Below are 114,952 nucleotides of genomic sequence, written 5' to 3'. Positions count from 1 at the left end.
GGACGCGGCGGCGGTGGTCACGCGGTCGCCGCGCTCCGCCGACGTGCGCACCGGCGACATGCTGCGGATGGTCGCCGGCGGGGTGGCCCTGGTGCTGCTCGGCGTGCGGCGCTACGGGCTGCGCCGGCCGCCGATGCTCGGCCCGGCGAGCCGCACGGCGGCCACCGCGGTCACGATCTTCACCGGGTACCCGTTCCTGCGGGGCGCGTTGAGGTCGTTGTCCGGCGGACGGGGCGCCGGTACCGACGCGCTGGTGTCGGCGGCGACCGTGGCGAGTCTCGTGCTGAGGGAGAACGTCGTCGCGCTCACCGTGCTGTGGCTGCTGAACATCGGCGAGTACCTGCAGGACCTGACGTTGCGGCGCAGCCGGCGGGCGATCTCGGAGCTGCTCACCGGCACGCGGACGCGGACCTGGGTGCGCACGCCGGAAGGTGTCGAGTTCGAGACGGACATCGCCGATCTGGTGGTCGGCGACGAGGTCGTGGTCCACGAGCACGTGGTGCTGCCCGTGGACGGCGTGGTCGCCGAGGGCGAGGGCATCGTCGACCAGGCGGCGGTCACCGGTGAGCAGCTGCCGGTCACGGTCGCACCGGGCACCGCGCTGCCCGCGGGTTCGGTGCTGCTGCGCGGCCGGATCGTCGTGCGGGCCAGGGCGGTGGGTCCCGACACCGCGATCGGCCGGATCATCGCGCGCGTCGAGCAGGCGCAGGAGGATCGGGCGCCGATCCAGACGGTCGGCGACACGTTCTCCCGCCGGTTCGTGCCCGCGTCGTTCGCCTTGTCCCTGCTCACTTTGCTGGTCACCCGCGATGTCCGGCGGGCGATGACGATGTTGCTGGTCGCGTGCCCGTGCGCGGTGGGGCTGGCCACGCCGACGGCGATCAGCGCGGCGATCGGCAACGGGGCTCGTCGTGGAATCCTGATCAAGGGTGGCGCGCACCTGGAGGCGGCGGGTCGCGTCGACGCCATCGTGTTCGACAAGACCGGCACGCTGACGCTGGGCCGGCCGGTGGTGACGAACGTGATCTCGTTCGACGACGCGTGGTCGCCCGAGCAGGTCCTGGCCTACGCCGCGAGCTCGGAGATCCATTCGCGGCACCCGCTCGCGCAGGCGGTCATCCGCTCGACCGAGGAGCGGCGGATCGAGATCCCGCCGCACGAGGAGTGCGCGGTGCTGCTCGGCCAGGGCATGCGGGTCCGCACCGACGGGCGCACGATGCTCATCGGCAACGTCGATCTGGTGCGGCAGCAGGACATCGCGATGTCCGCCGACGCCGAACGCTGGGTGCGCAAGCTCCAGCAGGCCGCGGAGACGCCGTTGCTGCTGGCGGTCGACGGCACGCTGACCGGCCTGGTGTCCCTGCGCGACACCGTGCGCGCCGAGTCGCGGGAGGTGCTCGCCGCGCTGCGCGCCGACGGCGTGCGCCGGATCGTGCTGCTCACCGGCGACCACCCGGTCACCGCCAAGGCGGTGGCCGACGAGCTGGGCATCGAGGAGTTCCGCGCCCAGGCGCTGCCCGAGGACAAGCAGGACGTCGTCCGGCAGCTGCAGGCCGAGGGCCACACGGTCGCCGTCGTCGGCGACGGCACCAACGACGCGCCGGCGCTCGCGCTGGCCGACATCGGCATCGCGATGGGCGTCGGCGGCACCGATGTCGCCGTGGAGACCGCCGACGTCGCGCTCGCGACCGACGACCTGCGGGCGTTGCTCGACCTGCGTGATCTCGGCCGCCGCGCGATCACACTGGTGCGGCAGAACTACGGGATGTCCATCGCCGTCAACGCGGTGGGGCTCGGGGTGTCCGCCGTCGGCGCGCTGTCGCCGGTGGCCGCGGCGATCCTGCACAACGCCTCGTCGGTCGCCGTCGTGGGCAACAGCTCGCGGCTGATCCGCTACCGGCTGGCCGGCAAGGTCAGCGAGGTCAGCAAGGTCAGCCCGCGGTGAAGAACAGCCGCTGGTTCACGAATTCGGTGATGCCCAGCGGGCCCAGCTCACGGCCGAAGCCGGAGCGTTTCGTGCCGCCGAAGGGGAGGGCGGCGGACGTGGCGGCGGGGGTGTTGACGTTGACCATGCCGGCGTCCAGGAGGTCGGCGACGCGGGCCGCGCGGGCCGGGTCGGCGCTGAAGACGGAGGCGCCGAGGCCGAAGGCACTGCGGTTGGCGAGGTCGACGGCCTCCTGTTCGCTGCCGACGCGGTAGACGACGGCGACCGGGCCGAACAGTTCTTCGTGGAACGCGCGCATCTGGTCGGTGACGCCGGTGAGCACGGTGGGGGAGTAGAAGGCACCGGGGCCGAGCACGCCGCCGGTGTGGAGGGTGGCGCCGCGCGCCACGGCGTCGTCCACGAGGGCGGCCACGGTTTCCGCGGCGGCGCGGGAGGCGAGCGGGCCCGGCGGCGTCTGCTCTTCCGCCCGCGCGACCAAGGCGGTGACGAAGGCGTCGTAGTGGCCGGCCAGCACGATGATGCGCTTGTTGGAGTTGCAGGCCTGGCCCTTGTTGTACATCCGGAACGACCACGCGGTGGCGGCGAGCGCCTCGACGTCGTCGGTGTCCAGGACGACGAACGGGTCCGAGCCGCCCAGTTCCAGGACGCACTTCTTCAGGTGCTGTCCCGCGAGGGCGGCCACCGCGGAGCCGGCGCGTTCGGAGCCGGTGAAGGAGACGCCCTGGATCCGCGGGTCGGCGATGATCGTCTCGACCTGGGGGTGGGTGGCGAAGAGGTTCACGTACGGGGCGCCGGCGTCGGTGATCAGGCGTTCGAGGGCCAGGGCCGAGCGGGGCACGGACTCGGCGTGCTTGAGGACGATCGCGTTGCCGGCCATGAGGTTCGGCGCGGCGAAGCGGGCGACCTGGTAGCAGGGGAAGTTCCACGGCATGATGCCGAGCAGGGCGCCGATCGGGCGTTTCTGCAGCACCGCGCCGGGGGTCGGCAGCGGCTCGTCGGCCAGCAGGCCGGGGCCTTCGGTGGCGTAGTACTCGAAGATCTCGCGGCAGGAATCGGCCTCCTCCAAGCCTTCCGCGTGGGTCTTGCCCATCTCCAGCGCCATCGTCGCCGCCAGTTCCTCGGCGTGGCCGGCGAACGCGCGGGCGATCCGGCGCAGGACGGCTGCGCGTTCGGTCACGGGGACCGCGCGCCAGTCCGCGAAGAGTTTGTCCGCAGTGGACAGTGCCGACTGCACCCGGGCGTCGGTGGCGGGCGCGAAGAGCTCCAGCACCTGCCGGGTGGCCGGTTCGGTCACGGCATAGGGACGGGCCACGGCGAAACGCTCCTCAGCGGCGGAAGAAGGCGGGGTAGACGCGGCGGCACACCAGCAGCACGACCAGGCCGAGCACCAGCGAACCCGCGCCGATCACGAACGTGCCGCCGACCTCGACGCCGGTGAACGGCAGCGGCCAGCTCGTGCCGCTCGACGACGGGTCCCACGCGTGGACGAGGCTCCACGTCCCCGCGGCGAGCAGCACGACCCCGCCGATCGCCGGGAAAACCGTGCGCAGCCAAAGATCCGCGGCACTCGTGCGCCATTCGGCGCGGTGGGCCCAGGCGGACGTCAGCCCGGTGAGCCCGTAGTAGAACGCGATCATCACGCCGCAGGCCGACACCGCGTCGCCGATGACGAGCCCGTGGCCGAGGAAGTTCAGGGCGATGTAGACGATCGCGCCGACGACCCCGACCGCGATCGTGCCGACGTGCGGGATGCGGAAGCGCGGGTGCACGCGGGCCAGCGCGCGGGGCAGGGCGCCCTGGTCGGCCATCGACAGCACGGTGCGGCTGAGCGTGAGCACGGTCGTCTCCGTCGACGCGGCCGCCGAGGTCAGCACCATCAGGATCAGCAGGTGCCACAGCACCGAACCGAAGCCGCCGGCGCCGAACACCGCGGTGCCGAACGCGTAGAAGACGTCGCCGGAGTTGTCCGGGTTGGTCAGGCCGATGCCGCTGTCGCCGATGCCGGCGAACGACACCGCGGCGAACGTCGCCAGCAGGTACACACCCAGCAGCAACAAGGTGGAGTAGGTCGCGGAGCGGCCGGGCGTGCGGCGGCGGTCGGCCGTCTCCTCGTTGACCGTGATCGCGGTTTCCCTGCCCCAGTAGATGAACAGCATGAGCACCACACCGCTGACGAACGCACTCGGCGACGCGCCCGAGAACGGGTTGAGCCACGACAGCCGCGGCCGCTGCATCCCGGTCGGCGCCGTGCCCGTGTACACCCGCACGAGCGCGACCACCGAAAGCACCAGCAGCATCCCGAACTCGAGGAACAGCAACGCCCGCTGCACCGCGGCCGCGATCTCGATGCCGCGGTAGCAGATCAGCGTCATCAGCGCGAGCCACCCGAGCCCGGCCAGCAGCACCCACGGGTTGGCCGGGTCCGAGCCGATGCCGTCGGCGCCGAACAGCAGGAACACGTACTGCCCGGCGACCTGCGCGAGGCTGCCGACCACGAGGACGAACGACGCGATGATCGCCCAGCCGCCCAGGAACCCGAGGCTCGGGCTGAGCACCCGCGAGGCCCACGTGAAGATCGTGCCGCAGTCGGGATCACGGCGGTTGAGCGCCGCGTAGCCGAAGGAGACGAACAGGATCGGGATGAACGCGACCAGTACCACGGCCGGCGCCTGGAAGCCGACGTAACCGACGATGAACGCGAGCGTCGCGGCGAGGCTGTAGGCGGGGGCCGCGGAGGCGACGGCGAGGATCAGGCTGGCGGCCATGCCGAGCGCGCCGGAGCGCAGGCCCTTGTCGGCGAACTCGCCGCCGGCCGCGACGTCGGTGCGCAGCTGGGCGGCCGTGAGTGCCTGCGAGGATTGCGGCTTTCCGGTCATCGCCACTCCTGTTTCTCCGGTTTCCCAGGTACTGGCAGCCGAACGCAACGACTGATTGACGAGTCAGCCTGGACGTGGCGCCGGTCACTGTCAAGACTTCGATCGCAACTTTCTGACTTCGGTTGACCCGCGAGTCAATGTTGCGCCACAGTGGTCGGTGTGACTACACGAGAACGACCGGACGGCGACCCGGGTGTGGTGGTCGTGGGTGCCGGGTACGCCGGGCTGACCACCGCGTCGCGGCTGGCCGACGCCGGGATCGACGTCGTCGTGCTGGAGGCCGGCGACCGCGTGGGCGGCCGCGTGGTCAGCGAGGTGACCGCCTCGGGCGTGCGCGTCGACCACGGCGGGCAGTGGATCGGGCCGACACAGCGCCGGTTCCACGCGCTCGCGGCCCGCTTCGGCTGCGCGACGTTCCCGACCTGGGAGACCGGCCGCCACGTCGAGGTCTGGCACGACGGCACGAGCGTCGGCTACTCCGGCGCCGCCCCCGACACGGGGCCCGGGATCGCGGAGTACGAACGCGTCACCGCGCTGCTCGACGAGCTCGCCCGCACCGTCGACCTCGCCGAACCCTGGGCCACGCCGCGGTTCGGCGAGTTCGACGCATTGTCCGCCCGGGAGTTCTTCCGTTCGCAGACCCGCGACGAGGACGCGCTGCGGCGCCTGGCGCTGGCCGTCCAGGGCGTCTGGTGCGCCGAACCACGCGACATCTCCCTGTTCCACGTGCTGTTCTACCTCGCCTCGGCGGGCGGTTACGAGCAGCTGATGGAAACCCGCGGCTGCGCGCAGGACGCCCGGTTCACCGACGGCGCCGACGCGGTGGCCCGCGCGATGGCCGCGGCGCTCGGCGACCGCGTCCGGCTGGGTGATCCCGTGCGCTCGATCCGCCAGACCGCGGACGGGGTCGAGGTGACCACCGGCCGCACCGTCGTGCGCGCGGCCCGCGTCGTGGTCGCCGTGCCGCCCGCGGTGCTGGAGCGGATCGCGTTCGACCCGGTGCTGCCGCCCGACCGGCTCGGGTGGGCGCGTCATTCGCCGATGGGCCGGGTCGCGAAGGTACACGCGGTCTACGACACGCCGTTCTGGCGGGCGGCCGGACGGTCCGGAATCGCCACGCTGTACGGCGAAAGCCCGGTCGGCGTGGTGTTCGACAACTCGCCCGAGGACGCGTCGCGCGGCGTGCTGGTCGCGTTCGTCTACGGCGACCGGCTCGACCGGTGGGCCGCCTGCGACGAGGCCACGCGCCGGTCCGCCGTCCTGGCCGCACTGTCCGAAGTGGCCGGTCCCGGCGAGCCGATCGAGTACGTGGAGAAGATCTGGCCGCACGAGGGGTGGACCGTCGGCGGCTACGAGTGTTTCGTGATGCCGGGGGGCTGGACGGCCCACGGCCGCGACGGCTGGCGGGCACCGGCCGGGCGCGTGCACTGGGCCGGCACGGAGACGGCGTCGGTGTGGAACGGCTACATCGACGGCGCGATCTCGTCGGGCGAGCGCGCCGCGGGTGAGGTGATCAGCGCGCTCGAAGTCGTCGAGCAGCCGGGCTGACGCGCCGTGCCCTGGCATACTGGCCTGGCCATGACCAGTACAGACGATCGGCCGGACACCGCCGCGGTCGAGCCGGGGGAGCGGGTGCGCACCGCGCTGCGCTCCGCCGGGCTCTCGCAGCGCGAGCTGGCGCAGCGGATCGGGATGGATCCCACCGCGTTGTCCAAGGCGTTGCGCGGCACGCGGCGGCTTCGCGACGAGGAGCTGGCCGCGATCGCCAGGGCCTCCGGCGTATCCGTGCGCTACCTGGCTTCCGGCGCCGGCCCCGCGCCCGTCGCCGCACCGGACGGACGGCGCGACCGGGCGCAGCCGGTGACCGCGCAGGAGCGGCGCGACCAGATCCTCGAGGCCGCGACCGTGCTCATCGCCCGCCGCGGCTACCACAACGTGCGCGTCTCCGACATCGCGCGCTACTGCGGTACCAGCACCGCGACCGTGCACTACCACTTCCCGAGCAAGGAAGCCGCGCTGCACGCCGCGCTGGAGTTCTACGCGCGGCGCTTCCGCGAGCGGCTCGACGAGGAGTTCGGCCAGGCCAGTTCCGCGCGCGAAAAGCTGCGGCGGCTGATCGAGGTGCAGCTGACCCTCACGCCGGACGACGTCGACGAGTGGTCGGTGTGGATCCAGTTCTGGAACCAGGCCATGCTCGAACCCGAGCTGCGGCCCGCGCAGCGGCGCATCTACTCCAGCTGGCGCCGGCTCGTCGTCGACCTGCTGCGGGAGTGCCGCCGCGAGGGACTCGCGCCGGAGGCGGACGTCGAGGCGCTCGCCGACCGGTTCACCGCGATGGTCGACGGGCTGGCGATCCAGATCCTCGTGGGCTCCACCGACCTGACCCCGGACCGGATGCGGACGTTGCTGCTGCAGGCGTTCGAGCCGCACCTGGTCCTCGGCTGACCGGCCGCGCCCCGACGAACAGGAGCCCCCGTGCCACGCCCGAACGTCGAGGCGGAGCGCCGCGAGCAGATCCTCGACGCGGCGTGCGAGGTCCTCGCCGAGCGCGGTCTGCACGACTTCCGGCTGGCCGACGTGGCGCGCCGCGCCGGCGTCAGCTCCGGCACCATCCACTACTACTTCGACGGCAAACGCGCGGTGCTCAGCGCGGCGTTCGAGCACAACTACCGCCTGTCGATCTCGCTGCGCCGGACGCTGCTGGCGGCCGGGGGCCCGCCGCTGCCCGCGTTGCGGGAGCTCGTCGAGTCGTTCCTGCCGCGCCCCGCCGAAGCGCTCACCGCGTGGCGCGTCTGGGCGGAGCTGTGGGCCGAGGCGATGCGTGACGAGCAGTTCCAGGCCATCAACGAGACCCTCTACGGGCAGTGGCGGCGCCTAGTCACGGACTTGATCACGCAGGCCCAGGCCGACGGTTCGGCGCGCGCGGGGGACCCGGCCGCGCTCGCGAACATGCTCGTCGCGATGATCGACGGCCTCGCCGTGCAGGTGCTCGCCGGGTCGCGGGAGATGACCGCCGACCGGATGAACGCGACCGTGCTGCACTTCCTGGACAGCTGCGTCGCCGCCTGAGTTGCGCGTTGCGAAACTGCGGCTCCTGAGGCTGCTCCGAACGGGGCCCGATCGACTCATAGGCACTGCCAAGTAACGGAAACTGCTCGGAGACGGGCTTGTCCGCGATCGGATCGCAAGATATAACTGACGAGCCAGTCAGCTATAGGGACGTCTCGTCCGAACCCCCTTTCACCGCAGCCGCGAGAGCCCCGGAGGGCGACCCGTGTCCGTGCCCGACGCTTTTCTCGACCCCGCTTCGATCGCCGTCGTCGGGGCGACCGACGACCGTGCCAAATGGGGCTACTGGCTCGCCACGGGCGCCCTGCGGGGTGCCCACCGGCGGGCCGTGTGGCTCGTCAACCGCCAGGCCCGGCCGCTGTTCGGCCGCGACAGCCACCGTTCGGTGGAGACCGTGCCGCAGGTGCCGGAGCTCGTGGTGCTGTGTGTGCCGGCGCCGCACGTGAAACCCGTTGTGGCACAAGCACTCGAGCGTGGCTCCCGGGCGTTCCTCGCGATCACCGCGGGCCTCGGTGCCGACGAACCGGAGCTGGCGCGGATGCTGCGCGACGCGGGCGCGCACCTGCTCGGCCCGAACAGCCTCGGGCTCTACGACGCGGACGCCGACCTGCAGCTCGCGTGGGGCAACTTCACACCGGGCCCGCTCGCGATCGTGTCGCAGAGCGGCCAGCTCGGCCTGGAGATCGCGACTCTCGCCGCACGGTCCGGGCTCGGCGTCTCGCGGTTCTACTCGGTCGGCAACCAGCTCAGCGTCACGGCGGCGGACCTGCTGGAAGCGCTGGTCGAGGACGAACGGACCACCACCGTCGCGCTGTACCTGGAGGGATTCACCGAAGGGCCGCGGGTGGTCGCCGCGCTTCGGGCACTGCGCCGCGCGGGCAAGCACGCGCTGGTCCTGAGCACCGGGGCGAGCGACGGCAGCCGCCGGCTCGCGCGTTCGCACACGGGCTCGCTGACCTCGGCCGTCGCCGTGGTCGAGGCCGCCTGCCGGACGGCGGGGGCGCTGCGGGTCGCGACGGCACAGGAGCTCGTCGGCACCGCGCGGTACCTGTCCTCGGCCACGCCGCCCCGCGGCCGCCGCGTGGCGATCGTCAGCGACAGCGGTGGCCAGGGCGGGCTCGCGGCCGACGTGGCCGCCTCGCTGGGACTGTCCGTGCCGGTGTTTTCCCCTGAGCTGCAACGCAAACTCGGCGACCTCCTGCCCGCCGCGGCGGCCGTCTCGAACCCCGTCGACCTGGCCGGTGCCGGCGAAGCGGACCTCACCGTCTACGCGGCGGTGAGCGAGGCCGTGGCCGCTTCGGGCGAGGCCGACGCGGTCGCGTTGTCGGGCTACTTCGGTTGCTACGGCGAGGACGCGCCGGTGCTGGTGGACGCGGAGAACGCCGTCGTCGACCGGCTCGGCCAGCTGGCCGGCGGCGAGGTGCCGGTGGTGGTGCACAGCATGAGCGAGCGGTCGGCCGCGGTCGCGCGGATGGCGCAGCGGCGGCTCCCGGCGTATCCGGCGATCGAGTCCGCGCTCGGCGCGCTGGCCAACGCCGCTTCGCTCGGCCCGGGCCGCGACCTCGCCGCCGACGGCCGGTCCGGGCTGAGCCGGGCCACGGGCTACTGGCACGCGCGGGAAACCCTGGTGTCGCTGGGCATTCCGGTGCCCCGGGCTGTGCGGGTCGACGACGCCGCCGCCGTCAGGCGGGCGTTCGCGGACCTGCGGGCCCCGGCCGTGCTGAAGGCCGGCTGGCTGGAGCACAAGAGCGAGCACGGCGGTGTCCGGGCGGGGCTGGCCGACGCGGGTGCGGCCGTGGCGGCGTTCACCGAGATGTCCGCGCGGCTCGGGCCGGGGGAGTACGTCCTGGAAGAGCAGGACACCCGAGCCGGTGTCGTCGAACTGCTCGTCGGCGCGCGCCGCGACCGCGACTTCGGGCCGACGATCACGGTCGGCTTCGGCGGCGTCGAAGCCGAGCTGTGGCGAGACGCGCGGGTCGAGCTGGCCCCGGTCGACCGGGCCACGGCGCTGGCCATGCTCGACGGGCTGCGCTGCCGCCCGCTGCTGGCGGGCTGGCGGGGCAGACCGGCGGTGGCCGTCGGCGCGCTCGCCGACGTGATCGTCCTGGTCTCCCGAGCCATCGCGGCCGATCCCGGCCTCACCGACCTGGAGCTCAACCCGATCCGGGTCGCCGCCGGCGGGGTGCTCGCCGTCGACGCGCTGATCCTGCACGAGCCCGACCACTTCCCCGAGGAGGAACCATGCCCCAGGCAGCCGAACCCTGGCCCCTGACCGACGAGCAGCGCGACATCGTCGAGCTCTGCCGGCAGTTCGCCGTCAACGAGATCCGCCCGCGCGGGCGCGAGGTGGACGAGCGCGACGTCGAGTCGCCCCTGGACATCTTCCGCTCCGCCGCGAAGGCGGGGATCACCGATTTCATGCTGCCGGAGGAGTTCGGCGGCGGCGGGTTCACCGATGTCGTGACCCAGTGCCTGGTGCAGGAACAGCTGTGCTGGGGCGACCCGGGCATCGGGAACTTCCTGTGCTCCAACGGGTTCTTCGCCGATCCGGTGCTGGAGCTGGGCACCGCCGAGCAGAAGGAGGAGTGGCTGCGGCCGCTCACCGGCCCGGAACCGCTCTACACCGCGCTCGCCACCACCGAACCGGGCTCGGGCTCCGACGCCGCGTCGATCACCACGACCGCGCGCCGCGTCGAGGGCGGGTACGAGATCACGGGCCAGAAAGCCTGGATCTCCAATGCAGGCCTGGCCGACCAGTACGTCGTCTTCGCCAAGACGGATCCGGCGCAACGGTCTTCGGGAGTCACGGCTTTCCTGCTGCGCAAGGGAACCGAGGGCATGACCTTCGGCGAGCCGATGAAGAAGATGGGCCAGCGCGCCATCGTGTGCCGGGAGATCTTCTTCGACCACGTCTTCGTCCCCGAAGCGCACCGCCTCGGCGACGAGGGCCGCGGCTTCCACGGGCTGATGAAGACGTTCGACATCTCCCGCATCGTGCTCGCCGCCGCCGCGACGGGCGCCGCGCGCGCCGCCTACGAATACGCGCGCGACTACGCCCGCGAACGCACCCAGTTCGGCAAACCGATTTTCGACCACCAGGCCGTGGCTTTCCGGCTGGCCGACATGGCCACGCGCATCGAGTCCGCGTGGCTGCTCACCCTCAACGCCGCCCGCCGCATCGACGCCGGCGAGCCCGCCACGAAAAACGCGGCCATGGCGAAACTCCAGGCCTCGGAGACCGCCATGTTCTGCACCTGGGCCGCCGTCCAGACCCTCGGCGGCTGGGGCTACTCCCGCGAGTTCCCCGTCGAACAGTGGATGCGCGACGCAAAGCTCGAAGAACTCGAAGAAGGCACCTCGGACATCATGCGGCTGGTGATCTCGCGCCAGCTGTGAACCCGGCTCGGACCGGGTCTCCCGACCCGGTCCGAGCCGGTGCTCAGTACGCCACCCGTGCGGTTTTCGCGCCGGTCATCCGTCGATCTCCATGGCGTCCGGGTCGGCGGCCCAGCCCGGTTCGCGGCCGGCGCGCTGCTGGCTGACCATCTGCTGCATGCGTTCCTGCTGCTGCCGGATCCGGTCCTTGATCGCCTGGTCGGACATGTCGACCTTGGGGGCGTCCTTGACGTAGTCGTCCGCTTCCTTGAGCTGCTCGTCGGTCGGCGGCTTGACGCGGTGGCCCATCTCCTTTTCGTGGAGGAACATCGGCATGTCCTCTTTGGACACGTTGGCGCCGTCCCGCACGACGTCGCGCGCCGTGTGCATCTCGATGACGTCGTCGTGCGAGACCGGCGGGGTGTGGGTGGTGCCGCCCGGGATGCCGACACCACCGGTGCCGTCGCTGTACTCGATCGACTTGCCCTCCATCTTGTCCACCATGTGGTGGTAGGAGTCGTCGGCGACCTTGCCCTGGGTCGTGCCGGCGGTCGGGCGGAAGGAGTCGCGGTTGGGCGCGGGATGCTCCGCGTGGGTCATCTGCGGCTCGTGCGGGGTCTCCATGTCGTTCTTGTAGTGCGGGTTCGGCTCCCAGTCCTGGATCCTCTTGGGCACGCCGGGAGTCTTGGTTTCGCTGACGTAAGCGGGGTTGTCGATCATGCCCCCGTCCTTGTGCTGGTGGGCGTAGGTGAGTTGGTTGAGCTGGACGCCATCGCTCGGCCGGCCCTCCCGCAAGGTGTTGCCGAGGGATTCGCGGTAGGTGTCGGCGTTGAACCCCGAGCCGTCCTTCTCACCGCGCACGCCGGTGCCGATGTTGTCGCGGTGCGCCTGCGCCGACTCCTGGTAGGCGGGCGCGTCGTCCTCCATGCGCCTGGCGTCCTTGATGTTGGCGGCCTCGTCCGGGGTCTTCGGCCCGCGATCGCCGGCCTTGACGCCGTCGCGGATCTGGGTCTCGTGCGCGTTCGCCCGCTGGAACTCGTCGCCGCCGATGGCCTTGTACCCGATCGGGTGTTCGGACTCGTGCGTCTTGCCGCTGACGAGCTTGTTGGGGTCCTTCCAGGTCGAGTCGTTCTTGATCTCGTTCTGGTACTTCTCCCAGGTGCGGGCCCGCTCGTGTTTCGTGGTGCCGTAGCTGCCGTCGGACTTGGCCGGGTTGCCGTCCGGCTTGGTCTTCACCTTCGGCGCCTTCTTGCTCGGCCCGGGGGGGTTGCCGGTCAGCTGCTGCTTCGCCTTGCTCACCTTGGACTTCGACGGGCCGGTGGCCGCTGCCTGCTGCTTCTTCTTCGCCGCACACGGGGTGACGGTCGGAGCGAGACCGAGCGGGTCGGCCAATGCGGTCGGGTTGAGGACGTAGGCCTGGGAGTCCGGGCCGGGGTCGAGGCCCAGCGGGTCGTGGGAGAGGTAGCGGCCGACCTCGGGGTCGTAGTAGCGGTTGAGGTTGTAGTGCAGCCCGGTCTCGGCGTCGTGGTACTGCCCGGGGAACCGCAACGGTGTGGTGGTGCGGCCCGGTCCGTCGAGGACCTTGCCCCAGAGCGTGGCCTGGCGGTGCCACGCGACCTCCCCGGATTCCTCCAGCAGCTCGCTCGGCGTGCCGACGAGGTCGGTGACGATGGTGTGGAACCGCTCGTCCGGCGTGCCGAGGACGCGTTCGGTCTGGGTGAGGGCGCGGCCGGTGCCCGGTTCCCACTCCCACACGGTGGCGACCTGAGGCTGGCCCGGTTCGGTGCGCACCTGCTCGGCGAGCGTGTCCCCGTCCCACGCGAACTGCACCTGCTCGGCCACCCGGCCGTCCGGCGTGAGGCGCTGCTTGGCGACGCGGCGGCCCAGCGCGTCGTAGCGGTAGCGCCAGTGCTCCCCTTGGGGCGTGAGCACCGAGGTCAGCCGGCTCTCGGCGTTCCACCGGAACTGCCACTGCGGGCTCGCCGGCCCGGCACCGCGCAGGGTGGTGCGGCCTTCGGGGTCGTGGGCGTAGCGGACCGCTCCCGCGGCGGTGAGCAGCGTGCCGCGGCACTCGCGCGGCCCGGCAGTCGGCGCACCCGGCGTCTGCGCCTGGGCGATGACACCGGTCTGGTGGTAGGCGTAGCTCTCCTGCCAGCCCTGACCGACGACGGCCCGGACGCGGCCCGCGCGGTCCACGGTCAGCGTGCGGGGGCCGGTGATCGCGTCGGTCACCGAAGCCAGGTAACCGTCGGCGAGGTAGCCGTACTCGCGGTGCTGGGTCGTGCGGGCGCCGGCGACGACCGTCTGGGCCACCAGCCGGTCGCCCGGGGCCCAGCCCTGGCGCAGTTCCGCGGCACCGAAGCGGCGGACCCGCTCGTGGCCGGCGAGGTCGTGCTCGAAGCTCAGCGAGCGGTTGCCGACGTGCAGCGCGGCCAGCGTGCCGGCCGGCCCGTACTCGAAGCGCGACGCCGCGCCCGAAGGCGTGTGGCGCACGCGGCGCCGGCCGAGCTCGTCGTACTCCGAGCGCACCACGCGACCGTCCACAGTCTCGGCGACCACACGGCCCAGCGCGTCGTAGGCGAAGGTGACCTCGGCGTCGGCGTTGCGCGCGGCCACCATGCGGCCTGCCTCGTCGTAGGCGAAGGTCGCGACGTCTTCGCCGGTGACGCGGCGGACCACCTGGCCCATCACGTCGCGCTCCAGCGTCGTGGTCTCCCCGGCGCCGTTGGTGCGGCCGATCAGCTGCCCGGCCGCGTCGTAGCGGTAGTGCAGGGTGCGGCCGTTGAAGTCGGTCTCGCCGGTGAGGTTCCCGGCGGGGTCGTAGCGGTAGTGCCAGACCAGGCCTTGCTCGTTGGTCACCGACACCAGGCGCAGCTCGGTGTCGTAGGCGTAGGCGAGCCGCTCGCCGTCCGGGCCGGTTTCGGCCACCGGCAGGTCGAACTGCGCGTACTCCGTGCGCGTGGTGTTGCCGCGCGCGTCGGTGCTCTCGTCGGTGTTCCCGAGGGCGGAGTCCTTCCACCGCCACGTCGCGCCGTCCGGCTCGATCCGTTCGGCGAGCTGGTCGCCCGCCGCCCACGCGAGCCGGGTGAGGCCGCCCAGCTCGTCGGTCATCGACGTGGTGCGGCCGAGCAGGTCGTAGGTGTAGCGGGTGACGGCGCCGTCCTCGTCCTCCACGCTCAGCGGCCGGCCCGCCGCGTCGGACTGGATCCGGGTGGTGCCACCGAGCGCGTCGGTGACCACGGCGACGTTGCCGCGCTCGTCGTAGGCGTAGGAGGTCCGGGCACCGAGCGGGTCGACGACACCGGTGACCTTGCCGCGCGCGTCGTACTCGTAATGCCACGTCGCGCCGTCCGGGCCGATCGCGGCGACCGGGCGGCCCTGCTCGTTGTACTCGGTCAGCGACCGTGTCCCGTCCGGCGCGGTGATCGCGACGACCCGGCCGGCCTCGTCCCGCTCGTAGCGGACCTGGCGGCCCAGCGGATCGGTCCGGGTGAGCAACCGGCCGTGCTCGTCGTAGGCGAGGCTGGTGGTGTGGCCCAGCGCGTCGGTCTCGGCGATCACCCGCAGCCGGTCGTCGAGGTGGAACCGGCGCACGGCGCCGAGCGAGTCGGTGACACTCGTGACGAGGTTCTCGCGGTCGTAGTCGATCGTGCAGTCGAGGTACCCGTCGGTGCCGCGCGCCTGCACGACCCGGCCCGCCGCGTCGAACCCGTAGCCGTACCAGCGGCCGTTGACGTCTTCCCAGCGCACGATCCGGCCGTCGGCGTCGTAGGTGAAGCGGGTCGGTGTGCCGGCGGCGTCGACGACCTCGGCGAGCCGGCCGCGCGCGTCGTAGGCGTAGCTCGCGACGACCGTGCCGTCGGCGGCCCGCAGCGCGGTGATCCGGCCGCCCGCGCTGTCGAACAGCACCCGGGCGCCGGAGGAGTGCACCAGCTCCGCCGGCACCCCGTTCACGCCGGGCACCACGTCGATGCGGTTGCCGTCGCCGTCGAAGATCGTCCGCAGCGGGAACACACCGTCGGCGGACTGCTCGAAGAACAACGTGTGCTGCTGTTCCGGGTCCTCGACCAGGTAGCCGTCCTCGACGCGCCGCAGCGGCCGTGCCGGGCCCGCGACCGGCAGCACGGGGGAGCTCACCGGCACGGGGTAGCTCTGCAGCCTGCCGTCGGCGAGCGCGACGTGCAGGCCGTCGTCCTCGACCTCGAGCCGCTGGTCCACAGTGGACGCCCACGACGGGCCGAAGAAGCGGCCCGCGCGGTAGGACGAGATGTGCGTGCGCGACACCTCCAGCGGCAATGCGCCGGGGATCTCCAGGTCCGTCTGCGTCAGCAGCATCCACCCGGTGGCCACGTCGATCGGGTCACCGCACACCGACCGGTCCGGCGGCGGGGTGCCGTTCTCGTCCGGGTTCGCGTTGCTGTCCTTGACGCTCTTGCCGCCGCTGCCGGAACCACCCGAGCTCGAGGTGACCGTCTTGTCGTCCCCCAGCCCCTTCGGGGTCTGCACCGGAGGCGGTTCGGGGTCGGTCTTGAGCGGGGGCGGGTCGCTCTTCAGCGGTGGCGGGGTGCCACCACCGCCGGTGGAGCCGCCGCCGGAACTCGACGCGTGGGTGGCGTCGTCCCCGCCCTTCGACGCCGGTGGTGGGGTGTAGTCCTTGGTGTCGCCGGAGTACCCGGAGGCGGAGGTGCTGTCGTCGCCGCTCGATTTGCCGGGCGGCGGTGTGTAGTCCTTCGGATTGCCCTCGTATCCGGAGCTTTTCGTGGAGTCGTCCGCACCCGATTTGCCCGGGGGTGGGGTGTAGTCCTTGGGGGTGCCTTCGTAGCCGCCGCCCTTGGGAGTGCCGCCCCCGTCGCCGCCGGGCGTTTTCACAGGCGGGGCCTTCGGCGTGCCGCTCAGGTCCTTGGTCTTGGGCGGCGGGGCGACCTTGCCGCCCTTGAGACCCTTGAACGCCTTCCCCGCGTCTTCGAACAGCGTGCCGGCTTTCTTCAGCAGCGGCACGAGTGCTTTGAGGGCTTTGACCAGTTTGGTGACCAGTCCGGTGATTTGCGAGGCCGTTTTCGCGACGGCGCTGACGACCTGCGGGACGACCCAGGCGAGGCCGATGCCGAGGGTGAACACGACCTGCAGGGCCCAGCTGATCATGTGGCCGATGAGCTCGGAGATGATGTCGCGCACCAGCGTGCGGACCGCGGCGACGACTTCACCGGCGGTCTTCACCCCGGACGAGGCACCTTCGCAGCCCTTCTGCGCCGCCTGCAGCGACGTCGCCAGGTCCTGTCCCCGCTGCCGGTAGGCGTCCGAGGCGGATCCGGACCAGGACTGCAGGTCGGCGTTGATCGCGTCGGTCAGGTCCGAAGAGACGCTGCCGAGTTCTTTGGCGACGTTGGCCCAGGTCTCCGATTGGGCTTTGATCTGATCCGCGTTGCCGGTGAGCCCGTTGAGCGCGTCCTTGAGCGGGCCGACGTGTTCCATCAGCCAGGAGACGCCCGCCGCGAGAATCGCGCCGAACGGATCCATCGCCACGGACAACGCGTCCAGCGCCGTGCCGACCGCGCCCATGGCGACCGACGCCCAGTCGCCCGACTCGATGGCGGTGGAAAGGTCGTTGGCCTATTCCAGGAGCGAAATTCCCGAATAGGCCTTCGTCGAGTCCTGGGTCTGCGCGATCAACGGATTACTCACATTGGCACGCTAGCAGCGCCGAGCCGTCAGCCTGGCCCCGAACTGTGCGGTTGCCTGATAGTCCCGGGTCCCTGAGCCGACCGTGCACAATTGTCCGGAGACGCCACGATCGGGTGACCCGTTCCGGGGATCAGCCGACTTCGGCGGGAACGACCTCACTCGGCTCGTCGGCCGCCGCCTGGCGGGCGTAGCGGCGGGCCATCGCGGCGCACACGATCAGCTGGATCTGGTGGAACAGCATCAGCGGCAGCACGATCAGGCCGACCTGGCCGTGGCCGAAGAGCACGGTGGCCATCGGCAGGCCACTGGCCAGGCTCTTCTTGGAGCCGCAGAACACGATCGTGATGCGGTCGGCGCGGTCGAAACCGAGCAGGCGCGCGCCGACGCTCGTGGTCGTCAGCACGGCGGCGAGCAGCACCACGCACACGCCCAGCAGCACGAACAGCGGGCCGAGGTTGAGCTGGTGCCAGATGCCCTCGGTCATGCCCGCGCTGAAGGCGGTGTAGACGACGAGCAGGATCGAGCCGCGGTCCACGAGCTTCAGCGGCGCCGAGTGGCGGCTGACCCAGCCGCCGATCCAGCGGCGCGCGAGCTGGCCGGCCACGAACGGCACGAGCAGCTGCAGCACGATGTCCAGCACCGCCTGCCCGCTCACGCCGGGGCCGTCGGTCGAGAGCAGCAGCGCGACGAGCAGCGGCGTCAGCACGATGCCGAGCAGGTTCGACACCGACGCGCTGCAGATGGCGGCCGCGACGTTGCCCTTCGCGATCGAGGTGAACGCGATCGACGACTGCACCGTGGACGGCAGCAGGCACAGGAACAGCACGCCGGTGTAGAGCGGCGAGGTGAGCAGCCCGGGGGAGAGGAACGAGGCGGCGAGGCCCAGCAAGGGGAACAGCACGAATGTGGCGGACAGCACAGTGACGTGCAGGCGCCAGTGTTTCAGGCCGTCGATGGCTTCCTGGCTCGAAAGCCTTGCGCCGTAGAGGAAGAACAACAGTCCCACCGCGATGTTCGCCGCGATCCCGAAGCCGGTGGCGGTGCCGCCCGACGCGGGCAGGAGCGACGCGACGCCCACCGTCAGCAGGATGGCGGCGATGAACGGGTCGATCCGCAGCTTGGCCAGCAGTGCGGAAACGGGGCGGGTCAGCGGGGCGAACACGGTCGTCATGGAACTCCTTTCCCACCCGATTCTCCGGTGCGGCACGGTCATTCGGAACCCCGATCACCGTACTCACTGTCATTGTGGGCGCCGATAAGATGTGACGCATGCTGGATTCGCGCCTGTGCCGCTCCTTCCTCGCGGTGGCCGAAACCCGCAGCTTCACCGCAGCGGCCCGGAGGCTGGGTGTGGGCCAGCCCACAGTCAGCCAGCACATCCGGCGCCTCGAAAAGGAAGCCGGCGGGCTGCTGTTCCAACGCGACACCCACGCCGTCGACCTCACCGCGCGCGGGCAGGCGATGCTGGGCTTCGCCCAGACCATTGTGGACACCGAGGAGCGCGCCTCCCGTCACTTCCGCGGCACCCAGGTGCGCGGGCGCGTCCGCTTCGGAGTGTCCGAGGACTTCGTGCTCGACGAGGTGCCTGAGATCCTGCGCCGGCTGCGCCGCAGCCACCCGCTCGTGGACGTGGAGCTCCACGTCGAACTGTCCGATGTGCTCGCCCGCCGCCTCGCCGAGGGCCGCCTCGACCTCGTGCTTGGCAAACGCCGCCCCGGCGCCCCCGGTCCCGGCCGCGTCCTCCGGCGCGAACCCCTGGTGTGGATCGGCTCGACGGCCACGGTGCTCGAACCGGGCCAGCCCGTGCCGCTCGTGCAGTACCCCATGCCCTCGGTGACCCGCCAGCTCGCCGTCGAGGCCCTCGAACGCGCGGGCCTCGAATGGCGCGCCGCCTGCCTCACCTCCAGCCTCACCGGCCTGCGCGCCGCGGCGGCCGCCGGCCTCGGCATCACCGTCCACGCCCGCAGCCTCGTCCCGGACGGCCTGCTCGAACTCCCGGCCCACCTCGGCCTCCCGGACCCGGGCCCCGTGGAGTTCATGCTCCTGCTCCGCGACGCGACGGAAGGCCCGGCGGCGGCACTGGCGGATTTCGTGGTGGCGAAGCTCGGGGAGGAGTGATCGATTCGGCCGAACGGGCCTGATGATCGATCCCGCCGCGCTCTAGATTTCGGGAACTGTCTTTCACGCCCGCCGGGCGGCTGAGCGGTGTCGGGGGCCGACCACCCGTCGGGGCACCGGATCGTCAAGGGGAGAACTTCTATGTCAACGGGCTCCAGAGCCCGGTCGGCTCGCGCTGCCTGCGTGCTGACCGCACTGCTCGCCTTCCTCGGCCTCGCGGCCACGAACCCCGCCTCCGCCGCCACCGGCTCGGACCTGCGCGCGAGCGTCGAATTCCCGGCGGGACCTCTCGTGCTGGGGGACCGGTTCAAGGTGACCGTGGAGGTCACCAATGTGGGTGATGCACCCGCCGTCGGAGTCTCGGGGGATTGGTCGACGGTCAGCGGCACCACGTTCGGGCTCTTCGCCGACCAGTGGGGCGACCTCGATCCGACGCGGCCGGTCAAGGCGACGCTCGCACCCGGCGAGACCCGCAGGGTGACGCTCGACGCGTATTTCAACTCCTGGACCGGCACACCGGTGGCTCGGATCGGCGTCCGCAACAACAACGACGCCAACCAAGACGACAACTATGTGACCACGGTCGTGAACCTCGTTTCGCCCGACGTGACCGACACGGTCGGCGGTCGCGTCACCACCGACTCGACCGGTGCCGGACTGGCCGGAGTGACCGTGTCACTGCGCGGGCCCGATTCGACCTTCACCGCGACGACCGGTCCCGATGGGTCGTTCGCGATCGCCGACGTGCCCGCCGGCGCGTACTCCGCGGATTTCGGCACCGTGCCGGGCGGCTGGCTGGTGCCGAGCCGCATCGTTCGTGTGGACGGCACCGGGGTGAACTCCGCGCTCGCGATCAGCGCCGTGCGTCCCCTGGCCGAGTCGCTGCAGGCGAAGTTCACCCTGGACAAGACGAGTTACCACGTGGGTGACCGGGCGAAGGCGACGGCGACGCTGCACAACACCGGATCCCGGGCGCTGACCGGGTTGCTGATCGGGTGCGATCCCGCTGGGACCTTCTACGACATCCCGATCGACGGTTCGCAGTGGGCGGACTTCGGCCACGTGCCCGGAGCCACCCTCGCGCCCGGCGAGACCCGGACGGTCACGGCGACCGGCACCGTGCCGGCCGCGGCGCAGGACTTCGGGCTGACCGATCTTCCGTGCTTCGTCACCGCTCTGAACGGCGATTCGGTTGCCGCCACCCCGGTCGAGGCCGACGTGCCGGGCGTCAGCACCGACTGGTCGGCGATCGCGTACTTCGACCGCAACCACAACGGGTATCGCGACACCGGCGAAGAGGTCGGGCACGTCCAGCTCGCGCTGACGCGCCCGGGGACCACGCAACTGCGGCTCGCGACCACCGACGCGACGGGATCCGTGAAGTTCACCGCCATCCCCACCGGGAAGTACCGCGCTTCGGTGCTCGGCGTGTGGAAGATCGCGCCCGGCTTCGAACAGGCGTGGGTGACCGCACCGCCGCATTCGCTTGGCACCTGGCAGTTCCAGGTCGTCCCCAAGTAGTTCACCGCTCCGGCAGGCAGGTCACCCCTGCCTGCCGTTGAGCAGGTTCCGCAGCCGCAGCAAGGCGCGGTGCTGGGAGACGCGCACGGCGCCCGGTGAGGAGCCCACCGCTTCGGCCGTCTCCTCCGCGGTCAGGCCGACCACCACGCGCAGCAGGACGATCTCGCGCTGGCGGTCCGGCAGCACGTCCAGCAGGCGCGCCAGGCGGGTGGTGAGTTCGGTGCGCAGGGCGTGTTGCTCGGGGCCGTCGGCGGTGTCCGTGCGGTCGGGCGGGTCGGGGACCGGGTCGGTGCGGTTGCGGGCGGCCGCGCGGTGGGCGTCGGCGACCTTGTGCTGCGCGATGCCGTACACGAAGGCCAGGAAGGGACGGCCCTGGTCGCGGTAGGTGGGGAGGGCGGCGAGCAGCGCGGCGCACACGTCCTGGGCCACGTCGTCGGCGGAGGCGTAGGCGCGGTCGGGGCCGCCGAGGCGGCCGCGGCAGTAGCGGACGACCAGGGGGCGGACGGTTTCCAGCAGCTGCGCCGCGGCGAGCCGGTCGCCCGCCATGGCGGCGGCGACCGGGCCGTCGAGGTGGTGCCAGTGGTCGGGGAACCGCGGGCCGGTGCGGGACTTCACGTGCCGGAGCGTCGCTTCGACGTCGAGGCCCCGCCGCAGGGCTCCGGTCAGCGTCGCGTCGGCTTCCAGGAGCAGGGTCACGAGGGCGTCCTCCCCATCCGGCAAGGCCGGCAAATCGGGCCACGACGACACGCGGCGGTTGAGCCGTTCGCGCGCGTGGCGCAGGTTCGAGCGCACCGTGCTGGCCGGCATCCCGAGGGCCGTCCCGATGGCGGCCGGGGCGAACCCGTCGAGCGACCACGTCAGCACGGTGCGCTGCGTGTCCGGCAGCGTCGCGAGCAGCTCGACCCCCAGGGCGTTCCGCTCGACGAGCGCCGTCAGACCGTCGTCCGCCGGGACGTGCTCCCCGGCGAACCCCTGGACGGCCGCGCGCACCCGCGCGCGCGGATCGCCCGTCGGCCACACCTGCGCCTCGTGCGACAGCGCGTCCACGGCGGCCTCTCGCGCCACTGCCGGGTCCAGGCCCAGCTTGCAGCCGAAGGCCACCAGAGGCGGGAACTCGGCGCGGAAGAACCCGTCGAACTCGTCCACTCCCACCCCCGTCCGGTCCGCGCTGCCGTAGGAACAGGTGCGGTGAGGATGGCGCCAGGTGTAACGATTCGATGTCGGCACCACGTGTGACGACGCGATCGCGCGGGTACCTCTCCCCGAGCGCCAAAAAGATCAGTGTGAGCTGGGCCCGTAACGCTGAGGAACAACCGCCGTCGGTGGTAAGTTGGAACTTCGGTCGTCCGCTGGCCCCTGAATGTGGGGCGCCGGCGGGTCGGCCGGAAGCCCACCGAGCGTCACCCGAGCTGTACAGCTCCTTGCGAGTTGTGCTGCGCCGTGCGCCCGGAGAAGTCGGTTGACCGAGAAAAGACAATGTTCGACAGGAGGTGAAACGCAACAATGGAACTCACGAGCACCGGCTGGCTGTCCCGCGCAGCCTGCCAGGACGAGGATCCGGAACTGTTCTTCCCGATTTCGGACGTCGGCCCCGGAGCCCGTCAGGTCGGCGAGGCCAAGGCGGTCTGCGCGCGCTGCCCGGTTCGCGAAGCGTGCCTTTCCTACGCCCTGGACAACGGGCTGGACAACGGCATCTTCGGGGGAACCACCGAGCTGGAGCGCCGCAAGCTGGTCCGCACCCGCTCCGCCGCCGAACGGCATCAAGCCGCCTGACCGCGTGCCGGTGACCATTCCCGGAGGCGAAGGCGAGACTTTCCCGGAAATCCCCACGGGGACCGGCTTGCGCCCGGGTGGGCGACCTGATCGAGGTCACCCACCCGGGCGCTTTTTTGCCCGGTGGTCATTCCGGGAGCGTCTCCGGTAATCCGTACGGCTCGAACGACGCCGTTTCGAACGCCGCCATCGCCGTGACCAATCCGTGCTCCACCGTGAGCACGCTGATGCCGAACCGGCGGAATCCGCTCTCCCCGGGCCGGCGCACCCACGTGGCGACGGCGGGCTGCCGATTCGCACGCACCGCGACCATCCGGAACCAGCCCGTGAAATACGGCGACCGCTCGTCCATGCTCGTGCGCAGCGCGGCGATGATCCGCTCCCGGCTGTCGAACCAGAGCGAGTAGGGCGGCATCACGGCGCGCGCGTCCTCGCGCAGCAGCTCCGCCACCGCGTTCGGGTCGCCCGCTTCGTACGCGGCGATGAGCCGGCGCAGCAGCTCGGCTTCCTCCGCCGTGGTCGTCCCGGCGGAAGCCCACTCGGCACGGCGCGCGGGCAAGTGCGTACGCAGCGTTTCGCGGGCGCGTTGCAGCGCGCTGTTCGCCGAGGCCACCGACGTCTCCAGCACCGCCGCTGTGTCCTTGGCCGACCAGTCCAGGACGTCACGCAGGACCAGCGCCGCCCGCTGCCGGGGCGGCAGGTGCTGGATGGCGGCGAGGAACGCGAGCTCGATCGTCTCGCGCTCGACCACCTCGGCGCCGGTGTCGTCCGGCGCCGCGACGTCCAGCAGGTTGTCGGAGATCGGGCCGAGCCACGGCACGTCGAGCGCGGCCGGGGTGCCGGCCGGGTCGGCGGCCGCGCCCAGCTCGTCCGGCAGGACGCGACGGGGCCGGCGGGCCAGGGCGTCGAGGCACACGTTGGTGGCGATGCGGTACAGCCACGTCCGCACGCTCGCCCGGCCCTCGAACCCGCTCCGGCCCTTCCACGCCCGCAGGAACGCCTCCTGCGTGAGGTCCTCGGCGTCGGCGAACGAGCCGCTCATCCGGTAGCAGTGCACCCGGATCTCGCGCCGGTGCCGTTCGAGGAGCGTGCCGAAGTCGTCGTCCACGCGGAGAACCGTAGCTCAGGCGGCCTCTTCCGCGAGCCGCTCGAGACCGCTCTGGGTCTTCAGCGGCAGGTGCTTGAGGAACGCCACCGCCACCACCACGAGCAGCGCGATCGGCGCGGCGATGAGGAACAGGTCGCTCGTCGCGGTGCCGTAGGCCTCGCGGATCACGTTCGCGATCGGCGCGGGCAGGGCGGCCAGGTTCGGCACCTTCTCGCTGCCGCCGCTGCTCATCTCCGGCATCGGGCCGAGGCCCTCGGTGATCAGCGCCGTGACCCGGTTGGCCAGCACCGCGCCCAGCGCGCTCACGCCGATCGAGCCGCCCAGGCTGCGGAAGAACGACAGCGTGGAGGTCGCCGCGCCGAGGTCGGTGGCAGGCACGTCGTTCTGCGTCACCAGCACCAGGTTCTGCATGAGCATGCCGACGCCGACGCCCAGCACGAGCATGAACAGGCTCAGCTCCAGCACGCTGGTGTGCGCGTCGATGAGCCCGAGCAGCCCCAGGCCCGCGGTCAGCAGCACGGCACCCAGGATCAGGTGGCCCTTCCACCGCCCGGTGCGGCTGATCAGCTGGCCCGACACGGTCGAGGACACCAGCAGCCCGAAGATCATCGGCAGGCTCATCAGGCCGGCGACCGTCGGCGACTTGCCGAGCGAGAGCTGGAAGTACTGCGAGAGGAACACCGTGCCGCCGAACATCGCGACACCCACGAAGAAGCTGGCGATCGTGGTCAGCGAGACCGTGCGGTTGCGGAACAGGCGCAGCGGGATGATCGGCTCGCGGACCTTCGTCTCCACGAACACCGCGAGCGCCAGCACCACGACACCCACCGGCACGAGCACGCCGGTCTGCCAGGAGCCCCACGCGAACGTCGAGCCGGCCAGCGACGACCACACGAGCAAAGTGGACACCCCGAGCATGATCAGGAACGCCCCGAGCCAGTCCACGTGCGCCTCGCGCCGGATCGTCGGCAGCTTCAGCGTGCGCTGCAGCAGCAGGATCGCGGCGAGCGCGAACGGCACGCCGAGGAAGAAGCACCAGCGCCAGCCGAGCCACGAGGTGTCCACGAGCACGCCGCCGATCAGCGGCCCGGCCACGGTGCCCACGGCGAACACGGCGCCGAAGATGCCGGAGAACTTGCCCAGCTCCCGCGGCGACACGATCGCCGCCATGATCACCTGCGCCAGCGCCGTCAGGCCACCACCGCCGATACCCTGCGCCACGCGGCTCACGATGAGCAGCTCGATGTTCGGCGCGAAACCCGCCACCAGCGAGCCCACCACGAACAACCCGAGCGACAGCTGGATCAGCAGCTTCTTGTTGTAGAGGTCGGACAGCTTGCCCCACAACGGAACCGTCGCCGTCATCGCGAGCAGCTCCGTGGTCACCACCCACGTGTAGGACGACTGCGAACCACCCAGCTCGGACACGATCCGCGGCAGCGCGTTGGCCACCACGGTGGAGGCGAGGATGGCGACGAAGATGCCCATCATCAGCCCCGACATCGCCTGCAGCACCTGCTGCCGGCTCATCGCCCCCGAGGCGGCGGGCGCCTCGGTTTCGGACACGGTCATGGAGAGATCCCCTCGGAGTACTCGGGTGGGGTGGTCGGCTCGGCCCGGTTCGGGTCGAGCGCGGGTTCGGTGGAGAACGGTGGCGTGCGGTTCAGCGCGCCCGGCCCGGTCTGCGGTCGGGCCGGCTTGGGCCAGGGGTGAAGCGCGGCATCGGGTGTGGCGTGCGGTGGCATGCCATGCCTGGCGGTTCAGAGCGGTCAATGCAGGTCGACGCGGTCTGGGGTCAGGCCGGCTTGATCAGGCGGTGTCGGGTGTCGTGGTCGGATGCGGCGGAGTGGTGCGCGTTGGTTGGTGCTGGATGTACTGCGGCTTGCCAGGTGATGCGGCGGAGTGGCGGGCGGGTCGAGTGGCGGGTGTTGCGATCGCGGTCGTGGCGGTTCGGGGCAGTGCGGTTTCGAGTCAGTGCGGATCGGCGAGTCCGGTGGCCAGCGTGGCCACCGCTTCGTCGACGAGGTCGAGCAGTGGGCGCGAGCCGCCGAGGTCGCGCCAGAGCATGAGGGAGGCGTTGATCGCGGAGCCGAAGGCGGAGAACAGCAGTGACGGGAAGAGGTCCGTCGCCGGGTCGGTGCCGCTGCGGCGGGCGATCGCGGCGACGGTGGGTTCGACGACGTCGGTGCCGAGGGACAGGGCGCGCAGTGTGAGGCCCGGGTTTTCCTTGATGATCCGGATCCGCGTGAGCCACTCGTCGCGGTTCTCGTCGATCTCGGCGAGGTCGTCGCGCGCGGCGGCGACCACGGCCTCGAGCGTGCTCAGCTCCGGTGGCATCGCGGTGAGCCGGTCGATGAGGCGCCGGCTGCGCTCGGCCCGGTCGGCGTGGGCGATGACCACGGCGTCCTCTTTGGACGCGAAGTAGTTGAAGAAGGTGCGCGCGGAAACCCCGGCCTCCGCGGCGATGTCCTCCACCGTCACGTGGTCCAGACCGCGTTCGCCGACGAGCCGTACGGCGACCGTCGAGAGCGTGCGGTGGGTTTCGAGCTTCTTCCGCTCGCGCAGGCCAGGAGAGGACACGCTGAAGAGCGTAACGCGAAACTTTCACAATCTGCAAAGTTGCAGTTTGTGAAACAGGCCACCTCGGGCGGCCCCGGCGCCGGGCTGGCAGACTGCCGCGCGTGAGCGGAACGGTGCTGGTGCTGGGCGGACGCAGCGAGATCGGGACGGCGGTCGCGCAGCGGCTCGCCGCGGGCGGGGCGAAGCGGTTCGTGCTGGCCGCCCGCCCGAGGGCCGACCTGGGTGAGCAGGTCGCGACGCTGCGCGCGGCCGGCGCCGAGGTGGTCGAGACCGCCGGGTTCGACGCCGACGACCTGGCCGGGCACCGGCCGTTCCTCGACCGCGTCGTCGCCGAGCACGGTCCGCTCGACGTCGTCGTGCTGGCCTTCGGCATCCTCGGCGACCAGGCCCGCGCGGAGACCGACGCCGAGCACGCAGCGGCCATCGTGCACACCGACTACGTCGCCCAGGTGGCCGTGCTCACCCACACGGCGGAACTGCTGCGCGCGCAGGGCTCGGGCAGCCTCGTCGTGTTCTCCTCCGTCGCCGGCGTCCGCGTGCGGCGCGCCAACTACGTCTACGGCTCGGCCAAGGCCGGCCTCGACGGCTTCGCCTGCGGGCTGGCCGACGCGCTGCACGGCACCGGCGTGCACCTGCTGCTCGTGCGGCCCGGCTTCGTGATCGGCCGGATGACCGAGGGCATGTCGCCGGCGCCGTTCTCCAGCACGCCCGACCAGGTGGCCGACGCGACCGTCGCGGCGCTTCGGCGACAGCGCGCAGTCGTCTGGGTGCCGGGAGTGCTCCGTCCGGTCTTCGCGGTGATGCGCCTGCTGCCGCGCGCGGTGTGGCGGCGCATGCCGCGCTGAGCGCTCCCCGTGCCCGAACTGCCACGCGGTGTCGCGAAACTCTCCGTGGCACAGCTCACTTTCGGCCCAGCGGCGGTCGGCCGAACGGGCATCATCACATTTTTGCGACAGGATTCTCAGGCTATTCCCAGCTAACGCGGTGATCCTCGAAGACAGGCCCGCTCGGGCTCTTTCGGGGAAGCAAGGGGATTCTGTCGTGCTGCTCACGTCCCGGGGCCGCCGGATCGGCGGCCGTGTCGTGCTGGGGGTGGTGTCGACGCTGGTGCTGGGTGCCACCGGGTACGCGTGGTCGCAGCTGCACCGGCTCGACACCGGGATCGTCACGGCCGACGTCATCCCGCCCGCCGCGCAGGTTCCCGAGACACCGACCGGACAACCGCTGCAGGTGGCGCAGAACATCCTCCTGGTCGGGCTCGACTCGCGCACCGACGCCAACGGGAACCCGTTGCCACAGAACGTGCTCGACTCGTTGCACGCCGGCAGCAGCGACGACGGCGGCAGCACCACCGACACCATGATCGTGGTGCACGTGCCGGCGGGCGGCGCGGCCGCCACGGCGATCTCCATCCCGCGTGACTCCTATGTGGACGTCCCGGGTTACGGCAAGCACAAGATCAACTCGGCTTACAGCCGGGCGCGGGCGTCCGCGCGCTCGCACCTGTCGGGCCAGGGGCTCAGCGGGCCGCAGCTCGAGGTCGCCGCCGACGCCGAAGGCGCGAAGTCCGCGATCGCCACCGTCGAGAAGCTCACCGGGCTCACGATCAACCACTACGCGGCGGTGAACCTCGCCGGGTTCGCGGCGCTGAGCCAGGCCGTCGGCGGCGTGCAGGTGTGCCTGAACAACCCGGTGCACGACACCTACTCCGGCGCGAACTTCCCGGCCGGCCCGCAGACGCTGTCCGGCGCGCAGGCGCTCGCGTTCGTGCGGCAGCGCCACGGCCTGCCCAACGGCGACCTCGACCGCATCGCGCGCCAGCAGGCGTTCCTCGCCGGCATGGCGAAGAACGTGCTCGGCTCCGGCACGCTGACCAGCCCGGACAAGCTGTCGGCGCTCGTCGACGCGCTGCAGGGTTCGGTCGTGCTCGACAAGGGCTGGGACGTGCTGAGCTTCGCCCAGCAGCTGCACGGCATCAGCTCCGGCACCATCGGGTTCGTCACGATCCCGGTGCAGAGCCTTTCCCTGGCCACGCCGGCCGACGGCGACGCGGTGAAGGTGGACCCGCAGCAGGTCAAGACGTTCGTGCAGGACCAGCTGGGCTCGTCGTCGGTGTCGGCCTCCGGCGGCACCGGCAAGACGGACCCGACCACCACCGCGGGGAGCCACGGCGGCGTTCGGCCGATCGCCGCCACGTTGCCGGTGAACCCGCCTTCGGACACCTCCACCGCCGGCACGCCACAACAGCCGGTGACGTCGAACGCCACCGGCTGCGTGAACTGACTCAGACTCAGACGAACGCGCTCTGCCCCGTGATCGCCTTGCCCACGATGAGCGTGTTCATCTCGCGGGTGCCCTCGAAGGAGTAGATGGCCTCCGCGTCGGCGAAGAACCGCGCGATGTCGTGGTCGAGCACGATGCCGTTGCCGCCGAAGATCTCCCGGCCCCAGGCCACGACCTCACGCATCCGCGAGGTGACGAAGGCCTTCGCGAGCGAGGAGTGCTCGTCCTTGAAGATCCCGGCGTCCTGCAGGCGGGCCAGCTGCACGAGCATGCCCCACGACGCGGTGATGTTGCCGAGGCTCTTCACCAGCAGGTCCTGCACCAGCTGGAACCGTGCGATCGGACGGCCGAACTGCTTGCGCTCCTTGGCGTAGTCCAGCGCCAGCTCGTAGGCGCCGATCATCACGCCCAGCGCCTGCCACGCGACCCCGCCGCGGGTGGCGCGCAGGATCTCCGCGACGTCGCGGAAGGAGTCGATGCCCTGCAGGCGGTTGGCTTCCGGTACCCGCACGTCGGTGAGGGTGATCTCGGCGTTCTCGACGATGCGGAACGCGATCTTGTTCTCGATCTTCACCGGCGAGAAGCCCGGCGTGCCCTTCTCGACGACGAAGCCCTTCACGTTGTTGTCGTCGACGTCGCGCGCCCAGACCACCACGTAGTCGGCGAAGGTCGCGTTGCCGATCCAGCGCTTGGCCCCGTTGAGGATCCAGGAGTCGCCGTCCTTCTTGGCGGTGGTGCGCATGCCACCGGCCACATCGGACCCGCCGAGCGGCTCGGTCATCGCGAACGCGCCGATCTTGTCCATCGCGGCCATCTCGGGGAGCCAGCGGTCGCGCTGTTCCTGGCTGCCGCCGGAGTAGATCGAGTACATCGCGAGTCCGTTGTGGACACCGAAGAACGTGGCGACCGAGGCGTCGGTGCGGCTCATCTCCATCGCCATCATGCCGGTGAGCAGGTGGCTGGTGGCGGCGCGGTGTTCGCCGTAGCCCTCATACGGCAGGCCCGCGAGGCCGCTCTCCCGGAACTTCGCGATGAGCTCCTTCGGGAAGGTGCCGGCGGCCCAGTTCTCGTTCACCAGCGGCTTGACCTCGTCGCGCATGAAGCCGCGGGCCTTGACGAGCAGCTTGCGCTCTTCGTCGCTCAGCAGGGTTTCGTAGTCGTAGAAGTCGGCGACGAGCTGGTCTTCGAGAGTGGTGGTCATGTCAGTTCTCCTCCTTGCGAGCAGCGTCCAATGCGGACAGGACTACGATCTGCTTGCGGTCGCGCGCCTCGGCGAGTTGCGAGTACGTGGAGGAGCCGTAAGCCTTTTCGACGGCTTCGACGAGCCGTTCGGTTTCTTCCGGGGTCTGCGAGGGCTGCCCGAGGCCGGCCCACATCTTCTTCATCGACGGGCCGATGTGTTCGGCCATGTGCCGGTAGCCGCCGGGGCCGCCGCCCAGGTGCGAGCCGAGGAACGGGCCGACCGTGGCCCAGCGGATGCCGAGCGAGTTGGTCATCACCTTGTCGAGGTCCTCGGGCGCGACCACACCCTGCTCGACGAGGTAGATCGCCTCGCGGCTCAGCGCGTTCTGCAGGCGGTTGCCGACGAAGCCGGGGATCTCCTTGCGTTCCACCACCGGCACGCGGCCGAGGAAGGTGTAGAAGTCGACGGCCGCCTGGGTGGCGTCCTCGCCGGTGCGCTCGCCCGGCACGACCTCCACGAGCGGGATGAGGTGCGGCGGGTTGAACGGGTGTCCGATGAGGACGCGGCTCGCGTCGGCCAGCTCGCCGGTGAAGGCGGTCGACGGGATCGCCGACGACGAGCTCAGCAGCAGCGCGTGCTTCGGCGCGGCTTCCACCAGTGTGGCGAACAGGTCCTTTTTGAACTCGACGCTCTCCGGGCCGTTCTCCTGCACCACGTCGGCGTCCCGCACGGCGTCGGCGACACTGTCGGCGATCTGCACGCGGTCGGCGATTCCTTCGACGTCGAGGCCCTGCGCGGCGAGGTGCGGGGTGAACTCGGCCAGGGCGTTCGCGACGGCCTCGGCGAGGTCGGGGCGCGGGTCGCTGACCTTGACGGTGAGGCCGTGGCCGGCGAACAGCGCGGTCCAGGACAGGCCGATCGTGCCGGCTCCGATCACGGCTGCGGTGCGGAATTCGGTGCTCATCGCTGTGCTCCCTTCAGGTAGTCGTGGACCGGCGTGACGGGGGCGAGGGTCAGGTCGGTGAGGATGTGGCTCGCGGAGACGATCTCGCGCACCGGAAGGTCGGCCAGCGGGGCGAGCACGTGCTCGAACAGCTGCAGCCGCGCGGGGCCGGTCCAGGCCTCCTTCACGACGACGTCGGTGATCTCGGTGCGGACGAGCTCCATCACGCGGGGCGCGCCGTCGTAGCCGGGGATGATCTTCAGCATGAACGTCGGCACGGTGATCTGGGTTTCGGCGGCCTCGACGTCCAGCGAGAAGTGCTTGTAGCCCATGGTCGCGGTGGCCACGCGCAGCGTGCCGTAATCGAGAGTGCCGACGAGCGCGCCGTTGTCGACATAGAGGTTCGGCGCCCCGATGGTCTTCGGGTAGGCGCTGACCTCGCGGCCCGACGCGGTGGCCGGGAAGTTGTCGAGGTACATCGCGTGCAGGTACTCGCCGCGCTCACCGTCGAAGGTGACCGGGATGGCCTGGCCCGACTCGGTGTAGGGGCCGTAGCCGCTCACGTCGCCCATCTTCATGACCTCGAAGCGCACGAGCGGCTCTTCGATCCGCAGGGGTTCCGGCACGACGGCGCGCAGGGCCTCGGGGTCGGTGCGGTAGACGATGTTGAGGTACTCGCGGTCGGTGAACCGCGGCACCATCGGCGCGAACGCGGGGTTCACGAGCGGCGTGATCACGTGCCGCAGGACGTCTTCTTGCTTCATGGTCGTCACCGTCCGGTCCACTGGGGCGCGCGGCGCTCGGCGAAGGCGGTCATGCCCTCGCGGACGTCGGCGGAGGTCATCAGGGTCTTGAGCTCTTCCCGCTGCGCGGCGAACGCCCGGGGCTCGGGAACCCCGTCGGCGGCGCGCACGATCTTCTTCACGGCGGCCAGCGCCAGCGGCGCGTTCCGCGTGACCAGCTCGGCCAGCTGCAGGGCGACGGCAGGCGCTTCGCCGGCCGCGACCACGCGGTTGGCCAAGCCGAGCTCGCCGGCTCGGCGGCCGGTGATCGGCTCGCCCGTCAGCAGCAGCTCCATCGCGAGGTGGTGGGGGAGGCGCTTGGGCAGGCGGATCAGGCCGCCGCCGGCGGCGACGAGGCCGCGTTTCACCTCGGGCAGCCCGAACTTCGCGTCTTCGCCGGCGACGATCAGGTCGCAGCCCAGCGCGAGCTCGAACCCGCCGCCCATGGCCCAGCCCTCGACCGCGGCGATCAGCGGCTTGGTCAGCTCGGCCTCGGTCAGCCCGCCGAACCCGCGGCCCGGGATCTCCGGGCTTTCGCCGGCCAGCGCGGCCTTGAGGTCCATGCCGGCGCTGAAGGTGCCCTCGGCGCCGGTGAGGACACCCGCCCGCAGCGTCGGGTCGCCCTCCAGCGTGTCCAGCGCTTCCGCCAGCCCGGCCGCGACAGCCGCGTTCACGGCGTTGCGGGCCTGCGGGCGGTCGATCGTGATCAGCAGCGTGGTACCGATCCGTTCGGTGCGCACTTCGGTGGTCATGACGTCACTTCTTTTCTGCGACTGGTGCTCTGTGACCGGGGTTCAGCGGCTCGCGAGTTCCGCGAGGACCTCGGCGGTGTCCTGGCCGGCGACCGGGGCCGGGCGGCGGATCGAGCCGGGCGTGGCGGAGAAGCGCACGGGGATGCCGACCGTGCGGATGGTGCCCTCGGTCGGGTGCTCGACGGTGTCGAGCAGGTGGCCTTCGCGGACGTAGTCGTCTTCGTGGGCGTGGTCCAGTTCGAGGACCGGCGCGAACGGGATGCTGTGCTTGGCGCAGACCTCGGCCCATTCGGCGGTGGTGAGCGCGGGGGCGCACTCGTCGATGAGCTCCGCGAGGGCGTCGACGTCGGCGTTGTCGATCGCCTCGCCGTTCACGCGCGGGTCCTCGACGAGGTCGGCGCGCCCGGCCGCGGCGAAGAAGTCGCGGAAGTTCTGCGGGTTGTAGGGGATCACGCAGGCGAGGCCGTCCTTCGTCGGCGCGGCGCGGTGGCCCTGCGACATCGAGAGCGGGAAGCCCGTGGGGCCCTGCGCCGGCTCGAACACGTGCCCGGCGAGGTGCTCCACGAGGTTGAACGCGATGAGCGTGTCGGTCATCGGGATCTCGATCCGCTGGCCGGCACCGGTGCGGTCGCGGTGGTGCAGCGCGGCGAGCACGGTGTAGACGATCGTCAGCGAGGAAACCTTGTCGCCCAGGATGGTCGGCAGGTAGACCGGTTTGCCGATCGCGCGGTTCGCGATGTCGACCAGGCCCGAGGCGGCCTGCACGGTCTCGTCGTACGCGGCGTTGCCGGCGCGGTCGGAGTCGCTGCGGAAGCCCTGCGCGTGGGCGTAGATCAGGCCCGGGTTGCGCTTCGCGACCTCGGCGTAGTCCATGCCGAGCCGCGCCAGGGCGCCGGGGCGCATGTTGGTGATCAGCACGTCGGCGGTGTCGATCAGCGCCAGCGCCTGCTCGCGCTCGCCGGCGTCCTTGAGGTTCAGGGCGACGCTGCGCTTGTTGCGGTTCACGTTGAGGTTGAGCGGGGTCATCCCCGGCGTGGTGCGGTACTGGCCCACTCGGACGGTGTCGGCGGGGGACTCGATCTTGATCACGTCGGCGCCCAGGTCACCGAGGATCTGCGCCGCGTACGGGCCCATCACCACGGTCGAGAGGTCGATCACGCGCACCCCGTCCAGCGGTCCGGTGGCGGTGTTCTGCTCGTCCATCTTCGATCCTTTCGCACCTGCTGTTCTTGCTCTGCCACCGAAGTTAGTGGCGCAGGTGAAGAAAGGGAATGATCATGTCGCGAAGAATGGTATGACCGCAGCGATCATACCATTCTTGCGCTGTTTCAGCTGGTCAGCGGTTCGGCGAAGATCTCGCGCGCGGCGGCGACGAGCTCGGCCAGGTCGCCGCTGTCGCCCCGGTCACGTCGCCAGAGCAGGTTGGTCTCCAGCTCGGGCCGGAAATCGGTGAAAGGGAGCACGGCGACGTTCTCGAGCCGGTAGAGGTGCATGGGGCTGGCCTCGTCGAGCATGGAAATGGAAAACGCCAGCCCGGAGGAAATGATTTCCGAGACGCCCGAATATCCGGTGTTCCCCGGCTTGAGCCGTTTTTTGATACCGAGCGACATCAATTGGTGGTCGAGCTGCTCGAAATAAGCCGGCGTCGATTCCTCGGGGGAGGAGATGTAGGCGAACCCGGACAGCTCGGCCAGGCTCACCGACTCGCGGCCGGTGAACTGGTCGGCGGGCACCACGGCGCCGAGCCGTTCCGACATCGCCGGCAGCGCTTCGAGCGCCGGATCGGTCACGGGCACGCGCGCCAGCGTCAGCGCGAGCCGCCCGTCGAGCACGGCGTCGACGAGGTCGGGGCTGGCGCCGGGCCACCGCTTGAGCTCGAACCGCTCGCGCACCCGCTCGGCCAGCGCCGTCACGCGGTCGCGCAGGTCCGGGTGCACGCCCGCGGGCATGCCGAGGAACACGGTGCTGCGCTGGGGTTTCGCCGCCTCGCGCAGCCGCCACGGGATGGAGTTCACCTGCTCCAGCACGTCGCGCGCGATCGGCAGCAACGCGGTGCCCGCGGCGGTGAGGGTGACGTGGTGCGTGCTGCGGTCGAACAGCTTCTGGCCGAGCTCGTGCTCGAGGTCCTTGATCCGCTGGCTCAACGGCGACGCGGCCATGTGGAGCCGCCGCGCGGCCGCCGAGAAGTTCAACTCTTCGGCGACGGCCACGAAGTAGCGCAGGTGCAGCATTTCCACAGCGTGAGCTTAACCCGTGCGAGCTTGGCCGGCGCCGGCCTGACCGGGGCCGGTGCTGCCCCGGCGGATCACGCGCAGCAGCCGTTCGACGCGGGGTTTTTCCGCGCCGGACAAGGCGATTCCCGTCGTGAGCACCAGCAGGTCGAGGGGTTCGACCTCCTCGGCGAGACCGGCGCGGGTGGCGAGGGCGGTGGCTGTGTCGGTCATCACCCGGTGCCAGCGGGCGAAAAGCTCCTCGCGGTCGCCGCCGGGATCGTCCGTTATGGACAGTGCGAGGTCGCGTTTGTCCCGGACGTGGTCGAGGAAGAGCCCGAGCCACGTGAACAGTGCCGCTTCGGGGTCCTCGTGTGCCAGCAGGGCCTCGCCCTGCGCGCGCAGGGTCTCGACCTCTTCGGCGTAGGCCGTCGCGAGCAGGTCGCGCCGCCGGGGGAAGTGGCGGTAGAGCGTGGCGTTGCCGATGCCGGCCCGCTTGGCCACGCGGTCGAGCGGCGCGTCGCTGCCCTCGGCGGCGAACACCTCGCGGGCGGCGCGCACGAGCTGCGCCCGGTTATCACGTGCGTCGGCCCGGGGTGTCACGGCCGGCCTCCTCGGGGATTGCCAAGTGGGGAGTTCCCCACTTAGGGTACGCGGCCATGAGCAGCGAACTCACCCCGGCCGAGGTGCACCGCCGGATCGTCGAGACGGCGTTCACCGAGGAAGGCCTGAAGTACGTGGACCCGGACGTGATCGACCACCGCGGCGGCGCCGGGGGCGACCACGTCGGCATCGCCGCGTGGCGCGAGAAGTGGGCCGCGATCAGCCGCGGCGAGTTCCTCGCGGACTTCCGTGACCTCGCGGTGCGCGTGGAGCAGAACGTGAGCGACGGCGAGTTCTCCGTGAACCGCTACACGAGCACCGGCACACAGGTCTCCACCGGCCGGTCGTACGCCGTGACCAGCATGGACATGGTCCGGGTGCGCGACGGGCGGATCGTCGAGCACTGGGCGCTCATGGACGTGACGGACCGGGCGGCGCAGCTGCGAGGGGGAGCGTGATCGTGAAGGCCGCGCCGCCTTCGGGGGCGGGTCCGGCGCGGAGCGCGCCGCCCATGCGTTCGACCAGGCCGTGGACCAGGGCCAGGCCGATGCCGGAGCCGACGGGGCGGCGGTCGCGGTAGCGCTTGTTCAGCACGCCGCGCTCGAAGGCCACGGCGTAGTCCTCCGGTGCGAGGCCCGGGCCGCCGTCGCGCACGGCGAGGTGCGCGTGGCCCTGGTCCACCACCAGGGAGAACACCATCGGCGCGCCGGCCGGGGTCACGCGCAGCGCGTTTTCCGCGAGGCCGTCGACCACCTGCTGCAGGCGCCGCGCGTCGGCGGTGACGAGCACCGGGGCGGCGGGCGTGTCGACGTAGAGGGGCACGGTTTCGCGTTCGCAGCGCAGCCGCCAGACCTGCGCGCGGTCGCCGACGAGCGCGGCCAGGTCGAGGGTCGCGAGGTCGAGGCGGAACTCGTCGGCGCCGAGGCGGGCGAGTTCGAGCAGGTCGCTGACCAGGCGTTCGAGGCGCTGGGCCTCGCGGTGGATGGTCCCGCCCGCGCGGCGCGCGCCGGGGCCCTCGGCGACGCCGTCGGCGATGGCCTCGGCGAAGCCGGTCACGGCGGTGAGCGGGGTGCGCAGCTCGTGGGACACCGACAGCAGGAACTCGCGCTGGCGGGCTTCGCTGTGGGCCAGGGCGTCGGCGAGTTCGTTGAGCGAGCCCGCGACCTCGGCGACCTCGACGGGTCCCTCCACCGGCACGCGCACGTCGCGCCGGCCGGTGCGCAGGCTGACGGCCGCGGCCGCCGCCTTCCGCAGGGGCCGGCCGAGCAGCCGTCCGGACGCGTAACCGGCGACGGCGGCGACCAGCAGCCCGATGCCCAGCGCGAGCGCGATGTTGCGCACCAGCGCGCGTTGCGTCGCCTCGCCGCTGCGCGCGGGCTGGACCAGCGCGAACGCGGCCGCGCGCGGGCCGACGGTGCGGACCTCCACGAGGTACTGCTGCCCGTCCACCGTCACGCGGTCCGACTGGTTCGTGCCCGACGCGAGCCCGGCGCGTTCGGCCACCCGGGTCGACGTCGCGTCGCCCACGTCCTGGCCGCCGGGCCGCCGGACGACCACGGCGATGCCCTGGCCGCGCACCACGTCGGCGACCTTGCCGACGCCGAGGCGGTTGCCGATGCCGGTGTCGTCGAGCTGCGTCGCGACCACGTCGGCCTGGGCTTTCAGCGACTGCTGCAGCACGGTGTCGGCGGTGGTGCGCACGAGCCGCGTCGCCACCAGGCCCGAGACGATCACGGCGATCCCCGCCACCGCGAGGCACACGACCGTGATGCGCAGCGCGAGCGTGCCTCTCATCCGGCGTCCGCAGCGTAGCCGATGCCGCGCACCGTCCTGATCGGACTGTGCGCGCCGAGTTTCGCGCGCAGCTGAGCCACGTGCACGTCGACCGTGCGCGTGCCCGCCGCGGCCGCGTAGCCCCACACGGCGGACAGCAGCTGGTCGCGCGAGAGCACGCGGCCGGGGTGGCGCACGAGGTGGGTGAGCAGGTCGAACTCCGTGGACGTCAGCGTGACCTCCTGCTCGCCCGCCCACGCCCGGCGGCTCGTCACGTCCACGCGCGCGCCGCCGCACTCGAACGTCTCGGCGGCCGGCGTGCCGCCGGACGCCCGGCGCAGCACCGTACGCACGCGCGCCGCCAGCTCGCGCGGGCTGAAGGGTTTGGTGAGGTAGTCGTCGGCGCCGATCTCGAGGCCCAGCAGGCGGTCGAGCTCGTCGTCGCGCGCGGTGACGAACAGGACCGGCGTCCAGTCGCCGGCCGCGCGCAACGCCTTGCAGATCTCGATCCCGTCCATTCCGGACAGTCCGATGTCGAGCACCACGGCCACCGGCTTGAGCCGCCGCACGGCCCCCAGCGCGGCCGCACCGTCCGACTCCACGTGGACACCGAACCCGTCGCGCCGCAGATACATCGCCGCCAGCTCCGCAATCGCGGCCTCATCCTCGACGACGAGGACGAGCCCCCGCCCGGCTGACCCCATCGCGGGCTCCCGTTCTCCCTCTCCGCCAACGTCGACGCAGAGGCTACGCGGCTCAAGGCGAGCCGTCGCCTGCCCTGCCCGGCTTGCGGGTCGGGTGGCTGTCGTGCGCCCGCGATGTCCCTTGCGGGCCGTCGCGGACGATGTTCGGGCTGCGGCGGGCTGTTGCCCGCCGCAGCCGGCTCGTCGTGAACCCTCGCGTGTCGTGGCTCGAGGGGAGCCGTCACCCGCCATGCCCGGCCTGCGGCCGGCGTGGCTGTCGGACGCCGCGATGTTCGGAGGGCGCGGGCCGTCGCGGCTGATGGCGGGCCCACAGCGGGCGGTGGCCCGCCGTGGGCGGTTCACCGTGCGTCGCCGCTTGCCTGGCTCAAGGCGAGCCGTCGCCTGCCATGTCGGACTCGATGCTGTCCAGGGTCGACTGGATGCCGTTGAGTTCGCTCGTCGCCGGGGAGCCGCCTCTGGACGGGGCCGCGGAGTCGCCGCCGTTGCAGGCGGTGCAGCCGAGGGCCACGAGCGCGGCCGCCGCGACGGCGGCCGCGAGCCGGGCCGGCCTCACTTCGTGCCCGCGGGCTTGCAGTGGGCCGTGGCGAACGTGTTGAGCTTGTTCGTCGCGTCGCCGAGCTGGGCGATGCGGCTCTGGCGCTTGTCCGCGCGCTTCTGCAGGCGGTCGGCCGCCGCGGTGTGGCCCTTGGCCTTCTGGTCGGCCGCGCGCGCCTTGAGGTTCGCGACGGAGCCGGCGACCTCGGCGCCGCCGTTGATGCGGTCGGTGAGGTTCTTCGCGCGCTTCTGCAGCTTGGGCACCCAGTCGCCGCAGACCTGCTGCGACTCCTCGGGGCTGAGCGTGATCGGCGCGACGCTCGAGGGTGCCGGCGGCGCGCTCGTGTCCGCCACGGCCAGCGGCGCCGCGACCAGCAGCCCGGCCGCGACACCGGCGCCCGCCAACGCCAGCCGCCGGGTCCAGGTGGTTCCTCGCATCGTTCGTTCTCCCTCTCGTGACCGGTGAGTTCCGGGTACGGGCAGTACCTTCTCGTCCCGGTGTACGAGGGGTGTGGGGCGAATGTTCGGGCTTCGTAAAGCCCGGGCCGCGACCGCCGCGCTTCCCTCCGGCCCAGGCCAACGCACCCCCCATGCGGCGTTGGGTGCGTTCAACGCACCGAACGCCACATCGGGGCGCTCGTCGGAGCGCCGGAAGGTGAGGGGTCGGCCGTGGGCGGGGTGCGTTACTCCGTGCCGAGCCGGTGCAGGACCGCCGCCGCGAGCGCCGTGCGTTCGAGCATGCCCGCGACGCTGATGTGCTCGTGCCGCGCGTGCGCGCCGTCGCCGACGGCGCCGAAGCCGTCGAGGACCGGGTGGCCCAGGGCGGCCACGAAGTTGCCGTCGCTGGCGCCGCCGACGGAGCATTCGCGCAGGGTCACGCCCAGCTCGGCCGCGAGGTCGCGCGCGAGCTCGTAAAGCCGCGCGATGCCCTCGGATCGCTCCATCACCGGCCGGTTCCAGCCGCCCTCCACCACCACGGTGGCCCGCGGGTCGTGGGCGGTCAGCGAAGCGACACCGGCGTCGATGCGGGCGGCTTCGGCGGCGCTGGACACGCGCACGTCGATCTCGCCACGCGCCGACCCGGCGATCACGTTCTGCCTGCTGCCGCCGGAGATCACGCCGACGTTCACGGTGGTCCCGGCGTCGAGGTCGGTCAGCGCGTGCAGCGCCAGGATCGCCCGGGCCAGCTCGTCGATCGCGCTCGCGCCCTTCGTCGGGTCGAGGCCCGCGTGGGATTCCACGCCCTTCGCGTGCACCTGGAACAGGCCGACGCCCTTGCGCGAGGTCTTCACGGCACCGTCGGCGCTCGCTTCGAACACCAGGGTTGCGCGAGTGCCCGCGGCCGCCTCCTCGATCGCCTGCCGCGAGGCGGGGCTGCCGAGCTCCTCGTCGCCGTTGAGGACCAGCCGGATCGCCGGACGCGGCAGCCCCGCCGCGTCGAGCGCGCGCAGCGCCCACACGGCGTGGACCAGGCCGGACTTCATGTCGAAGATCCCCGGCCCCGTCGCGCGGTCGCCCTCGACGCTGAACGGCCACTCGGCGAGCGTGCCCAGCGGCCACACCGTGTCGTAGTGGCAGAGCAGCAGCACGGGCTGCTCACCGGCGCCGGGGTAGTCGTAGATCTTGATGTCGCCGTGGCGGCCGCCGTCGACGTCGCGCACGGCTGCGGGCTCGCCCAGCCGGGTACGCAGCCAGCCGTCCACCCAGGACAGCCCGCGGGTGAGACTTTCCTTGTCGTCACTGGGAGTCTCGATGCCGACGTACTCGGCGAGGTCGAAGAGCAGGTCGTCGCGGTGCGCGCGCACCCACTCGTGCAGCTCCCGGATCCCGGTCACAGGTGTGCCTCCAGTTCGGTGAGGTGGTCCTCGGACATCGGTGTGCCGGCCTCGACATCGCCCAGGCGCTTGAGCACGGCGGTCAGCAGCGGCAGGCCGATCCCCAACTCGGCGGCTTCGTCGAGCACCGGCGCGTAGTGGTGGAAAACCTCCACCGGGCGGTGGCGCACGGCGATGTCACGCCAGATCCCGCTGCGGTCCTTCGGCATCGTGCGCAGCCAGGCCACGAGCCGGTCCGTCGCCGCCTCCCGCCCGTCGGCACCCGGCAGGTACGCGGCCGGGTCGAACTGGTCGAACGGCTCCAGCACGCGCGCGCCGGCCGCCGCGAACACCTCGGCGGCGAGCGCGTGCATCAGCGGCCGGTGCCGGTCGATGAGGTCGGCCATCGGCGCGTCGGCCAGCGCTGTCGTGGTCAGCATCGCGCCGAACCCGAGCTTGGCCCACAGGTAACCCTCGACGTTGGCGGTCGCCTGCGCCGGGCCCCACGCCTGCAGGTCGGCCACGACCTCCTCGACACGGCGCGTGATCCGGCCGTCGGGCTCGCCGAGAACCAGGGCGCCGGCCCCGCCGTCGCGCACCACGCCAGGTTCGGCGACGTCGGCGAAGAGGTTCACGAACGCGCCCACCGTGCGCCCGGCGCCGACGAACGACGCGATGAGCTGCTCGTTGAGCCCGTTCTGCAGTGACACCACGAATCCGTCGGCGGCCAGCCGCGGTTCGAGCCACTGCATGGCGTGTTCCGTGGCCTGGGCCTTCACCGCGAGCAGCACGCGGCCCAGGTCCGGCGGTGCCTCGCCGGGGACGAACGCGGGGAGGTCGACGCGCTCGGCACCTTCGGGCCGCACCAGGGTGAGTCCCCCTGAGTTGATCGCGGCCACGTGGGCCGCGTCCGCGTCGACGACCACCACCGGATGCCCGGCCTTGGCAAGGTGGAATGCCAGTGTGCCGCCGATCGCGCCGCCGCCGACCACCGTGTACGAGCGCTCAGACATGCGTGGTTCCCTTCTGGACCGCGGTCTCGCCGGACCAGTGCAACGGCAGGCCCGCCGCACCCGCGGTCGAGCCGCCGTCGACGCGCAGCACCGTGCCCGTGATCCACCCGGCCTCCGGGCCGGCCAGCCAGAACACCGCGTCGGCGATCTCACCCGGCGCGCCGCGGCGGCCGAGGGGGTTCACCGACACGGCCGCGGCATAGGCCTCGGTCACGGGATTGGCTTCGCTGTCGACCGTGACGAACCCGGGGCTCACGGCGTTGACGCGGATGCCGTGCGGTCCGAGCTCCACCGCACACGCCCTGGTCGCCATCTCCAGCGCGGCCTTCGACGTCGCGTAGTGCGAAGCGCCGGGCCGCGCGCGGGTGGCGGCGCCGGAGGAGATGTTCACGACCGTGCCGGTGGTCCCGGCGGCCACGTGCTTGCGCCCGAACGCGACGGTGGTGAGCACCGCGGCCCGCACGTTCACATCCTGCACGCGGTCCCACCGCTCGGCGGTCATGTCGAGGAGGCGAGTGGCGGGGTAGATGCCGGCGGCGTTCACGAGCACGTCGACCGCGCCGGCCGCGTCCACCAGGCCTTCGGCGTAGGCGGCGTCGGCGAGGTCACCGGGCAGCTCGGTCACGGCCACGCCGTGGTCGGCGCGCAGCTTTTCGGCCACTGTGGACAGTTCGGCCGGACGCAGGTCCGACACGGCCAGCCGGTCGCCCGCGGCGGCGAAGCGGGCCGCGATCGCGGCCCCGATCCCGCCCGCGGCACCGGTGACGAGGACGGTGCGCACTAGAGCTGCTTTCCCTTCGTCTCGGGCATCGTGAGGTACACCGCGACACCGATCAGGGCGGCGACGGCGACGTAGATCCACACGAGGTCCCCGTGGTGGTTGGCGTTGAGCCAGGTCGTGATGTACGGCGCGGTGCCGCCGAACACGGCGACGGCCAGCGCGTAGGGCAGCCCGATGCCGGTGGTGCGCACCTCGGGTGGGAACTGCTCGGCCATGATCACGGCGCAGTTGGCCGAGTAGCCGACGATCAGCACGAGCCCGATGAGCTCGATCACGAACACGCTCCAGAACCCGTTGGCCAGGAAGTGGAACGCGGGCCACGCGAAGATCACGAACCCGGCCGCGAACGCGGTCATCGTGGGTTTGCGGCCGATGCGGTCGGACAGCAGGCCGCCGAAGGGCAGCAGGCAGATGAACACGAGCATCGCCAGCGTGTTGGCCAGCAGCGCGGTCTTGAGCGGGATGCCGGTGGCGAGGTGGGCGTAGGCCGGCATGTAGCTGACCCACACGTAGTAGATGAGCGTGCCCGCGATCGTCACGCCGGCCACGCGCAGCGCCGCGCCCGGGTGGTCGCGGAACATCGCGACGACGGGGTTGCGGCGCGGCAGGGCGGTAGTCTTGCCGAACGCCTCCGTCTCGTGCACCGAACGGCGCAGCCACAGCCCGACCAGGCCCAGCAGCCCGGCGACGCCGAACGCGAGCCGCCAGCCCCAGCCGTGCAGGGCGGAGTCGGACAGCGTCGAGTTGAGGATGGTGCCGAGCAGCGCGGCGATGAGCGTGCCGGCGCCGACGGAGACCTGCTGCCAGGAACCGGCGAACGCGCGGCGCCCGGCGGCGGCCGACTCGATGAGGAACGCCGACGACGAACCGAACTCGCCGCCCGCCGAAAAGCCCTGCACGAGCCGGGCCAGCAACAGCACGATCGGGGCGCCGACGCCGATCTGGCTGTAGGTGGGGCAGACCGCGATCACGATCGACGCGGCCGCCATCAGCGAGATGGTGAGCGTGAGGCCCTTCTTGCGGCCACGCCGGTCCGCGTACGCGCCCAGCACCGCGCCGCCGATCGGCCGCATCACGAAGCCGACCGCGAACACGGCCAACGTGGACAGCAGGGCCGCGGTTTCGTTGCCACCGGCGAAGAACTGGCCGGCGAAGATGGGGGAGAACGTGGCGTAGACCGCCCAGTCGACCCACTCGACGGTGTTGCCGATCGAGCCGGCGACGATCGCCTTGCGCTGCTGCGGGTTGAGCCGGTGGGTGGCGACGGACGTGTCCGAAGTGGACGGGACCGTGGTCATGGGCGGGCCTCCCCGCTGGTGAGGACGTGGTCGACGACCTGGGCGTGGGTGGCGAACCACACGCCGTCGTGGCCGCTGATGTGGTCGAGCAGCTCGGTGAGGATCGCGACGCGCGAACGGTGCCCGATGATGTGCGGGTGCATGGTGAGCTGGAACAGCCCGCCTTCGGCGTAGGCGGCGTCGAACTCGTCGCGCCAGATCGAGAGCACCCCGCGCGGCGGCGTGTACGGCCGCAGCGAGGCGAAGCGGTCCATCATGAAGTACGGCGCGTCGTCGCGGATCCATTCCACGGGCAGCTCGACGACGCCGGTGGGCTCGCCGTTCTCGAGCAGCTCGTAGCAGTCGTCGTCGGCCATCAGTGAGGAGTCGTACTTCAGGCCGAGCTCGCGCGTGATGGTGAGCGTGTGCGCCGAGAAGTCCCACGACGGCGTGCGGATGCCGACCGGACGGGTGCCGGTGAGGCGGTCCAGCACGTCGGCGGCGCGGAAGGCGAGGTCGCGCTCCTCGGTCTCGGTGAGCGCGGTGTTGCGTTCGTGGATCCAGCCGTGCAACGCGACTTCGTGCCCGGCGTCCACATAGGACTTGACCTCGCCGTCGTGCAGCAGGGCCGACACGGCGGGGACGAAGAAGGACGCGGGCGCGCCGAAGCGGTCCAGCAGCTTGAGCAGGCGCGGCACGCCGACGCGGGCGCCGTACTCGCCTTGCGCGAGCTTTCCGGGCAGCACTTCGCCGTCACGCAGGGCGGGCGTCTCGTGGTCGGAGTCGAACGACAGCGCCACGGCCACCTTCGCGCCGCCGGGCCACGAAGCCGGGCGCAGCGAGCGGCCGGCGCGGACGTGCTCGACGTGCCCCCGCCACGTCTTCTCGTCCCAGAGCCACGGTTGTTCGGTCATGCTTCCTCCCGGGTTGCTGTCGCCGCGGGCGTGGGCGACCAGGCGCGTTTGAGGGTCGAGACCTGCAGGGTCACGTCGGCTTCCCGCAGGCCTGGCAGGGCGCCGACGACGTCGGTGGTGTGGCGGTAGAGCTCGCCGTAGTGGCGCAGCACGATCTGGCCGACGAGGTTGAACCGGCCGGTCGTGGCGCTGAGGTACTTCGTGCCCGGGTGCGCGGCGAGCTGCTGCCCGGCGCGGTCGAGCTCGGCCGGGACGACCGAGAGCCAGAGCATGAACTCCAGTGCGTAGCCGAACATCGCGGGCTCGGCGAGCGTGCGGAACCGCAGGCAGCCGCGGCGCACGAGGGAGTCGACCCGGCGCGCGACGGTGGACTCGCTCGTGCCGACCTGGCGCGAGACCTCCTTGAACGAGAGCCGGCCGTCTTCGCCGAGGGCGGCGCTGATCGCGAGGTCCAGCTCGTCGAGGTGCTCCGGCGGGCGTTCCCAGTGCTGTTCCTCGAACGGGCGCACCTCGCCGCCGCGCAGCTCGGCCGCCGCCTCCGCGCTGAGCTCACCGGAGTTCCAGTCGTGGTTGGAGGTGAACGTGCGCATCACGGCGAAGGTCTCGGCGTCGCGGACGTTGTCGGCCGCGGGGAAGTCGCCCTGCAGACGGGCGACGTCGCGGTAGGTCGGGAGCACGAACTCGGCGGAGCAGTCGGCGCTGCCGGCGAGCACGGTGGCGTAGCGGACCTCGGGCCGCGCGGCCAGCGCCTCGGCGACGGCGGTGGCGGTGCCCGGCCGGCACCGCAGCCGGGCCAGCACCGGCACGCCGAGGCCGCAGCGCAGCACGTCGACCACGCCGATCACGCGCAACTGGCCGGATTCCGTCAGCTGCCCGGCGCGGCGCAGCACGGTGGACTCGCTCGTGCCCACGTGCCGGGCGATCGCGCCCCACGACGCGCGCCCGTTGAGCTGCAGCGCGGCGACGATGCGCCGGTCAAGCTCGCTGACTTTGGCTTCGTCCTGCACGGATGCATCGTGTATGCAGGAAAACGTCAAGTCAAGGGTCAGGTCTGCAAGAAACCGGCGTTCTGCAGGGTCAGAAAGCGTTCCATCGCCGCGTCGACGGCTTCGCGGTCGCCCGTGGTGACGAGGTCGAGCAGCAGCCCGCGCGCCACGGCGAGACCGAGCCGGGCCTGCGCCGCGCGGTGCCGCTCGGGCACGCCGAGCCGTTCGAGCAGCGCCTCGACGGGCGCGAGCCAGCCGTCGATCACGCCGTCGAGGAACTCCGCCGTGCCGGGCGTGCCGCCGAGAGCCTGGCCGTAGAGCTGGAAGAAGAGTTTTTCGTTGTGCCGCAGCGTCTCGTCGGTGAGCCGGCGCCAGAACACGCGCGCCAGCTCGTCCGGCGGCAGGCTGGGGTCGAGGTCGGCCAGCACGGCGCGCTGCCGGCGTTCCACCTCGCGCGCGACCTCCGTGAGCAGGCCTTCCTTCGAACCGAAGTGGTAGATGAGCATCCGGTGGCTCGTGCCGAGCGCCGTCGCCAATGCGCGAAGGCTGTGGTCCGCCCCGTTCCGCGCGATGTGCTCGACGGCCGCGTCGAGGAGCTTCGCCCTTGCCTCCGTCATGTACCGGATGGTACATGTACCACGTGGTACATGACGGTTGAGGAGGCCTGATGCAAAGAATCTCGGTCCGGGCCCGCACGTCCGCCGACCCGGCGACGGTCTACGCGCTCCTGCGCGACGGCGAGAGCTGGCCGCGCTGGTCGCCGCTGGGCTCGTTCGAACTGGCCCGGGCGGGTTCGTCGGAACGCGAAGGGCTGGGCGCGCTGCGGGTCTTCCGCACCGGGCGCACCCGCTCGTGCGAGGAGGTGATCGAGCTGGTTCCCGACCGCCGGTTCGGCTACGCCCTGCGCAGCGGCCTGCCCCTGCGTGACTACCGCGCGTACGTCGACCTGACCCCGGTCGACGGCGGCACGGAGATCCACTGGCACTCGTCGTTCACGGGCAAGGTGCCGGGGACGGGCTGGTTCTACCGGCTGGTGCTGGGGCGGTTCATCGGCCGCGTGGTGGCGGGTCTGGTGGCGGAGACTTCGCGGGTCGCTCCGTAAGGTTCCGGCGCCCGGGTGTGGGCAGCGCTGCGCTGGGGGTGCGGCGGTGTCCAGGTGGCACCCAGGAGTGTTACTCTCTTCGGGAGAGTGACATCGAGGAGGCCTGTGGTGCTGGGAAACCCTTACGACCGCGACTGCCCGACCCGTCAGCTCCTCGACCGCATCGGCGACCAGTGGACCGTCCTCATCGTCGGCTCGCTGCGCGACGGCCCGCTGCGCTTCACCCAGATCGGCAAACGCGTCGAGGGCATCTCCCAGAAGGTCCTGACGCAAACGCTGCGCAGCCTCGTCCGCGACGGCATCCTCACGCGCACCGCGTACCCCGTCATCCCGCCCCGCGTGGAATACGAGCTCACCCCGCTGGGCCGCAACCTGTCCGAGCCCCTCGACATGCTCGCCGGCTGGGCGCGCCACCACATGGACCAGGTGACCGCCGCCCGCGAAGCGTTCGACGCGGAACACGCGCCGGCCTCGGCCTGAGCGCCGGGGACGTGCCGAACCGCTGGGTCGGCGTGACCGTCGACTGCGTTGACGTGGAACGGGTCGCGGGGTTCTGGAGCGCTCTGCTGGACCGTCCGCCGGACCGGTCCCGGCCCGGCTGGGTCTACCTCGGCCGCGCCGGCGACCCGCAGCCCCGCCTCGTCTTCCAGCCTGTGACCGAGCCGAAGCACGGCAAGGTGCGGCTGCACCTCGACGTCGCGGTCGACGACATCGACCAGGGCGTCGCCCAGGTCCTCGCTCTGGGCGGGCGGTCGACCGGGGAACGGCACGACTACGTCGAGGGTGTCGTCGTCGTGATGGCCGACCCCGAACAGCACGAGTTCTGCCTGGTCCAGTACCTCTGATCCCGGGGATCACGACACCAGCGCGGCGCGGCCGGGAAAGGACCCCGACCGGATCCGCTCGTGCACGGCGGGTACTTCCTCCGGCCCCACCACCGCGCTCACCAACGGCCGGACGCGTCCGGAGGTGACCAGCGCGGCGGCGAGCCCGACCTCGTACCGCGACGCGTACCGACAGCCGAGCACGGCGAGCTGGGACAGGACGAGCTCACGCGAAGAGACCGTGAACTCCTCGTCGAGCATCGAGGTCAGGCACATCAGCGAACCGTTCTTCGCCAGGTGGTCGAGCGCCCAGCGCTGCGCGGGCGCCCGGCCGTACAGGTCGATCACCACGTCGGCCTTTCCCGCCCAGGCCGGCGGAAGCGCGATGGCACCGAAGTCGGACGAGTCGGCGGCCCGCACCCCCAGCTGCTGCTCGAGGTATTCGAGCTTGTCCGCCACCACGTCCAGCCCCACCACGTCGGCCCCGTACGCGCGCGCCACCTGGACCATGTGCAGCCCGACCCCTCCGCCGGCCGCCAGGACCGCGACCCGCGTGCGCGGCCCGAGCCCCGCGCGGCGGGCGATGTGCACCGGGGTCGCGATGGCGTCGGCGATCGTGGTCGCGGCCACGGGGTCCACCTCGCGCGGGACCTCGATCGCGTTGAGCGAGGGGAGAACCGCGTACTCGGCGTACCCGCCGTCGATCGCGACGCCGACGCCCTGAAAGTGCATCCGGCCGGCGAACCGGCGCTACCCGGAGAAGCGCTCCAGCTCGTCGGCCGAGAAGCTGTTCTGAGTGACGTCGCCGGTGCGCACCAGGGGACTTCCGCCGCTTGTCGTCGACGTGCACGAAGTCCGCCATGATCGCCGACCCCTGCCGCGGTGCCGCCTCAGCGGCTGACCAACCCCGCCTCGTGGGCCAGCAGGCCCGCCTGCGTCCGGTTCGCGCACTCCAGCTTCACCAGCATCCGCGACACGTAGCTCTTCACCGTCGCTTCCGCGAGGTGCAGGCGCCCGGCGATGTCCGCATTGGACAGTCCCTCGCCGAGGCACGTCAGGACGTCGCGTTCGCGGTCGGTGAGGGCGGCGACGCGGCGCAGCGCCGAGTCGGTGCGGGCGTGGCCGTCGGCCGACAGTGCGACGAGGCGGCGCGCGGCGGAGGGGGACAGGACGGTGTGGCCGTCGGCGGCGACGCGGACGAGGCCGATGAGGTCTTCGGGCGGCGTGGACTTCACGAGGAAGCCCGCGGCGCCCGCGCGCAGCGCCCGGATCACGTAGGTGTCCGCGTCGAAGGTGGTCAGCGCGACGACCGCGGGCGGGTCGGGCAGCTGGACGATGCGGGCGATCGCCGTGAGCCCGTCGACGCCCGGCATGCGCAGGTCCATGAGCACGACGTCGGGGCGGTGCCGCACGACGGCCTCGACCGCTTCGGCGCCGTCGGAAGCCGAGGCGACCACCGTGAGGTCCTCGGCCGAGCCCAGGATCGTGCGCAGGTGCGCGCAGACCATCGGCTCGTCGTCGGCCACGACCACCGTGATCACCGGGGCGCACCTTCCGTCGTCGGGACGTAGGCGGGAAGTATCGCACCGACGCGGAACCCGCCGCCGGGCTCGGGCCCGGATTCGAGCTGCCCGCCGACGAGCTCGACGCGCTGGCGCAGCCCGCTCAGCCCCGCGCCCGAGCCGCTGCCCGCGAGCGTCGGGTCGGGCGGCCGGCACCCGCGGGTGTTGGTGACGCACACGTCGAGACCACCCGAGTGGTACCGCAGCGTCACTGCGGCCGACGAACCCGGCGCGTGCTTGCGGACGTTCGTCAGCGCCTCCTGCACCACGCGGTACGCGGTGCGCGCCACCGTCGGCGACACCTGCTCCGGGTCGCCGCTCACCGAAAGCTCCGTGGCCACGCCGACGGCCACCGACTCGGCCACCAGGTCGGCCGGGGAAGCGACCGGGGCCGGCGAAGCGACCGGGGGTTCGATGCTCGACCCGTCGCGCAGCACGCCCACCAGATCACGCAGTTCGTCGAGCGCGTGCGCGCCCTCGCGGCGGATGTCCTCGGCCGCGGAGCGCACCGACGGGTCCGTCGACACCACGCCGAGCGCGCCCGCGTGCAGCACCATCAGGCTCAGCCGGTGGGTCACCACGTCGTGCATCTCGCCCGCGAGCCGTCGCCGTTCCTCGGCACGGGCCCGCTCCGCGAGCAGGTGCTGCTCGCGTTCGGCGCGCTCGGCCCGGTCGCGCAGCGAACGCAGCAGGTCCCGGCGCGCCACGAAGTAGAGCGCCACCGCCACCGGCAGCGCGGTGCTCAGCAGCCCGAACGGCGTCGTGTTCCACGCCGGGTCCCACGGCCTCGTCGCCAGCACCGCCAGCACCCCGCCGATCCACAGCAACCGCCGCCGGTCCATCACCCTCGGGAGCTGGCTCAGCACCACCGGCGTGATGGTGGGCACCGTCATCAGGCTCGGCTGGTGCGCGGGGACCAGCAGCCCGGGCCAGAACAGGTCCGACGCCAGCATCGCCAGCGACGCCACCACGAGCACCCCGGCCACCGCGTCGGGGAAGCGGAACACCGCCAGCAGCGTGAAGTCGCAGGCGAGCCGCAGCACCAGCCCGGCGTACGGCCCGAGGACCCCGCTCGTCGGCCCGGCCCAGTGCAACGCGAAGTCGAGCCCGGCGAACAGGAGCGCCGCGACCAGCAACCAGACCATGTCCGCCGGCCGGGGCCAGGTTCCACGCCGTACTTCGCTCACGCTCGTCACGGTAACGGCTGGTCCGGACCGCCGCGGCGGAATCGCACCGGCCGGGGGAGGACCCGCAACGAAAGTTGCGCGCGGGACAACGTTCGTCGGCTTCACCGGCTACCGATCACCGTTACGCGGACCCGGCCCGGCGCGGTGGACTCGGATCATGACGAGCCTCATGACGAGCCGCGAGACCGGCACGGGGGAGATCGCCCCGTTCGCCCGGCTGCCGGTGCTCACCGTGGCCGTGCTGGCGGCGGCGCTGCTTGTGCTCACGAGCGTCCGCTACGCGCACGGCTTCGACGAGCTCTACTTCCTGGTGGCTGGTCGAGATCATCCGGCCTGGGGGTATTTCGACCAGCCACCGCTCGTCCCGCTGCTCGCGGGCACGCTCGACCGCCTGTTCCCCGGTTCGCTGCTCGCGTTCCGGCTGCCGATGGCGCTCGCGGTCGGCGCCGGCGTGGTGATCACCGCGCTGATCGCCCGCGAACTGGGCGGCCGCCGGCCCGCGCAGCTGATGGCGGCCGGGCTGTACGCCACGTCGAACCTGGTCGTCCTCAGCCACTGGATCTCCACCTACGCACTGGACCCGTTCCTGTGGACGGTCGTCGTTTTCCTGCTGGTCCGGTGGACCCGCACGCGCCGCGACGGCCTGCTCGTGTGGGCCGGCGTCGTCACGGCGGTGTCGCTGGAGGTCAAGTTCCTTATCCCCGCGCTGTGGGCCGCCGTGCTGGTGTCGGCGGCCGTCCTCGGCCCGCGCCGCCTGCTGAGCCGCCCGAAACTGTGGCTGGGCGCGCTGATCGCGGTGGCCGCCACCATTCCGGCGCTCGTCTGGCAGGCCACGCACGACTGGCCGTACCCGCACATGGCCGACGTCGTCGCCGCGGAGTTCCCCGGCTACCTCGCCTTCGCGCGCGACGGGCTGCTCGGCGCGGGGATGGGCGTCGGGGTGCTGGCGCTGCTCTACGGCGTGTGGCGCCTGTTCCGCTCGCCCGCGCTGCGGCCGTACCGGTACCTCGCCTTGGCGTTGCTGCTGGTCACCGTGGTGGTGGTGCTGACGCACGGTCGCTCGTACTACATGATGAGCCTCTACGCGCTGCCGTTCGCGGCCGCCGCCACGGAGCTGGGCCGGCGCGACCTGGTGCGCTGGTGGCGGATCCCGGTGGGGATCGCGTTCGGACTGTCGGCCGCCGTCACCGTGGCCGCGCTGCCGGTGTGGCCGGCGTCGGTCACGGCGACGGCGTTCGGGCCCTTCTCGCTCGGCACGGTGTTCGCCGGCGGCGAGACGGCGCAGAAGCAGGTCGCCGACGTCGTCGGGCAGACGTACTCCTCGCTGCCACCCGGCGTGAAGGCGCAGACGGCCGTGTACGCGGAGATCTACCCGTTCGCCGCGGCCGTCGAGTATTACGGCCCGCGGTACGGGATCACCGACGTCTACAGTGGACACCGCGGCTACTGGTACTTCGACCGGCCACCGGACCGTGCGCACGACGTGCTCTTCACCGGCTTCGACCCGGGACTGCTGAAGCCCTACTTCACGTCGGTGACCGAGGTCGTACCGGGACTCGTGTGGCTCTACTCGGGAAGGACGCAATCGTGGGACCGGATCTGGCCGCTGGTGAAGCGCCAATGACTCTCTCGCTGGCCGCTCAGGCCTACCTCCTCGCGTGCGACCCGGACACGGGCCGCATCCGCAGACGCAACCGCGCCGCGCTGCTCGTCCGCGCGTCCGCCGCGACGGACCTCCTGCTGCGCGGCCACTTGACGACAACCGGCGGCCGTGTTTCGGCGGCCGGCTCCGGCCCCACCGGCGACCTGCTCCTCGACGACCTGCTCACCGACCTCACCGCCGCCGGCCCGACCCGCTGGCGCCGCCTGCTACGCCACGACTCGACCGACACCCTCCGCTCCCTGGAACTTCAGCTGGCCGCCGCCGGACTCCTGCAACCACACGTCACGCCGCTCCTTCGCCGCAAAGTCCTGCGCCTCGACGACCGATCTCCGGCCGACGCGGTCCGCGCCACTGTGGACCGAGCCCTGCACGCGCCGTTGTCCAAAGTGGACACCCGCGCCGCCGCCCTGACCTCCCTCGCCGCGGCGGCCCAGGTGGGCTTCACCCGCCGCTCGACCCGCCACCACGCCGCCCGCCTCACCGCGCTGGACCAGACCTCCGGCCCCGCGGCCCCGGCCCTGCGCGCCCTCCTGCGCACCCGCCGCACGGCAATCATGGCGGGCGGCAGCTGAGCGAGCACCGCCGAGCGTCTGCGACAGCGGCGATGGCGGCAGCGGTTGGGGCAGTGACCGAAGCCCGACAGGCGGTCGTCGAGCGGCCCTCCGGTTGACTGCCGACCACGGCGGGCGAGGGCTGAGCCGGCGGTCGGATGGCGACTGAACTCGGCAGGCGGTGGTTGAGAGGTTGGTCGGCGGGCTGCCGGCGTCGTGGCCAGTTGCGCGCGCGGCACGTCGGCTGCCGAGCCCCGCGCGCTGTGGTCCGTGGGGAGTACTGGGGCGGCGGCCGCCCCTGGCGGGGAGGTCGAGTGCTCAGCTCGGCGGCTGCCGCGGTGCCGCAGCGAGCAGCCGAGCGGGTCGGTTCGGCGGCCACCGAAGCATTGCGCGCGTAGGTTCGCGGGCATGACTTCGTTCGCCGCCTTGCACGTGCCCGGGAAGCCCCTGCTGCTGCCGAATGTGTGGGAGTTCGGCTTCGCGGCCGCGCTGGCCGCGGCGGGGCACCCGGCGGTCGGGACGACGAGCCTCGGCGTGTCGGCCGCCGCCGGGTTGGCGGACGGCGCCCCGGCGTCGCGCGCGGCGACGGTGGCGCTGGCCCGTGCGCTGGCGCCGCTGGAGGTGCTGGTGAGCGTGGACATCGCCGACGGCTTCAGCGCGGACCCGGCCGAGGTCGCCGACCTGGTCGCGGAACTCGCCGACGCGGGCGCGGTGGGCGTGAACCTCGAAGACGGCCGCGCCGACGGCACACTCGCGCCGGTGGAGGTCCAGAGTGCCTTGATCGCCGCGGTCCGGTCGGCTGCGCCCGGCGTTTTCCTCAACGCCCGCACCGACACCCACTGGCTCGGCGCCGGCCCGGTTTCCCTTGCGGCCGAACGGGCCCGCGCCTACCGCGACGCCGGCGCCGACGGGGTGTTCGTCCCGGGCCTCGCCGACCCGGGTGAGGTCGCGGAGGTGGTGGCGGCGGTGGACGTGCCGCTCAACGTCCTGTTTTTCCCGGGCCGCGTCACGCTGGCCGGCCTCGCCGAGCTGGGGGTGGCGAGGGTGAGCCTGGGTTCGACGCCCTACCGCGTCGCGCTGGCCGCCGCCCTGGCGACCGTGGACGCCGCCCGCGAAGGGACTTCGCTGCCACTGCCTCCGCCGTCCTACGCCGAGGTAGCGGGGTTGCTGCCGCCGCCCCGGTAGCGCGGGGAATGCTTCGCCGGAGAACGACCCTGCCTCCGCTCTCCTGCACTGATGCGGCGGTCAGCTGAAGGCATGCGCGGCGTTGCGGCGCGGACGTGCTGCGACAGGGCCGGAATGCTGCCGCCGGTTCAGCAGGTAGGCACAGGCGAGCCCTTTCGTGGCGCGCCGCCGGCGGGAACCATGCGCGCCTCGGTCAGCCTGCTGGCGTCGAGGCAGCCGAATTGCTCCCCCCGCTTCAGTAGCGTCCACCCCATGCACGCCTTCGGAGCCGACTTCGCCGTTCCCGCCGGGTACCTCAACACGCCGAGCATCGGAATCCCACCCGAGCCCGTCGCGGACGCCGTGGCCGAGGCCGTGCAGCGGTGGCGAAACGGCAAGGACCTGCCGGGCGGTTTCGACGAGGCCGTGGCGCGCTCGCGCGAGGCCTTCGCCCAGCTGGCCGGCGTGCCGGGTGACCGGGTGGCCATCGGTGCGTCCGTGTCGCAGCTGGTCGCCAACGTCGCGGTGGGCCTGCCGGACGGCGCGCGTGTCCTGGTCGCAGCCGGCGACTTCACCAGTGTGACCTTCCCGTTCGCCGCGCGGCCCGATGTCGAGGTCACCGAGCGGCCGCTGGCCGAGCTGCCCGGGCACGTCGAGGGCCACGACCTCGTGGCGGTCAGCCTCGTGCAGTCCGCCGACGGCACCGTCCTGGACACCGAGGCCCTGCGCGAAGCCGCGGAAGCCGGCGGTGCGGCCGTGTTGCTCGACGTCACGCAGGCCGCCGGCTGGCTGCCCCTGGACGTGGCGTGGGCCGACTGGGTGGTGTGCGCCGGGTACAAGTGGCTGTTCTCGCCGCGTGGGTGCGCCTGGCTGGCCGTGCACCCGCGCGCCCACGAGCGGACGCGGTCGGTTGCCGCCGGGTGGTACGCGGGGGACGACCCCTGGACCACGGTCTACGGCCTGCCCCTGCGCCTGGCCCGCGACGCGCGCGCGTTCGACCTCTCCCCGGTCTGGTTCGCCCACACGGGGGCCGCGGAAGCGCTGGAGTACGTCGCCGGCCTCGACGTCGCCGCGGTCCGTGACCACAACGTCGGCCTCGCGGACTCCCTGCTCGCCGCCCTGGGTCTCCCGCCCCGGGGCACCGCCATCGTGTCGCTCGACGCGGACCCCGAGCGGCTCGCCGCGGCGGGCCTCGTCGCGAGCAGACGCGCCGGTCGCGTGCGCGTCGGGTTCCACCTCTACAACACCCCTGACGACGTCGAACGCCTTCTCACCGCCTTCGGCTGAAGGCGCTCAGCGCGGTGAACTACGGTATGTGCCCGTGGTCGGTCCCCAATTCACCCCCGGTCCCTCGGACACGGCGCCGCTCGCTGCGGTGCCCGCGCAGCCGGGGTCGCCGCCCGGTGGCGGAAACGGCCCCAACCCGCCCCGGGACACGAAGGCGTTGCTGGTGCGCGGTGCGGGCCTGGTCGTGATCGCCGTCGTGGCGGGGCTGATCTGGTTCCTCATCCGGCACGACAGCACGCCCGAACCGGTGGCGGCACAGGAGCCGGCGAAGACGAACCCCTTCGACTACAAGCTGGTGGAAGGCCCGAACAAGTCCACCGACTGCGCGGCGAAGGCCTACGACGACACCAAGAAGTTCTTCCAGACCAACCCGTGCGCCTCGCTCGCGCGCGGGCTCTACACGGTCGAGTACGGCGACGCGAAGGCGCTCGTCTCCGTCGTCAAGGTGAGCATGCCGACCGCGGCGCAGGCGACGCAGCTCAAGGCCCTGACCGACCAGGACGGCACCGGCAACGTGAGCGACCTGGTGCGCGACGGCACGTACAAGGCCGCGGGCGCGCCCAAGGTGAGCGGCGACCAGGCGGAGTACGAGTCCCAGGTCACCGGCACCGACGTCACCATCGTCCTCGCCGACTTCTACGCCAAGCACCGCGACGACGTGCTGCTCAAGCGCATCGCCACCGGCGCGCTGGACCTCGGCGCCGACCTGCACTGACCCGCGCCGGCACCGAGACACCAAGAACACCGAGACACCGAGACACCAAAAGGGCCGTTCCCGAAACATCGGGAACGGCCCTCTTTTTCACCGAGAACTCAAGCCGGCTGACCCGGCATCGCCAGCGCTGTCGGCTTCTCGCCCGCCTCCTGGCGCCACGGCGTGCCGCGCCGGGCCGCCGCGATCAGCGCCTGCAAAGCCATCTTCCGCAGCCCCGCGTCGTCCGTGTGGGTCACGACGCCGAGCCACGCGGCCGCCGAGTCCTCCTCGGCGCTCGCGACCAGCGCGGCGGCCGAGGCGGTGTCGTCGACCGGCTTCGGCGGCACGTAGGCCGCTTCCGGGGCCACCGGCGTGCCGCCCGCGGCCTCGATCATCTGGGTGACGACGTCGCGGCGCGCGGTGTGCTCGGCGCGCCCGGCCTTGAGGGCGTCGCCGAACTCGCCGGGCAGGAAGGCTGTGACCAGCCCGTATACCCACAGTGCGGCGTGTTCCGAGGCCAGCGCCTTCTGCAGGGGGTCGACCGCGTCGGAGCCGGCGGTGCCGGCGGGCGCCACCACGGCCTGGGCGTCTTCGCCGGGCCCGAGCGTCGAGGCCAGCCGCTGCAGGCTCGCGCAGCCGGCCGCGACGCCCGCGACCAGGCCGGCGCGGTAGGCGGGGAGGCTGGGCACGAGGTCCTCGGCCTGCTTGCGGGCCGTCGCCAGCCGCTCCTTGAACGCGCTCAGGTCCGCGGGCGCGGGCGGTGGCGTGCCGGCCTGCGAAGGCCGGTTCAGCCGGTCCACCTCGGGTTTCAGGGCGGCGGCCTGGGCGGCGCGCGCGTCGGCGACCTGCCCGGCGACCCCGCCGCCGAGGGCTCTGGCCGCGGCGGCGTCCGCGTCGGCGGCGGACAGGAGCGGGGCGAGCGGGTCGGGGCTCTCGTCGTATCCCCCGGAACAGGCCGCCAGCGGGAGGGCCAAGGTGGCGACGGCGCCCAGGCGCAGAACGCCGCGCCGGGAAAGGTCGGTCGGTCTTGCGGTCACGTCGGCCCATCCTGCCAGGCCCGGCACCGGCACCGCCGCTCGCGCGTCGGTGCGGGGGCGCACGATAAGCTGGTCCACCACCGACCACAGTCGTGACCAGCCCGCGTCACCTCGGCCGAACAGGAGTGCTCCACGTGCCCAACGAACTCGCCAGCCGGCTTCAGCCGATAGTGGCCGAAGCCGTCACCGCCGCGGGTTTCGACCTCGACTCGTTCGAGGTGCAGCAGGCCGGCCGCAAGCAGCTGGTCAAGGTCGTCGTCGACTCCGACGACGGGGTCGGGCTGGACGAGGTCGCCGAGATCAGCCGCAAGGTGTCGGCGGCGCTCGACGAGAACGAACACGTGCTCGCGAGCGCCTACACCCTCGAGGTCACCTCGCCGGGGCTGGACCGGCCGCTCGCGCAGCCGCGCCACTGGCGGCGCGCGAAGTTCCGCCTGGTCCGCATCACGCCCGCGGAAGGCGCGGAGTTCGTCGCGCGGGTGGGCCACGCCGGCGAGGAGCGCGTGACCGTGCTCGTCGAGGGCAGGCTGAAGGACGTGCACTACAAGTCGGTGGCGAAGGCCGTGGTGGAGATCGAGTTCAAGCAGCCGCCCGCCGACGAGCTCAAACTGTTGGAAGAAGACGCGTCCGGCAAGAGCAGCACCCCTGCCGGCCAGACGGAAGCGAAGGAGGAGCCGAAGTGAACGTGGACATCGCCGCGCTGCGGGCGATCGAACGGGACAAGGACATCCCCTTCGACACGGTGATCGAGGCCATCGAGACGGCTCTGCTCACCGCCTACAAGCACACGGAGGGGCACCAGCCCCACGCGCGCATCGACATCGACAAGAAGACCGGCCTCGTCCGCGTCCTCGCGCACACCCTCACCCCCGAGGGCGAGGTCGACGAGGAGTGGGACGACACGCCGGAGGGCTTCGGCCGCATCGCCGCCACGACTGCCCGGCAGGTCATCCTGCAGCGGCTGCGCGACGCCGAGCACGAGAAGACCTTCGGCGAGTTCTCCGCCAAGGAGGGCGAGATCGTGGCCGGCGTGGTGCAGCGCGACGCGCGCGCCAACGCCCGCGGCATGGTCGTGGTCCAGGTCGGTGACACGGAGGGGATCCTGCCCTCGGGCGAGCAGGTCGCGGGGGAGTCCTACGAGCACGGCACGCGCATCAAGGCGTTCGTGGTCGGGGTCTCGCGGAGCAACCGCGGGCCGCAGATCATGCTCTCGCGCACGCACCCGAACCTGGTGCGCAAGCTCTTCGCGCTCGAGGTGCCCGAGATCGCCGACGGCACCGTCGAGATCGCCGCCGTGGCCCGCGAGGCGGGGCACCGCACCAAGATCGCGGTGCGCTCCACCGTGCCCGGGGTGAACGCCAAGGGCGCCTGCATCGGCCCGATGGGGGCGCGCGTGCGCAACGTGATGAGCGAGCTGGCCGGCGAGAAGATCGACATCATCGACTACTCGGAGGATCCGGCCCGCTTCGTGGGGAATGCATTGTCCCCGGCGAAGGTTGTTTCGGTACGTGTCGTGGACGAGCGGGCGAAGACGGCTCGCGTCGTCGTGCCCGATTTCCAGCTCTCCCTCGCCATCGGCAAGGAGGGCCAGAACGCGCGGCTCGCGGCCCGGCTCACGGGCTGGCGCATCGACATCCGCAGCGACGCCGCACCCGCCGACCCGGTGGGTGATCAAGACCACGCCGGACAGGCGCGGCCCGCCGCGACAACCGGTTCGGCTGAGTGAAGGTCGAAGCGCTAGACTCATCAGTGGTTCAGGGTCCGCCGCGGGGATGTGGCGACACGACCGACCTCCAGCGCCACCGGCATTTCCCGGTACGCACGTGTGTCGGTTGCCGGCAGCGGGTCCTGATCGGTGAGCTGCTGCGAGTGGTCGCGGTGGCCGGACGGCTGGTCGTCGACGAAAGTCGGCGGCTGCCGGGGCGGGGCGCGTGGGTGCACCCCGTACCGGGTTGTCTGGCCAAGGCCGAGCGGAAGCGGGCGTTCCCCCGGGCACTTCGGGCCCAGGGCACGCTCGACACCGCGGGGCTGCGCGAGCACCCGGCATTCATCACGGAGATCGGTTCCGGGACCCACCCGGAACCGCGGTGAAACAAGGAAGCAGGTCGACCCGTCATGAGTCAGCCGTGAAGCCGACGCCATGAACGCGCGACGATAAGGACGAGGTCAGCGGGTCTCTTCACCGCCTGGCCTCCCCTAGATGAGGAGAGCTGTGCCAGGCAAGGCCCGTGTACACGAGCTCGCGAAAGAGCTCGGCATCACCAGCAAGGAAGTTCTCGCCAAGCTCAAGGAGCAGGGCGAGTTCGTCAAGTCCGCGTCATCCACGGTCGAGGCGCCCGTCGCCCGCCGGCTGCGTGACGCGTACCCCGCCAAGGGCGGGAAGAAGTCCGGCCCGACGCCCGGCCCGCGGCCCACGCCGCCGTCCGCCAACTCGGGCAACTCGAACGCTGCCGCGCCCGCTCCGCAGGCCCCCCGGCCCGCGGCCGCGCCCGCTCCGCAGCCGACCCAGCAGCAGGCGCCGGCGGCCAAGGCCGCTCCGTCCGCTGCTCCGCAGCAGTCCGGCCCGCGTCCGGCCACCCCGGGCAGCCGTCCCGGTCCGGGCCCGCGTCCCGGCCCGCGCCCGGCCACCCCGGCTCCGGCGCAGCCGCAGCAGCAGCAACCGCAGCCCCAGGTGCAGGCCCCCGCGGCCAAGGCCGAGCCGTCCGGTGGCAGCACCGCGGCGCCGAAGCCCGCTCCGAAGCAGGACGCCGCTTCGTCGTCGTCCGGCTCGGTCGTGCCGCCGAAGCCGCAGGGCCCCAAGCCCGGCGGTCCGAAGCCCGGCCCGCGCACCCCGCGCGTCGGCAACAACCCGTTCGGCGTCGGTTCCGGCGCCCCGGCCCCGCGTCCGCCGGCCCAGCGCCCCGGTCCGGGTCAGGGCGGCGACAACCGTCCGCCGCGTCCCGGCGGTGCCGGTGGCGGCGGTGACCGGCCCGCGCCGCGTCCCGGCGGTGGCGCCGGTGGCAACCGGCCGAGCCCGGGCAACATGCCCCCGCGGCCGAACCCCGGCATGATGCCGGGCCGCACCCCGCGTCCGGCCGGTCCGGGCGGTGGCGCCCGCGGCGGCCCCGGTGGCGGTGCCCGTGGTGGCCCCGGTGGCGGCGGTCGTCCCGGCGGCGGTGGCGGCGGTTTCCGTCCCGGTGGCGGCGGCGGTGGCGGTGGCTTCCGCGGCGGTCCCGGTGGCGGTGGCGGCGGTGGCGGTTTCCGTCCCGGTGGCGGCACCGGTGCTCCTGCCGGCGGTGGCGGCGGCTTCCGCGGTGGCGGCGGCGGTCGTGGCGGCCCCGGTGGCCGTGGCGGTACCGCGGGTGCCTTCGGGCGTCCCGGTGGTCCCTCGCGCAAGGGCCGCAAGTCGAAGCGGCAGAAGCGCCAGGAGTACATGGACAACATGCAGGCGCCCAGCGTCGGCGGCGTCCGCCTGCCCAAGGGCAGTGGCGAGACGATCCGGCTGCCGCGCGGTGCCTCGCTGACCGACTTCGCCGAGAAGATCGACGCCAACCCGGCTTCGCTGGTGCAGGTGCTCTTCCACCTCGGCGAGATGGTCACGGCGACGCAGTCCGTGTCCGACGACATCCTCGAGCTGCTCGGCGGCGAGATGAACTACGTCGTCCAGGTCGTGTCCCCCGAGGAGGAGGACCGCGAGCTGCTGGAGACCTTCGACATCACCTACGGTGAGGACGAGGGTGGCGAGGAAGACCTGCAGGTCCGGCCGCCGGTCGTGACCATCATGGGTCACGTCGACCACGGTAAGACCCGCCTGCTGGACACGATCCGGAAGACGAAGGTGCGCGAGAGTGAAGCCGGTGGCATCACCCAGCACATCGGCGCCTACCAGATCGAGACCGAGCTCGAAGGCACGCCGCGGCTGATCACCTTCATCGACACCCCGGGTCACGAGGCGTTCACCGCCATGCGTGCCCGTGGTGCGAACTCGACGGACATCGCGGTGATCGTGGTGGCCGCCGACGACGGGGTCATGCCGCAGACGGTCGAGGCGATCAACCACGCGCAGGCCGCCAAGGCGCCGATCGTGGTCGCGGTCAACAAGATCGACAAGGAAGGCGCCAACCCGCAGAAGATCCGCCAGCAGCTCACCGAGTACAACCTGGTCGCCGAGGAGTACGGCGGCGACACGATGTTCGTGGACATCTCCGCACGGGAGAACATCAACATCGACGGGCTGCTCGAGGCGATCCTGCTGACGGCCGACGCGGCGCTGGACCTCCGGGCCAACCCGGACATGGAGGCCCAGGGTGTCGCGATCGAGGCACACCTCGACCGCGGCCGCGGCCCGGTGGCCACGGTGCTGGTGCAGCGAGGCACGCTGCGCGTCGGCGACTCCGTCGTCGCGGGCGACGCCTACGGCCGCGTCCGCCGCATGGTGGACGAGCACAACGTGGACGTCACCGAGGCGCTGCCCTCGCGTCCCGTCCAGGTCATCGGGTTCACCTCGGTGCCGGGCGCGGGCGACACCTTCCTGGTGGTCGACGAGGACCGCGTCGCCCGGCAGATCGCCGAGCGCCGCTCCGCTCGCACCCGCAACGCGCTCAACGCGTCGCGGCGCAAGCGGGTCAGCCTCGAGGACCTCGACTCCGCCTTGAAGGAGACGAGCAGCCTCAACCTGATCATCAAGGGTGACAACTCGGGTACCGTCGAAGCGCTCGAGGCGGCACTGCTGCAGCTGGACGTCGGCGACGACGTCGAGCTGAACGTGGTGCACCGCGGTGTCGGTGGCGTGACCGAGTCGGACATCGACCTGGCGACCGCGTCCGACGCGATCGTGCTCGGGTTCAACGTCCGGGCCCAGGGCAAGGCGACCGAGCGGGCCACCCGCGAGGGCGTCGACGTCCGGTACTACACGGTCATCTACCAGGCGATCGACGAGATCGAGCAGGCCCTCAAGGGCATGCTCAAGCCGGAGTTCGAAGAGGTGGAGCTCGGCCGCGCCGAGGTCCGCGACGTCTTCAAGTCCTCCAAGATCGGCACGATCGCGGGTTGCCTGGTCATGTCGGGCGAGATCCGGCGCAACGCCAAGGCGCGCCTGCTCCGCGACGGCACCGTCATCGCCGAGAACCTGCCGATCAGCTCGCTGCGGCGGTTCAAGGACGACGTGGTCGAGGTCCGTGAAGGGTACGAATGCGGTCTGACGCTGGGTTCGTACAGTGACATCAAGGTCGACGACGTGATCGAGACCTACGAACAGCGGGAGAAGCCCCGTGCGTGAGTGATCGGTCCGGGGTGCGGGTTTCGGCCCGCACCCCGGGCCTTTCGCCTCACGGCACAACTTCACTGCCTATGTACGTCGGAGCTCTCGAGCTCGACATCCTGCTCGACGACATTCATTCGTTGAAGCAGAAGCGATCCGTGATCAAGCCGGTCGTGGCGGAGGTGCGCAAGCGCTTCGCCGTCTCGGTGTCCGAAGCCGGTCACCTCGACCTGCACCGGCGAGCCCTGATCGGGGTGGCCGTGGTCGCCGCGGGTGGCGAACACGTCCGGGACGTGCTCGACTCGTGCGAGCGGTTCGTGGCCTCGCGACCGGAGTTCGTCCTGCTGTCGGCACACCGCCGGCTGCTCGGTCCGGACGACTAGACCGGAGAACATTTCAGAAGGAGACACCTCCCATGGCCGATCCTGCTCGGGCTCGCAAGCTCGCCAAGCGGATCTCGCAGATCGTGGCGTCGGCGATCGAGCACGACGTCAAGGATCCGCGGCTCGGTGCCGTGACCATCACGGACACCAAGATCACCGCGGACCTGCACGACGCCACGGTGTACTACACGGTGCTGGGCGAAAGCCTCGACTCGGCGCCGGACTTCGCGGGCGCCGCGGCGGCGCTGGAGTCTGCCCGGGGTGTCCTGCGCACCAAGGTCGGGCAGGGCACGGGGGTCCGCTACACCCCGACTCTCACCTTCGTCGCCGACAGCATCCCCGACGACGCGCGCCGCATCGAGGAACTCCTCGCCAAGGCCCGCGAGGCCGACGCCGAGGTGGCCCGCCGCGCGACGGGCGCCCAGCACGCCGGCGACGCGGACCCGTACAAGGCCCCGCGCGAAGACGACGACGAGGATGACCTCGACGTCGACCTCGCCGAAGCCGAAGAGGAGACGCGAGGCTGAACCGCTCCGGAGGACCCCCGACGTCCGACGACGCGGCGCGCTGTTCCGTGGCGCCGCGCCGTTCGTCGCCACCTCCTCCGGGCGCCCCGCCCCGCTGGCTACGCCGCCCGCGGCTGCCCCGCCCACCAGGCCGCCGGCCCTGAACGCACGACGTTCGGGGCCGGCGGTTTTTTGTGCCGTCAGTCCACCGGCCGGGTGGCGGTCACCGCGTCGGTCAGTGCCTGCAGCAGGTCCAGCACCTGAGGCTGCAACTCGCCGGGCAGGAGGTCCCACGCCGCGCGCTGGTTGTCGCGCAGGCGGGTGCGGGCGCGATCCCAGTGGGCGCGGCCGCGGTCGGTGAGGGCGACGACGACGCGGCGGTCGTCGTGGGCGTGCGGGGTGCGGCGGACGAGGCCGGCGGACTCCAGGGCCTTCACCGAACGCGTGACGGTGGGCTGGGCGAGCTTCGCCTCCTGCGCGAGCTCGCCGATGGTCATGGCCCCCAGCCGGGCCAGGGGAGTCACGAGCTGGGCCTGCGAGTCGCTGAGGGCGGAGGCGGCCGCGGCCTGCGCGTCGAGGCGGGCGCGGTTGGTGCGCATGGCCGAGTAGAGCGCATTGCAGGCGTCGGCGAAGCGGTCGACGTCGGTGTCGGGCTCGGCGGACCCGGAGGGCACGGTCACCCGGAAAGATTAGATCACCGAAGTCCATAGCATGCTATGTTCAGCTCACGGAACCGGGAGGAGACGCAGCATGGTCCGCAAGATCGCCCTCGAGGAGCACTTCGGCACCGCCGACCCCGACATCGTCGAGCAGTCGCGCGAGCACTTCACCGAGCAGACGTGGCCGCCGCACCGCCGCCAGTTGCTCGACGTCCAGGACGAACGCCTGAGGCTGATGGACGAGGCCGGCATCGAGATCGTCGTGCTTTCCCTGCTGGCGCCCGGAATCCAGGGCCTGCCCGACCGCGCGCAGGCCGTGGACTGGGCGCGGCGCACCAACGACGTGGCCGCCCGGCACGTGGAGCTACGGCCGGATCGGTTCGCCGCGTTCGCCGCGCTTCCGTTGCAGGATCCCGAAGAAGCCGTCGCCGAGCTGCGCCGCGCGGTGACCGAGCTGGGCTTCAAGGGCGCGCTGGTGAACGGGTTCTCCGAAGTGGACGGTGACCGGATCGCCTACCTCGACGAGCCGCGGTACCGGCCGTTCTGGGCGGCCGTCGAAGACCTGGGCGTGCCGGTGTACCTGCACCCGCGCGACCCGCTGCCGCGTGACAGCCGGATGCTCGAAGGCCACCCGTGGCTCTACGGCTCGGCGTGGGGCTTCTCGATCGAAACCGGCACGCACGCGTTGCGGCTCATGGCCAGTGGCCTGTTCGACGAGCATCCCGGCGTGCAGGTGATCCTCGGGCACCTGGGCGAGCTGCTGCCGTTCAACATCTGGCGCACCGACCACCGGCTGAAGGTCAAGCCCGCGGGCATCCCGGCGCGCAAACCGTTGCGCGAGTACCTGCGCGAGAACTTCCACCTCACCACGAGCGGCAACTTCGCCACGCCCGAGCTGCTGTTCACGATCGGCGAGGTCGGGGCCGACCGCGTGCTGTTCTCCGCGGACTACCCGTTCGAGTCGATGGGCGAGGCCGCCGCCTGGTTCGACGCGCTGGACCTCGACCGCGCGGTGCACGAGAAGATCGCGGAAGGCAACGCGCGCAAGCTCCTCGGGCTCTGATCGCGAAGGACGGTCAGGGCTTCGACGCCACCACGAGGTCGCGCTCGATGGCCTGGTCCACGCGGTGGGCGAACTGCTCGTACGGCCCGCCTTCGCGCACGTCGAGGCCGGCCTTCGCGAGCACCGCGACGAGCTCCTCGCGCGGCAGGACGTTGAGGTTCCACGAGATCCCGAGCGCGCCGCCCGGGCGGAGCACGCGTGTCCACACGGGAACGGCGGCCGCCAGCAGGTCGCGCGGGCTGCGCGCGAGGCTCGCGTCCTGCGTGCGGTGGCTGCCGTGCTGCACGCCGTACGGGGCGTCGGTCACGATCACGTCCACGGAGTTCGCGCGCAGCAGCTCGTCGGTGGTGAGGGTGTCGGCGTTGAAGTAGGTGAGCCGGCGCGTCTGGCCGCCCTTGTAGTCGTCCTTGTCGAACGCGTATTCGACGTCGAGGCGGCGCCCGAGGCGGACCTTGTTGCGCCGCAGCTGCCCGGAGTCGGCGGTGTGCTTCACGCGCTTGGTGCGCAGCCAGGTCTTGAGGAACTGCTCGTAGGCCTCGAAGTCCTTGCCGTCCACGTCGAGGCCGGTGGCGTCGAAGCCGTACATCACGGCCTGGTTGAGCGTGGTGCCGCGCCCGCACAGCGGGTCGAGCAGCGTCCGCGGGCGCTCCAGCCACCCGGTCGGGTCGGCGGTGGCGAGCAGCGTGACGTTGAGCAGCAGCTTCGTGAACTGCTCATTGGTCTTGCCCGCGTACTTCTGGATCGTCAGCAGGTCCGAGTCCGTCTTCGCCAGCGGCCGCACCAGGACCGGGCGCAGCACGCCGTCGCCCAGCTCGAACAGCGCGTAGAGCGAGGACAGGTTGGACAGCAGCGCGACGTCCGGCCCGGTCAGCGGCTCAGGGGTCGCGAACTTGACGTAGCCCACGCCGCCGAGCTCCACGTCCTCGGCCTCCGACAGCTCGGCGGAGAGGCCGGCCGCGCCGAACACCGCCAGCTCGGCCCGCAGCAGCGCGGGCGACGAGGCGGCGTAGACCCGGTTGGCGGACGGGTGAACGAGGATCGCGTACTCAGGCATCCCGCAGAGCGTAGCGTGACGCACTGTGACAGCTACTTTGGCGCAGGACATCAAAGCCGCCGCGGCTCTACTCGCCGGGGCCACCGACGTGACGCTGCTGGGCCACGTGCGCCCGGACGCCGACGCACTCGGCAGCGCTCTGGCCCTCGGCCACGTGCTGCACCGGCGCGGCGCCCGTGTGCGCGTGTCGTTCGGCGAGCCCGACGAAGCCCCCGAGACCCTGACCTGGCTCGACGTCGACGGGCTGCTGACCAAACCCGACGACCTGCCCGCATCGGAGCAGCTGCTCGTCGCACTCGACACGCCGGTGCCGGCGCGGCTGGGCCGGCTCGCCTCGCGCGTCGACGTGGTCCGCGCCGACGGCGGCGCCGTGCTGGTGGTCGACCACCACGCCACCAACGCGTTCTACGGCACCCACCACGTGGTCGACGAGGCCACCGAGGCGACCGCGGTGCTCGTCGCGCAGATCATCGAGGTCATGGGCGTCGAGCTGGACGAGCCGGCCGCGCGCTGCCTGTACGCGGGGATCGTCACCGACACCAGCGGTTTCCGCCGCGCCCGCCCCGAAACGCACCGGATCGCCGCGCGCCTGCTGGAGGCCGGCGTCGACCCGACGGAGGTCGCGCGGCGGATCGTGGACGACCACCCGTTCGCGTGGCTGCCGATGCTCTCGGCCGTGCTGTCCGAAGCGGAGCTGGAGCCGGAAGCCGCGCAGGGCTTCGGGTTCGTGCACGCGGTGGTGCGCTCGGCCGTGGCGGCGACCGTGCGGCCGGAGGAGGTGGAGTCGGTGATCGACGTGGTCCGCGCGACGCGCGAGGCCGGCGTCGCGGGGGTGCTGAAGGAGTTCGCGCCCGCCTCGCCCGGTTCCGTGTGGACGGTCTCCCTGCGGTCCGCGGGCCGCGTCGACGTGTCGGCGGTGGCCTCGGAGTTCGGCGGTGGCGGGCACCGCATGGCCGCGGGCTGCACGATGGAGGGCACGTCGGACGACGTGCTGGCGCGGCTGCGCGCCGCGCTCGGCCGGGCGCCGCTGCTGGGGAACCGGAGTGCCTGAACCCGCCCGGTTCGACGAGGAGTTCCTGGCCGACCCGGTGTGCGCGTACGCCCGGCTGCGCGCCGCCGGCCCCGTGCACCGCGCGGAGTCGCCCGACGGCGCGCCGATCTGGCTGGTCACGCGCTACGCCGAGGTCAAGGCGGGTCTCGGCGACCCGAGGCTGTCGCTGGACAAGGCCCACTCGTCGGGCGGCTACCGCGGACTCGCGCTGCCGCCCGCGCTCGACAAGAACCTGCTCAACCTCGACGCCCCCGACCACCCCCGCCTGCGCCGGCTCCTGGGGCGCGCCTTCACCCCACGTCGCGTCGAGGCCCTGCGGCCGGAGGTCACGCGCATCGCCGAGGAGCTGGCCGACGCGCTCCCGGCCGAGGCCGACCTCATGGCCGGTTACGCCGTGCCGCTGCCGATCACGGTGATCTGCGTGCTGCTCGGCGTCGCCCCCGCCGACGTCGCCGTCTTCCGCACGTGGACCGACGCCGTCCTGATGCCGACGGACGCCGAAGCCACGCGCGACGCCATGCGGTCGCTGTACGCGTTCGTCACCGAGCTCATCGCGGCCAAGCGTGCGGAGCCGGGGGAGGACCTGCTCAGCGTCGTCGCCCCGGACCTCACCGACGACGAGCTGCTCAGCGCCGCGTTCCTCCTGCTGCTCGCGGGGTACGAGAACGTGGTGCACGTCCTCGGCAACGGCTTTCACGAGCTGCTCACCCGGCCGGCGCTGCGGACGGCACCGGCTGAGTCCTTTGTGGACGAGATCCTGCGCCACGCCTCGCCGGCGCAGCTCGCCATCCGCCGCTTTCCCTTGCAGGACCTCGAAATCGGCGACACGACGGTTCGTGCCGGCGACACCGTCCTGCTCGCCCTCGCCTCGGCCCACCGCGACGACACGGTGATCGACGCCCCGGACACCTTCGACGCGGATCGTCCGGACAACCCCCACCTCGCCTTCGGCCACGGCCCCCACTTCTGCCTCGGCGCACCCCTGGCCCGCCTCGAACTGGAGATCGGCTTCGACACCCTCCTGCGCCGCTTCCCGGCGATGGTCCCGGCGGGCGACCCGGTGTGGCGCTCGACGTTCCGCAGCCGCGGGCCGGCGGCCCTGCCGGTGATCCTGCGCGCTTGACGTCCGGAATGTCGGCGGCGATCGTTACGCTCGCCGGGTGCCCGATGAAGCCCCGCCTGCCCCGCCTGTGACCTCCGAGGACCGGATTCCCGCGCGACGCGTGCTCGGGCTCGCCGTGCCCGCGCTGGGGGTGCTGGCGGCGGAGCCGTTGTACGTGCTGGTCGACACGGCGGTGGTCGGACACCTCGGCGCGCTGCCGCTGGCTGGCCTGGCGCTCGGCGGGGTGGTGCTGTCGCAGATCTCCACGCAGCTCACGTTCCTCTCGTACGGCACGACCTCGCGCACGGCGCGGCTGCACGGCGCCGGGCGGCGGCGCGACGCGGTGAGTGAGGGCGTGCAGGCCACGTGGCTGGCGGTGCTGGTGGGGCTGGTGCTGCTGGTGGCGGGCCAGCTGCTGGCCGGGCCCATCGCGCGGGCGCTGTCGGGCAGTGACGAGATCGCGGCGGCGGCCGTGTCGTGGTTGCGGATCGCGCTGTTCGGGGCGCCGCTGATCCTCGTCACCATGGCCGGCAACGGCTGGATGCGCGGGGTGCAGGACGCGGCCCGCCCGCTGCGGTACGTGCTGGCGGGCAACGGCATCTCGGCCGTGCTGTGCCCGGTGCTCGTCTACGTCGCCGGGCTGGGGCTGGAGGGTTCGGCGATCGCCAACGTCGTGGCCCAGGTGGTCTCGGCGTCGCTGTTCTTCGCGGCGCTGGTGCGTGAGCGCGTGCCGCTGCGGCCGGACTTCGGGGTGATGCGCGCGCAGCTGAGCCTGGGCCGTGATCTCGTGCTGCGCAGCCTCGCGTTCCAGGCGTGTTTCGTCTCGGCGGCGGCCGTGGCGGCGCGCACCTCGACGGAAGCGGTCGGCGCGCACCAGGTCGTGCTGCAGCTGTGGACGTTCCTGTCGCTCGTGCTCGACTCCGTCGCGATCGCGGCGCAGTCGCTCGTCGGCGCGGCGCTGGGCGGGGGAGCCGAGCGGCAGGCGCGCGGGGTCGCGAACCAGATCGTCGCGTACGGGCTGGTGCTCGGCTGCGTCCTGTGCGTGCTCTTCGGGGCGTTGTGGAGCACGTTGCCGCACGCGTTCACCTCGGACCCGGGGGTGCTCGCGGAGATCCCGCACGCGTGGTGGTTCTTCGTGGCGCTGCAACCGATCGCGGGCGTGGTGTTCGCGCTCGACGGCGTGCTGCTCGGCGCCGGCGACGCCGCGTTCCTGCGCACCGCCACGCTCGTCAGCGCGGGCCTGGGCTTCCTGCCGCTGATCTGGCTCTCACTCGCGTTCGGCTGGGGGCTCACCGGCATCTGGACGGGGCTGTCGCTGTTCATGGTGTTCCGCCTGGCCGCCGTGCTCATCCGCTGGCGCTCCGGCCGCTGGGCGGTGGTCGGGGCCGTCCGCGGCGCCTGAGCCCGTGCCAAGGTGGAGCCATGCGCTTCAGCCAGGTCGACGTCTTCACCGATGAGCTCACCCTCGGCAACGCACTCGCCGTGGTGCACGACGCCGAAGGTCTCTCCGACGACACGATGGCCGCCTTCGCGCGGTGGACCAACCTCAGCGAGACCACGTTCCTGCTCCCGTCGGCGCACGCCGGGGCCGACTACCGCGTGCGGATCTTCACCGTGGAGCGCGAGCTGCCCTTCGCCGGGCACCCCACGCTGGGCTCGGCCCGCGCGTGGCTCGAAGCGGGCGGCACGCCGAAGGGCGAAGACCTCGTGCAGGAGTGCGGCGCCGGCCTGGTCCGTGTGCGGCGCACCGGCGAGCGGCTCGCCTTCGCCGCGCCGCCGCTCACGCGCGGCGGCCCCGTCGCGCCCGAGGACCTCGCCGCCGTCCGGAAGGCCCTGCACCTGGCCGAAAGCGACGTCGTCGACGCGCAGTGGGCCGACAACGGCCCCGGCTGGCTCGCCGTGCTCCTCACCGACGCCGAGGCGGTCCTCGCGGTCGAACGCGACATCGCGGCGCTCGGGAAGTACAAGGTCGGCATCGTCGGACCCCATCCGGCCGGCTCGCCCGCGGCGTTCGAGGTCCGCGCCTTCACCGGCCTGGTCGAGGACCCGGTCACCGGCAGCCTCAACGCCGCGATCGGCCAGTGGCTCATCGGCTCGGGCCGCGCGCCGGAATCCTACGTGGCCGCGCAGGGCACCCGGCTCGGCCGGCGCGGCCGCGTGCACGTCGAGCGAGCGGACGGCGAGATCTGGGTGGGCGGCGACACCGTGGTGGGAATTGCCGGTCGAGTGACGCTGCGGTGAACGGGTGTGGCGAATCCCACCGAGGTAACGGCTATGTTTCGAGGTTGCTGAGGCGATACAACGATCGAGGCGGCAGCGTCGTCGTCTTTCCCCGACGACCGCTACCCGCAGGAGGAAACCTTGTCGCCCGGCCGCGCCACCGTCCGGTCCTGGCTCATCTGGCTCACCGCCGTCTTCGTGTACCTGCTCGCCGTGTTCCACCGCACCTCGTTCGGGGTCGCGGGCCTGGAAGCGGCGGACCGGTTCGGCGTCGGCGCCGCGGCGCTCGGCACGTTCACCGTGCTGCAGGTCGGGGTCTACGCCGCCATGCAGATCCCCACCGGCGTGCTCGTCGACCGCTACGGCCCGCGCCGCGTCCTCACCGCCGCCGTGCTCATCCTCGGCACCGGGCAGCTGCTGCTCGGCCTCGCCGAGAGCTACGGCGTCGGCCTGCTCGCCCGCGGCATCCTCGGCCTGGGTGACGCGCTGACGTTCGTCAGCGTGCTGCGCCTGATCGCCGCCCACTTCCCGGCGCGGCAGTACGCGTTGATCACGTCGTTCACCTCCGCCGTCGGCTACATCGGCAACCTCGCCGCCACCGTGCCGCTGACGCTGCTGCTCGCCGGTCCCGGGTGGACGGTCACGTTCGTCTCGGTCGGCGCGCTCACGCTCCTGGTCTCGGTGCCGGTGGTGCTGCGCGTGCGCGACACCCCGCTCGGCGTCCCCGAGCCCGAGCGCAAGCCGGTGCACCCGGCGCTGCTCGCGCGCCAGATCCGCGCCGCGTGGCGCGTGCCCGGCACCCGGCTCGGCTTCTGGACGCACTTCAGCACGATGTTCGCGCCCAACGTGCTCACGCTGCTGTGGGGCGTCCCGTTTCTCGTCGAGGGCCAAGGCATTCCGGCCGCCACGGCGAGCGCGATGCTGACCGTGTTCGTGTTCGGGTCGCTGGCCGGCGGCCCGGTGCTGGGCACCGTGATCAGCCGCCACCCGGAGCTGCGGATGCCGATCGTCGGGGGCTACCTCGGCACCGCCGCCGTCACGTGGGCCGTGCTGCTCGGCTGGAACGGGCACCTCCCGCTCGGGGTGCTCGGTCCCGCGTTCGCGCTGCTGTCGCTCGGCGGCCCGGTGTCGATGATCGGCTTCGCGCTGGCGCGCGACTACAACCCGATCGAGCGCGTCGGCACGGCGACCGGCCTCGTGAACGTCGCTGGGTTCGTCGCGACGACGGTGACCTCGCTCGTGGTCGGCGTGCTGCTGCAGTGGACGGGCGGGAACTTCCGCGTGTCGCTGCTGAGCGTCGTGGTCGTGCTCGGGCTGGGCACGTGGCGGATGCTCGTGTGGTGGCGCCGCGCCAGGGCGCACGTGTTCGCCGCCGAAGCCCGCGGCGAGGACGTGCCGGTGCGGCTCACCCGCCGGCGCTGGGACGGCGAGGTGCCGGCCGAAGCCGCGGCCGTCGCCGCCTGACAGGTGCTCGCCGGTCCGAACCGGACGTCTCGATAGGGTTCGCCCCGTGTCTCGCCCGAAAGAACCGCGCCGCCCCGCTCCGCCGCCCGGTCTGCTCATCGTCGACAAACCGGCCGGAATGACGTCGCACGACGTCGTCGCGAGGGCGCGCCGGATCATGGGGACCCGCAAGGTCGGCCACGCCGGCACGCTCGACCCGATGGCCACCGGCGTGCTGGTGCTCGGCATCGAGCGCGCCACCAAGCTGCTGGGCCACCTGGCGCTCGACCGCAAGACCTACCTCGCGACGCTGTCGCTGGGCAGCTCCACCACCACCGACGACGCCGAGGGCGAGGTGCTCACCGAGGGCGACCCCGCGGTGCTCGCGAAGATCACCGACGAGGAGCTGGCCGCCGGCGTCGCCGAGCTCACGGGCGACATCCAGCAGGTGCCCAGCGCCGTCAGCGCGGTGAAGATCGACGGCAAGCGGGCCTACGCCCGGGTGCGCGCGGGGGAGGACGTGGTGCTCCCGCCGCGGCCCGTCACCGTCTACCGCTTCGACGTGCTGGCGATTCGCCGCGAGGACGACCGGATCGAGCTCGACGCCGTGGTCGAGTGCTCGTCGGGCACCTACGTGCGCGCGCTGGCCCGCGACCTCGGCGCCGGGCTCGGCGTCGGCGGGCACCTGCTCGCGTTGCGCCGCACCACGGTCGGGCCCTTCACCCTCGCCCGGGCGCGCACGCTGGAGAAGCTCGAGGAGACGCCCGAGCTGTCGCTGGACCTCGACGCCGCCGTCGCCGCGGCCTTCCCGCGCCGCGACGTCGACGCCGCCGAAGCGCAGGCCGTGCGCCACGGCCGCGCCATCCCGGCGGCCGGCATCGACGGCACCTACGGCCTCTTCGCGCCCGACGGCCGCGTGCTCGCCCTGGCCGCCGACACCGAGGGTGTGGCCCGGTCGGTGGTGGTCCTGCTGCCCGCATAGGGTGGGTCGCGGTTGGGCGAGAGACCGGCACGGGGAGAGTTGACGACAGTGCAGCGGTGGCGTGGCCTCGGGGACCTCCCGGGTGGCTGGGGACGGTGCGTGGTCACCATCGGCGTGTTCGACGGCGTGCACCGCGGGCACCAGGTGCTCATCTCGCGCACCGTGCGCGCGGCGGCCGAGCGCGGGGTGCCGAGCGTGGTGCTCACGTTCGACCCGCACCCGTCGGAGGTCCTGCGCCCGGGCAGCCACCCGGCGCAGCTGACCACGTTGCGGCGCAAGGCCGAGCTCGTGGAGGCCCTCGGCGTCGACGTGTTCGCCGTGCTGCCCTTCACCCTCGAGCTCTCGCGCCTGTCACCGCACGAGTTCGTGCACGAGGTGCTGGTGGACCGGCTGCACGCCGCCGCCGTGCTGGTGGGCGACAACTTCACCTTCGGCGCGAAGGCCGCGGGCGACGTGACGCTGCTGCGCAAGCTCGGCAGCCGCTTCGGCTTCGTCGCCTACGGCGCGGAGCTGCAAGGCCGCTCGCTCGCCGACGACCGCGTCGCCAACGACATCACCTTCTCCTCCACGTACGTGCGCTCGTGCATCGACGCCGGCGACGTGGTGGCGGCGGCCGACGCGCTGGGGCGCCCGCACCGGCTCGAGGGCATCGTCGTGCGCGGCGACGGCCGGGGCCACGACCTCGGTTACCCGACCGCGAACCTGTCGACGCCGCGGTTCGCCGCCGTGCCCGCCGACGGCGTGTACACGGCGTGGTTCACCCGCCTGTCGGACCCGGGCCGGCGGCTGCAGGCCGCGGTTTCGGTGGGCACGAACCCCACGTTCTCGGGCCGCGAGCGCACGGTCGAGGCGTTCGTGCTCGACGTCGACGAAGACTTCTACGGCCAGCACGTGGCGCTCGACTTCGTCACGCGGCTGCGCGACCAGGAGCGGTTCAGCCGGTCCGAGCAGCTGGTGGAGCGGATCGACGACGACGTGGCGCGCACCCGCGAAGCGCTGGGCGCCGAAGACTGACGTCGTTCCCCCGGACGGGGTCCGGCCGGGGGCGGAATGGGCGGTTCCGGCCGCCCGGGCGCGGGTCCGGTGGCAAGATACTCACGGGCGGGTGAAACGGTCCGGGCACGCCGGTCCGGCCGGACGAGGGGACCAAGGGGAGCGGAACTGGTGGAGGACCACAAGATCGTCCAGCGGAACGTCGCGCTGCAGCGGGAGTGGTACGGCGAACCGCTGGGTGACCGGGTGCGCAGGCTCGTCGTGGCCTTCGACATCTCGCAGGCCTACCTCGCCGAGGTTCTCGGCATCAGCGCCCCCATGCTCAGCCAGGTGATGAGCGGCCGGCGCGCCAAGATCGGCAACCCCGTGGTGCTCGCCCGCATGATCATGCTCGAACGCAAGATCCTCGTGCCCGACGTCGCGGCGGGCAACCGCGACGCGATGCAGGCGGCGCTGGAGGACGTGCGCGACTCGCGGCCCACGGTCGGGCGCGACAACATCCCGGTGGGCTCCGACGAGCGGCTGGTGCTCGCCGCGCTGCGCGAGGTCGCCGAGGAAGAGGACCTCACCGAGGCCGCGAAGCGCCTCGACGACGACTTCCCGATCCTCGCCGAGCTCCTGCGCCGCGCCGGCGCCAGCCACTAGCTTCGTGCGGCTGTTCACCGCGCTGCGCCCGCCGGCCGACGTCGTCGCCGCGGTGGCCCTGTCGCTCGGCGAACCCGGTCCCGGCCTGCGCTGGTCGCCGCCGGAGGACTGGCACGTCACGCTCGCGTATTACGGTGAAGCGGACCCGGAAGAACGGGCCGCCGACCTCGTCCCCGCGCTGGCCGGCCGCCCGGCCGTCGACGTCCGGCTGACCGGCCCGGGAACCTTTCCCGGCGTGCTGTGGCTGGGCGTCGCGGGGGACGGGCTGACGCGGCTCGCGGAAGCGGCCGGCGCGGACCAGGAGGAACGGCCGTACCGGGCGCACCTCACGCTGGCGCGGTACCCGCGTGACCGCCGGGGCGCGGCGACACCGTGGACGCAGCGGCTCGCCGGGTTCGCCAGTCGCGAGTGGACCGCCCGCGAGGTGGTGCTCATGGGCAGCGCCGAGACGGCGGGCGGGCGCTACCGGGCGCTGCGGACGTTCCCGCTGGGCCCCGCCGGAACGTGAACCGCGCCTGAAGGCACTGATCACACGGCTGGTAGCCTTGACAATCGGGTCCGGCTGCAGTCCGTGGCGGCCGAGACCGACTACCCGGCCGCGCAGCGCGGTGCGGGCCCCACGGCACTGATTCAACGAGGAGCAACACCAGTGGCGCTGTCCACCGATGAGAAGAAGTCGATCCTGGCCGAGTACGGCGTGCACGACTCGGACACCGGATCCCCCGAGGCCCAGGTCGCGCTGCTGACCAAGCGCATCGTCGGCCTCACCGAGCACCTCAAGGCTCACAAGCACGACCACCACTCGCGTCGCGGGCTCCTGCTGCTGGTCGGCCGTCGCCGCCGGCTGCTGAACTACGTGATGAAGGTGGACATCGAGCGGTACCGGTCGCTGATCCAGCGGCTCGGCCTGCGCCGATAGCGTGACCCGAGGGGGAGTGACCGGTCCGGTCGCTCCCCCTCGGTGCCAGAAGAGAAGAAACGGCGCGAGCGCGCTGGAGGATCCGTCCGCCGGTCCTCGGTAGTGGTTCCCGGGTGAGAAGACTGCGAAGTCCCGGGAGCTTCGATCGAAGACCGGCCTCATTCCTCGAGCGTCCGCGGGCGAACCGGGTCCCAGGGTGGGAGACTCGCGCCGGACGAAGCACAAAAGAGGAGATACACCCTATGACCGACTCCACCGGAGTCACCGTGCACGAGACCGAAGCCGTGATCGACAACGGCCGGTTCGGCACCCGCACCGTGCGTTTCGAGACGGGCCGCCTGGCCAAGCAGGCCGCCGGCTCCGTCGTCGCGTACCTCGACGAAGAGACCATGCTGCTCTCGGCCACCACGGCGTCGAAGCACCCGAAGGAGCACTTCGACTTCTTCCCGCTGACCGTGGACGTCGAGGAGCGCATGTACGCCGTGGGCCGCATCCCCGGCGCGTTCTTCCGCCGTGAGGGCCGCCCGTCGACCGACGCGATCCTCACCGCCCGCCTGATCGACCGCCCGCTGCGCCCGTCGTTCACCGACGGTCTCCGCAACGAGATCCAGGTCGTCATCACCGTCCAGAGCCTCAACCCGGACGACCCGTACGACGTGCTGGCCATCAACGCCGCTTCGGCGTCGACCCAGATCGCGGGCCTGCCGTTCTCCGGCCCGGTCGGCGGCGTGCGCGTCGCTCTGATCGAGGACCAGTGGGTCGCGTTCCCGACCTGGTCGCAGCTGGAGAAGGCCACCTTCAACATGGTGGTCGCGGGCCGCATCGTCGGCGACAGTGCCGATGACGTCGCGATCATGATGGTCGAGGCCGAGGGCACCGAGCACACGCTCGACCTGATCGCCGCCGGCGGCAAGGCGCCCGACGAGGCCGCCGTGGCCCAGGGCCTCGAGGCCGCCAAGCCGTTCATCCGCGTGCTGTGCGAGGCGCAGCAGCGCCTGGCCGCCGACGCCGCGAAGCCGACCGGCGACTTCCCGCTGTACCCGGCCTACCAGCCGGACATCTACGAGGCCGTCGCCGCGATCGCGACCGACGACCTGGCGAAGGCGCTGACCATCGCCGGCAAGCAGGACCGCGACGCCGCGACCGACGAGGTCAAGGCCACCGTGCTGGCGAAGCTGGGCCTGGGCGACGGCGAGGCCTTCGAGGGTCGCGACGGCGAGGTCGGCGGCGCGTTCAAGGCGCTGACCAAGAAGATCATGCGCCAGCGCGTGCTCACCGAGAAGATCCGCATGGACGGCCGCGGCCTGACCGACATCCGGTCGCTCTCGGCCGAGGTCGCCGTGATCCCGCGGGCCCACGGTTCGGCGCTGTTCGAGCGCGGCGAAACCCAGATCCTGGGCGTCACCACGCTGAACATGCTCCGCATGGAGCAGCAGATCGACTCGCTCTCCCCGGAGACGACCAAGCGCTACCTGCACCACTACAACTTCCCGCCGTTCTCCACCGGTGAGACCGGCCGCGTCGGCTCGCCGAAGCGGCGCGAGATCGGCCACGGCATGCTCGCCGAGCGCGCCCTGGTCCCGGTGCTGCCGAAGCGCGACGAGTTCCCGTACGCGATCCGCCAGGTCTCCGAGGCGCTGGGCTCCAACGGCTCGACCTCGATGGGCTCGGTCTGCGCGTCCACGATGGGCCTGTTCAACGCCGGCGTGCCGCTGAAGGCGCCGGTCGCGGGCATCGCGATGGGCCTGGTGTCCGACGAGGTCGACGGCGAGACGCGCTACGTCGCGCTGACCGACATCCTCGGCGCCGAGGACGCCCTGGGCGACATGGACTTCAAGGTCGCCGGCACCAAGGACATCATCACCGCGCTGCAGCTCGACACGAAGCTCGACGGCATCCCGTCGGAGGTCCTCGCGGCCGCGCTGAAGCAGGCGAAGGACGCACGGCTGACCATCCTGGAGGTCATCGCCGAGGCGATCGACGGCCCGGACGAGATGAGCCCGTACGCCCCGCGCGTCACCTCCGTGAAGATCCCGGTCGACAAGATCGGCGAGGTCATCGGCCCGAAGGGCAAGATGATCAACTCGATCACCGAGCAGACCGGTGCCGACATCTCCATCGAGGACGACGGCACGATCTACGTCGGTGCGGCCGACGGCCCCTCGGCCGAGTCGGCGATCGACCTGATCAACGCGATCGCCAACCCGCAGCTGCCGAAGGTCGGCGAGCGCTTCCTGGGCACCGTGGTGAAGACGGCCGCGTTCGGCGCGTTCGTCTCGCTGCTGCCGGGCAAGGACGGCCTCGTCCACATCTCGAAGCTGGGCAACGGCAAGCGGATCGCCAAGGTCGAGGACGTGGTCAACGTGGGCGACAAGCTCCGCGTCGAGATCGCCGACATCGACAACCGCGGCAAGATCAGCCTGATCGTGGTCAAGGAGGACGACGCCGCCGACGCCAAGCCGGCCGAGGGCGCCGAGGGTGCCGACGCCGAGAAGTCCGACGCCAAGTAAGTCCTTCATATCTGAAAAAGAAGTCCCGTCGAAGGCCTCCTCGCGGAAGACGCGCGAGGAGGCCTTCGCGGCATCGTGAGTAAGGAACCCATGGCACGGCAGGTTTCCGGGCACGAGCAGCCCGTCGGCAGCACCCGCACGCTCGAGTCCACTCCGGACGGTGCGATCGTCAGGCGCAGCGTGCTCCCCGGCGGCCTGCGGGTGATCACCGAGTACGTCCCGGCGTCGCGCTCGGCGACGGTGGGGCTGTGGGTGGGCGTCGGTTCGCGCGACGAGCCGCTGGCCGTCGCCGGCGCCGCGCACTACCTGGAACACCTGCTGTTCAAGGGAACCGCCAACCGGGACGCCACGCAGATCGCCGAGGAGATCGACGCCGTCGGCGGCGAGTTCAACGCGTTCACGGCCAAGGAGCACACCTGCTACTACGCGCAGGTGCTCGATGCCGACCTGCCGCTGGCCATGGACCTGGTGACCGACGTGGTGTTCGAGGCGCTGTGCACCGACCGCGACATGGACACCGAACGCAGCGTGGTGCTCGAAGAGATCGCGATGCGCGACGACGACCCCGAGGACCTGCTGCACGAGACGTTCGTGGGCGCGATCCTCGGCGAGCACCCGCTCGGCCGGCCGGTGCTGGGCACCGAGAAGTCGATCACGGAGATGTCGCCCACGGCGTTGCGCGGCTTCTACAAGCGCCGCTACACGATGCCGCGGATGGTGCTCGCGGTCGCCGGGAACGTCGAGCACAACCAGGTGCTTCGCCTGGTGCGCAAGGCTTTGGGCGATCGGCTCAACGGCGCGGGCGTCCCGGTGCCGCCGCGCGCCGGCCGCGCGCGCATCCAGACCGTGCCGAAGCTGGCGCTGCACACCGACGACACCGAGCAGGCGCACGTGATGCTCGGGCTGCGCTCGCTGCCGCGGCACGACGAGCGCCGTTTCGCGTTGTCGGTGCTCAACGCGGCGCTGGGCGGCGGCATGAGCTCGCGGCTGTTCCAGGAGATCCGGGAGCGGCGCGGGCTCGCGTACCAGGTGTACTCGTCGGTGGCGAGCTACGCCGACACCGGGCACATGGCCGTGTACGCCGGCTGCCAGCCGGAGCGGCTCGGGCAGGTCGCGGGCGTGATCCGCGAGGTGCTCGACGGCGTCGCCGCCGACGGGCTGACCGACGCCGAGGTGGCGCGCGCCAAGGGGCAGCTGCGCGGCGGCCTGGTGCTGGGACTGGAGGACACGTCGTCGCGCATGTCGCGCATCGGCAAGAACGAGCTGAACTACGGCCGTTACCTGGGTGTCGACGACACCGTGGCCCGCGTGGACGCGGTGACGACCGAAGAGGTGTGTGCGCTGGCTCGCACTCTGCTGCGCCGCCCCGGTGGGGTGTCGGCGGCGGCGGTCGTGGGGCCGTACGCTCACGCCGACGACCTGCCGGACGATCTGCACGAGGTGATCGCGTCATGACCGACTCCCCGATCCGCGTCGGCGTGCTGGGCGCGCGCGGCCGCATGGGTGCGACGGTGGTGAACGCCGTCGAGGGCGCCGCCGACCTGAAGCTGGTGGCCGCGCTCGACGCGGGAGACGACTTCGCCCCGCTGGGCGAGGCCCAGGTGGTGGTGGACTTCACCCACCCCGACGCCGTGATGGACAACCTGCGGTACCTGATCGAGCACGACTTGCACGCCGTGGTCGGCACGACCGGGTTCAGCGAGGAGCGGCTGGAGCAGGTGCGTTCGCTGCTGGCCGGGAAGCCTTCGCTGGGCGTGCTGGTCGCGCCGAACTTCGCGCTCGGTGCGGTGCTGGCGATGCGCTTCGCGGCGCAGGCGGCGCGGTTCTACGCGTCGGCCGAGATCATCGAGCTGCACCACAACCGCAAGGCCGACGCCCCGTCGGGCACCGCGTCGCACACCGCGCGCATGATCGGCGAGGCGCGCGCGGCGGCCGGCCTGGAGCCGGGTCCGGACGCCACGACGTCCGAACTGGACGGTGCCCGCGGCGCCCGCGTCGCCGAGGTCCCCGTGCACTCCGTGCGGCTGCCGGGTTTGGTGGCGCACGAGGAGATCCTGTTCGGTGGCGAGGGGGAGACCCTGACCATCCGGCACGACTCGCTGGACCGCACGTCGTTCATGCCGGGCGTGCTGCTGGGCGTGCGTTCGGTGGTGTCGCGCCCCGGCCTCACGGTCGGCCTGGAGAACGTGCTCGACCTGTGAGGGCCCGCAACGTCGCGCTGCTGCTGACCGCGGCGCTGGTCGTGTACCTGGTCCTGCTGGCGGACCGGGCGGTGGCGCTGTTCGCCACCGGTACGCCCGCGGGCATCGCGCTCGGCGTGGGCGTGTTCGTGCTGCCGCTGCTGGGTGTGTGGATCGTGGTCGCCACCTGGCGGTCCGGCCTGCAGATCCAGCGCCTCTCGCGCCGCCTCGACGCCGAAGGCGCGCTGTCCGACGTGTCCGACCTCCCGCGCCGCCCGTCCGGCCGCGTCGACCGCACCGCCGCCGACGCCTGGTTCGACGCCCGCCGCGAGGAAGTCCAGGCCAACTCCGAGGACTGGCGCGCCTGGTACCGCCTCGCCTACGCCTACGACATCGCGGGCGACCGCCGCCGAGCCCGGGCGACGATGCGCAAGGCCGTGGAACTGGAAGCCGCGGACCGCTGAAAAACAGGGGTCGCCGCGGAACAGGGGTTGCCGTTCCGCGGCGTTCGTGCGGGTCGGCGATTCGGCGACGACCCGGCTCAGTGCATCCAGCCCGCGAGCAGCGCCGGTGACGCGGCCAGCAGGCTGAACCGCACCCAGCGGCCCGCCAGCCCCGCGGCCAGGAACGTGACCAGCCGCATCCGCACCATGCCGGCGAGCACGCTCGTCGCCATGAAGGGCGGGAGGCCGATGAGCGAGCTGACGCCGTAGGTGCCCGCCATCCAGTGCGGGTGGCGCTGGCAGCGTTCCCGCAGGGCTTCGATCTTGGAGCGCAGCACCTTGGTGCGCCGGTGCCAGCGGTCCCGGCGGGCGCTGGGCACGCGTTCGCGGTGGAGGCGGTCGTGCAGGAAGCGCGGGAGGCGGATGGAGCCGCGCGCGGCGAGGTAGTACAGCAGCTTGCCGGCGATCTGGCCGACCGCGACGGCCGCGCCGAGCCACAGCCAGTGCACGTCGTGCTGGCTGGCGCAGAGGCCGACGACGAACAGCTCCGCGTTCACGACCGGCACGATCGCCGAGCCGAACGCGACGCCGAGCGTCACGAGCAACCAGCCCATCGTGCCTCCCCCTGAAGTGAACCCCCCGAAGTGATCCTCGTCATTCGAGGCTAGCAGTCGTCACGAAAAGGTCACGGGGGCTAACCCCCCTATTCCGGCGGGTGCTGACCCCAGAAGATCACCTGGACGTTCGGTTCAGGACACCTGCGCCTGCCACCATTCGGGCGTGACCGACGTGCCCTTCGCCGATCGCTTCGCCGGGTTCTGCGCGGCCGTCGTCCGAGTCCTGCCCTTCGGGCTGTCGCGCCTCGTCGCGCCGAGCTTCCTCGGGTTCGTGATCATCAACGGCTTCACGTTCGGCGTCGACCTCGGGCTGCTGACGGTGTTCCACAGCGGCTTCGGCTGGCCGGTGTGGCTGGCGATCAGCGCGTCCTACGTGCTCGCGTTCGGGCTCAGCTTCGTGCTCAACCGTGCGCTGAACTTCCGCTCGCACGCGCCCGTCGGTCGGCAGGCGGTGCTGTACGTGGTGGCGATCGGGGTGAACTACGCGGCGTTCCTGCTGGGCGTGGGTGCCGGGCTCGCCGCGCTGGGCATGGAGTACCACCTGTCGCGGCTGATCGCGGGGGCGTGCGAGGGCGTGTTCATGTACTCGGTGATGCGCTGGGTCGTCTTCGCGAAGCGCGAAGAGCCCGCCGTCAGTGCGTGAGCTCCAGCTGCAACGTGCCGGTGAGGCGCACTTCGCGCAGTGTGCCGCGGCCCGTGTCGAGGGTGCGGACGGTCCCGTCGGGCGCCCAGCCCGCGCGGCGGTAGAAGCCGAGCGTCGGGTGGTCCGACTGCGCGACCCACGTGACGCCGCGGTCGAGCCCGTCCCGGCGTAGGTCGGCGGCGGCCGTGCCGAGCAGGCGGCCCGCGTGCCCGCGGCGGCCCCAGCGCGGCTCGACGACGAGCGTCGCGATCAGCGCGGTGGTGGCGGCGTCGGGCGGGGCGGCGCCGTCGGCCGTGGCGATCTCGTCGGCGGGCGCGGGGCCGGCCACGCAGTAGCCGACGGTGAACTCGCCTTCCACCGCGAGGTACACGCGCGTGCCGGGGAACTCGATGGTCTCGGCCCACGTGCCTTCGAGGTCGGCGGCGTCCAGCGCGTCGATGGCCTCGGCGCCCAGCAGGTCGGTGTAGGCCGCCCGCCAGGTGAGGCGCTGGATGCGGGCGATCTCCGCGGCGTCGGACAGGCTCGCGGGACGGACTTCGGCGGCACTCACGCAGGGGAATCTACCGCCCGCCGTCGCGGAAACTGTCGGGGGCGGCTGGCACGATGGACCGACCATGCAGACGATCAGCCTTCAAGCGGCCCGCCGCACCGCGCTGGCCGCCCAGGGGTTCGCCGACGCGCGCCCCGCCGCGCCGCCCACCCGCCGGCACCTGGCCAAGGTGCTTTCGCGCGTTCAGCTGCTGCAGCTGGACTCCGTGAACGTCGCCGTGCGCGCCCACTACATGCCCGTGTTCTCGCGCCTGGGCGCCTACGACCAGGCGCTCCTCGACGACGCCGCCTGGGCCGACAGCGCGCGCAGACCGCGGATGCTCGTCGAGTCGTGGGCCCACGAGGCGAGCCTGCTGCCGATCGAAGACTGGCCGCTCCTGCGCTCCGGCGCCAAACGCGACGGCTGGTGGCGCAACTACACGCGCGTGGTCGAAACCGTGCCCGGCCTGATCGACGACGTGCTCGCGATCGTCAAGGAACACGGCCCCATCGGCGCGGGCGCCATCGAGAAGGCGCTCGAAGCGGAAGTCGCCGGCCGCGGTCCGGGCGCGTGGTGGGAACGCTCGGTGGTCAAGAAGGCGTGCGAGTACCTGTTCGGCCTCGGTCGCCTGTCCACGGGCACGCGCCGGTCGTTCGAGCGGCTCTACGACCTGACCGAACGCGTGGTGCCGCCCGCGATCCTGTCCCGGCAGATGTCGGCCGAGGAGGGTGCCCGCGGCCTGATCGACCGCTCCGCCCGCGCGCTGGGCGTCGCCACCGAGACCGACCTGCGCGACTACTACCGGCTGGGCCCGGACGTCGCGCGCCAGGCCGTCGCCGAGCTGGTCGAGGAGGGCACCCTGGAACCCGTCCAGGTCCGCGACTGGCGCGGCATCGCCTACCGGCACACGGCCGCCCGCACGCCCCGCGCGATCACCGGCCGGGCCCTGCTGTGCCCGTTCGACCCGCTCATCTGGGAACGCGCCCGCACCGAGCGGCTCTTCGGCTTCCGCTACCGCATCGAGATCTACGTGCCGGAACCCAAGCGGCTCTACGGCTACTACGTCTTCCCGTTCCTGCTCGACGGCTCCCTGGCCGCCCGCGTGGACCTCAAGTCCGACCGCGCCGCCGGCGTGCTGCGCGTCCAGGGCTCGTTCGCCGAGGAGGGCGCCGACGTCCCGCGCGTCGCCGCCGAGCTCGCGGGGGAGCTGGCGCACATGGCGGCGTGGCTCGGCCTGGACGGCGTCGCGGTGGGACCCCGCGGCGACCTGGCGGAGGCCCTGTCACGCGCCGTGCGCTGACCGGCGCCTGAACACGTTGCGGGGCAAGGGCTTTCACTGGAGGTGGCCGTCGAGAAGCGGCGGGCCGGAACGGGTAACCGAAGCGGGGGAGCGGTTCACCTCGCGGCAGGCGGGGCGCCTTGGCGGGTGCGGTTGTCCAGTGTGTTGCGGTGAGCTGGGCCCGAACGCGTTGCGGGGCAAGGCTTCGCATCGGAGTGGGGTGTGCTGCGGCGGCACGGTCGCGTTGTTTGCGCGTGCCGTGCGCTGAGCCGGCCCTGACTGCGTTGGCGGGCTGCGTTCGCGCCGGAGACGGCGGCCCGCGAGACGCGGCAGGCCGGGCCGGATGCCCGGAACGGAGGAAGCCGCACCCGTGACCAACGGGCCGGTGCCGGCGGCGCAATGCCTGGCGGTGCCGCTGCCGCGAGCCGACCCGAGCCGAAATGCCCTGCGGGACAAGGACTTGGCGCCAAGGCCGCTGCGGATACGAAGCGGCGGGCCGGACCGGATGCCTCGGTCCGGCCCGCAGCCTCCCCCTTAGCCGGCCGCGCGGGTCACCACCGCGTTGCCCGTGCCGGTGCGGGCGCGGACGCGCAGGGTGGCGCCCGCTTCGGGCGGCACGTCGGAGACGTCCAGCTCGCTGTGGACGCGGCCCGCGGACGAGGCGAGCTCGACTTCGGCCGCGATGCCGCGGCGGATGCCCACGCGGACTTCGCCGGAGCCGGTGATCAGGTCGACCGTGCCGGAGGCCGCTTCGGCGACGGACAGGTCGCCGCTGCCGGTGCGGGCCATGACTTCGCCCGTGACGGAGCCGAGCCAGACGTTGCCGGTGCCCGTGGCCAGCGTGGCGGAGCCGGAGACGGAGGCCGCCTCCACCGAGCCGCTGCCGGTGCGCAGCTGGAGGCCGGCGGGCGTCGGGCCGAGCTTCACGCGGCCGGTGCCGGTGCGCACGATGGCGGCGCCGTCGGCCTGTTCGAGCGTGACCTCGCCGGAGCCGGTCAGGATGTCGGCGCGCCCGGCGGTGCCGGTGACCGTGACGTCGGCGGCGCCGGCGCGGACCTCCACGTGGGAGCCCTTCGGCGCGTGCACCGTGACCGACACCGGCACGTTCCGCAGCTGCCACGCCTTCGCCGCCCGCACCACGAGCCGGTTGCCGGTCTTCTCGATCCGCGCCTGGCGCACCGCATCGGCCGGCGAAGCGTCCGCGGTCACGCCCAGCTGGTCACCGAAGCGCTCGCCGACCCACGACAGCAGGTTGTTCACCCCGCTGACCCACGGCGGCTGCTCGCCCGCGTCGTGCCGCAGCTCGACCCGGGCGCCGGACTCGCGATCCAGCACCAGTTCCACGCGGCCGATCGTCACGCCGACGTCGAGCTCCAGCGGGCCGTCCGCCTCGAACTCCTGCGCACGCACCAGCGGATCGTCCGAAGTGGACGAACCGAGATCAGCCGAAGCGACCGCCTCCTCCGCCGCACCCGCGACGGCTTCCTCGGCGGCTTCCTGGGCGGCTTCCTGGGCGGCTTTGTCCCAATCGGACTTGTCTTCACTCATCGTCGCTTCCCCCTTCTAGCTCTGGACCCAGCCGTGCAGCTTGGTCTCGGAGCGGCCGCCCTGGTGGTGCCGCTGCTGGTGGTGCTGCGCCTGGCCGAGGGCCCCCTGCACGGCCTGGGCGACGAACGTGTTGAGCGAGACCCCTTGCGCGGCCGCCGCCTGCTCGGCCTGGCTCTTGATCTGCTCCACGAGCCGCAGCGTGATGCGCGAGATGTCCCCGCCGTCGATCGGTGGGGGCGGCGTGCGCGGCTGGTCCGTCCGCGCCGGCTCGCCGGGCTCGGCCGCACCGGTCACGACCACGCGCACGTCGCGGCCGTCGAGCCGGACGTCCACGACCTGGCCCGGCAGGGCGGCGGTCACCTCGGCGGCGAGGTCGGCCAGTGCGTTCATCAACGTCAGCCGGGCCGCGGGTTCGAGTGCGGACGAAAGGAGTGCGGCCGTGCGCCGGGTCTGCTCGTCCCCGGCGGAGGCCGTGTTCGCGAGGTCTTCGCGAAGGTTCGCGATGTACGGCGTCAGGTCCATGACGCCACTATGACGTCACTGGTGACGTCAGTCAAGGAAGCGGTGACATCAAGTGGTGTCACGCCGGTGTCGAACACACAAGCGGTTAGAGTGCGGGCCGGGAGCCGCAAGCGGGAGAGGGAGTGCTGACGTGGTCGAGACCGTGTCGCCCAGAGTGCAGCTGGTCGCGAAAACGGAGTTCTTCCCGCCGGAGGACGTGCCGTGGACGACGGACGCCGACGGGGGACAGGCTCTGGCCGAGTTCGCCGGCCGCGCCTGCTACCAGTCGTGGAAGAAGCCGAACCCGAAGACGGCCACCAACGCCGGGTACCTCGACCACATCATCGAGGTCGGTCACCTTTCCGTGCTGGAGCACGGTTCCGTGAGCTTCTACATCACCGGCATCTCGCGCTCGCTCACCCACGAGCTGATCCGCCACCGCCACTTCTCCTACTCGCAGCTCTCGCAGCGCTACGTCCCCGAGCGCGACGCCGCGTTCGTCGAACCCGACGTGATCGCGAACGACCCCGAGCTGCACGAGAAGTTCCTCAAGGCCGCGCAGGCCAGCGCCGACGCCTACGACGAGCTGCTCGCCGGGCTCGAGGAGAGGTTCGCCGACGCCCCGAACGCCACCCTGCGCCGCAAGCAGGCCCGCCAGGCCGCTCGCTCCGTGCTGCCGAACGCCACCGAGACGCGCATCGTCGTCACCGGCAACTACCGCGCCTGGCGCCACTTCGTGGCCATGCGCGCCACCGAGCACGCCGACGTCGAGATCCGCGCGCTGGCCATCGAATGCCTGCGGGAGCTGCAGAAGGCCGCGGGCAACGTGTTCGCCGACTTCACCATCTCGACCCTGCCCGACGGCACCGAGGTCGCGTCCAGCCCGAAGGTGCTCGAAGGCTGATGAAACGACTCGCGATCGACGTCCGCCCGGGCGATTACTCGGTGGTGCGCCTGCCCGCCGACGCACCGGTGCCCACAGACCTGCTCGACCCGGCCGGGCCCGCGCTCGTGTCCGTGACCCGCACGCCGGAGGAGCTTTCGGTGATCTGCCCGACGGGCCGCGAGCCCTCGGGTGGTGTCGTCGAGCACGGCTGGCGCCTGATGAGCGTGCGCGGCCCGCTGGAGTTCACGCTCACCGGCGTGATCTCGGCGCTCGCGTCCGAGCTCGCCGCCGCCGGCGTCGCGCTGTTCTCACTGTCCACTTTCGACACCGACCACATCCTCGTGCGCGCCGCCGAGCTCGACCGCGCGGTGAAGGCGTTCCGCGACGCCGGCCACGAGGTCGGCCTGCCCGCCTGAAACCGGTCGCGACGGCCCTCCGCCCGCGAGGACGGAGGGCCGTCGTCGTCCGGTACGGCCAACCGGCTGGTGGTAGAGCCCACCCTTGCCCTGGAAAGTTCGGCATGCCTAAACTTCGAGTTGGGACACCCGACAGACGGAGGGCGACGTGATGGCGGTGGCGGAAGCGGTCCGGCCCCGGCGGCTCGCCCGCCTGCGCGCGGGCTCGGCCCTGCTCGGTCCGGCGTTCGTCGCCGCCGTGGCATACGTGGACCCGGGCAACGTCGCGTCGAACATCAGCGCCGGTGCGCGGTTCGGGTACCTGCTGGTGTGGGTGATCGTCGCGGCGAACCTGATGGCCGTGCTGGTGCAGTACCTGTCGGCGAAGCTCGGCCTGGTCACGGGCCGGTCGCTGCCCGAGGCGCTGCGCGAACGGCTGCCCCGCTCGGCGCGGCTGGCGTACTGGGCGCAGGCCGAGGTCGTCGCCGTGGCCACCGACCTCGCGGAGGTCGTCGGCGGCGCCATCGCGCTGAACCTGCTGTTCGACCTTCCGCTCGTGGTCGGCGGCCTGATCACCGGCCTGGTGTCCCTGACGCTGCTCGCGGTGCAGGACCGCGGTGGCCAACGGACGTTCGAACGCGTGGTGACGGGCCTGCTCGCCGTGATCGCGATCGGCTTCCTGGCGAGCCTGTTCGTGGAGCCGCCCTCGGCGTCGGGGATCGCCAGCGGGCTCGTGCCGCGCTTCGACGGCGCCGACAGCGTGCTGATCGCCGCCGCCATGCTCGGCGCCACCGTGATGCCCCACGCGGTCTACCTGCACTCCGGTCTCGTCCGCGACCGCCACGGCACGCCCGCGCCCGAGAAGCGGCGACGCCTGCTTCGCGCGACCCGCTACGACGTCGGTTTCGCAATGCTGCTCGCCGGCGCGGTCAACCTCGGCATGCTGCTGCTCGCCGCCACCAACCTGCAGGGCCTGCCCGGCGTCGACTCGATCGAGGGCGCGCACGGCGCCGTCGCCACCGCGCTCGGCCCGACCGTCGCGCTGCTGTTCGCGATCGGGCTGCTGGCCTCGGGCCTCGCGTCCACGTCGGTGGGCGCCTACGCGGGCGCCATGATCATGCAAGGCTTGCTGCGCAAGAAGTTCCCGATCCTCGTGCGCCGGCTCGTCACGCTCACGCCGGCGATCGTGGTGCTCGCGCTGGGCGCCGACCCGAGCGCCGCGCTGGTGGTGTCGCAGGTGGTGCTGTCGTTCGGCATCCCGTTCGCGCTCGTGCCGCTGATCCGGCTCACGTCCGACGCGGAGCTCATGGGCACCGACGTGAACCGGCGGATCACCACCGTGCTGGCGTGGTGCGTCGCGGCCGTGATCATCACGCTCAACATCGCGCTGATCTACCTCACCGTCACGGGCTGAGCCCCGCAGGGAAACCCGAAGGAACCGGCCTGGGCCCCGCGCGGTCCGACTAGCATTCGCGCGACCCCGAACGAGGAGCCCGGCCCCGTGACCGACGAACAGACGCGCCCGTACGACCCGACCCGCCCGGCGCCCGGGCCGCGGCTCGTCGCCGGCCGCTACCTGCTGCTGGGCGAGCTCGGCCGCGGCGGCATGGGCGTGGTGTGGCGCGCGCAGGACCAGGTGATCGGCCGGCAGGTGGCCATCAAGGAGCTGCGGCTGCCGGACACCGAAGGCCAAGCGGTGTTCTCCGAACGCGTGCTGCGCGAGGTCCGCACCGGCGGGCGGCTCAACGACCCCGCCGTGGTCACGGTCTACGACATCATCACGGACAACGGCACCACGTTCATCGTGATGGAGCTCGTCGAGGCCCCGACGCTGGCCGACCTCGTGCGCCGCCAGGGCCCGATGCCGGCCGCGCACGTCGCGGTGATCGGCGACCGCGTGCTCGCCGCGCTGCAGGCCGCGCACGCCGCCGGGATCGTGCACCGCGACGTGAAGCCCGCCAACATCATGGTCGCGCCCGACGGCCGCGTGAAGCTCACCGACTTCGGCATCGCGCACGCCGTCGACGACCCGCGCCTGACCACGAGCGGCGTGATCGTGGGCTCGCCCGCGTTCATGGCGCCCGAACGCGTCGAGGGCCGCGAGGCCATGCCCGAGTCCGACCTGTGGTCGCTCGGCGCGACGCTGTTCTTCGCCGTGGAGGGCATCGTCGCGTTCGAACGCCCGACCACGGCCGCGACGCTGCACGCGATCATGACCGAGGTCCCCTACCTCACCCGCGGCCAGGGCCCGCTCGCCGCGGCGATCCTGGGGCTGCTCGTGGCCAAGCCGGAGGCCCGGCTCACGGCCCCGCAAGCCCGCAACCTCCTCGCCACCGCGGCCGGCCAGCCGCCCACGCCGCCGTCGGGCAGCACCGCCCCCGTGCTCACCACCGCCCCGGCGGCCGTCGCCGCCGCGCCGAAGCGCTCCCGCCGCGGCTGGTGGCTCGCCGGCGCCGCCGTGCTCACCGTCGCCGCGCTGGCCGGCGGCTTCTTCCTCGGCAAACCCGTGTGGTCACCGAAGACCGACCCGCAGCTGCGGCCCACCGTCACCTTCGGCCCCGACGGCTTCCTCAAGGCGGAGATCGGCACCTACTACCGCTGCTACAACGCGGCGGTTCAGCAGGGCGTGGTGATCAGCGACGACAACAGCACGACCTGCGACAAGCCCCACACCCTCGAGGTCTACGACATCGGCTCGGTGCTGCCCGTCGAGAGCTACGCCGACGACGAGGCGAAGGTCGCCGCCTACCCGGGCCTCGAGTCCGTCAGCCGGCTCGCCGAAGCGCGCTGCGCGGCGTCGTTCCACTCGTCCGCGGTGCCCGAGCAGCAGCGCGCGGGGCTCACCTATCAGGCGATCGTGCCCACGCAGCACGAGTGGGAGCTGGTGCCCACCGAGGACCACCGGGACTACAACCGCGACTTCTACTGCGTGCTGGCGAAGCCCGGCAACGCCCAGATCCCGGCGCAGATCACCACTAAGATCAAGTGACCGGGGCGAGAAGTTCCGCCCCGGGCCCGCTCACCCGGGAAAATCTCCGATCTTCACCAGGTCGGGCCCGGGTTCACCCGTTCGACGAGGTACCGTCAACACCATGTCCACTGCACCGTCCACCCCACCCACTGCCGCGCCCGGACGCCCGTTCGGCCGCGTGCTCACCGCGATGGCCACGCCGTTCGACCGCGATGGCGCGCTGGACCTGAAGCGGGCCCAGGAGCTCGCCGAGCACCTCGTGGAGCTGGGCAACGACGGACTGGTCGTGAACGGCACCACCGGCGAGAGCCCGACCACGAGCGACGAGGAGAAGACGGCGCTGATCCGCGCCGTCGTCGAGGCCGTCGGCGACCGGGCGACCGTGGTGGCGGGTGCCGGCACCAACAACACGGCCCACAGCGTCGAGCAGGCCCGCGCCGCCGCCGAGGCGGGTGCCCACGGCCTGCTCGTGGTCACGCCGTACTACTCGCGGCCCAGCCAGGCCGGCCTGTTCGCGCACTTCACCACGGTCGCGGACGCCACCGAGCTGCCCGTGCTGCTCTACGACATCCCGCCGCGCTCGATCGTGCCCATCGAGGTCGACACGCTGCTGCGGCTGGCCGAGCACCCGCGCATCGCCGCGGTGAAGGACGCCAAGGGCGACCTCATCGCCGGCTCCGAGGTGATCGCCAACACGCACCTGGCCTACTACTCGGGCGACGACGGCCTGAACCTGCCGTGGATCGCGGTCGGCGGCGTCGGCGTCGTCAGCGTCATCGGCCACGTGGTGGCCGGGCGGATCCGCGCGATGATCGACGCGTACGAGAACGGCGACACCTCCACCGCCCGCACCAACCACCGCGCCATGCTGCCGGTGATGCGCGCGATGTCGCGCGTCGGCGGGGTCGCGTTCGCCAAGGCGTCGCTGCGGCTGCGCGGGTTCGACATCGGCGACCCGCGGCTGCCCGTCGTGCCCGCCACGGAGGAGCAAAGTGCCCTGATCGCCGCCGATCTCGCCCAGGGCGGCGTGCCGCTGGGCGACAGCGCGGCCCAGGACTGGCATGGTGCACGGGTGGCACAAGCGGATTCCCAGGCGGCCTACGTCGCCCCCACCTCACACACCAGCGTTGGGACCTTGCCCCGGTGAGCTCACTTCCCCCCGGACCCGGACCCACGAACCTCCCGCCCGCCCTTCCCGAAGGCGCCCTGCGCGTCGTCGCGCTGGGCGGCATCGGCGAGGTCGGACGCAACATGACCGTCTTCGAGTACGACGGCAGGCTCCTGATCGTCGACTGCGGCGTCCTCTTCCCCGAGGACGACCAGCCGGGCGTCGACCTGATCCTGCCCGACTTCCGCGCGATCGAGGAGCGGCTCGACGACGTCGACGGCCTCGTGCTCACCCACGGGCACGAGGACCACATCGGCGCCGTCCCGTTCCTCTTGCGGCTGCGGCCCGACCTGCCGATCTACGGCTCGCGCTTCACCAACGCGCTGCTCGCGGCCAAGGCCAAGGAGCACCGCCAGCGGCCGAACCTCATCGAGGTGCGCGAAGGCGAGCGGCGCAAGGTCGGCGCGTTCGACCTCGAGTTCTTCGCCGTGAACCACTCGATCCCGGACGCGCTCGCGGTCGCCATCCGCACGCCCGCCGGGGTCGTGCTGCACACCGGCGACATCAAGCTCGACCAGCTGCCGCTCGACGGGCGCCTCACCGACCTCGCGGGCTTCTCGCGCCTGGGCGACGAGGGCGTGGACCTGTTCTGCGTCGACTCGACCAACGCCGAGGTGCCCGGGTTCGTCATGCCCGAGCGCGACATCGGCCCGGTGCTCGACGACGTGATCCGCCGGGTCGACCAGCGCGTGATCGTCGCGTGCTTCGCGAGCCATGTGCACCGCGTGCAGCAGGTGCTCGACGCCGCCGTGCGGCACGGCCGCCGGGTCGCGTTCGTGGGCCGCTCGATGGTCCGCAACATGGGCATCGCCGCCGAGCTGAAGCTGCTCGAGGTGCCGGACGGCCTGCTCGTGGACCTCGACCAGGCGAGCACGCTGCCCGAGAGCAAGGTCCTGTTCGTCTCGACCGGTTCACAGGGCGAGCCGCTCTCGGCGCTCTCGCGCATGGCGCGCGGCGAGCACCGGCAGATCTCGATCCGCGCGGGCGACACCGTCGTGCTCGCCAGCTCGATGATCCCGGGCAACGAGACCGCCGTGTTCGGCGTGGTCAACGGCCTCACGCGGCTCGGCGCCAACGTCGTGCACCAGGGCAACGCGAAGGTCCACGTGTCCGGCCACGCGTCGGCCGGCGAGCTGCTCTACCTGTACAACGCCGTCCGCCCGAGCAACGTGATGCCGGTGCACGGCGAGTGGAAGCACCTGCGCGCCAACGGCGAGCTGGCCATCCGCACGGGCGTGTCGCCGGAGAACGTGGTGATCGCCGAGGACGGTGTGGTCGTGGACCTCGTCGACGGCAAGGCTTCGCGGACCGGCCGCGTCGAGGTGGGCCACGTGTACGTGGACGGCCTGTCGGTGGGCGACGTCGGCGAGTCGACGCTGTCCGACCGGCTGGTGCTGGGCGAGGGCGGCTTCATCTCGATCAGCGTCGCGGTCGACTCCAGCACGGGCCGCGCGGTCAGCAGCCCGACGGTCTCGGGGCGCGGGTTCTCCGACGACCCGAAGGCGCTCGACAGCGTGGTGCCGCTCGTGGAGATGGAGCTGGCGCGCACGGAGGCCGAGGGCATCACCGACACCCACCGCATCGCGCAGGCGGTGCGCCGGGTCGTCGGCCGCTGGGTCGCCGACACCTACCGGCGCCGGCCGATGATCGTGCCGACGGTCATCCCGGTCTGAGTTCTTCGCGTCGCCGGCCGCCGCCGCTCTCCCTTGGCCGGGGGAGCGGCGGCGGCTTTTTTTCAGCGCGGCCGGCCGGTTTTTTCAGCGGGTGATGGCGGCGATCAGCAGTGCGAAGGCGACGACGGCGCCCTGGCGGGCGAGTGCGTTGCGGGCCCGGCGCTGCTCGGACTTGGTCGGTGTGGTCACGGCTGCCCCCGTTTCTCGTGGTCGGTCCATGGTCGCTCGTGCGGCGGCCCGGCACATCCCGCGTGAGGCGGGTCCTGGCTCCCCCTCAGGTACGAGTCCCGCTTTACGCCGTTCGTCCTACGGCGGCGGGCCGCGGCGGCGTTAACCTGCGTTGAGCAGGAGGGACGCGCCGATGGGGCGTCATTCGAGCGTGCGGGCACGAAGCCGGCTGCTGGCGCCGCTGGCTGTTTCCGTGCTGCTCGTGCTCGGTGGCTCGGTGTGGGCCGCGGCCACGCTGGAGAGCCGGTGCGCGAAGGGGCACGTGCTGGTGTCGGCGTCGCCCGACGTCGCCCCGGTGCTTTCCCAAGTGGCGCAGGGACTTTCGGCGTCTTGCCGGTCGTACGAGATCCGCCCGCGCGACACCGCGCAGGCCGTCGCCGAGTTCGGCGCGCCCGGAGGGGAGCGGGCGCAGGTCTGGGTGCCGGACTCGACGATCGCGTTGCAGCGGGCCCGGCAGCTCGGCGCGACGGACGTGCCGGAGTCGGGACCGTCGGTGGCGAGCTCCCCGGTCGTGCTGGCCGTGGCGGAAGACACCGCGCGCGGGCTCGGCTGGCCGGAGCGCACGCTGACCTGGACCGACGTCGTCGACGCGCCGGGCGCCGTGCTCACCACGCCGGACCCGGCCCGCGACCCGGTGGGCACCTCGGCGCTGGTCGGGCTGCGCGACGTGGTGGGTTCGGCGCCGGACCCGGCGGGGGCGTTCGCGGCGGTGCTGCGGCGGTTCGCCGTCGGCGGCGGGGGAGGGACGGCGTATCCGGCTTCGGAGAGCTCCGTGGTGCAGCACAACGCCGCTTCGGGGGCTTCGCCGCTGGTGGCGGTGTATTCGGCCGGTGCGCCCGCGCTGGACTACCCGTTCGCGCGGCTAAGCGGCGCCGGGGCCGAGCAGAGCGCGGCCATCGACGCATTGCAGCAGGCGGTGCTGGGCAGTGCGGGCACGGCGGCCCTCGCCCGGGCCGGCCTCCGCGTACCCGGGCAGGCCCTGGCCGGGCACGCCGACGACCCGCACGTGCAGGCAGCCGGGCAGCGCAGCGCGCCCGTGCCGTCGGGTGCCGATCTCAAGGTGCTGCTGACCCAGTGGGCGGGCGTGAACCTCGACGCGCGGGTGGAGGTGCTGCTGGACGTCTCGGGTTCGATGGAGGCGCGCGTGCAGGGCACGAACTTGAACCGCATGCAGGTGACCGTGGCCGCCGCCGAGCAGGCGCTGCACCTGTTCCGGCCTTCCACGCAGCTGCGGATCTGGGAGTTCGCCACGAGACTCGACGGGGCGAAGGACTACCGAGAGGTGCTGCCGCTCGCGCCGGTCGCCCAGCACCTCACGCCGGACGACCTCGCGAAGCTCACCGCGGTGCGCGCCGTCCCGAAGGCGGGTACCGGCCTGTACGACACCGTGCTCGACCTGTACGGGGTTGCTCGGCGCGACTGGCAGCCCGGCGTGCTCAACGTCGTGATCGTGATGACCGACGGCCGCAACGAGGACACGTCCGGCATCTCCCGTGAGGCGTTCCTGGCCGGCCTCACCCGCCTCGCCGACCCGGCGCACCCCCTGCCGGTGATCGCGATCGGCATCGGCGCGGACGCCGACGAGAGCGAACTGTCCGCCATCACCGCGGTCACCGGCGGCGGTGCGTACGTGACGCGTGACCCGACGAAGATCGGCGACGTGTTCTACGGGGCGCTGGCCCAGCTCGTGGCGCGCTAGCGGTATTCGGCTAGGCCGGTTCTTTCGGCGGGCGCAGCCCGTCGACCACGACCGTGACGGCCGTCGTGGCCCGCGGCTCCCACTCCGCCTCGGGGATCCGCGACAGCGCGCCCAGAAGCAGGATTACGTCGGCGGCATCGACCCCGTCGCGCACCTGACCGGCGGCCTGCCCGCGCTCCAGCAGCGTGCCGAGCGCTTCGTCGAGCCGGTGGTGCTGGCCGGAGTACAGGTCGTGCCACGCCGAGGCCTCGATCGCCGCCATGACGCCGCGTTTGACCCGCGCGTACTCGACCAGCCGGTGCAGCCAGTGGGTCAGAGCCAGCAGCGGCGGGTGCTCGGCCAGCAGCGGCGGCACGGCGTCGACGAGCTGGGTCAGCTCGTGGCGGTACACCTCGGCCAGCAGGTGCTCGCGGGTGGGGAAGTGCCGGTAGAGCGTGCCCTGGCCGACGCCCGCGGCTTTCGCGACCCCGTGGAGCTTGAGGTCGTCGATCGCCCCGTTGGACCTGCTCAGCTCGGCCCGCGCCGCCTCGACGATGCGGTCCCGGTTGGCCACCGCGTCGGACCGCAGCTCACGGCTCGCCACCGGCGTCACCTCGCTTCCCGTTCGACTAAGTGGACAACTGTCCGGTACGGTGGGAACCGTAATCGGACAGTTGTCAGTTTAGAGCGGAGAGGTCGAGATGAGCACGTTGGAGGGCAAGGTCGTCGCCATCACCGGCGCGAGCAGCGGGATCGGGGAGGCGACGGCGCGGGAGCTGGCCTCCCGCGGTGCGGCCGTCGTGCTGGGCGCGCGGCGCACCGATCGGCTGGCCGCGGTCGTGACGCGGATCCGGGCCGCGGGCGGGCGCGCGGAGATGCTGGACGTCGACGTGACGAAGCGGGCCGATCTCGAACGGCTGGTGGCGGCCGCCGTGGACCGGTTCGGCCGGCTCGACGTGCTGGTGGCCAACGCGGGTGTCGCACGGATCGCCCCGGTGGGCGACCTCGACGTGGACAGCTGGGACGCGATGATCGACGTCAACCTGCGCGGGGTCCTGCACGGCATCGCCGCCGCGCTGCCGGTGTTCCGGGAGCAGGACAGCGGGCACCTCGTGACGACCGTGTCGACGTCGGGGCTCAAGATCGTGCCGGCGCAGGCGGTGTACGCGGGGACCAAGAACGCCGTTCGCACGTTGCTGGAGGCGCTGCGCCAGGAGTCGACCGACGGGGTGCTGCGCACGACGTCGATCTCGCCGGGGTTTGTCCGCACGGAGCTCGTCGACTACGTGGCGGACCCCGCGCAGCGCGCTCAGGCCCAGGAGGCCATGGCGGCGCTCGGCATCGCTCCGGAGGCCGTCGCGCGCGCCATCGCGTTCGCGATCGAGCAGCCGGACGACGTCGAGATCGGCGACCTGACCATCCGGCCCGCGCGGCAGGGTTAGGTCACGCCTTTCGAAAACCGTTGCACCACATACGCTCCGCCGAGCAGGATCGCCGCGCCGAGCGCCTGGGGCCACGCCAGGGCCTCGCCGAGCAGGGCCCACGCGAAGGCCGTCGCCGTGACGGGTTCGAGGAGGCCGAGCACGCTGGCGACCGAAGCGGGCAGGTGGCGCAGGGCTGTGATGCCGAGCAGGTAGGACAGCACGGTCGAAAGCAGCACCAGCAACGTCAGCAGCAGCCAGATCGGTGGCGTCCAAGGGCCGAACTCCACGGCGTGGTCGAGCAGCGACCACGGGATCGTCCACGGTGGACTGACCACGGACACGACCACGGCGCCGACGACCATGCCCCACGTGACCAGGCCGAGGGGATCGCGGTCGGCGACCGCGCGTTCGCCGATGAGGAAGTAGCCGGCGGAGCACACCGCGGCGCCCAGCCCGGCGAGGAGGCCGATCGCGTCGAGCGTGAGGCCCTGCCAGACCTGGCCGACGAGCGCGAGACCGACGATGGCGAGCGCGATCCCGGCCCACATGGCGCGCGGCAGGTGCGTGCGGCGGACCACGCGCACCCACAGCGCGATCAGCACGGGGGAGAGGAACTCGAGCAGGATCGCGATGCCCACGGGCACGCGGTCGGCGGCGATGAAGTAGGCGAGCTGCGTGCCGGTGACGCCGAGCAGGCCGTACGCGAGCAGCATCGGCCATTCACCGCGGCGGACCTTGAGCGTGTGCGGCGCGAGGGCCGCCGTGCCGGCGAGCAGCAGCAGGCCCGCGAAGCCGATGCGGAACGTCGCGACCTGCTCCGGTGTCATCCCGGCGGCCATCGCGGGTTTGCCGAGCGTGCCGGACGTGCTGAAGAACAGCGCGGCGAGCAGCACGAACGCCACCCCGCGGCCACGGTGCGCGGCGCGGGGTGGCGTGACGACGGGCAGTTCGGTGGTCACGGTCGTCGACAGTACGACTTTCGCGTCACCACCGAAACCGATTTAGCGGTTATCGTCCGACTTACCAATCCGGCCAAAAGTAGGCCGACCCCCACGCGGCGCGTAACCATCACTACGAAGTCATCCGGCCGTAACTGTGGTCGGATTGGTAATGATCGGCGCAGTCAGTCCGGTGGCGACGTGGGTGGTGATCGTCGCGAGACGCTTGCCCTGCCGGGTCAGTGCGCCGAGCGCCAGGTCGTCGGGCGCGGCGGACTTGCGCGAGACGAAGGAGCCGCCGTAGGGGTTGCCCGACTCCTTCAGGTGCGGGTCGCCGTAGCCGAGCGGCACGACGATGGCGCCCCAGTGGTAGAAGATGTTGTTGGTGGCCAGCACGGTCGCCTCGAGGCCGCCGTGCGCGGTCGACGCCGTGGTGAACGACGTCGCGACCTTGTCGGCCAGCTTTCCCTGCGCCCACAGGCCACCGGTGCTGTCCAAAAAGGACTTCAGCTGGGCCGCGGGCCCGCCGAAGCGCGTGGGGCTGCCCACGGCGAGGCCGTCGGCCCACTCGAGGTCGGCCAGGGTGGCGTACTCGTGGTGCGGCCCGGAGTCGACCCACGCCTGCCAGCGGGGGTTGCTCGCGACGGCCTCGGGCGGCGCGGTCTCGCGCACGGTCCGGACCCGGACTTCGGCACCGGTCTCCCGGGCGCCCTCGGCCAGCGCGGAGGCGAGGGCGGCGGTGTTGCCGGTGGCGCTGTAGTAAACGACGAGGATGCGTGTGCTCACGCCCCGCGACTCTAGGCGAAAGCGCGGGTTCAGGACTGTGGTGTCCGAGGGGTGGGCGGCCCCGGCTTCCAGGGGCTCACGGTGTCCGTCGGCCGCGTCGGGTCGTTGAACCGCGGCCGCACCGGCTCGTCACGGCGCAACGGCACGAGGCCGTCGGTGATCGCCTGCATGATCTTCGCGTGCGCCCGCACCCCGGCGCCCGGCCGCTCCGGCTCGACGTCCGACAGGTCCACCGGCGCCCCGAAGTGCACCTTGAACCGCGGCCGCCGCAGCGGCGCGCTCAGGCCGGATCGCGCGAGCGGCACCAGATCCGCAGGCCCGTTCACGGTCTCGGTGCCCCAGTACACCGCCTCGTGCGCGCCCCACTGGCTGATCGGGATCACCGGCACCCCCGCGGCCAGCGCCAGGCGCGCCGCCCCCGTCTTGCCGCGCTCCGGCCACAGGCCCGGGTCGTGGCTGATCCGGCCCTCCGGGTAGACGATGATCGGCTCCCGCGTGGTCTTGAGCTCCGCCACGGCCTCGGCGAACTGCCCGATGGCCGTCGCCGCGTGCTTGCGGTCGACCCGCAGGTGCCCGCTCACCCGCAACGCCGGCCCGATCACCGGCGCGTCCAGGATGCCCCCGGCCAGCATGAACCGCGGGTTGATGCCGATCCGCTTGCACGCCGCCATCAGCACGAACGCGTCGAACACGCCGATGTGGTTCGCCGCCATCAGCAACGGCCGCCCCCGCAGCTGGCGCGGCACCGCTCCCGACACCGTCAGGCGGCCCACGAGGTTGACCAGCCCACGGTCGATGTTGAGCATCGTCCGCCAGATCGCCGGAGCACGGCGCGGGGCCGGGAAGTCGTCCTGTTGCAGCGCGAACATGGGCAGAGTTTGTCATGGGGTGGATCTCGGACCGTCGGGGTGGTTGACCACGTGACCTCGGCTCCGTGACGAACCGGCGCGCACCCGCGCTGGTTCGATCGACCCCGGCCTCGTCACCAACGAGGCCCGCGCCGTCGTGCACGCGCACGACCTCTGCGACGACCTTGCGCGAGGCAAGGACCACGCGGCCGTGCCGGCGAGCGCGACCTGGTACTTCACCGGCGCCGACGGGTCGGTCGACCAGGCGAAGGCCGAGCAGATCGTCGCGGCCGCCGGATCGCTCTGCTGAGCGGAACCCGCCAGGTCGGCGGGGACATCCGAGACGATTGTTTCCCCTGCGCTGAGAGTGGCGCATGTGACTATCGGTCCCGGGCCGTTACCGTGGAGGCATGTCTGGGTCGGCGACGAGGAAGCGGAGCACGGCGGGAAGCGGCGGGAAGGCACCGGCGCGTGGTTCGCGCACGCCGGCGAAGCCGCGGTCGTCCGGGGGTTCCGGGGCGCGTTCGTCGGGCTCGGGCGGGTCACGTGCCTCCGGGTCGCGGCCGAGGAGCACCGCCCGCAAGCCCGCGCCGCGGCGGGGGAAGGCGAAGTCCGGTGCGTTCGGGCGCGGGGTGCGCGGCACGTGGAACCTGGTGGCCAAGGGCGTCGGCTCGCTGGCCCGCACGGTCGGGCGCACGCGGGAGCTGGAGCCGGAACACCGCCGCGACGGGCTGGCGCTGGGGCTGATCGCGCTGGCGATCGTCGCGGCCGTGGGCGTGTGGTGGCGGGCCGCGGGGCCGATCGGCGCGGCCGTGGAGGTCGCGACGCGCACGGTGCTGGGCGCGGGCGCGGTGACGTTGCCGCTGGTCCTGGTCGTGGTGGCGGTCGCGTTGATGCGGTCGGAGCCGAACCCTGAGACGCGCCCGCGGATGGTGATCGGCACGGTGCTGGTCGTGCTGTCCGTGCTGGGGATGCTGCACATCTTCACGGCCCTGCCCGAAACCAACGAGGGCCGCATGTACGCCGGCGGCATCGTCGGGCTGTTCTCCGGCGGCCTGCTGACCAAGGGCGTCACCACGTGGGTCGCCGTGCCGTTGCTGATCCTGGCGCTGCTGTTCGGCGTGCTGGTGTTCACCGGTACGCCCGTGCGCGAGATCCCGCACCGCCTGCGCACGTGGGGCCTCGACGAGGACGAGCTGGCCGACCTCGAGGGCGAGGGCGCGGAACCCGAGACCGACGAGGTCGTCGAGGCCGACCCGAAGGCCGTGCGGCTGCGCAAGCCGTCGCGCCGGCGCCAGAGCAGCGCCGACCCCGAGGGCGAGCAGCTCGACCTCGACGCGATGCTCGCCGAGCCGCCGACGCCGGTGCGCCCGCCGAAGCCGAAGCCCGCCGAAGAGGTGCCGGAGAAGAAGCCGAAAAAGGCGGCGGAGCCGCCGATGGCGATGACCCGGACCGTCGAGGGCGACTACCAGCTGCCGTCACCCGACCTGCTGAAGCTCGGCGACGCGCCGAAGTCCCGCAGCAAGGCCAACGACGCCATGATCGAGGCGATCACCGGCGTGCTGGACCAGTTCAGCATCGACGCCCAGGTCACCGGCTTCACCCGCGGGCCCACGGTCACGCGCTACGAGGTCGAGCTCGGCCCGGGCGTGAAGGTCGAGAAGATCACGGCGCTCACGAAGAACATCGCGTACGCCGTGGCCACGGACAACGTCCGCCTGCTCGCGCCCATCCCCGGCAAGTCGGCCGTCGGCATCGAGGTGCCGAACTCCGACCGCGAGATGGTGCGCCTGGGCGACGTGCTGCGCGCGCCGTCCACGGTCAAGGACAACCACCCGATGGTGATCGGGCTCGGCAAGGACATCGAGGGCCACTTCGTCACGGCGAACCTCACGAAGATGCCCCACCTGCTGGTGGCGGGATCGACCGGTTCCGGTAAGTCGAGCTTCGTCAACTCGATGCTGGTGTCGCTGCTCGCCCGCGCGACACCCGACGAGTGCCGCATGATCCTCATCGACCCGAAGATGGTCGAGCTCACGCCGTACGAGGGCATCCCGCACCTGATCACGCCCATCATCACCCAGCCGAAGAAGGCCGCCGCGGCGCTGGCCTGGCTGGTGGAGGAGATGGAGCAGCGCTACCAGGACATGCAGGTCAACAAGGTCCGGCACATCGACGACTACAACCGCAAGGTGCGCTCGGGCGAGATCACCGCGCCGCCGGGCAGCGAGCGCGAGTACCGGCCGTACCCGTACATCATGGCGATCGTCGACGAGCTGGCCGACCTCATGATGACCGCGCCGCGCGACGTGGAAGACGCGATCGTGCGCATCACGCAGAAGGCGCGCGCCGCGGGCATCCACCTGGTGCTGGCCACGCAGCGGCCCTCGGTCGACGTCGTGACCGGCCTGATCAAGACCAACGTGCCCTCGCGGCTGGCGTTCGCCACGTCGTCGCTCACCGACTCGCGGGTCATCCTCGACCAGCCGGGCGCCGAGAAGCTCATCGGCATGGGCGACGCCCTGTACCTGCCGATGGGCGCGGGCAAGCCGGTGCGCATCCAGGGCGCGTTCGTGGGCGACGAGGAGATCGCGGCCGTCGTCGCGTTCGCCAAGGACCAGGCCCAGCCCGACTACACCGACGGCGTCACGGCCGCCAAGGCGGGCGAGAAGAAGGAAATCGACCCCGACATCGGCGACGACCTCGACGTGCTGCTCCAGGCGGCCGAGCTCATCGTCACGTCGCAGTTCGGCTCCACCTCGATGCTCCAGCGCAAGCTCCGCGTCGGCTTCGCCAAGGCCGGCCGCCTCATGGACCTCCTCGAAAGCCGCGGCGTGGTCGGCCCCTCGGAAGGCTCGAAGGCCCGCGACGTCCTCATCAAGCCGGAAGAACTGGAGGGCGTCCTCTTCATGATCCGCGGCGGCGACGCCCCGGCGGGCGGCTCGGACGACGAGGACTTCTGATCGGGTCCTCGTGCAACCGGGACCGGTGATCCTTCCGTCCTGATCACATGGACGCGCACAAGCTCGCTCTGGCCATCGGGACTGTCGCCGTGCTCGCGGTGGGCGCGGGGGGTTCGGTGGCGCTCGCGCACACGCTCGACGGGGCGGCGCCGCTGCCGCAGCCGGCCGCGGTGGTGGGGACCGTGCCGGCGGAGGCCGGCCGGGACGTGACGCTCGGGGTGGGCCAGGAGGCGCAGCTGGGCACCAAGGACCTGACCGTGCGCTACACCCGCCTGGTCGACGACTCGCGGTGCCCGGCGAACGTCACGTGCGTGTGGCCCGGTGACGCGGTCGTGGCCGTGACGCTGAGCCAGCCGGGGCGCGGGGAGCAGACGGCGGCGCAGCTGCACACCGGCCGGCGCGGGCCGCACGAGCTGACGTACGCGGCGGCTCACGTCGAGCTCGTCGACGTGAGCCGGGCGGGCGAGCGGATCACGCTGCGGGTGAGCTGATCACCCGGGCGACCTGCCCTTCGGCTTCGTGCGGCGGCGCACGCGGGTCAACGGCACCCGGCCGGTGGCGAGCGAGGCCGGGCTGGAACTGCCGGGCTAGAACTCCAGCAGCATGCGCGAGTTGCCCAGCGTGTTCGGCTTGACGTAGGGCAGGTCCAGGAACTCCGCGACGCCCGGGTCGAGCGAGTGGCGCATCTCCTCGTAGACCTCGTGCGACACGGGCGTGCCGTCGATCTCGACGAAGCCGTGGCGGGTGAAGAACTCCGTCTCGAACGTCAGCACGAACAGGCGCTTGAGGCCCAGGTCGCGCGCCTCGTCGACGAGGCGGCCCACCAGCGCGTGACCGATGCCCCGGCCGCGGGCGGCCTTGTCGACCACGACCGTGCGCAGCTCGGCGATGTCCTCCCACAGCACGTGCAGCGCGGCGGCGCCGAGCACGTCCTCGTCGCCGGTGCCGTCCTCGTCCACCGCCACCCAGAACTCCTGGATCGCCTCGTAGAGCGTGACCAGGTCTTTCTCGAGGAGCACGCGGCCGGCGTCGGCGTCGACCAGTGCTTTGATCTTGCGGACGTCGGCTATGCGAGCGCGGCGGACGGTGGGTCGGACGGAGTCAGGGGGCACACGGTCCAAGATATCGATCGCGGTGCCCGGCGCCCCGGACGGCTCGATCGAGGTACCCCGGATGCGTGAGCGACAGAGCGTTCACGTATAGCTATTGCACGCCCCGACCGATCAGTAGCCGCTCAGAACATCAGGCCGCCGCGCGTGGCCTCTTGGGGAGGAAGTGCATGTCCGGGACCACCGTGGTCGCCCCCGAACGACCCGGTAAGCGTCCGGCGCCCGCCGCGGCGCAGAGCCGCTTCCGGCCCGAGCTGCAGGGCGTGCGAGCCCTCGCCTCGCTGCTGGTCGTGGTCTACCACGTGTGGCTCGACCGGATCTCCGGCGGCGTCGACGTCTTCTTCCTCGTCTCGGGCTTCCTCATCACGGGCCAGCTCTACCGCGCGCTGCTGCGCGGGAAGATCGAGCTGCGGCCGATGTGGGGCCGGATGATCAAGCGGCTCTTCCCGGCCGCGATGACGGTGCTGCTGACGGTGGTGGTCGTCTCCACGCTGCTGCTGCCCGAGGACCGCTGGTTCCAGACCATTCGCGAGGTCTTCGCCTCCGCGCTGTTCTACGAGAACTGGCAGCTGGCCGCCGACTCGGTCGACTACTTCGCCCAGCACAACAGCGCGAGCCTGGTCCAGCACTTCTGGTCGCTGTCGATCCAGGGCCAGTTCTACCTGCTGTGGCCACTGGTCTTCGTCGCGCTCGGCTTCCTCGTCCGCCGCCTCGGGCTGTCGCTGCGCCACACGGTGAACACGCTGCTCATCACGCTGTTCGTGGCCTCGCTGGCGTACTCGGTCTACCTCACCGCGGTCGACCAGCCGCTGGCCTACTTCCACGGCCTCACCCGCGTGTGGGAGTTCGCGCTCGGCGGGCTGATGGTGATGTTCCTCGACGCGTTCACGGTGCCGCGCGGCCTGCGCGTGGTGCTCGGCTGGATCGGCGTGGCCGGGCTGGTGCTGTGCGGCATCGTGCTGCGCGTCGACTCCGTGTTCCCCGGCTGGATCGCCCTGTGGCCGACGCTCTCGGCCGGGCTCGTGCTCGTGGCCGGCCAGACGGACACCGTCTTCGGCGCCGACCGCTGGCTCAGCTCGAAACCGCTGGGCTACCTCGGCAACCTGAGCTTCTCGCTGTACCTGTGGCACTGGCCGGTGCTGGTGTTCTACCTGGTCGTGCGCGACCGCGTGGCCGTCGGGCTGCTCGGCGGCGCGGTGGTGATCGGCGCGTCGTTCGTGCTCTCGATCCTCACCTACCACTTCATCGAGAACCCGATCCGGCTGTCGAAGATCGGCACGGTCAAGCGCTGGGGCGCCTACCGGTTCGGCATCCTCGCGCTGGCGCCGGTGCTGATCGCGGCCGGCGTGTGGGGCACCTACACCTCGGCGCAGGCCAACTACACGATCTCGCTCGCGGACGCCGACCACCCCGGCGCCGCCGCGCACGCGCCCGGGTTCGTCTACCGCGGCTCGGCGGAGCCCTCGATCGTGCCGCCGACGCTGAAGCTGCCCGAAGACTGGGCCGGCATCACCGACGACAAGTGCACGATGTCGCCGCGCAACGAGGAACTGAAGGTCTGCACCCAGAACCCCGACGGCCCGCCGAAGAAACGCGTGGTCCTCGTCGGCGACTCGCACATGCAGCAGTACCTCGCCGCGTTCCTGCCGATGGTGCAGACCGAGGGCTGGGCCGTGACGTCGATGCTGAAGGGCGCGTGCCCGTTCTCCAGCAACGCCGACCTGATGCCCGGCGACCAGCCCTGCATGGACTGGAACAAGGCCGCGGCCGACGAGATCGTCGCGATGCACCCCGACGCCGTGGTCACGCTGGCGAGCGTGAACACCCACGCGGGCGTGCCCGAGACGACCCCGCCGGGCTTCGTGGACCAGTGGTCGGCGATGGACAAGGCCGGCATTCCCGTGGTGGCCCTGCGCGACAACCCGCGGTTCGCGTTCAACATGGCCGCCTGCGTCGCCCAGCAGGGACCGACCAACCCGGCGTGCGTGCTCGACCGAGATGCCGTGCAGCCGGCCACTCCGTCGTACACGAACACGAACGGCGTGCCGGACAACGTGTCGTTCCTGGACTTCACGGATTACTTCTGCGACAAGGACACCTGCCCGCCCGTGGTCGGCAACGTGCTGGTGTACATGGACGACAACCACCTCACCGCCACGTTCCTGACCACGCTGGCCCCCATCGCCGACAAACAGGTGAAGGCCGCGCTGAAGTGGTGATCGCCCCGGATCCCTGATCCCCGTATGCTGCGGCACCGGAAGATCGACAGGGGGAAGCGGGGGACATGACGCGCGCGGGGTGGGACGCGTTCCAGGCCGCCCAGGCCGAGGCGGCGGCGGGCCGGACGACGATGCTGACCGGACCGGACGGCACTTCGTGGCTGCTGGTGCCGGGACAGCCGTGGCAGTGGTCACGACCGGGTGGTGCGTGGCAGTTCGGGGTGGTGCCGCCGGATCCGGCGTACCGGGCCGGCACGCGGATGGTGCCGCCGAACGCCGGTGGGCCGCCGGGTCAGGGTCCGGGGCGATCGGGTCGTGGTGGTCCGTTCGTGCCCGCCGGCCCTGGTGCTCCGGGTGGGCAAGGCGGACGGCCGATGCCGTCCGGGCCACCGCCTGCGCCGCCGATGCGATCCGGGCCTTCGCCGGTCCAGACCGGTTTTCCGCCCGCGCCCCCGGTTCCGTCCGGGCCGGTGCCCGCGCAGCCGCGGCCGGGCCCAGCCACGCCACCGCCGGTCCAGTCCGCGCCGGTGCCGGCTCAACCCGCGCCGGTGCAGAGCCGTCCGGCGGGTCCCGCCGCGCCGCCGGTGCCCGCGCGTCCGGCCGAAAAACCCGTCCGGGTGGAGAACCTCGGCAGCGGGTCGTTCGTCTCCGGCGACGAGTCGGCGGCCGAGTTCGTGAGCCGGGTGGTGCAGGTCGTCTCGTGGGCCGACCGCACGCGGCACGGCCAGGGCGGCTCGGGTGAACCGCCGCCGCCGGAACCGGAGCGGCCCAAGGGCAAACAGGGCGGGCTGATCGACGACCTCGCCCGCAACACCCGCTCGATGACCTTCGACCTGCTCGCCGCCGGCAACCGGGTCTGGGGCCGGAAAGAGCAGGAGCGGTACGAGAAGGCGTACGCCGAGTGGACCGTCGCGTACCGGGAATGGGAGCGCCGCAACGATGCCGGCACCCGCCAGCCGAACCCGCTCGTGCTGCTCGTCGGCGAGCCGCACACCGGGCAGCGGCGGCTGTGGCGATCGGTGCGCGACGGGCTCGGCGCGGCCGAGGTCGGTTTCGAGGACTTCGCCACGGTCGGCGCGGCCGAGGTGCTGGGCGACGACTCCGCCGGCGGCGCGCTGCGCGGGTACGTCTCGCAGCGCACCGACCCGGCGATGATCCTCGTCGAAGACGTCGACGCGCTCTTCGACAAGGATTCCGCGGGGACGCAACGCGCACTGCGGGACTACGCGCACGACCAGAGCAGCTGCCGCCTGCTCGCGCTCGCGGGCACCGAGCGGGTGGTCGAGCGGCTGCGCACCGAGGCGCCGGACCTGCTTTCCGCCGTGCTGCAGTACCGGATGCCGCGGTTCACGCAGCCCGCGCACGCGGCCGCGCTGCTGGACGTCGTCGCGGCCGAACGCTCCTTCGTCCTGCCCCCGGACGTCCGCGACCGGCTGGCTCAGCTGGCGAACCTCTCCGCGGGTGCGCGCGGCGTCGAAGCCCTGCTCGATGCTGCCGGCCGTGAAGCCGTCGCGAGCGGTCCGTCGGCGGACGGCCGGATCCACCTGGCGCTGCACCACCTCGCACCACTCGTCGCCGCGGCCGAGCAGCGGGGCGGGCGCCCGATCGAGGAGCTGCTCGCCGAGCTGGACGAAATGATCGGGCTCGACTCGGTGAAGCAGCGCGTGCGCGCGCTCGTCGCCGAGGCGCAGATCGACGCCCGGCGCCGCGAAGCGGGCCTGCCCATCGCGACCCGCAGCCGGCACCTCGTGCTCACGGGCAACCCGGGCACGGCGAAGACGACCGTCGCGCGGCTGGTCGGGAAGATCTACCAGGCGCTGGGGACGCTGCCGAAGGGCCACGTCGTCGAGGTCGCGCGGCCGGACCTGGTGGGCGAGTACGTCGGCGAGACGTCGAAGAAGACCCGCGCCGTGTGCGAACGCGCGTCCGGCGGCGTGCTCTTCATCGACGAGGCCTACAGCCTCGCACTGGACAAGGACGACGACTACGGCCGCGAGGCCGTCACCGAGCTCCTGCTCCAGATGGAGAACCACCGCGACGACCTCATCGTCTTCGCCGCCGGCTACCCGAAGGAGATGGACGCGTTCCTCGAGACGAACCCGGGCCTGCGCTCGCGGTTCGCCACGCGGATCGAGTTCCCCGACTACACCACCGACGAGCTGGCCGGGATCTACCGCGTCCTCGCGCAGGGCCAGGGCTACGAGCTCGCCGACGACCTCCTCGCGGAACTGCCCGAGGCCATGCGCCGCATCCCGCGCGGGCGCGGCTTCGCCAACGGCCGCTCCGCCCGCGGCGTGCTTGAGTCGACGATCGGCAAGCAGTCGGCCCGGCTCGCGGCCCAGCCGGACACCCCGGCGTCGGCACTGTCCACTTTGGTCGCCGCGGACCTGCCGGGCGTCGGCGAATCCGGCGTCGCCGTCACGGACGACGCCGGCCCCCGCCGTGGTCTCGACGACCTGCTCGCCGAGCTCGACGGCATGATCGGCCTCGACGCGGTGAAGGAGCGCGTGCGCGCGCTCGTCGCCGGGGCGCGGATGGACGCGCGGCGGCGCAAGGCCGGCCTGCCGGTCGGGGCGAGCAGCCGCCACCTCGTCTTCACGGGCAACCCGGGCACCGCGAAGACGACCGTCGCGCGGCTCATGGGGCGGCTGTACCGGGAGCTGGGGCTGCTGTCGTCCGGGCACCTGGTGGAGGTGGCGCGGCCGGACCTGGTCGGGGAGTACCTCGGCCAGACCGCGCCCAAGACGCGCGAGGTGTGCGAACGCGCGCTCGGGGGCGTGCTGTTCATCGACGAGGCCTACAACCTCGTGCAGAGCTACGGCAGCGGCGGCGCGGACTACGGCGACGAGGCCGTCGCCGAGCTGCTGGTGCAGATGGAGAACCACCGCGACGACCTGATCGTCATCGCCGCCGGCTACCCCGCCGACATGGACCGCTTCCTCGACGCCAACGCCGGCCTGCGCTCGCGCTTCGGCGGCACCGTCGAGTTCGCGGACTACACCGACGAGCAGCTCGCGGCGATCTTCACGGCGATGACCGCCCAGCGCGGCTACCGGCTCGCGCCCGAGCTCACCGCCGCGCTGCCCGCCGTCATGGCCGGGCTCGACCGCGGCAGCGGCTTCGCCAACGGGCGCTCGGCCCGCGGCTTGCTGGAGCAGGCGATCGCCGCGCAGGCGCTGCGCCTGGCGGGCCCGGACGTCGACCTGGAGTCCGTGGACGACGCCGAACTGACGCTCCTGACACCGGCGGATCTGCCCTTGCACGGGTGAGGCTCGCCGTGCGCCGCCGGTGGGGGAGCGGGAAAGCCCGCCCACCGGCGGGGCCGGGCCACCGCACTGGGTGACGCCGTCGCCGACCGGCGCGGGTGCGGCGGCTACCCTGAACGTCGTGCCTTCTCCCACCACTGAGCCAGCCCGCAGCCGTCGTGTCTCCCTCGTGACCCTGGGCTGCGCCCGCAATGAGGTCGACTCCGAGGAGCTGGCCGGACGGCTCGCGGCCGGAGGCTGGGAGCTGGCGGCGGACCCCGAGGACTCCGACGTGGTCGTGGTCAACACGTGCGGCTTCGTGGAGTCGGCGAAGAAGGACTCGGTCGACACGCTGCTGGCCGCGTCCGACACCGGCCGCAAGGTCGTGGCCGTCGGGTGCATGGCCGAGCGCTACGGCACGGAGCTGGCCGAGAGCCTGCCCGAAGCCGACGCAGTGCTCGGGTTCGACCACTACGCCGAGCTGTCCGACCGCCTCGACGACGTCGTGGCGGGCCGCACGGTCGCGTCGCACACCCCGTCGGACCGGCGCAAGCTGCTGCCGATCAGCCCGGTGCAGCGGCCCGCCGCCGCGGAAGCCGTGGAGGTTCCCGGGCACGCCCAGCACGGCTGGGGCCCCCGCGTGCTGCGCACCCGGCTCGACGACTCGCCCGTGGCCGCGCTGAAGATCGCGTCCGGCTGCGACCGGCGCTGCTCGTTCTGCGCCATCCCGTCGTTCCGCGGCTCGTTCGTCTCGCGTCAGCCGGAGGAGATCGTCGCCGAGGCGCAGTGGCTCGCCGAGAACGGCGTGAAGGAGCTGTTCCTCGTCAGCGAGAACTCCACCTCCTACGGCAAGGACTTCGGCCGCGACGGCACGCGCGCCCTCGAGCTGCTGCTGCCGCGCCTGGCCGAAATCGACGGCATCGACCGCGTGCGCGTGTCCTACCTGCAGCCCGCCGAGACGCGGCCGCAGCTGGTCAAGGCCATCGCGACCACGCCGGGCGTCGCCGACTACTTCGACCTGTCCTTCCAGCACTCGAGCGAGCAGGTGCTGCGCCGGATGCGCCGGTTCGGGTCCACCGACTCGTTCCTCGCGCTCACCGAGCAGATCCGCGAGTACGCGCCGGAGGCCGGGATCCGCACCAACGTGATCGTCGGGTTCCCCGGCGAGACCGAGGACGACCTCGCGGAGCTCGAACGCTTCCTCACCGGCGCGCGCCTCGACGCCGTGGGCGTGTTCGGCTACTCCGACGAGGACGGCACGGAGGCCGAGACCTTCGACGGCAAGCTCGACCCCGCCGTGGTCACCGAGCGCGTCACCCGGATCTCGGCACTGGTCGAGGAGCTCACCGCCCAGCGGGCCGAGGATCGCATCGGCACGTTCGTGGACGTCCTGGTGGAGCAGGCGGCCGAGGACGGCGACGACGCCGTCGGCCGCGCCGCCCACCAGGCGCCCGAGGTCGACGGCGAGTGCGTGATCCTCGAAGACCCGGACCGCGCCGCCGTCGAGGTGGGCGATCTGGTGCGCTGCGAGGTCGTCGACTCCGCCGGGGTCGACCTGATCGTCCGCCCGGTGCTGGACGCGGACCGGTGAGTGCCGCACCCAGCGACGCCGGCGAGGGCATGACCCGCGCCGCGAAGGTGTCGTCCCCGGGCGCGACCCCCCAGACCCACGAGGTGCCTGCTGAAACGGGGGCCGCCCGCATGCCCGAGCCAGCCGTACCCGAACCGACGCCCGTCCCGACGCTGAACGTCGCGAACCTGCTCACGCTCTCGCGGCTGGTGCTCGTGCCGCTGTTCGTCCTCGCGCTCTTCGCCGGCGACGGCGTGGACACCACGTGGCGCGCGATCGCCACCGGCCTGTTCGTCATCGCCTCGGCCACCGACCAGGTCGACGGCTGGGTCGCCCGCAAGTACGGCCTGATCACCGACTTCGGCAAGATCGCCGACCCCATCGCGGACAAGGCGCTCATCGGCGCCGCGCTCGTCGGCCTCAGCGTGCTGGGCGAGCTGCCGTGGTGGGTCACGATCGTGATCGCGGTCCGGGAGATAGGTGTCACACTTCTGCGCTTCTGGGTGATTCGTCACGGTGTGATCCCTGCGAGCCGCGGCGGCAAGGCGAAGACGATGACGCAGATCCTGGCGATCGTCGTGTACCTGCTGCCGCTGCCGGCCGGGGCCGACCCGGTGCGCTGGGTGCTGATGGGGCTCGCCGTGCTGCTCACCGTGGTCACCGGCGTCGACTACCTGGTCCGCGCGATCCGCCTGCGCGCGGCCGGCCGCCGGGCGACGGGCGCTTGATGGCGGAGCTCGACGCGGCGGCCGCGGAGCTGGTGGCCGTCCTGACCCGGCGCGGGGAGACCGTGGCCACGGCCGAGTCGCTGACCGCCGGGCTGGTGTGCGCCACCGTCGCCCGCATCCCGGGCGCGAGCGTGGTGCTGCGCGGCGGGCTCGTCGTCTACGCCACGGAGCTGAAGGCCGTGCTGGCGGGCGTCGACGAGAAGCTGCTGGCCGAGCACGGCGCCGTGAACCCCGAGGTGGCGGCGCAGCTGGCCGACGGCGCGCGGGAGCGCTGCGGGGCCACGTGGGGCCTGGGGCTGACCGGAGTCGCGGGCCCGACCGCCCAGGACGGAGTGCCGCCGGGCACCGTGCATATCGGGCTCAGCGGGCCTTCGACACGGATCGTCCGTACCCTGGTGGAGACCGGTGACCGGGACATGATCAGGACCGCTTCGGTGCGCTCGGCGTTTTCCCTGCTCGGGGAACATCTACACTGAAAGCGGCGTTCGCCCTTGGCGGACGTACGTGTCAAGTCCTGCGCTCGGGGCACCGCTCTGGGTAACGTAGGAGGCACCAGTTCGGGAAGGGAGGCGCGTGATGACCGTGCTGTTGCGTGAGGCGATCGGTGATCGGCTCCGTCATGCCCGCACCAACCAGCGTCGAACGCTGCGTGACATCTCCCGCGCCGCCAGGGTGAGCCTCGGTTACCTGTCCGAGGTCGAGCGCGGTCAGAAGGAGGCCTCCAGCGAGCTGCTGGCGTCCATCTGCGACGCCCTGGACCTTCCGCTCGGCGAGCTGCTCCACAAGGTCGCGGCCGATGTGTCGGCCCTCGAGTCGGTGGAAGTGGCCCCGGTCGACGAGCGTGTGGTCGACGGCGCCCCGCGGGAGACCGTGCCGGCGGAGCGGGAAGCCACCGCGTCGGCGAGCGGGTTCGAAGGCGGCCGCCTGGTGGGCGAGCTGGTCGGCGACGACTTGTCCGACCTGCGGCTTTCGCCCGGTCCGCGGATGAGTACCCAGCTGCGGACCACGATCGGCGCGCCGAAGCTCGCGTCCACGATCGCGGCTTAGGAACACGCGGAGAAACGCTTCGTACGCGTACGGCCCCGGGTAGTGACCCCGGGGCCGTACGCGTATTCACAGGATCGATCAGGGTCGTCCCTGAATTCCCCCGGGGTCGCCTGGAACGGCAGGGGCTGACCTGACACGATGGAACCCAACGCCGGGGTCGGGACGTTGTGAACTAGGGGAGCGACGCCCCACCTCGAGACAACTCAGGGCCCGTGGGACGCAAGAAGGCAGGCGGAGGAGATGGCCAACCCGTTCGTGAAGTTCTGGAAGTACCTCATGGCGTCGTTCTCGTCGAAAATCGACGAGCACGCCGACCCGAAGGTGCAGATCCAGCAGGCCATCGAGGAGGCACAGCGCAACCACCAGGCGCTGACGCAGCAGGCCGCCTCCGTGATCGGCAACCAGCGCCAGCTGGAGATGAAGCTCAACCGGCAGCTCGGCGAGGTCGAGAAGCTGCAGGCGTCGACCCGGCAGGCCCTGGTGCTCGCCGACGAGGCCCGCGGCAAGGGCGACGAGCAGAAGGCGACCGAGTTCGAGACGGCGGCGGAGAGCTTCGCCGCGCAGCTCGTCACGGCCGAGCAGAGCATCGAAGACCTCAAGACGCTGCACGACCAGTCGCTGCAGGCCGCGGCCCAGGCCAAGAAGGCCGTGGAGCGCAACGCCACGATGCTGCAGCAGAAGCTGGCCGAGCGTACCAAGCTGCTCTCGCAGCTGGAGCAGGCGAAGATGCAGGAGCAGGTCTCCGCTTCGCTGAACCAGATGAGCCAGCTGGCCGCGCCGGGCAACACGCCGTCGCTGGAAGAGGTCCGCGACAAGATCGAGAAGCGCTACACCACCGCGCTGGGCCAGGCCGAGCTGGCGCAGAACTCGGTGCAGGGCCGCATGCTCGAGGTGCAGGAGTCCGCCACGCAGATGGCGGGCCACTCGCGTCTGGAGCAGATCCGCGCGTCGATGCGCGGTGACTCCGTCGCGCAGGTCACCGACGGTGGCGGCGCCGCGAAGTCGGCCGGCACGGCGGGCACCGCGGACATCCAGCGTGAGATCCAGGCCCGCGTGCAGGCCGAACAGGGCAAGAACCCGGCCTGACCGCCGGGCGCGAGGACGACTCCCGGGGGTAGGGCATGGCCGGCAGCGGTGGACGGCGGGACTTCAACGAGTTCAACGCCAAGCTCGAGAAGCACATCGAAAAGCTGCCGGAGTACGCCCAGCGTGCCCAGGAGAAGCTGCAGCGGTACTTCCCGCCGGCCGACGAGGCCGGCGGGAAGCCCGCCGCGAGGCCGTCTCCGCCGAAGCGTCCCGCGCCGCCCGTGGTGCGCCGGACCACCGTGCCCACCGCGTTCGCGCAGGTGGCCGGGCAGGTCCCGGCCGTCGCCGAGGCGCGTGCGAAGTGGCAGCGGTGGAACGAACCCGCGGCCAAGCACCGGCGCCGCATCACCCGCACCTCACGGGTGCTGACGCTGTGGCTGCTCATCACGATTTTCCTCGGCGTCCTGACGGTGCTCGCCGGCACGGGCCTGATGGGCGCCGGCGGCACCGACGTGGCCCAGACCGTGCTCGCGGGCTTCGGCACGGTCGTGTTCGGCACGTTCAGCGTGCGGACCGGCCTGAAGCTGCGTGAGCTGAAGAAACTCGAACTGCCGGCGGCGAGCAGCGCGGCCCCGCCGCCGCTGCCCCCGGCCGCCTCGGCCGCGCGCGAACCGATGGAGCGCCTGGCGGAGTCCGAAGCCTCCCTCGGTGAGCTGCTGCGGCAGCTGTCCGTGCCCACCTCGCTGGGCACCACCGCCGTCCCCGAGGTCTCCGTGGCCGACGCCCGGGCCACGGCCCAGGAAGCGGCCCGCGCCCTGCGGGGGCTGGCCGCCCGCATCCAGGCCATCGAACGCGGCCGCAACTCCGCTCCCGAACGCGAGCGCGGTGCGCTGGACGCGGCCGTGGCGAAGCTGCGCGAACAGCTGGACGACGGCATCGAGGGCTTCGGCAGCCTCGTTGCCGCGGCGGGACGCGCGGTCGCGGCCAGCAGCGACGGCATGGGCACGTCCAAGCAGGCGCTGACCGACGCGACCGACCACCTCGCGGGGCTCGCGCTGGCGTTGCGGGACCTGTCCTAGCGGTTCGCCACGCCGGCCGGCGGATTTTTCCGCGGGTGATTTTCCCGCGCGTGCGGATTCCCGTGCGGTGACCGGGTGCTGTGTACGGCACCGGAACGAGCCGGATGGCGCAGTTTCGGTTTCCGGTCGGCCTAGTGGTCGTCACTTCGCGCCGACGGTGGGTGAGTCTCCCCGAATACCGAAACAATGGCGTAATCCGAAACAGCTGGTTACGGAAACGCGTGCGGTTTAACGTTTTTCTCATGAAGTCAGTGGTGGCATCCGCCAGGATCGGCGCCGTGGCCTGAGGTTCCGTGGCGCCGGACGTACACAGTGGACTCATCCGTTCCGTCGAGGAAAGGACCCCCCGTGACCACGCTCCCGCCCGAACCGGAACCCGTGCCCGTCCCGCCGCCCAGCTCGCACCAGCGGGTGGTGGCCGCGTTCGAACGCCTCGCCCAGGTCGACCGGCCCGAACTCTGGATCAGCCTCCGCACATTGGAAGAAGTGCTGGTCGACGCGAAGGCCGTCGACGAGCGCGTCCGCGCCGGCGAGAACCTCCCGCTGGCCGGGACCGTCCTCGCGGTCACGGACGTCGTCGACGTCGCCGGGCTGCCCACCACCGCGGGGTGCCCGGGTTTTTCGCGCGTGCCCGTGACCAGCGCCACGGCGGTCACGCGGCTCACCGGCGCGGGTGCCGTGGTGCTGGGCAAGACGAACCTCGACCAGTTCGCCTCCGGGCTGGCCGGCACGCGCAGCCCGTACGGCGCGGTGGCTTCGGCCGGCGACCCCCAGAAGGTCGCGGGTGGGTCCAGCAGCGGTTCTGCCGTGGCCGTCGCGCTCGGGATCGCCGATCTCGCACTCGGCACTGACACCGCCGGCTCCGGGCGGGTGCCCGCGGCGCTGAACGCGGTCGTCGGCCTCAAGCCGACGCTCGGGCTCGTGCCGAAGACCGGCGTTTTCCCGGCGTCGCCGTCGTTCGACTGCGTTTCGGTGTTCGCGAGCAGCCTCACGCTCGGCCAGCGCGCCCTCGCCGTGCTGACCGGCCCGGACGGCCAGGACGCGTCCGTGCGCCAGTGGCCCGCGGACGTCCGGCTCGGCGCGGGGGAGCGGCCCCGCGTCGCCGTCCCCGACGACGCCGGGCTCGCCGCGTTGTCCGGACCGGCCCGGCGCGCGTTCGGCGTGGCGGTGTCTTCGCTGGAGGCGTCCGGGGCGGTGATCGAGCCGATCGAACTCGGGGTGTTCTTCGAAGCGGGGCAACTGCTCTACGGCAGCGCGCTGGTGGCCGAGCGCTACGCGTCGGCCGGAGACGTCCTCGCCGGAAAGCCTGTGGGTGCGGATCCGACGGTCACCGGCATCGTCGCCGCGGCCGGCACGCATCTGGCCCACGAGCTCGCCGAGGTGCAGGGCCAGGTCGCCCGGCTGCGCGCGGCGGCCCGCGAAGCGCTCGGCGAGTGCGACGCGTTGCTGCTGCCCACTGTGCCCGACCACCCGGACCTCGACGAGGCGCTGGCCGACCCGCTCGGGGTGAGCGCGCGGCTGGGGACGTACAGCGCGTGCGTGAACGTGCTCGACCTCGCCGCCGTGACCGTGCCGGTCGCGCCGGGGGACCAGCGGCCGTTCGGCGTCACGATCGCCGTGCGGGCGTTCGAGGACCAGATCGCGCTCGACCTCGCCGCGATCCTCACCGGGGAGCAGGCTCGCGAGCCCTACCCGGCCGAAGGCGTCGACCTGGTCGTGTTCGGCGCGCACCTGCGTGGCCAGCCCCTGCACGACCAGCTGCGGGGCGCCCGGTTCGTCACCCCGGTCCAGACCGCCGAGCGCTACCGCATGGTCCTGCTCGACACCGACCCGCCGCAGCCCGGCGTGATCCCCGGCAGCGCCACCCTCGACGGCGAACTCTGGCGCCTCTCGCCGGCCGCGTTCGGCCGGTTCGCCGCCGCACTGCCGGAACCCTTCGTCCTCGGCCACGTCGAACTCGAGGACGGCACCACGCCCCTCGCGGTGCTCTGCCCCCCATCCGCCACCGGCGGCGCCCAAACCCTCGACCGCTACGCCTCCTGGCGCGGCTACCTGCGCTTCATCAGCACGGCCGGCGCCCGCTCCGTCAGCTGACGAGACTGCACGGGATCGCACCCGTGCAAAGCGAAGTTGCACGGACAGACCGACGGCGGCGGGCGTCGTCGGTCCGCCGGGCCTGTGGGCTCCGGCTAAGAGCGCGCCGATTTCGGACCGGTCAGGCCGGCCGGCCCGCGATTCCCCGGCTGACGCGGCGCACCAGCGCCGGGCCGTGGAGGGCGAAGCCGGTGTAGAGCTGCACGAGGCTGGCGCCCGCGTCGAGGAGGCGGTGGGCGTCGTCGGGGCCGAGGATGCCGCCGACGCCGATGATGGGGAGCTTGCCGTCCGTGTGGTCGTGGACGAAGCGGACGACGTCGAGCGCGCGGGCGGTGAGGGGGCGGCCGGAGAGGCCGCCGGTCTCGGTGGCGAGGTGGGCTTCGGCCGGGGCGATGCCGTCGCGCGAGAGGGTGGTGTTGGTGGCGATCAGACCCGCCACGCCGTGGTCGAGGCAGACCTCCAGGAGTTCCGCCAGCGCGGAGTCGGTGAGGTCCGGCGCGACCTTCACCAGCAGCGGCGTGCTGCCGCCGAGTTCGCTCGACGTGCGGCGCAGCTCGGCGAGCAGCTCGCCCAGCGCGGCCTTGTCCTGCAGCGCGCGCAGCCCGGGGGTGTTGGGCGAGCTGACGTTGACGGCGAAGTAGTCGGCGTACGGGTGCAGCGCGCGCAGCGAGAAGCGGTAGTCGGCCACGGCCTCGTCG

General features: G+C 72.2%; 106 protein-coding genes and 1 pseudogene (2 of these 107 only partly in view). 63 read left to right on the top strand and 44 right to left on the bottom strand.

Going from position 1 to position 114,952, the window contains the following annotated elements; translation table 11 throughout:
• A protein-coding gene (locus tag AB0878_RS22990) for a cation-translocating P-type ATPase (RefSeq protein WP_366582284.1) crosses the window boundary here: on the top strand, positions 1-1,945 show its 3' portion. It extends 236 nt beyond the left edge of the window; 1,945 of the gene's 2,181 nt are visible here — the last part of the coding sequence; its start codon lies beyond the left edge, outside the window; its stop codon occupies positions 1,943-1,945.
• On the opposite strand, the gene AB0878_RS22985 is transcribed toward AB0878_RS22990, so the two are convergent.
• Both AB0878_RS22985 and AB0878_RS22980 read right to left on the bottom strand, forming a co-directional pair.
• On the bottom strand, positions 1,932-3,257 hold the full coding sequence (locus AB0878_RS22985) for an NAD-dependent succinate-semialdehyde dehydrogenase (RefSeq protein WP_366582283.1): 1,326 nt from the start codon (positions 3,255-3,257) through the stop codon (positions 1,932-1,934). The genes AB0878_RS22990 and AB0878_RS22985 overlap by 14 nt on opposite strands.
• A 13-nt stretch (positions 3,258-3,270) precedes the next feature.
• A complete protein-coding gene (locus AB0878_RS22980) occupies positions 3,271-4,821 on the bottom strand; it encodes an APC family permease (protein WP_366582282.1) in 1,551 nt (516 codons plus the stop codon).
• Positions 4,822-4,980: 159 nt separating this feature from the next.
• Here AB0878_RS22980 and AB0878_RS22975 point away from each other — a divergent pair, with 159 nt between their 5' ends.
• The 5 genes from AB0878_RS22975 (at position 4,981) to AB0878_RS22955 (ending at position 11,286) form a co-directional block, all read left to right on the top strand.
• Complete coding sequence (locus AB0878_RS22975) at positions 4,981-6,369, top strand: FAD-dependent oxidoreductase (protein ID WP_366582281.1); 1,389 nt, start codon at positions 4,981-4,983, stop codon at positions 6,367-6,369.
• Between the two features lie 30 nt (positions 6,370-6,399).
• Positions 6,400-7,266, top strand: a complete 867-nt coding sequence (locus tag AB0878_RS22970) for a TetR/AcrR family transcriptional regulator (RefSeq protein WP_366582280.1) — start codon at positions 6,400-6,402, stop codon at positions 7,264-7,266.
• A 30-nt stretch (positions 7,267-7,296) separates the two neighbouring features.
• On the top strand, positions 7,297-7,890 hold the full coding sequence (locus tag AB0878_RS22965; protein ID WP_366582279.1) for a TetR family transcriptional regulator C-terminal domain-containing protein: 594 nt from the start codon (positions 7,297-7,299) through the stop codon (positions 7,888-7,890).
• A 205-nt stretch (positions 7,891-8,095) separates the two neighbouring features.
• Positions 8,096-10,162 carry an acetate--CoA ligase family protein gene (locus tag AB0878_RS22960; protein WP_366582278.1) on the top strand — a complete coding sequence of 689 codons (2,067 nt, stop codon included), beginning with the start codon at positions 8,096-8,098 and terminating at the stop codon, positions 10,160-10,162.
• A complete protein-coding gene (locus tag AB0878_RS22955) occupies positions 10,132-11,286 on the top strand; it encodes an acyl-CoA dehydrogenase family protein (RefSeq protein ID WP_366582277.1) in 1,155 nt (384 codons plus the stop codon). Before AB0878_RS22960 ends, AB0878_RS22955 begins: the two co-directional genes overlap by 31 nt.
• Positions 11,287-11,361: 75 nt before the next feature.
• On the opposite strand, the gene AB0878_RS22950 is transcribed toward AB0878_RS22955, so the two are convergent.
• Together AB0878_RS22950 and AB0878_RS22945 are read right to left on the bottom strand one after the other, a co-directional pair.
• Positions 11,362-16,824 carry a DUF6531 domain-containing protein gene (locus tag AB0878_RS22950; RefSeq protein WP_366582276.1) on the bottom strand — a complete coding sequence of 1,821 codons (5,463 nt, stop codon included), beginning with the start codon at positions 16,822-16,824 and terminating at the stop codon, positions 11,362-11,364.
• A gap of 253 nt (positions 16,825-17,077) precedes the next feature.
• A complete protein-coding gene (locus AB0878_RS22945) occupies positions 17,078-18,118 on the bottom strand; it encodes a bile acid:sodium symporter family protein (protein WP_366582275.1) in 1,041 nt (346 codons plus the stop codon).
• A 98-nt stretch (positions 18,119-18,216) separates the two neighbouring features.
• Here AB0878_RS22945 and AB0878_RS22940 point away from each other — a divergent pair, with 98 nt between their 5' ends.
• Positions 18,217-19,065, top strand: coding sequence for a LysR substrate-binding domain-containing protein (locus AB0878_RS22940; RefSeq protein WP_366582274.1), 849 nt, complete (start codon positions 18,217-18,219; stop codon positions 19,063-19,065).
• Between the two features lie 183 nt (positions 19,066-19,248).
• Positions 19,249-20,586, top strand: coding sequence for a carboxypeptidase-like regulatory domain-containing protein (locus AB0878_RS22935; RefSeq protein ID WP_366582273.1), 1,338 nt, complete (start codon positions 19,249-19,251; stop codon positions 20,584-20,586).
• Between the two features lie 21 nt (positions 20,587-20,607).
• On the opposite strand, the gene AB0878_RS22930 is transcribed toward AB0878_RS22935, so the two are convergent.
• Entirely contained in the window at positions 20,608-21,201 is a 594-nt protein-coding gene (locus tag AB0878_RS22930) for a sigma-70 family RNA polymerase sigma factor (RefSeq protein ID WP_366582333.1), read from the bottom strand.
• A 153-nt stretch (positions 21,202-21,354) separates the two neighbouring features.
• Positions 21,355-21,576: pseudogene (locus AB0878_RS22925) on the bottom strand (sigma factor-like helix-turn-helix DNA-binding protein); the annotation flags it as partial.
• 513 nt (positions 21,577-22,089) lie between these two features.
• Here AB0878_RS22925 and AB0878_RS22920 point away from each other — a divergent pair.
• Positions 22,090-22,359: a WhiB family transcriptional regulator gene (locus tag AB0878_RS22920; RefSeq protein WP_285974314.1), complete on the top strand. Its 270-nt coding sequence runs from the start codon at positions 22,090-22,092 to the stop codon at positions 22,357-22,359.
• 127 nt (positions 22,360-22,486) lie between these two features.
• Here the strand turns inward: AB0878_RS22920 and AB0878_RS22915 are convergent, their stop codons facing one another.
• The 3 genes from AB0878_RS22915 to AB0878_RS22905 all read right to left on the bottom strand — a co-directional run bounded on the left by AB0878_RS22915 (position 22,487) and on the right by AB0878_RS22905 (position 26,047).
• Positions 22,487-23,467: an RNA polymerase subunit sigma-70 gene (locus AB0878_RS22915; protein WP_366582272.1), complete on the bottom strand. Its 981-nt coding sequence runs from the start codon at positions 23,465-23,467 to the stop codon at positions 22,487-22,489.
• Between the two features lie 15 nt (positions 23,468-23,482).
• A complete protein-coding gene (locus AB0878_RS22910) occupies positions 23,483-25,039 on the bottom strand; it encodes an MDR family MFS transporter (protein ID WP_366582271.1) in 1,557 nt (518 codons plus the stop codon).
• A gap of 399 nt (positions 25,040-25,438) precedes the next feature.
• Positions 25,439-26,047, bottom strand: a complete 609-nt coding sequence (locus tag AB0878_RS22905; RefSeq protein ID WP_366582270.1) for a TetR/AcrR family transcriptional regulator — start codon at positions 26,045-26,047, stop codon at positions 25,439-25,441.
• 101 nt (positions 26,048-26,148) lie between these two features.
• On the opposite strand from AB0878_RS22905, the gene AB0878_RS22900 reads away from it, so the two are divergent.
• Entirely contained in the window at positions 26,149-26,892 is a 744-nt protein-coding gene (locus AB0878_RS22900) for an SDR family NAD(P)-dependent oxidoreductase (RefSeq protein WP_366582269.1), read from the top strand.
• 196 nt (positions 26,893-27,088) lie between these two features.
• On the top strand, positions 27,089-28,330 hold the full coding sequence (locus tag AB0878_RS22895) for an LCP family protein (RefSeq protein WP_366582268.1): 1,242 nt from the start codon (positions 27,089-27,091) through the stop codon (positions 28,328-28,330).
• 7 nt (positions 28,331-28,337) lie between these two features.
• Here AB0878_RS22895 and AB0878_RS22890 read toward each other — a convergent pair whose 3' ends face one another.
• The 7 genes from AB0878_RS22890 to AB0878_RS22860 form a co-directional block, all read right to left on the bottom strand.
• Entirely contained in the window at positions 28,338-29,531 is a 1,194-nt protein-coding gene (locus tag AB0878_RS22890; protein WP_366582267.1) for an acyl-CoA dehydrogenase family protein, read from the bottom strand.
• Position 29,532: 1 nt separating this feature from the next.
• The gene (locus AB0878_RS22885) at positions 29,533-30,477 is read right to left on the bottom strand and encodes a 3-hydroxyacyl-CoA dehydrogenase NAD-binding domain-containing protein (protein WP_366582266.1); all 945 of its coding nucleotides are present in this window, start codon (positions 30,475-30,477) and stop codon (positions 29,533-29,535) included.
• Positions 30,474-31,220, bottom strand: a complete 747-nt coding sequence (locus AB0878_RS22880; RefSeq protein ID WP_366582265.1) for an acetoacetate decarboxylase — start codon at positions 31,218-31,220, stop codon at positions 30,474-30,476. The genes AB0878_RS22885 and AB0878_RS22880 overlap by 4 nt, the downstream gene beginning before the upstream one ends.
• A 5-nt stretch (positions 31,221-31,225) precedes the next feature.
• Positions 31,226-31,990, bottom strand: coding sequence for a crotonase/enoyl-CoA hydratase family protein (locus AB0878_RS22875; RefSeq protein WP_366582264.1), 765 nt, complete (start codon positions 31,988-31,990; stop codon positions 31,226-31,228).
• A 42-nt stretch (positions 31,991-32,032) separates the two neighbouring features.
• Positions 32,033-33,193, bottom strand: coding sequence for a CoA transferase (locus AB0878_RS22870; protein ID WP_366582263.1), 1,161 nt, complete (start codon positions 33,191-33,193; stop codon positions 32,033-32,035).
• Positions 33,194-33,318: 125 nt separating this feature from the next.
• Entirely contained in the window at positions 33,319-34,227 is a 909-nt protein-coding gene (locus tag AB0878_RS22865; protein ID WP_366582262.1) for a LysR family transcriptional regulator, read from the bottom strand.
• Between the two features lie 9 nt (positions 34,228-34,236).
• Positions 34,237-34,803, bottom strand: a complete 567-nt coding sequence (locus AB0878_RS22860) for a TetR/AcrR family transcriptional regulator (protein ID WP_366582261.1) — start codon at positions 34,801-34,803, stop codon at positions 34,237-34,239.
• Positions 34,804-34,859: 56 nt separating this feature from the next.
• Here AB0878_RS22860 and AB0878_RS22855 point away from each other — a divergent pair, with 56 nt between their 5' ends.
• A complete protein-coding gene (locus AB0878_RS22855) occupies positions 34,860-35,261 on the top strand; it encodes an ester cyclase (protein ID WP_366582260.1) in 402 nt (133 codons plus the stop codon).
• On the opposite strand, the gene AB0878_RS22850 is transcribed toward AB0878_RS22855, so the two are convergent.
• The 11 genes from AB0878_RS22850 to AB0878_RS22800 form a co-directional block, all read right to left on the bottom strand.
• A complete protein-coding gene (locus tag AB0878_RS22850) occupies positions 35,215-36,597 on the bottom strand; it encodes a HAMP domain-containing sensor histidine kinase (protein WP_366582259.1) in 1,383 nt (460 codons plus the stop codon). The genes AB0878_RS22855 and AB0878_RS22850 overlap by 47 nt on opposite strands.
• On the bottom strand, positions 36,594-37,280 hold the full coding sequence (locus tag AB0878_RS22845; RefSeq protein ID WP_366582258.1) for a response regulator transcription factor: 687 nt from the start codon (positions 37,278-37,280) through the stop codon (positions 36,594-36,596). The genes AB0878_RS22850 and AB0878_RS22845 overlap by 4 nt, the downstream gene beginning before the upstream one ends.
• A gap of 364 nt (positions 37,281-37,644) precedes the next feature.
• On the bottom strand, positions 37,645-37,833 hold the full coding sequence (locus tag AB0878_RS22840) for a hypothetical protein (protein ID WP_366582257.1): 189 nt from the start codon (positions 37,831-37,833) through the stop codon (positions 37,645-37,647).
• A complete protein-coding gene (locus tag AB0878_RS22835; RefSeq protein WP_366582256.1) occupies positions 37,830-38,252 on the bottom strand; it encodes a hypothetical protein in 423 nt (140 codons plus the stop codon). Before AB0878_RS22835 ends, AB0878_RS22840 begins: the two co-directional genes overlap by 4 nt.
• Before the next feature lie 245 nt (positions 38,253-38,497).
• The gene (locus AB0878_RS22830; protein WP_366582255.1) at positions 38,498-39,649 is read right to left on the bottom strand and encodes a M20 family metallopeptidase; all 1,152 of its coding nucleotides are present in this window, start codon (positions 39,647-39,649) and stop codon (positions 38,498-38,500) included.
• Positions 39,646-40,641 (bottom strand): 2-dehydropantoate 2-reductase, encoded by a 996-nt coding sequence (locus tag AB0878_RS22825; protein WP_366582254.1) that lies wholly within the window; start codon positions 40,639-40,641, stop codon positions 39,646-39,648. Before AB0878_RS22825 ends, AB0878_RS22830 begins: the two co-directional genes overlap by 4 nt.
• Entirely contained in the window at positions 40,634-41,422 is a 789-nt protein-coding gene (locus AB0878_RS22820; protein WP_366582253.1) for an SDR family oxidoreductase, read from the bottom strand. Before AB0878_RS22820 ends, AB0878_RS22825 begins: the two co-directional genes overlap by 8 nt.
• Positions 41,422-42,720, bottom strand: a complete 1,299-nt coding sequence (locus AB0878_RS22815) for an MFS transporter (protein WP_366582252.1) — start codon at positions 42,718-42,720, stop codon at positions 41,422-41,424. Before AB0878_RS22815 ends, AB0878_RS22820 begins: the two co-directional genes overlap by 1 nt.
• Positions 42,717-43,613, bottom strand: coding sequence for a polysaccharide deacetylase (locus tag AB0878_RS22810; protein ID WP_366582251.1), 897 nt, complete (start codon positions 43,611-43,613; stop codon positions 42,717-42,719). Before AB0878_RS22810 ends, AB0878_RS22815 begins: the two co-directional genes overlap by 4 nt.
• Positions 43,610-44,620 (bottom strand): Lrp/AsnC family transcriptional regulator, encoded by a 1,011-nt coding sequence (locus tag AB0878_RS22805; protein ID WP_366582250.1) that lies wholly within the window; start codon positions 44,618-44,620, stop codon positions 43,610-43,612. Before AB0878_RS22805 ends, AB0878_RS22810 begins: the two co-directional genes overlap by 4 nt.
• A 38-nt stretch (positions 44,621-44,658) precedes the next feature.
• Positions 44,659-45,216, bottom strand: a complete 558-nt coding sequence (locus tag AB0878_RS22800) for a TetR/AcrR family transcriptional regulator (RefSeq protein ID WP_366582249.1) — start codon at positions 45,214-45,216, stop codon at positions 44,659-44,661.
• A 50-nt stretch (positions 45,217-45,266) separates the two neighbouring features.
• Between AB0878_RS22800 and AB0878_RS22795 the strand changes: the two genes are divergently transcribed.
• The 3 genes from AB0878_RS22795 to AB0878_RS22785 all read left to right on the top strand — a co-directional run bounded on the left by AB0878_RS22795 (position 45,267) and on the right by AB0878_RS22785 (position 46,546).
• Positions 45,267-45,701, top strand: coding sequence for an SRPBCC family protein (locus tag AB0878_RS22795; protein ID WP_366582248.1), 435 nt, complete (start codon positions 45,267-45,269; stop codon positions 45,699-45,701).
• Positions 45,702-45,809: 108 nt separating this feature from the next.
• Complete coding sequence (locus AB0878_RS22790) at positions 45,810-46,181, top strand: helix-turn-helix domain-containing protein (RefSeq protein ID WP_366582247.1); 372 nt, start codon at positions 45,810-45,812, stop codon at positions 46,179-46,181.
• Between the two features lie 11 nt (positions 46,182-46,192).
• Positions 46,193-46,546: a VOC family protein gene (locus AB0878_RS22785; RefSeq protein ID WP_366582246.1), complete on the top strand. Its 354-nt coding sequence runs from the start codon at positions 46,193-46,195 to the stop codon at positions 46,544-46,546.
• Between the two features lie 9 nt (positions 46,547-46,555).
• On the opposite strand, the gene AB0878_RS22780 is transcribed toward AB0878_RS22785, so the two are convergent.
• The 3 genes from AB0878_RS22780 to AB0878_RS22770 form a co-directional block, all read right to left on the bottom strand.
• On the bottom strand, positions 46,556-47,257 hold the full coding sequence (locus tag AB0878_RS22780) for a zinc-binding dehydrogenase (RefSeq protein WP_366582245.1): 702 nt from the start codon (positions 47,255-47,257) through the stop codon (positions 46,556-46,558).
• A 158-nt stretch (positions 47,258-47,415) separates the two neighbouring features.
• On the bottom strand, positions 47,416-48,066 hold the full coding sequence (locus tag AB0878_RS22775; RefSeq protein WP_366582244.1) for a response regulator transcription factor: 651 nt from the start codon (positions 48,064-48,066) through the stop codon (positions 47,416-47,418).
• Positions 48,063-49,274, bottom strand: coding sequence for a histidine kinase (locus AB0878_RS22770; protein WP_366582243.1), 1,212 nt, complete (start codon positions 49,272-49,274; stop codon positions 48,063-48,065). The genes AB0878_RS22775 and AB0878_RS22770 overlap by 4 nt, the downstream gene beginning before the upstream one ends.
• 157 nt (positions 49,275-49,431) lie before the next feature.
• On the opposite strand from AB0878_RS22770, the gene AB0878_RS22765 reads away from it, so the two are divergent.
• From AB0878_RS22765 to AB0878_RS22745, 5 genes are all read left to right on the top strand, one after another.
• Entirely contained in the window at positions 49,432-50,898 is a 1,467-nt protein-coding gene (locus AB0878_RS22765; RefSeq protein ID WP_366582242.1) for a glycosyltransferase family 39 protein, read from the top strand.
• On the top strand, positions 50,895-51,509 hold the full coding sequence (locus AB0878_RS22760; RefSeq protein WP_366582241.1) for a GPP34 family phosphoprotein: 615 nt from the start codon (positions 50,895-50,897) through the stop codon (positions 51,507-51,509). Before AB0878_RS22765 ends, AB0878_RS22760 begins: the two co-directional genes overlap by 4 nt.
• 387 nt (positions 51,510-51,896) lie before the next feature.
• On the top strand, positions 51,897-52,673 hold the full coding sequence (locus AB0878_RS22755) for an isocitrate lyase/phosphoenolpyruvate mutase family protein (RefSeq protein WP_366582240.1): 777 nt from the start codon (positions 51,897-51,899) through the stop codon (positions 52,671-52,673).
• Positions 52,674-52,925: 252 nt separating this feature from the next.
• Positions 52,926-53,939, top strand: a complete 1,014-nt coding sequence (locus AB0878_RS22750; RefSeq protein WP_366582239.1) for an aminotransferase class V-fold PLP-dependent enzyme — start codon at positions 52,926-52,928, stop codon at positions 53,937-53,939.
• An 88-nt stretch (positions 53,940-54,027) separates the two neighbouring features.
• Positions 54,028-54,654, top strand: a complete 627-nt coding sequence (locus tag AB0878_RS22745) for a hypothetical protein (RefSeq protein WP_366582332.1) — start codon at positions 54,028-54,030, stop codon at positions 54,652-54,654.
• A 98-nt stretch (positions 54,655-54,752) separates the two neighbouring features.
• Here the strand turns inward: AB0878_RS22745 and AB0878_RS22740 are convergent, their stop codons facing one another.
• The gene (locus tag AB0878_RS22740; protein ID WP_366582331.1) at positions 54,753-55,670 is read right to left on the bottom strand and encodes a ferritin-like domain-containing protein; all 918 of its coding nucleotides are present in this window, start codon (positions 55,668-55,670) and stop codon (positions 54,753-54,755) included.
• Positions 55,671-55,804: 134 nt separating this feature from the next.
• Here AB0878_RS22740 and rimP point away from each other — a divergent pair, with 134 nt between their 5' ends.
• The 6 genes from rimP to rbfA all read left to right on the top strand — a co-directional run bounded on the left by rimP (position 55,805) and on the right by rbfA (position 61,819).
• The gene (gene rimP / locus AB0878_RS22735) at positions 55,805-56,353 is read left to right on the top strand and encodes a ribosome maturation factor RimP (RefSeq protein WP_366582238.1); all 549 of its coding nucleotides are present in this window, start codon (positions 55,805-55,807) and stop codon (positions 56,351-56,353) included.
• A complete protein-coding gene (gene nusA / locus AB0878_RS22730; RefSeq protein WP_366582237.1) occupies positions 56,350-57,396 on the top strand; it encodes a transcription termination factor NusA in 1,047 nt (348 codons plus the stop codon). Before rimP ends, nusA begins: the two co-directional genes overlap by 4 nt.
• 143 nt (positions 57,397-57,539) lie before the next feature.
• Positions 57,540-57,761 (top strand): YlxR family protein, encoded by a 222-nt coding sequence (locus AB0878_RS22725; protein WP_366582236.1) that lies wholly within the window; start codon positions 57,540-57,542, stop codon positions 57,759-57,761.
• A gap of 121 nt (positions 57,762-57,882) precedes the next feature.
• Positions 57,883-60,927 (top strand): translation initiation factor IF-2, encoded by a 3,045-nt coding sequence (gene infB, locus AB0878_RS22720; RefSeq protein ID WP_366582235.1) that lies wholly within the window; start codon positions 57,883-57,885, stop codon positions 60,925-60,927.
• A 71-nt stretch (positions 60,928-60,998) separates the two neighbouring features.
• The gene (locus tag AB0878_RS22715) at positions 60,999-61,292 is read left to right on the top strand and encodes a DUF503 domain-containing protein (protein WP_220242307.1); all 294 of its coding nucleotides are present in this window, start codon (positions 60,999-61,001) and stop codon (positions 61,290-61,292) included.
• Between the two features lie 32 nt (positions 61,293-61,324).
• Entirely contained in the window at positions 61,325-61,819 is a 495-nt protein-coding gene (gene rbfA / locus AB0878_RS22710; RefSeq protein ID WP_366582234.1) for a 30S ribosome-binding factor RbfA, read from the top strand.
• 179 nt (positions 61,820-61,998) lie between these two features.
• Here the strand turns inward: rbfA and AB0878_RS22705 are convergent, their stop codons facing one another.
• Entirely contained in the window at positions 61,999-62,478 is a 480-nt protein-coding gene (locus AB0878_RS22705) for a MarR family transcriptional regulator (RefSeq protein ID WP_366582233.1), read from the bottom strand.
• Between the two features lie 70 nt (positions 62,479-62,548).
• On the opposite strand from AB0878_RS22705, the gene AB0878_RS22700 reads away from it, so the two are divergent.
• Positions 62,549-63,520 carry an amidohydrolase family protein gene (locus tag AB0878_RS22700; RefSeq protein WP_366582232.1) on the top strand — a complete coding sequence of 324 codons (972 nt, stop codon included), beginning with the start codon at positions 62,549-62,551 and terminating at the stop codon, positions 63,518-63,520.
• A gap of 13 nt (positions 63,521-63,533) precedes the next feature.
• Here AB0878_RS22700 and AB0878_RS22695 read toward each other — a convergent pair whose 3' ends face one another.
• On the bottom strand, positions 63,534-64,574 hold the full coding sequence (locus AB0878_RS22695; RefSeq protein ID WP_366582231.1) for an SAM-dependent methyltransferase: 1,041 nt from the start codon (positions 64,572-64,574) through the stop codon (positions 63,534-63,536).
• Positions 64,575-64,599: 25 nt separating this feature from the next.
• Here AB0878_RS22695 and AB0878_RS22690 point away from each other — a divergent pair, with 25 nt between their 5' ends.
• The 14 genes from AB0878_RS22690 to AB0878_RS22625 all read left to right on the top strand — a co-directional run bounded on the left by AB0878_RS22690 (position 64,600) and on the right by AB0878_RS22625 (position 79,083).
• Complete coding sequence (locus AB0878_RS22690; protein WP_366582230.1) at positions 64,600-65,625, top strand: bifunctional oligoribonuclease/PAP phosphatase NrnA; 1,026 nt, start codon at positions 64,600-64,602, stop codon at positions 65,623-65,625.
• Entirely contained in the window at positions 65,618-66,748 is a 1,131-nt protein-coding gene (locus AB0878_RS22685) for a cytochrome P450 (RefSeq protein WP_366582229.1), read from the top strand. The genes AB0878_RS22690 and AB0878_RS22685 overlap by 8 nt, the downstream gene beginning before the upstream one ends.
• Positions 66,749-66,815: 67 nt before the next feature.
• Positions 66,816-68,129 carry an MATE family efflux transporter gene (locus tag AB0878_RS22680; protein ID WP_366582330.1) on the top strand — a complete coding sequence of 438 codons (1,314 nt, stop codon included), beginning with the start codon at positions 66,816-66,818 and terminating at the stop codon, positions 68,127-68,129.
• 20 nt (positions 68,130-68,149) lie between these two features.
• Positions 68,150-68,968, top strand: coding sequence for a PhzF family phenazine biosynthesis protein (locus AB0878_RS22675; RefSeq protein WP_366582228.1), 819 nt, complete (start codon positions 68,150-68,152; stop codon positions 68,966-68,968).
• Between the two features lie 120 nt (positions 68,969-69,088).
• Complete coding sequence (locus AB0878_RS22670; RefSeq protein WP_366582227.1) at positions 69,089-70,411, top strand: MFS transporter; 1,323 nt, start codon at positions 69,089-69,091, stop codon at positions 70,409-70,411.
• A gap of 46 nt (positions 70,412-70,457) precedes the next feature.
• On the top strand, positions 70,458-71,372 hold the full coding sequence (gene truB / locus AB0878_RS22665) for a tRNA pseudouridine(55) synthase TruB (protein ID WP_366582226.1): 915 nt from the start codon (positions 70,458-70,460) through the stop codon (positions 71,370-71,372).
• A 48-nt stretch (positions 71,373-71,420) separates the two neighbouring features.
• The gene (locus AB0878_RS22660; RefSeq protein WP_366582329.1) at positions 71,421-72,386 is read left to right on the top strand and encodes a bifunctional riboflavin kinase/FAD synthetase; all 966 of its coding nucleotides are present in this window, start codon (positions 71,421-71,423) and stop codon (positions 72,384-72,386) included.
• A gap of 150 nt (positions 72,387-72,536) precedes the next feature.
• Positions 72,537-73,010, top strand: a complete 474-nt coding sequence (locus AB0878_RS22655) for a helix-turn-helix transcriptional regulator (RefSeq protein WP_285965649.1) — start codon at positions 72,537-72,539, stop codon at positions 73,008-73,010.
• Between the two features lie 4 nt (positions 73,011-73,014).
• On the top strand, positions 73,015-73,518 hold the full coding sequence (gene thpR / locus AB0878_RS22650; RefSeq protein ID WP_366582225.1) for an RNA 2',3'-cyclic phosphodiesterase: 504 nt from the start codon (positions 73,015-73,017) through the stop codon (positions 73,516-73,518).
• Between the two features lie 141 nt (positions 73,519-73,659).
• On the top strand, positions 73,660-73,929 hold the full coding sequence (rpsO, locus tag AB0878_RS22645; RefSeq protein WP_360602627.1) for a 30S ribosomal protein S15: 270 nt from the start codon (positions 73,660-73,662) through the stop codon (positions 73,927-73,929).
• A gap of 242 nt (positions 73,930-74,171) precedes the next feature.
• Positions 74,172-76,439, top strand: coding sequence for a polyribonucleotide nucleotidyltransferase (locus AB0878_RS22640; protein WP_366582224.1), 2,268 nt, complete (start codon positions 74,172-74,174; stop codon positions 76,437-76,439).
• 90 nt (positions 76,440-76,529) lie between these two features.
• The gene (locus AB0878_RS22635) at positions 76,530-77,894 is read left to right on the top strand and encodes a pitrilysin family protein (protein ID WP_366582223.1); all 1,365 of its coding nucleotides are present in this window, start codon (positions 76,530-76,532) and stop codon (positions 77,892-77,894) included.
• The gene (dapB, locus tag AB0878_RS22630; RefSeq protein WP_366582222.1) at positions 77,891-78,640 is read left to right on the top strand and encodes a 4-hydroxy-tetrahydrodipicolinate reductase; all 750 of its coding nucleotides are present in this window, start codon (positions 77,891-77,893) and stop codon (positions 78,638-78,640) included. The genes AB0878_RS22635 and dapB overlap by 4 nt, the downstream gene beginning before the upstream one ends.
• On the top strand, positions 78,637-79,083 hold the full coding sequence (locus AB0878_RS22625; protein WP_366582221.1) for a tetratricopeptide repeat protein: 447 nt from the start codon (positions 78,637-78,639) through the stop codon (positions 79,081-79,083). The genes dapB and AB0878_RS22625 overlap by 4 nt, the downstream gene beginning before the upstream one ends.
• 77 nt (positions 79,084-79,160) lie before the next feature.
• Here the strand turns inward: AB0878_RS22625 and AB0878_RS22620 are convergent, their stop codons facing one another.
• On the bottom strand, positions 79,161-79,676 hold the full coding sequence (locus AB0878_RS22620) for a hypothetical protein (RefSeq protein WP_360602618.1): 516 nt from the start codon (positions 79,674-79,676) through the stop codon (positions 79,161-79,163).
• 166 nt (positions 79,677-79,842) lie between these two features.
• On the opposite strand from AB0878_RS22620, the gene AB0878_RS22615 reads away from it, so the two are divergent.
• Positions 79,843-80,322, top strand: a complete 480-nt coding sequence (locus tag AB0878_RS22615) for a GtrA family protein (protein WP_366582220.1) — start codon at positions 79,843-79,845, stop codon at positions 80,320-80,322.
• On the opposite strand, the gene AB0878_RS22610 is transcribed toward AB0878_RS22615, so the two are convergent.
• Positions 80,312-80,872 carry a GNAT family N-acetyltransferase gene (locus AB0878_RS22610; protein ID WP_366582219.1) on the bottom strand — a complete coding sequence of 187 codons (561 nt, stop codon included), beginning with the start codon at positions 80,870-80,872 and terminating at the stop codon, positions 80,312-80,314. The genes AB0878_RS22615 and AB0878_RS22610 overlap by 11 nt on opposite strands.
• A gap of 64 nt (positions 80,873-80,936) precedes the next feature.
• On the opposite strand from AB0878_RS22610, the gene AB0878_RS22605 reads away from it, so the two are divergent.
• The gene (locus tag AB0878_RS22605) at positions 80,937-82,151 is read left to right on the top strand and encodes a crosslink repair DNA glycosylase YcaQ family protein (RefSeq protein ID WP_366582218.1); all 1,215 of its coding nucleotides are present in this window, start codon (positions 80,937-80,939) and stop codon (positions 82,149-82,151) included.
• A gap of 513 nt (positions 82,152-82,664) precedes the next feature.
• Here AB0878_RS22605 and AB0878_RS22600 read toward each other — a convergent pair.
• Positions 82,665-83,678: a DUF4097 family beta strand repeat-containing protein gene (locus AB0878_RS22600; protein ID WP_366582217.1), complete on the bottom strand. Its 1,014-nt coding sequence runs from the start codon at positions 83,676-83,678 to the stop codon at positions 82,665-82,667.
• A 15-nt stretch (positions 83,679-83,693) separates the two neighbouring features.
• Positions 83,694-84,200, bottom strand: coding sequence for a toxin-antitoxin system HicB family antitoxin (locus tag AB0878_RS22595; RefSeq protein WP_366582216.1), 507 nt, complete (start codon positions 84,198-84,200; stop codon positions 83,694-83,696).
• Between the two features lie 130 nt (positions 84,201-84,330).
• Here AB0878_RS22595 and thyX point away from each other — a divergent pair, with 130 nt between their 5' ends.
• From thyX to AB0878_RS22560, 7 genes are all read left to right on the top strand, one after another.
• Positions 84,331-85,083, top strand: a complete 753-nt coding sequence (gene thyX / locus AB0878_RS22590) for an FAD-dependent thymidylate synthase (protein ID WP_366582215.1) — start codon at positions 84,331-84,333, stop codon at positions 85,081-85,083.
• Positions 85,083-85,481, top strand: a complete 399-nt coding sequence (locus AB0878_RS22585; protein WP_366582214.1) for an ACT domain-containing protein — start codon at positions 85,083-85,085, stop codon at positions 85,479-85,481. Before thyX ends, AB0878_RS22585 begins: the two co-directional genes overlap by 1 nt.
• A gap of 151 nt (positions 85,482-85,632) precedes the next feature.
• Complete coding sequence (locus AB0878_RS22580) at positions 85,633-86,874, top strand: Nramp family divalent metal transporter (RefSeq protein WP_366582213.1); 1,242 nt, start codon at positions 85,633-85,635, stop codon at positions 86,872-86,874.
• An 87-nt stretch (positions 86,875-86,961) separates the two neighbouring features.
• The gene (locus AB0878_RS22575) at positions 86,962-88,449 is read left to right on the top strand and encodes a serine/threonine-protein kinase (protein ID WP_366582212.1); all 1,488 of its coding nucleotides are present in this window, start codon (positions 86,962-86,964) and stop codon (positions 88,447-88,449) included.
• 103 nt (positions 88,450-88,552) lie between these two features.
• Positions 88,553-89,578, top strand: a complete 1,026-nt coding sequence (gene dapA / locus AB0878_RS22570; RefSeq protein ID WP_366582211.1) for a 4-hydroxy-tetrahydrodipicolinate synthase — start codon at positions 88,553-88,555, stop codon at positions 89,576-89,578.
• On the top strand, positions 89,575-91,272 hold the full coding sequence (locus AB0878_RS22565; RefSeq protein ID WP_366582210.1) for a ribonuclease J: 1,698 nt from the start codon (positions 89,575-89,577) through the stop codon (positions 91,270-91,272). The genes dapA and AB0878_RS22565 overlap by 4 nt, the downstream gene beginning before the upstream one ends.
• A gap of 361 nt (positions 91,273-91,633) precedes the next feature.
• Entirely contained in the window at positions 91,634-93,199 is a 1,566-nt protein-coding gene (locus AB0878_RS22560; RefSeq protein WP_366582209.1) for a substrate-binding domain-containing protein, read from the top strand.
• Between the two features lie 10 nt (positions 93,200-93,209).
• Here AB0878_RS22560 and AB0878_RS22555 read toward each other — a convergent pair whose 3' ends face one another.
• Positions 93,210-93,782, bottom strand: a complete 573-nt coding sequence (locus tag AB0878_RS22555) for a TetR/AcrR family transcriptional regulator (RefSeq protein ID WP_366582208.1) — start codon at positions 93,780-93,782, stop codon at positions 93,210-93,212.
• 97 nt (positions 93,783-93,879) lie between these two features.
• On the opposite strand from AB0878_RS22555, the gene AB0878_RS22550 reads away from it, so the two are divergent.
• Positions 93,880-94,620, top strand: coding sequence for an SDR family oxidoreductase (locus AB0878_RS22550; RefSeq protein WP_366582207.1), 741 nt, complete (start codon positions 93,880-93,882; stop codon positions 94,618-94,620).
• Here AB0878_RS22550 and AB0878_RS22545 read toward each other — a convergent pair.
• From AB0878_RS22545 to AB0878_RS22535, 3 genes are all read right to left on the bottom strand, one after another.
• A complete protein-coding gene (locus tag AB0878_RS22545; RefSeq protein ID WP_366582206.1) occupies positions 94,617-95,561 on the bottom strand; it encodes a DMT family transporter in 945 nt (314 codons plus the stop codon). The genes AB0878_RS22550 and AB0878_RS22545 overlap by 4 nt on opposite strands.
• A gap of 120 nt (positions 95,562-95,681) precedes the next feature.
• Complete coding sequence (wrbA, locus tag AB0878_RS22540; RefSeq protein WP_366582205.1) at positions 95,682-96,326, bottom strand: NAD(P)H:quinone oxidoreductase; 645 nt, start codon at positions 96,324-96,326, stop codon at positions 95,682-95,684.
• 29 nt (positions 96,327-96,355) lie between these two features.
• Positions 96,356-97,195, bottom strand: coding sequence for a lysophospholipid acyltransferase family protein (locus AB0878_RS22535; RefSeq protein ID WP_366582204.1), 840 nt, complete (start codon positions 97,193-97,195; stop codon positions 96,356-96,358).
• Between the two features lie 97 nt (positions 97,196-97,292).
• Between AB0878_RS22535 and AB0878_RS22530 the strand changes: the two genes are divergently transcribed.
• Positions 97,293-97,484: a DUF732 domain-containing protein gene (locus AB0878_RS22530; protein WP_366582328.1), complete on the top strand. Its 192-nt coding sequence runs from the start codon at positions 97,293-97,295 to the stop codon at positions 97,482-97,484.
• Positions 97,485-97,571: 87 nt separating this feature from the next.
• Here AB0878_RS22530 and AB0878_RS22525 read toward each other — a convergent pair whose 3' ends face one another.
• Positions 97,572-97,835: a hypothetical protein gene (locus tag AB0878_RS22525; protein ID WP_366582336.1), complete on the bottom strand. Its 264-nt coding sequence runs from the start codon at positions 97,833-97,835 to the stop codon at positions 97,572-97,574.
• Between AB0878_RS22525 and AB0878_RS22520 the strand changes: the two genes are divergently transcribed.
• Together AB0878_RS22520 and AB0878_RS22515 are read left to right on the top strand one after the other, a co-directional pair.
• Positions 97,807-100,137: a DNA translocase FtsK gene (locus tag AB0878_RS22520; RefSeq protein WP_366582203.1), complete on the top strand. Its 2,331-nt coding sequence runs from the start codon at positions 97,807-97,809 to the stop codon at positions 100,135-100,137. The two genes, AB0878_RS22525 and AB0878_RS22520, sit on opposite strands and share 29 nt — an antisense overlap.
• A 47-nt stretch (positions 100,138-100,184) precedes the next feature.
• Positions 100,185-100,628 carry a hypothetical protein gene (locus AB0878_RS22515; protein ID WP_366582202.1) on the top strand — a complete coding sequence of 148 codons (444 nt, stop codon included), beginning with the start codon at positions 100,185-100,187 and terminating at the stop codon, positions 100,626-100,628.
• Between the two features lie 96 nt (positions 100,629-100,724).
• On the opposite strand, the gene AB0878_RS22510 is transcribed toward AB0878_RS22515, so the two are convergent.
• Positions 100,725-101,249, bottom strand: a complete 525-nt coding sequence (locus tag AB0878_RS22510; RefSeq protein WP_366582201.1) for an amino-acid N-acetyltransferase — start codon at positions 101,247-101,249, stop codon at positions 100,725-100,727.
• Between the two features lie 167 nt (positions 101,250-101,416).
• Between AB0878_RS22510 and AB0878_RS22505 the strand changes: the two genes are divergently transcribed.
• From AB0878_RS22505 to atzF, 9 genes are all read left to right on the top strand, one after another.
• Entirely contained in the window at positions 101,417-103,465 is a 2,049-nt protein-coding gene (locus AB0878_RS22505) for an acyltransferase family protein (RefSeq protein ID WP_366582200.1), read from the top strand.
• 527 nt (positions 103,466-103,992) lie between these two features.
• A complete protein-coding gene (locus tag AB0878_RS22500) occupies positions 103,993-106,734 on the top strand; it encodes an AAA family ATPase (protein ID WP_366582199.1) in 2,742 nt (913 codons plus the stop codon).
• A gap of 118 nt (positions 106,735-106,852) precedes the next feature.
• Positions 106,853-108,301 carry a 30S ribosomal protein S12 methylthiotransferase RimO gene (gene rimO / locus AB0878_RS22495; RefSeq protein ID WP_366582198.1) on the top strand — a complete coding sequence of 483 codons (1,449 nt, stop codon included), beginning with the start codon at positions 106,853-106,855 and terminating at the stop codon, positions 108,299-108,301.
• A 110-nt stretch (positions 108,302-108,411) separates the two neighbouring features.
• Entirely contained in the window at positions 108,412-109,008 is a 597-nt protein-coding gene (pgsA, locus tag AB0878_RS22490; RefSeq protein WP_366582327.1) for a CDP-diacylglycerol--glycerol-3-phosphate 3-phosphatidyltransferase, read from the top strand.
• Positions 109,008-109,484 carry a CinA family protein gene (locus AB0878_RS22485; protein ID WP_366582197.1) on the top strand — a complete coding sequence of 159 codons (477 nt, stop codon included), beginning with the start codon at positions 109,008-109,010 and terminating at the stop codon, positions 109,482-109,484. Before pgsA ends, AB0878_RS22485 begins: the two co-directional genes overlap by 1 nt.
• A gap of 100 nt (positions 109,485-109,584) precedes the next feature.
• Complete coding sequence (locus AB0878_RS22480; protein ID WP_366582196.1) at positions 109,585-110,055, top strand: helix-turn-helix transcriptional regulator; 471 nt, start codon at positions 109,585-109,587, stop codon at positions 110,053-110,055.
• Between the two features lie 240 nt (positions 110,056-110,295).
• The gene (locus AB0878_RS22475) at positions 110,296-111,141 is read left to right on the top strand and encodes a PspA/IM30 family protein (protein WP_360602562.1); all 846 of its coding nucleotides are present in this window, start codon (positions 110,296-110,298) and stop codon (positions 111,139-111,141) included.
• A gap of 35 nt (positions 111,142-111,176) precedes the next feature.
• Positions 111,177-112,160 (top strand): hypothetical protein, encoded by a 984-nt coding sequence (locus AB0878_RS22470; protein WP_366582195.1) that lies wholly within the window; start codon positions 111,177-111,179, stop codon positions 112,158-112,160.
• A gap of 348 nt (positions 112,161-112,508) precedes the next feature.
• A complete protein-coding gene (atzF, locus tag AB0878_RS22465; RefSeq protein ID WP_366582194.1) occupies positions 112,509-114,254 on the top strand; it encodes an allophanate hydrolase in 1,746 nt (581 codons plus the stop codon).
• A gap of 121 nt (positions 114,255-114,375) precedes the next feature.
• On the opposite strand, the gene AB0878_RS22460 is transcribed toward atzF, so the two are convergent.
• Positions 114,376-114,952, bottom strand: the 3' portion of a protein-coding gene (locus AB0878_RS22460) for a quinone-dependent dihydroorotate dehydrogenase (protein WP_366582193.1). It continues 455 nt past the right edge of the window; only the last 577 of its 1,032 coding nucleotides appear in the window; its start codon lies off the right edge, out of view; it ends in the stop codon at positions 114,376-114,378.

It is taken from the genome of Amycolatopsis sp. NPDC047767 (genome assembly GCF_040704195.1).
GTDB lineage: Bacteria > Actinomycetota > Actinomycetes > Mycobacteriales > Pseudonocardiaceae > Amycolatopsis.
Note: the sequence above shows the minus strand (reverse complement) of the source record. Positions and strands in the feature narration are given on the sequence as shown.

What these genes read in the sequence shown, in the direction of transcription:
- AB0878_RS22980 (WP_366582282.1), bottom strand. Translation starts at nt 4,821, where the DNA reads ATGACCGGAAAGCCGCAATCCTCGCAGGCACTCACGGCCGCCCAGCTG.
- AB0878_RS22815 (WP_366582252.1), bottom strand. Translation starts at nt 42,720, where the DNA reads ATGACCACGGTCCCGTCCACTTCGGACACGTCCGTCGCCACCCACCGG.
- AB0878_RS22635 (WP_366582223.1), top strand. Translation starts at nt 76,530, where the DNA reads ATGGCACGGCAGGTTTCCGGGCACGAGCAGCCCGTCGGCAGCACCCGC.
- pgsA (WP_366582327.1), top strand. Translation starts at nt 108,412, where the DNA reads ATGCCCGAGCCAGCCGTACCCGAACCGACGCCCGTCCCGACGCTGAAC.
- AB0878_RS22855 (WP_366582260.1), top strand. Translation starts at nt 34,860, where the DNA reads ATGAGCAGCGAACTCACCCCGGCCGAGGTGCACCGCCGGATCGTCGAG.
- AB0878_RS22580 (WP_366582213.1), top strand. Translation starts at nt 85,633, where the DNA reads ATGGCGGTGGCGGAAGCGGTCCGGCCCCGGCGGCTCGCCCGCCTGCGC.
- AB0878_RS22695 (WP_366582231.1), bottom strand. Translation starts at nt 64,574, where the DNA reads ATGCCTGAGTACGCGATCCTCGTTCACCCGTCCGCCAACCGGGTCTAC.
- AB0878_RS22940 (WP_366582274.1), top strand. Translation starts at nt 18,217, where the DNA reads ATGCTGGATTCGCGCCTGTGCCGCTCCTTCCTCGCGGTGGCCGAAACC.
- AB0878_RS22765 (WP_366582242.1), top strand. Translation starts at nt 49,432, where the DNA reads ATGACGAGCCTCATGACGAGCCGCGAGACCGGCACGGGGGAGATCGCC.
- dapB (WP_366582222.1), top strand. Translation starts at nt 77,891, where the DNA reads ATGACCGACTCCCCGATCCGCGTCGGCGTGCTGGGCGCGCGCGGCCGC.
- AB0878_RS22950 (WP_366582276.1), bottom strand. Translation starts at nt 16,824, where the DNA reads ATGGGCGCGGTCGGCACGGCGCTGGACGCGTTGTCCGTGGCGATGGAT.
- AB0878_RS22515 (WP_366582202.1), top strand. Translation starts at nt 100,185, where the DNA reads ATGGACGCGCACAAGCTCGCTCTGGCCATCGGGACTGTCGCCGTGCTC.
- AB0878_RS22810 (WP_366582251.1), bottom strand. Translation starts at nt 43,613, where the DNA reads ATGACCGAACAACCGTGGCTCTGGGACGAGAAGACGTGGCGGGGGCAC.
- AB0878_RS22870 (WP_366582263.1), bottom strand. Translation starts at nt 33,193, where the DNA reads ATGGACGAGCAGAACACCGCCACCGGACCGCTGGACGGGGTGCGCGTG.
- AB0878_RS22835 (WP_366582256.1), bottom strand. Translation starts at nt 38,252, where the DNA reads ATGCGAGGAACCACCTGGACCCGGCGGCTGGCGTTGGCGGGCGCCGGT.
- AB0878_RS22715 (WP_220242307.1), top strand. Translation starts at nt 60,999, where the DNA reads ATGTACGTCGGAGCTCTCGAGCTCGACATCCTGCTCGACGACATTCAT.
- AB0878_RS22800 (WP_366582249.1), bottom strand. Translation starts at nt 45,216, where the DNA reads ATGACGGAGGCAAGGGCGAAGCTCCTCGACGCGGCCGTCGAGCACATC.
- dapA (WP_366582211.1), top strand. Translation starts at nt 88,553, where the DNA reads ATGTCCACTGCACCGTCCACCCCACCCACTGCCGCGCCCGGACGCCCG.
- AB0878_RS22920 (WP_285974314.1), top strand. Translation starts at nt 22,090, where the DNA reads ATGGAACTCACGAGCACCGGCTGGCTGTCCCGCGCAGCCTGCCAGGAC.
- AB0878_RS22880 (WP_366582265.1), bottom strand. Translation starts at nt 31,220, where the DNA reads ATGAAGCAAGAAGACGTCCTGCGGCACGTGATCACGCCGCTCGTGAAC.
- AB0878_RS22600 (WP_366582217.1), bottom strand. Translation starts at nt 83,678, where the DNA reads ATGAGTGAAGACAAGTCCGATTGGGACAAAGCCGCCCAGGAAGCCGCC.
- AB0878_RS22970 (WP_366582280.1), top strand. Translation starts at nt 6,400, where the DNA reads ATGACCAGTACAGACGATCGGCCGGACACCGCCGCGGTCGAGCCGGGG.
- AB0878_RS22890 (WP_366582267.1), bottom strand. Translation starts at nt 29,531, where the DNA reads ATGACCACCACTCTCGAAGACCAGCTCGTCGCCGACTTCTACGACTAC.
- AB0878_RS22560 (WP_366582209.1), top strand. Translation starts at nt 91,634, where the DNA reads ATGGGGCGTCATTCGAGCGTGCGGGCACGAAGCCGGCTGCTGGCGCCG.
- AB0878_RS22755 (WP_366582240.1), top strand. Translation starts at nt 51,897, where the DNA reads ATGACTTCGTTCGCCGCCTTGCACGTGCCCGGGAAGCCCCTGCTGCTG.
- AB0878_RS22845 (WP_366582258.1), bottom strand. Translation starts at nt 37,280, where the DNA reads ATGGGGTCAGCCGGGCGGGGGCTCGTCCTCGTCGTCGAGGATGAGGCC.
- AB0878_RS22945 (WP_366582275.1), bottom strand. Translation starts at nt 18,118, where the DNA reads ATGACGACCGTGTTCGCCCCGCTGACCCGCCCCGTTTCCGCACTGCTG.
- AB0878_RS22480 (WP_366582196.1), top strand. Translation starts at nt 109,585, where the DNA reads ATGACCGTGCTGTTGCGTGAGGCGATCGGTGATCGGCTCCGTCATGCC.
- AB0878_RS22700 (WP_366582232.1), top strand. Translation starts at nt 62,549, where the DNA reads ATGGTCCGCAAGATCGCCCTCGAGGAGCACTTCGGCACCGCCGACCCC.
- AB0878_RS22850 (WP_366582259.1), bottom strand. Translation starts at nt 36,597, where the DNA reads ATGAGAGGCACGCTCGCGCTGCGCATCACGGTCGTGTGCCTCGCGGTG.
- AB0878_RS22640 (WP_366582224.1), top strand. Translation starts at nt 74,172, where the DNA reads ATGACCGACTCCACCGGAGTCACCGTGCACGAGACCGAAGCCGTGATC.
- AB0878_RS22910 (WP_366582271.1), bottom strand. Translation starts at nt 25,039, where the DNA reads ATGACCGTGTCCGAAACCGAGGCGCCCGCCGCCTCGGGGGCGATGAGC.
- AB0878_RS22760 (WP_366582241.1), top strand. Translation starts at nt 50,895, where the DNA reads ATGACTCTCTCGCTGGCCGCTCAGGCCTACCTCCTCGCGTGCGACCCG.
- AB0878_RS22475 (WP_360602562.1), top strand. Translation starts at nt 110,296, where the DNA reads ATGGCCAACCCGTTCGTGAAGTTCTGGAAGTACCTCATGGCGTCGTTC.
- rbfA (WP_366582234.1), top strand. Translation starts at nt 61,325, where the DNA reads ATGGCCGATCCTGCTCGGGCTCGCAAGCTCGCCAAGCGGATCTCGCAG.
- AB0878_RS22505 (WP_366582200.1), top strand. Translation starts at nt 101,417, where the DNA reads ATGTCCGGGACCACCGTGGTCGCCCCCGAACGACCCGGTAAGCGTCCG.
- AB0878_RS22470 (WP_366582195.1), top strand. Translation starts at nt 111,177, where the DNA reads ATGGCCGGCAGCGGTGGACGGCGGGACTTCAACGAGTTCAACGCCAAG.
- AB0878_RS22535 (WP_366582204.1), bottom strand. Translation starts at nt 97,195, where the DNA reads ATGTTCGCGCTGCAACAGGACGACTTCCCGGCCCCGCGCCGTGCTCCG.
- AB0878_RS22795 (WP_366582248.1), top strand. Translation starts at nt 45,267, where the DNA reads ATGCAAAGAATCTCGGTCCGGGCCCGCACGTCCGCCGACCCGGCGACG.
- AB0878_RS22750 (WP_366582239.1), top strand. Translation starts at nt 52,926, where the DNA reads ATGCACGCCTTCGGAGCCGACTTCGCCGTTCCCGCCGGGTACCTCAAC.
- AB0878_RS22620 (WP_360602618.1), bottom strand. Translation starts at nt 79,676, where the DNA reads ATGGGCTGGTTGCTCGTGACGCTCGGCGTCGCGTTCGGCTCGGCGATC.
- AB0878_RS22595 (WP_366582216.1), bottom strand. Translation starts at nt 84,200, where the DNA reads ATGGACCTGACGCCGTACATCGCGAACCTTCGCGAAGACCTCGCGAAC.
- AB0878_RS22955 (WP_366582277.1), top strand. Translation starts at nt 10,132, where the DNA reads ATGCCCCAGGCAGCCGAACCCTGGCCCCTGACCGACGAGCAGCGCGAC.
- AB0878_RS22825 (WP_366582254.1), bottom strand. Translation starts at nt 40,641, where the DNA reads ATGTCTGAGCGCTCGTACACGGTGGTCGGCGGCGGCGCGATCGGCGGC.
- AB0878_RS22875 (WP_366582264.1), bottom strand. Translation starts at nt 31,990, where the DNA reads ATGACCACCGAAGTGCGCACCGAACGGATCGGTACCACGCTGCTGATC.
- AB0878_RS22675 (WP_366582228.1), top strand. Translation starts at nt 68,150, where the DNA reads ATGCGCTTCAGCCAGGTCGACGTCTTCACCGATGAGCTCACCCTCGGC.
- AB0878_RS22885 (WP_366582266.1), bottom strand. Translation starts at nt 30,477, where the DNA reads ATGAGCACCGAATTCCGCACCGCAGCCGTGATCGGAGCCGGCACGATC.
- AB0878_RS22485 (WP_366582197.1), top strand. Translation starts at nt 109,008, where the DNA reads ATGGCGGAGCTCGACGCGGCGGCCGCGGAGCTGGTGGCCGTCCTGACC.
- AB0878_RS22780 (WP_366582245.1), bottom strand. Translation starts at nt 47,257, where the DNA reads ATGCACTTTCAGGGCGTCGGCGTCGCGATCGACGGCGGGTACGCCGAG.
- AB0878_RS22605 (WP_366582218.1), top strand. Translation starts at nt 80,937, where the DNA reads ATGCAGACGATCAGCCTTCAAGCGGCCCGCCGCACCGCGCTGGCCGCC.
- AB0878_RS22550 (WP_366582207.1), top strand. Translation starts at nt 93,880, where the DNA reads ATGAGCACGTTGGAGGGCAAGGTCGTCGCCATCACCGGCGCGAGCAGC.
- AB0878_RS22585 (WP_366582214.1), top strand. Translation starts at nt 85,083, where the DNA reads ATGAAACGACTCGCGATCGACGTCCGCCCGGGCGATTACTCGGTGGTG.